We start from the raw sequence: 114,862 nt of genomic DNA on the forward strand, positions 1-114,862 counted from the left end.
ATATTTGGCGCCCGCTTGGCATTCTGGTCATCTTGTTCGCACTTATGACTTTTGGGGAGCCGGCCACTGCCGTGACCGCCGCCGGCGCAGCAGTCGCCGCGACATGGGGTGTTGCGTTGTACCAGATGGTCCGGCTGAACACGCGAATTGCACAAACGCTGCCGCCCGGCCCCCGCACCAATGAGCTCCCCCTATGGCTCGCAGTGTCCCTGCCGATGCTCATGGTTGAAGGGTTTTTACAGCTGATCACCAGTGCGGATGTGATCATGGTCAGCTTTTGGCACAGTCCTGAAGAAACGGCCGTCTATTTCGCCGCGTCCAAAACGCTGGCTCTCATCCACTTTGTCTACTTTGCCGTGCGCTCCGCATCGGCGCACCGGTTTGCAGGCTTTGTAGAGACAAACGATCAGGCCGGTTTGCGCTCTTATGTGCAAAAATCCAGCCTTTGGACCTTCGGGCCCTCGTTGCTTGGTGGCGTCATCCTGCTGGCACTCGCACCGTTCCTTCTCAGCCTCTTCGGGTCCGGCTTTTCTGCCGGTTATCCGGTCATTGCGATCTTGATGCTTGGTGTTTTGGCCCGAGCGTCTATCGGACCGGTGGATGCCCTGTTGATGATGACCGGGCACCAGCGCAGCTGTGCGGCTATTTACGCCGCAACATTTGCAGTGAATGTTGTTTTGAATGTTATCTTCATACCTGCCTTCGGTCTCGCCGGGGCGGCCGCCGCAACCAGCCTTGCCATCTGTTTTGAAGCTGTATGTCTGGCAACTTTGGCCCGGCACAGGCTGAGCGTGACAACCTTTGTTCCGTTGATCCTATTGCAGCGCAGGGGGGCGTGATGTTGTTTCCATCTCACCTTACAAGTGGCCTGACCCCGCTGATTATCGACCCGAAGGATCCAGGGGAGCATTACGCTCCGTGGCAGGAGTTATCCAAAGCTGCGATAGACCCAAACCCTTTCTTCGGGCCGGAGTTTTTGATCCCGTTTCTGGAAAATATGGAAACACCAAAGGTGCATCTGTGTGTTTTGAAAGAAGCGGAAACGGGCCGGTGGATGATGGCAGCACCGGTTGTCCGCAGACGGCCCGGTCTTGCCATTCCCGTAACTTCGCTTTACGCGACCGAATATGGCCCGCTCGGTGTGCCGCTCATGCAATCAGACGCCGGCCCGCAAACCACGGACGCCTTCTTGCAGCTTGCCGCGGAGCAAGGCGGCATGCCCGTTGTTGCCATGCCCTATATGCCCGTTGAAGGCACAAGCGCGCGTATTTTAAGCCAATCCGACCACTGGCATCTGGCGACATCAACACCAGCCGAACGCGCCGCCCATGACGCTGGTCTCCTTGGGGAAGCACAATTCGCCTCGGCCTTTAGCGGCAAACGGCGCAAGGAGCTGCCACGTTTGATGCGCCGCCTTGCCGAACAGGGCGAGGTCAAATTGGCGAGTGTTTCCGGCCCGCAAGCCGTTGAACAGTTTGAGGCCTTTCTTGAGCTCGAAGAAAAGGGCTGGAAAGGCAAGTCCGGCACAGCCTTGAAAAGCAGGCCACAGACCCTGACCTTTGCGCGCGCGATGATTGCAACCCGCGCCACACGAGATGGGGTGCGTATCGATACACTCCAGGTCGGGGGAGAAGCGATCGCTCTTTTGGTGATCTTACGGGAAGGCACCAAGGCATTTTCCTGGAAAATTGCCTACAACGAAGACTTCGGGAAATACTCACCCGGCGCCCAGCTTGCGCTGTATGCCCTAGAACGCAACCTGAATGATCCGGATCTGACCGATGGCGCGGATTCCCTTGCGGTTCCGGGGCACACGATGATCGAGCCTTTGTGGAATGGCAGGATCCGCACCGCGACCATGCTGTTCGCCAGAAGCCTGCCCGGCCGCTTGCTTCAAGCCGGCGCCAAGGCTGATATCGTGACAGAACAACGTCTTCGGCGCTACGCCCGAAAATACCTGAAGCGTGGCAAGAACACTTAAACGCTCTCGGTTGCCTCCCCAGAATGTTCGGACCGGGCTTTGTCGCGCAATTTGCGCCGGATCACCTTACCGGTCGTGGTCATAGGAAGTTCGGTTACAAAGTCGATCTCACGCGGATATTCATGTGCCGAAAGGCGTTTGCGCACATGATCCTGAATGTCAGCGGCGAGCTGTTTGTCCGCCTGGGATCCGTCTTTTAGCACCACATAGGCCTTCACGATTTCCGTACGCAATGGGTCAGGCTTCCCCACGACCGCCGACAGCGCCACGGCCGGGTGGGTCAATAGGCAATCCTCAATTTCGCCCGGACCAATCCGGTAACTCGCAGAGGTGATCACATCGTCATCCCGGCCGACAAAATGGAAATAACCATCTTCGTCACACAGACCTTGATCTCCCGTGATCATCCAGTCACCAACGAATTTTTGTTTGGTCGCATCGGGATTGTTCCAGTATTTGAGGAACATCACGGGATCAGGCCGGCGAATGGCAATCTGGCCAAGTGTTTCCGCAGGAAGCCGCTCGCCATTCTCATCGATAATCGCAACATCATGACCAGGCGTCGGCTTACCGATCGCGCCACCACGACTGATACCAGCCGCAACGCACGACCCGAGAACAGCATTACACTCTGTTTGACCGTAGAACTCATTGATGGCAAACCCGAACGTCTGTTCAAACCAATCGTAGGTTTCCCGCCCCAGAGCCTCGCCCGCTGAGCCTACGCTGCGCAACACCAACTCGAAGCGGCTCGCCGGTTTTTCGACGGACCGCAGCATTTTCAAGGCGGTTGGCGGAATGAACGCATTTCGCACCTTTTCGTCCTGCATCAGCAGATAGGCGCGCTCCGGATCAAACTTTCGAAAACTCCGTGATATGACTGGCACACCAAAATGAAGCGCTGGAAACAGAGCATTCAGCAGACCGCCCGCCCAAGCCCAGTCTGCCGGGGTCCAGAGCAGATCGCCATCATGGGGCATGAAGTTCTGAGACATCTGAATGCCGGGCAGATGGCCGAGAAGCACCCGGTGACCATGAAGCACCCCCTTCGGCGGGCCCGTCGTACCGGAGGTATAGATCATCAAAGCCGGGTCATCAGCCAAGGTCCGCAGCGTTTCGAATGTGTCCCTGGCTTTTTCAAGCTCCACATGGAAATCCGTCACGCCAGACTCCGCACCATCAACCGATAGCACATGTTCGAGCGCCTTGGGTCGAACATCAAGTTGCGCCAGCTTTTCGACCCCGGACGTGTCGCAGACCAACAGTTTGGCTGCCGAGTCTTCCAGACGGTACCTCAGCGCCTCAAGTCCGAACAGCGAAGCAAGCGGAACGGCCACTGCCCCCACCTTGTAAATGCCCAGATGCGCAATTGCGGTTTGCGGGCACTGGGGCAGCAATAGAGCAACCCGATCGCCTCGCCGGACTCCAAGACCCACAAGTAGATTCGCAAAGCGGTTGGCCGCTTGGTTGAGCGTTCTGTGACTCCAATCTTCCCGGCTGCCATCCTCCTCGACATGACGGATCGCGACTGCATCGGGAAGCACGCGTGCCCAATGATCGCTGACACTGTCGGCAATGTTGTAATTTTCAGGAATGAACCATGAGAACCGGGATCGGAGACTGTCCAGATCGCTGGCGGGCTCGAGCATGAAATGGTATCCGCTGCACAAAAACGAGGCAGCGGAGACTAGCGGCGCTCATAATGCAACGCAACAGGCAATGTGGCGTTGCAAAAAGCCGTATTATTGGGGCTTGGCCTCCGGCACGGCAATAGATCCGGTTGCCGATGGGGTTTCTTCGCCCCGAGCGCCGCCGAAAGGCAGCCAACGCTTGATGATACCGCCAACACCGTCGCTGCTTTGCGTTTCAGGTGCGAAGGCTGTTGCAACACCGGTTGTTGCACTTCCCGGCCGCTGTGAAGCTGCTTGAATAGCGCCCGGAGCTGCTGTCTCTTCCGGCACTGCGGCGGCCACCGCACTGCCTGCATCGGCGGTATCCGAACTAGGCTGGGCTAGCCCACCCTCGTCATTGCCCCCCAGGAAATTGGCAATCTGGCTCTGGCGCTCTTCCCAACGGCGCTGACGTTCTTCGCGCGCATCCAAGCGGGCAACGATCTGCTGAAACTTTTTATCGTCTTCAGACTGTTTTTGCTGAACAAGCTGCTGCAGGCGCGCCGGCACTTCATATTCGGGGCATTTTGCGGTCGCACGGAACGGCACACCTTCTACAAGTGTGGTCGCATCGAACACGTATTTCTTCTCGCAGACCGAAATTTTCGGCGGCACTTTGGTCAGTTCAAAATGGTCATACCCGACTTTGAGCATCCGCCAGAAATCCATATGCTCGCTGTCACGGTGTTCAGCCATGTTTTCCGGCGTCATGCGGAAGGGAAACGCCTGAACCTGGAAAGCCCTCTGACCGCCTTTAAAACTGTCGCGAGCCAGCGCATAAATGTCCTGAACCTGAGCATCGGTCATTGCGTAGCAGCCACGAGACGAGCAAGCACCGTGAACCATCAGATGCGAGCCGGTCCGCCCGTGCGCACGGTCAAACTTGTTCGGATAGCCCAGATTAAACGCAAGATGATAACTGGAATTCGGGTTCATCAAACCCGGCGTGATCTCATAGAACCCTTCAGGCGCCTGCCGGTCACCTTCCTTGAATTTTGGCCCCAGTTCACCAGACCATTTGCAGATCTCGAACGATTCCAGAAGTTCGAAACGCCCGTTTCGGGCTTCCTTCCAGACCTCCAGTTCGTTTTCTTGCTTGTAGATCCTGATCATGATTGGCGACGTCGCACTCATGTTCAGATCGGTCATTTTACGTTTGACTTCAGCGCTTACCGGACGTTGCGCCTTCGGACCGTACCCGAGTTCGTCCGCCTGGCAGCCTGCAAGAACGCCGGCGACCAGAATGGCTCCGGCAAGCTGGCGTATACGCTTGCCATTCATACGGCCTGCGATTGCTTGACCACGCATTTTCAAATCTGCCGCAAGACACTGCCAATCGGCCATATGATCGTCCCATACCAATTGCGCGCAGGTGAAACCCGCCGCCAATCGCCCCAACATCCTCGAAAGGAGGCTATGAAACTATAGTTGACAGTCTGTTACCTGTGCGAATGGACACCTGCCCCCCACCGCAAATGACGTCTGCCAGCATGCTCAATGACGGTAGAATCTGGCTAAACCACGGCAAAGCTACCACGCAATGAACAGCTATGCACCGCGGTATCGTCACATTCCCGTCAGAGCAGCTTCCAATGGCCGGTCTAAGACAAGGAGCGCCCGATCGTCAGGAACTTTTCACGGCGTTGCTGACGCAGAGCTTGTGCATCAAGGTCCGACAGTTCGCCGAGCGCGGCGTCGATGGCCGCTCCCGCGCGGTCAATGACGGTCTCTTTTGCCCGGTGCGCGCCGCCTACAGGTTCTTCGACAATGCCGTCGATAACACCGAGCTGCAAAAGATCTTGCGCAGTGATCTTCATATTGGTCGCAGCGTCTTGTGCCCTGGTGCTGTCACGCCAAAGGATAGATGCCGCGCCCTCAGGGGAAATCACCGAATAGATCGCATGTTCAAGCATCAAGACCTTGTTGGCCGTTGCAATGGCGATCGCACCGCCGGAGCCGCCTTCACCGATCACGATCGAAACGGTTGGAACGCCAAGCCCCAGGCCTTTGTCTGTAGACCGGGCAATGGCTTCCGCCTGGCCGCGCTCCTCGGCACCTATGCCCGGGTAAGCACCGGCCGTGTCAACGAGCGAAATCACCGGAAGGCCAAAACGCTCCGCCAAATCCATGATCCGGACAGCCTTGCGGTATCCTTCCGGCCGGGCCATGCCAAAGTTGTGCTTGAGCCGGGTTTGGGTATCAGAGCCCTTTTCTTGCGCCAACACAGCAACCGATTGGCCTCGAAACCGGCCGAGGCCGGCAATGATCGCATGATCTTCACCAAAACTGCGATCACCCGCCAGCGGCGAGAAGTCCTCGATCAGTCCTCCGACATACTCGGCCGCATGCGGCCGGTCCGGATGCCGGGCAACCAGTGTCTTTTGCCAAGGTGTCAGTTTTGTATAAAGGTCTTTAAGGGTCTGGGACGATTTACCCTTCAGCCGTTCAATCTCATCATCAACATTGACGGCTTCGCCGCCCGCAGCCAGCGCCCGAAGCTCCTGGATCTTACCCTCGATATCGGCAACCGGTTTTTCAAATTCCAAATAACTATGCATGTACTCGACAACCTGACTGCAAGCCGTTACGCCGCATGGTGCGGCTTTATTGAGCAGACGCCAAAGGCCAGCTCAACAAGACCCCGCGGACCGACCGCAGGACAACAAGATTTGCCTAGGGCTCTACCAAGACTGAAGAACACGCGCAAGAGTACCCGAAGGCATGGTCTTTACCGCTTTGCGCTGTCGGTTTGCTCGGATTCAATGTTCAGCTTTGAGGCCTGAACCACCAATTGCCCTGATTTGGTCTGGAGCGAAATACGATACGGTATTAGCACATCGTCCCGCCCGGCAGGCGCGAGCCAGGCTTCCATGCTCGCTTTTTCCATATATTTGACACTGGCCTTTGACGGACGGTGGCCTGCAACGGGCACCCAACGCGCATTGCACACGACAACCGGACCGTCATATCCACGGCCCTTGACTTGTTTAATCTCACGAAAGCTCAGCTTGATGTCGAAACGGGTCCAGCCATCGAAAATCGGCAGCTTGCGCTGACAAGCCTCCGGCCCCAGTCCTGATTTTGTCTTGACCGGCATCAGCGCAGCACTGAGCGGGTCCATGGCATTGCGCTGATGTTTTTTGGTGACCTTAATACGCTCTTTGTTCGGTTTGAACTGGGGCGTGACTTCCATCTTCCGGATATTACCGGATCCCTGCGCCAAGGCGACATAGAAGTCCCGATTGGCGGCATGAGATGCCATCCGGTATTTGGACGGGACGACCTTGGTCCCGACAAGCCAGCCTGCGGCTTCCGCACCACCCTTACCGGTCGAGAACAGCGTTCCGATCCCGGCAGGCTCCAGCCCGACTTTGGCCGAGTACGCATTGCCCTGAAGAGCAAGTGATAAGGTCCCTTTCCCGATCTTAAGCCCGGAGATCGAGATGGCGTAGAGGCCTCCGACACTCGCCTTCTTCGCGTCGGCCGGGGCCGGCAAACAGGACAGGGCAAAAAGAGGCAGAGCCAGAAACCGCCCCAAAATCTTGGATACCGACACGTTCATCCTCCGCGCCGCCAATGTGGCAACGAAACAGCGCTACAATTATCCGTCAGTTACCTTACCAGAGCCTGGACGGATTCGTTGTGAGATTGTTCGCAATCATGGTAACTCTATCGTTAACATACCATGACGGGGTCTGAGGAAAAGACAGATTCAGAAACAAGTCCCCTAAACATCTTGACGGTTCGCGCCCCTGCCTTTATAGCGGGGCAACTTTTTCCGAGAAATGCCGGGAATGCGATCGCTGGACTTATTGTCCGCGCCGTAACCGGTTTAAACTGCCGGATCCCCCGTAACGGACCGGCCACGAAGACAAAAGGTGATATCATGGCACGCCGTTGCGAACTCTCCGGCAAGGACGTGATGACGGGAAACAACGTCTCGCACGCCAACAACAAAAGCCGCCGCCGGTTCCTTCCGAACCTGTGTAACGTTTCTTTGATCTCCGACACACTCGGTGAATCGTTCAAACTTCGCATTTGCGCCCATGCCCTGCGTTCCGTAGAGCACCGCGGCGGTTTGGACGCTTACCTTATGAAGTCATCTGATGCCGATCTTTCCGACAAGGCACGGCAGATCAAGCAGAGCATCAAGCGCAAGCAGGGCGAAACAGCCGCTGCGGCCTAAGGCTATCTGGAACTGAATATGACAAGCACCCGGAATTTTTCCGTGGCCAGCCTCGCCATCGCGGTTTTCGCGATGGCGGTTGTCGTTGTGGCCTCCAATTTCTTAGTCCAGTACCCGGTACATGGCACGATTGGCGGCATCAACCTCGCTGATCTGCTCACCTGGGGTGCGTTCACCTATCCAGCCGCGTTTCTTGTCACCGATCTGACCAACCGTCGCTTCGGACCCAAGGCTGCGCGCATTGTGGTGCTTGTCGGCTTCGTGACAGCGGTGACACTTTCCTACTGGCTTGCCACGCCGCGCATTGCGATCGCATCCGGGTCGGCCTTTCTTGTCGCCCAGCTGCTTGATGTCACGATCTTTGATCGCTTGCGACGCATGACCTGGTGGAAAGCGCCGTTTTTCTCATCGATGCTCGGCTCAGTAATCGACACTCTGCTGTTTTTCTCAATCGCCTTCGCCGCCAGTTTCTCGGTTCTCTTCGGCTATCATGACGAGTTTGCCGTTGAAACAGCACCGCTCTTCGGCGTGATGGAATTCGAAGCCGCGCGTTGGATGTCCTGGGCACTTGGCGATTTCGCAGTAAAAATTTTCGTAGCGGCTTCCATGCTTGCGCCGTACCGGGTTGTGCTATCCCTGCTCCAGCCTGCCCCAAATGGATCTGCGGCCTAAGCCGCCGTCCTTTTCAGGCATATCGCAGAGAACGCTGGCCGCCGCTGTGTGCGGCCGCGCAGTCATAACTCTCCAATTTGCGGCAACTTTGAATGTCTGCACCACGCAGACAGGCAGCTTCCAGATCCTCAAGCCGCAGAATACTTTTGTCTCCAGAACCGGCTTTTTCTCCGCAAGCAGCGCAATCCATCGAAATGAAGCGTCCGCGGGACACGAAGATTCCGATTCCGTTCTCACCGACATAGACGGTGCTGACGTTTGCTTTGCACGAGTTGGGCTCACTTTGACCGGTCACATACCATCCACGCACTCCAGCTTGATTGGTTGTCATCCCGCTGGCTTAAAGTCGTTGGGCGGGCGAGTTCGCGTTACTCGACCCACCCGATGTAGGTTGGCATGCGGCAACCAAAACGGTTCACCCGCTCACAAAGACCCATCGCGACAAGTTGAAACGCATTAGACGTCACGCGCATCCTCGTATTTTTAAGGCGTGGTGACGTATTGGTTAGAGCCAGATTTTTGAAGCAAACCGCCGCGTTGTTCGCATGGCAAGACTTAAGGATCCAAGCGGAAGCGCAGAAACAGCGTTCTCTGCAACAAGGACCGGTTGTTATCTGACAAAAGGGTTAAGATCAGATCCCCCGTGGCGCTTTCATGCAAGGCCATGGCTTCCATATTGTCGATCTGATGGCCGAAATCAGCTTCGAGAAGCACCTCACCCGAAAGCCGGGCACCTGGAGCGATTTCCGCTCCGGAAAATCTCCGCAGGCGCATACCGATAAAATCCCGCAGATTAAACCGGCGCTCCAGCAACAGCAGATCTCCGTCTGGCAAAAACACGGCGTCTGTCGCTTCAAACCGGCCAGAGCGGACGATTGAAAACCGCGACACAGTTCCACCGCGAATAATGAACGCCGGCAGGTCGTGAGTATCGGTTTCCCCGCGCTCGGCGACGGCTATGAGGCTGCCTTCAAGAGCAGAGCCCGGCGCGCCTGCCGCCAGAGCTTCCAGTCCTTTGTTCCGGCGAAGCCGCTTGATGTACGGTCCAACCCGAAGCTCGCGCAGGATCGGCTCTGCGCCGGTCACGAGTGGCCACGGATACTCGTAGATCGCATTTGCCCGTTCGGCTGCAACATAAAGCCGGTTTTCAGATCTGGCCAAAGCCTCAGTATCATGCCCCCAGCTTGCACGCAGGCTGCCGCTCGAACCACTGGCGAGTTCATGTTTTTTGACGCTCGACAAGGTCAGTGGTTTGCCAGCGGGGTCTTGTTGCACCGTGGCAGCCACCCAAAACCCGCTGTCGGTTACCGCCAAGACCTGCTCGCCTTGCGCTACGCTGACAAGACCGGACAACCCTCCCAGATCCCGGTCAGCGGAGATCAGTTCAAGGCCACCCAGATAGGTTAATTGTCCGAACCGGACGGTTTCACGGCCAATATGAAACTGCTCGATCGTCCGCGTTTTTACTGTAACCGGTTCGCCCTCAGTGAGGAGCTCGACCGCATAGCTGGAACGCGTGGCCGCAAGAAACAGCAGACATCCAAGAATTTTTGGAAGCCGCATCCGACCCAGCGAGATCACCGGTGGCGCCGCGCCCGGCGGCGCCCACGCGGGGACTGCTCCCCCTGGACTTCATCGTCGAACAGATCCGCAAGCTGGTCTGTCATCGCACCTGCCAGTTCTTCCGCATCGACAATTGTCACAGCGCGGCGGTAGTACCGGGTGACATCATGGCCGATACCGATTGCGATCAGCTCAACCGGCGACCTGGTTTCAATGTCTTCGATGACATAGCGCAGATGCCGTTCGAGATAGTTTCCCGGGTTGACTGACAATGTGCAATCATCCACCGGAGCGCCGTCGGATATCATCATCAGGATCCGGCGTTGTTCGGGACGGCCAAGAAGCCGGTCATGTGCCCAAAGCAGCGCTTCGCCGTCGATGTTTTCCTTCAAAAGCCCTTCACGCATCATCAGCCCCAGATTCCGGCGCGCGCGCCTCCAAGGGGCGTCTGCGGACTTGTAGATGATGTGCCGCAGGTCGTTCAAACGCCCGGGCGACGGCGGCTTGCCCGCGCCGATCCAGCTTTCGCGGGATTGCCCCCCCTTCCAGGCCTTCGTGGTGAACCCGAGAATCTCGACCTTCACCCCGCACCGCTCCAGGGTACGGGCCAAAATATCCGCGCAAGTGGCGGCAACCGTGATCGGCCGGCCGCGCATCGAGCCGGAATTGTCGAGAAGAAGGGTCACAACCGTGTCGCGGAAATTCGTGTCACGTTCTTGCTTGAACGCCAGTGGTGCCATTGGATCGGTCACCGCACGCGTCAACCGCGCCGTATCGAGCAGCCCTTCCTCCAGATCGAAATCCCACGCCCGGCTCTGCTGGGCCATCAATTTACGCTGAAGCCGGTTGGCGAGACGGGCAACCGCCCCCTGAAGATGTGTCAGCTGCTTGTCCAGAAAACCGCGCAAGCGGTCGAGTTCAGCTGAATCACAGAGGTCTTCGGCGGAAATCGTTTCATCAAATTGCGTGGAGAAAACCCGGTAGTCCGAAACCGGAGGCGAATTGGAAAACGGCTGTTCCTGACGATCAGACTCGCCAGGTTCTTCGGATTCTCCGGCCATATCATCGTCGGAAAGCTGGTCGACCTCAGCTTCCGCAGCTTCGGTTTCACCGGTCTCCTGTTCCTGACCGGACATTTCCATGTCCTGCGGCGGAGCTTCTTCCTGCCCGGCATCTTCCTCATTTTCAGCGCCGGTTTCGGCATCGTCGTTGTTGCCGTCATCCTCATTTTGTTCAGGCTCGTCGTCCTGATCAGCGTCGCCAACCTCATCGGACATGTCGAGATCACGCAAGACATCCCTGAACCGTTCGGCAAACTGCCCCTGATCCTCAATCGTCTCGGCGAGACCGTCCAGATTTGACCCGGCTTTTTGTTCAACCCAGTCGCGCCACATATCGACAAGCTTAGACGCGCTTTCAGGCGGCGCCACACCGGTCAAACGCTCCCGCACGATCAACGACAATGCATCCTGGAGCGGGGCTTCTTCACGGCTATTGATATCCGGCGCATTGGTCTTCAAGTACCGGTCATTGAGCATGGCGGACAGATTATCCCGTACGCCCTCCATACGGCGAGCGCCTACCGCCTCACACCGCGCCTGCTCCACGGCTTCGAAAATTGCACGCGCGTCGGTGCCATTCGGCATGGCTTTGGCGTGGATTTTCGTATCGTGACAGGCAAGCCTGAGCGCCATGGCATCGCTGATGCCGCGGGTGATAGCAATGTCCTGAGCAGAAGTCTTGCGGGACGGGTCAGGCAGACGTGCGGTCGTGCCGGAGAGCCCGGGCCGGTCACCGGAGAAGATGACCTCTAGCTCCGGTTCGCCGGAAATTGCCCGCATGGTTCCTGCAACCGATTGTTTAAAAGGTTCGGTTGTCGGTTGGGGCTGATTGCCCGGGATTGCGTTACTGCCTGGCCGCGGCGCCATATTGACCTCAGCTCATTACAACATTGACGGCGGATTCGGGGAGTTCGACACCAAAACACCGCTGATAGAACTCGGCAACGAGCGATTGCTCCATGTCATCGCACTTGTTCAAGAAAGTGAGACGGAACGCAAACCCGACATCGCCGAATATTTCTGCATTCTCCGCCCAGGTTATGACGGTCCTCGGGCTCATAACGGTCGATAAATCGCCGTTGATGAATGCGTTGCGGGTCATATCCGCAAGCCGCACCATCTTGGATACTGTCGCGCGCCCTTCTTCGGTCTGGAAATGCTTGGCCTTCGACAGCACGATATCAACTTCATTGTCATGTGGCAGATAATTCAGCGTTGTGACAATCGACCACCGGTCCATCTGAGCCTGGTTGATCTGCTGCGTTCCGTGATAGAGCCCCGACGTATCCCCGAGACCGATTGTGTTTGCCGTGGCAAACAAACGGAAGGCGGCGTGCGGACGGATTACCCGGCTTTGATCGAGCAAGGTCAAGCGCCCGGACGACTCGAGAATGCGCTGGATGACAAACATCACATCAGGACGGCCTGCATCATACTCGTCAAACACAAGTGCGACATTGTGCTGGTAGGCCCAGGGAAGAATACCGTCTTTGAACTCGGTGACTTGCTGGCCGTCCTTGATGACGATGGCATCTTTGCCAACCAGATCGATGCGGGAAATGTGGCTGTCGAGATTGACCCGGATACATGGCCAATGCAGTCGGGCCGCCACCTGCTCGATATGGGTTGACTTACCGGTACCGTGGTAGCCGGTCACCATGACCCGACGATTGTGGGCAAAGCCAGCGAGAATGGCAAGGGTCGTTGCCCGGTCGAACAGGTAGTCTTCATCACGTTCTGGGACATGCTCGGACGGTGCGGAAAATGCCGGAACCTTCAAGCTTGATTCAAAACCGAAGACATCCTGTACGGAAACTTCGGTGTCAGGCATGCTCATCGCCGCAGTGGTCGTTTCAGTCATCAGTCCTCCGCAATCCCGGAAATGTTCGGGAAGGGTCTTATGGGAAAAGCCTGCAGGGGCCTGCGGGCCTAAAGGAAACCGGCTTTTTTCAGGACATTGTAGGCCTGAATAATTTCCCGCAAGCGGTCTTCCGAAGAACGGTCGCCGCCATTGGCATCCGGGTGGTTGAGTTTCACGAGTTCTTTATAGCGCGCCTTGATCTCATCTCCACGTGCCGTCTGTGGGAGATTGAGCACATCCAAGGAGCGCTTTTCAAGAGCAAGCAGTTTGCGCTGCCTCGGACGGCGTGTTTGCGTCGAGCGCTGCTGCGCGTTGTTGCGCATGGTTGCACGCGGATCATACCCGTCCGGACCGTCGGCGGCCTGACGATTCACGCCCATTTTCCATGTCGGGCGGTGGCCTGTCAGGCTGTCTTTTTGATAGTCGCGGACATCGTCGTCCTGCATTCCGGAAAAATAGTTGTAAGACTTGTTGTATTCGCGCACGTGATCAACGCAAAACCGGAAATATTCACCTTCGCGGTCGCGGCCTTTCGGAGCTTTGTGCGTTCCAGGACGCTTGCAGCCCGGGTGGTCACAGGACGGATGCAAATCTTCCTGAACCCGTTCCTTGTCGGGCTTCACGCGGATACTGTCGAAAATTTTGGAATCCAGTTTCATGCGGCAAATTATGGTTTGTGTGTCACCGCAAACAAGCGGTGCGGGGTGTTTAGGCGTTTTGGAACTCGCGATCCTGTTCAGCTGCGACTCAGCACTTAGAGGCGACCCGGGACAATACCAGCCTGAGATGCCAAGAAACAGACTTGACCTTTTGCGACGGCTTGATCATCAAGAACCTATGTCTGTGAAAAAAACCATCGAAACCAAATTGCAGGAGCAATTCGCTCCGGTCCACCTCAACGTTATAGATGAGTCTGAAAATCATCGGGGTCATGGTGGGTGGCGTGAGGGCGGCGAAACCCATTTCCGCGTTCAAATCGCTTCAACAGCTTTCGATGGTATGAGCCGAGTGAATAGACACCGCGCCATTAACGATGTTTTGGCGCAAGAGCTACAAGACGGAGTTCATGCGTTGGCAATCGAAGCCCGGTCACCCGACGAACCGGACACCCGCATTCGCTGATAACGCGCTTCTTGAGCCCGTGCAGGACGTATCTTCGGCGGCTTCACTCTCTAAAGTGTACTGCAATCAAAGATCGGGCCGCCTATGTTGAGACATACGTGGCCCTTTCAGTACTTAACGAGTATCAATGAACAAGCATCAGGCACCGGCAATTGTACTGATTATTTGACGAATCGACGTTAGGTTAAATTGTTTGTTCACGATCAATTCTGAAAAACTTTGCTCAAATTTTCTGAAAACCCTAGCTTAAGGCATAGGCACCAGCCTTGGCAGGGAGAGGTGGCAGAATCGTTCGGCAGGTGCGTTCGGTTCATCCCAAGGGCTCCCTTTAACAAGTCTTCATGTGCCAGATTTCGTCTGAGCTCCAAACCACTCGACTTCAAGCCCCGCAAAGTGCGGGGCTTTTCTTTAAGCGACGACGCTGCTCGTTTTTTGCTCGGCTGGTGCAGCGGACACGGGCTGTGACGGCTTGTGCCCAAGCGGAAGGATACGAAGACGCGTCACACGGTTTTTCTCCCGCCGCAAAACGGTAAATCGAAAGCCGTGAAAGGTGAAAATCTGCCGTTCTTCCGGGATCATGCGCGCTTCGTGAATAACGAGGCCGGCAATCGTCGTCGCCTCGTCATCCGGCAAAGTCCAATCGGTGGCTCGGTTGAGATCCCGTATCGGGACCGACCCATCGACAATAACTGACCCGTCAGCTTGTGGCCGAAGGCCTTCAAGCTCCACATCATGTTCATCGGCGATCTCGCCAACGATCTCTTCCAATATGTCCTCAAGCGTGACCAGACCCATCACTTCGCCATACTCGTCAACAACAAGCGCGAAATGGGACTTGTGTTTCAGGAAGGCGTTTAATTGATCCTGGAGGCTGGTAGTGTCCGGGACAAACCAGGGCGGTGTCGCGATCTGCAAGATGTCGATTTTGCTTGCATCTCCGCCTGCCGCGTGAAGTGCGCGCAGCAGATCTTTGGCATGCAGGACACCAACGAAATTATCGGTCTCGTCGCGCCACAGCGGCAACCGGGTATGTGGAGAAGCAAGCGCCAATTCGATGAGCGTTTCAACGCTTTCATCCGCATTTAACGCGACCATGTTGGTCCGGTGGACCATGACATCAGATATTTCCAGTTCGGCGAGATCTAAAAGACCACCGATACGGTCCCGTTCAGCCTTTACCAGCCCACCTTCCATATGCTGCAGGTCGACTGTACCACGCAATTCCTCGTGGGCCGACAGGATCGACGTGTCCCCGCTGACATCAACGCCAAACACTTTCAGCAAAGCCCGCACAATGTACTCAACGCCGACCACAATCGGCGCAAACACGCCGACAACAACACGCACAATCGGCGCAACCGTGACAGCAAAACGCTCCGGGTTCGAGATCGCCCAGGTTTTTGGGAGCACCTCGGCGAAGATGAGGACGAGCGCTGTCATGACAAGTGTTGCAATCGCAACACCAGCCTCACCGAAAAGATGCAAAAATACCGTGGTCGCCAGTGCCGACGCCAAAATGTTGACCAGATTGTTGCCCAGCAGAAGTGCGCCGATCAAGCGCTCCCGCGACGCGATCAACCGGCCAACAATCACCGCCCGCCAGTCACCGCTTTTCTCAAGTTGGTGGATGCGCGCTCTTGAGGTTGCTGTGAGTGCGGTCTCGGATCCGGAGAAGAACCCAGACATGAACAACAGCACAAAGATGGCCAAAATGGCCAGCCACAAGGTCCCCTCCATCATGCCTCCAGCTTTTCTAAGAGAAATGCTCTGACTGTGGCCGGATCAACCGCCTTTTCGACGAAAGCCTCGCCGACCCCGCGGGTCAGAATAAATGTCAACTCGCCCCGGCTGACCTTTTTGTCTTGCATAATCGCGTCCATAAGAGTGTCGACGGGCGGCAATTGGCCCGGTATCTGGGCCAATCCAATCGGCAGCCCTACCTCAGATAGGTGTTTTTCCACGCGCTCAACAGTGTCAGGTTCAATCAACCCTAAACGTTCCGAAAACTCGTGCGCCAGCATCATGCCGATCGAAACGCCTTCGCCGTGCACCAAACGGACGGTTTCATAGGCAACTGCAGCCTCCAGGGCATGACCAAATGTGTGCCCGAGATTCAAAAGTGCGCGCCGGCCGGCTTCCCGCTCATCCGCCGCCACAATGTCCGCTTTCGCCTTGCAAGATCGTGCGATGGCCTCATCGCGCTCCGGTCCACCGTTAAAGACACCTGTCCAGTTGGCCTCCAGCCAGGAGAAAAAAGCGCCATCGCCAAGGAGCCCGTACTTTGCGACTTCTGCATATCCAGCTCTGAAATCCCGAATCGGGAGGCTGTCCAGAACCGCAGTATCAGCCAGGACCAGACGCGGCTGATGAAACGCGCCGATCAAGTTTTTACCGTAACGTGAGTTAATCCCGGTTTTCCCGCCAACGGAGCTGTCCACCTGCGCCAGTAACGTTGTCGGCACCTGAATGAAGTCCATACCCCGGCGCACTGCAGACGCCACGAAGCCGGCAAGATCACCCACGACTCCGCCGCCCAATGCGACGATTGCATCGCCACGCTCAAGTTTTGCTTCCAAAATGCCGTCGCATAGCCGCTCGAATTCGGGAAAGCACTTGCTCTTTTCGCCGGCAGGAACACGCAACACCGTGTGCACAATTCCGGCCCGATCAAGCGAATCTGACAATGCAGACAGATGGAGGGCTGCGACCGTTTCGTCTGTGATGACCGCGACGCGGCCTCTGCCTACGGTTTCCGCGATCTCTTCGCCTGCGGTCTCAATCAAACCGCGCCCGATCAATATGTCATAGCTGCGATCATCCAGCATGACCTGGACTGCATTCGCTGCTGCGGTTTCTTCGAGCATGGTGTTGCCCATCTGGGTTCCGTTTCCTGTTATGCGGGGCCGCTGCCCAAAAGCTTGGCATCAAGTGCGTCGAGTATTTCGTCAACAACTGTTTCGTGAGGCACTTCGCGCGAGTGAACCGTAAGATCGGCTAGGGCATATACCGGATCACGCTTCTCCATCAGGGCACGCATGGTTCCCTCTGGATCAGCATTTTGCAGCAAGGGCCGGGTCGGCCTTTTGCGCACCCGCGCCATCACGGTTTCAAGATCTGCGCGCAGCCATACCGACACACCATGGTCCGCAATTGCCCCACGGGTCGCCTCACTCATGTACGCGCCGCCTCCAGTTGCCAGAACCTGCGGCCCTTCAGCAAGAAGGCGGGCGATGACGCGCTCTTCGCCGCCGCGGAAATAAGGCTCACCGTGCTCTGCAAAGATTTCCGAAACCGTCATATTTGCCGCCCGTTCGATCTCAGTATCCGCGTCGACAAATGGCAAATTCATTCGGTTTGCCAGCCTTCGCCCGACGGTGGACTTGCCACAGCCCATGATCCCGACCAAAACGATTGAACGCTGACCTAAACGCTCGAGCAGCGCCGAGATGATCGGGCTACGATCGTTTCCGGCAAAGGGCGCGGCAGTCATCGGCGTGTTGTCTTCCGTGTTGTTCATGTGCGCGTTTTAGCATATTTGACAAAAAAGACAGGCCCGGAACGCGCCGAAATCCTGTCCTCCCCGTCTTTGCGAAACTTGCGTCCGTTTTCATTTCCCTGACAATACCACCATGCGATTCGCGCCAACCGGAGTAGCGCCGCTTTGCCCACGCTGACCCGCCTTGTCCTTGTCCTGATCGTGCTCGGCGCGTTGGGCTATGGTGCAGTCTATGCGTTGGCCAATTTTATCGAACCCCGCGAGCGTGAAATCACGGTTCGTGTCAAAAAAGACGGTTTCGGCCGTTAGGTTGCCAGTATAATGGACTACACACTCGAAGGTTTTCTGGAAATGCTCTCCGCAGAGCGCGGTGCGTCAGAGAACACGATCGCCGGGTATCGCCGCGATCTGGAAGACTTCGACGCGTTTTTGGGAACCACACGAATCTCAAAGGCCGAAAGCAAAGACATCAGCCTATATATGAGCGACCTGGCCGGTAGAGGCTTTGCCGCGACCAGCCAGGCACGCAAATTGTCTGCGCTGAAACAATACTTCAAGTTTCTCTATTCCGACGGGATTCGGCAAGACGATCCGACCCGCACTCTCTCGGCTCCAAAGAAGCGGCAAAGCCTGCCCAAGGTGCTGACGATCGAAGACGTCGACCTTCTTATTTCATCAGCAAGGGCAGAGACCCTGAAGCCGCATAAGTCACCAGCCGCCAGACTGCGCGCCTATCGCCTCCACACATTGCTGGAGGTGCTCTACGCAACAGGATTGCGGGTCAGTGAACTTGTTGCCCTGCCAGCAAGTGCCGCAAAGCAAGATGCCCGGTTGATGCAAGTGCGCGGCAAAGGCAACAGGGAACGGCTGGTTCCACTTTCAAATGCAGCCCAGGAGGCCATGCGCGACTACCTCGGCCTGCGCACGGCCGAAGGCGCATTCGCGGCCAGCCCCTGGCTGTTTCCATCACATGGAGCAAGCGGTCATTTTTCCCGGCAGGCTTTTGGCCGAGATCTAAAGGACCTCGCTGTAAACGCTGGCATAGACGCGTCCAAAATATCGCCCCATGTTCTGCGCCATGCCTTTGCGTCACATCTTTTGCAAAATGGAGCCGATCTCAGAGTGGTGCAGCAATTGCTCGGACACGCAGACATCTCAACGACGCAGATCTACACCCATATCCTGGACGCGCGGCTCAGCGAGCTTGTGGAAAAAGCCCATCCCTTGTCATCCAGCTAACCCATAGGCACCACGCCCGGAAGATCAGGTTTTTTCCGGCAAGCCAACCACGACTCCGGCCCGCAATACATCCGGGTCGTAGGCCTTGCGGGCAAAGACGTCCCGTACCATCGGTTCGAAAAACGACAAGAGCTCGTTGGCATAAGCCGGATCGAAAGACGCCTGGTCCCACCGCTCGCAAAAATCCGAGCAAGATTTGAAGTAAATATTGCCCTTGAACCGGTCGCGCGCATTGGCATCCCAGCCATAATGATGCGCGTAATACACCATTTGGAAAATTCCATGATGCTCGACGACCCACGCGACTTCTTCGCGAACAAACGGACGGATCACTTCAGCAGAAAACCGATCGTGGTTTTGCGGTGCAAGACCGTCACCAACATCATGCAACAACGCCCCGACCACCCAGTCGATGTCTGCGCCTTCCCGGTGGGCCCGCGTCGCTGACTGGAGCCCGTGTTCAAGCCGGGTGATCTGATATCCTGAAAGAGTGTCTTCTCCCTGACGTCTCAACTCCTCCAGTATCCGATCCGCAGTGCCCGCCTGATACGGCTTTTCGGCCTCGGCAAGTAGATCATAGTCGTCTTTGGTGCCGTTCTTCATTTGCGTGAATGAAACGGTTTTCATCGCGCGCTCCCTAGCAGTTCAGGTGGCGAGTTTCGCGCGCCGTCCAAGGGTCTGTCTATCATTAAGATATTTGCTAGCGTCGAGGCGCCGGTAGAGCCGGTATTGCCGCCTCAACAGCAAGACCAATGCTCAGCAGATGGCGGTCGGAAAAGGCAGGACCGTCAAGTTCCAATCCGACCGGCAAGCCACCTGACGTCAGTCCGATCGGCAAACTCAGCCCGGGAATACCGGCATTCGATCCCGGATCGGTATGACGAATATAGGTCGCAAATGTCTCCACCTTTTCTCCGTTCAAATCGACAGTCAGATCAGAGGTTTCAATAGGCTGAGCTTCCAGAGGCGTTGTCGGAAATGCCAATGCGTCAAGCCTGTTTTTCGCAAAAAGTTCGCCATAGGCTGCCTGCAGTTTTGGCCGCAGGTCACGAATAACCGTTTGATACACGGCATCGGGAATTGCCTTTTCGCCCAGGACCAGCTCTTCGAATACGAACTTTACGTCGGGGCTTTCAATGCCTTTTGTGACCGCCTCAATCGTCAGGCCTGTTTCATACGCATTTAAAAACCGCGCAAGATCGCGGCGCACTTCCCAAAGCACAATCGGAAAACTCACCTGATCGTTGATCTCGTGAATTGCCGACAAATCTACGGAAACAAGTTTTGCTCCCCGCGAGGTCAGTTTGTCCAAAGCGCTTTCGAAGAGCCGCGCTGTTTCGGGCCCGACACTGTCAGCAAGCCCCTCAGGCACACCTATGCGGAGCAACTTGAGGTCCGCAGGGTCGCTGGTCACTTGCGCCCCAGCTAAAACACCGTCAAGCAGAACAAGATCAGTAAGGCTGCGGGCGATCGGGCCTGCCGTATCACGCGTGGTGGAAATCGGCACGATGCCGGACAATGGATAGCGTCCGACAGACGGCCGGAAACCCGCAACTCCGTTCAGCGCCGCAGGTATGCGGACCGAGCCGCCTGTGTCAGTGCCAAGCCCGGCGGGAGCATAACGAGCGCCAACCGCCAAACCTGTGCCTCCGCTGGATCCGCCGGCTGTCATCGCAGGATCATATGCATTGCCAACAGCTCCGAATGTTGCATTGTTTGATGTGATGCCAAAGGCAAGCTCATGCATGTTTGTCTTACCGAGCACGATTGCACCGGCGTTTCTGAGGCGAGACACAACGGAAGCGTCGATTTGCGGAACCCAAGAAGACAGCGCGGATGTCCCAGCGGTGGTTGGCAGACCGCGCGCAGCAATATTGTCTTTTATGACAATCGGCACACCATGAAGCGGTCCGATCGCACCGCCGGAATTCAGGGCTTGATCTGCAGCCAGAGCAGCCATAAGCGCGCCTTCACTGTCAAGAGTGATGAAGGCGTTGCGCTCGTCATTGCCAATTGCGTCCAGAAATGCTTTGACCACCTCGACAGAGGTCGTTTTGTGCGTTCGAATTTCCAGTGCGAGTTCTGAAGCAGTCTTTTGGACGAGTCCGGTGTCGGCGTGGGCTGCGGACGCAAGGCCCAACAGCGCGCCGGCAAAAACAGTTCGGATAACGCATCTCATCAAGTCTACCTCCAATGTCTCCTTTGGACATCAGACCCCGTTCTTGTGGCCGTCGCCTCCTTAAAATTGAGGAGGCGAATGGCTTTGATCCCCCGCGCCTAGCTGTGCTGATACAGCAATCGGGACACAAGCTCTGTGCGTCCGCCCATGCCTGACTTCAAAAAGATGCTTTTTAAATGGCTGCGGACGGTGGTGACGGAAATGTTCAGTGTTTCGCTGATGTCCGAATCCCGGCTATGTTTCAGAAGTGCCAGCACCACATCCCGCTCCCGCTGGGTCAATCCCCACGTCTCAATGGTCTTATGCGCCTGCACCATTGGATCTAAGTTGGCCAAACGGTCATCAAATGCGCGGATCGAATTCAAGGCATTCCGATAGGCCTGACCAACCGCCTCCAGGATCAGGACATCCCTCCGGTCAAACGTCTCGCGCCTGCGGTGCCGCCACACCCTAAGGTCACCGAGGTGAGACTTGCCGGCATAGGCATGATAATTCATGCCAAAGCAAAGTCCGTCACGAGCGAGAAAGTCATTAAAAAACTCGGTTCTTTCGAGATCAGCTTGCGGCAGAACTTCCGCCACATGCGTGGCAACCCGCCTGTCCCGGAGTTTATGGGTGATGGGGTCATTGAACTGGAAGTACTCTTCGTAATGGCCCAGGTTTTGTCGATCCATGTTGATGGAGACACCATCATCGAACATGTCGCCATTCCGCTTCCATACGAAGGATGCGAAGTAGTCTGCTTTCAACAGAACAAGCAAGCGCTCGCCTACCCTGCGCCTGAGACCTTCCATGTCTTCATAAGCGGCAAGATCTTTCATGATCTCAAACAGCTCGGACGTTTCCGCAGAAGTCAGCGTTGTCAACATGCGCACCCCTGAAATCAACCCAAGGCTGCACAACGATGACGGATATCTGAGCTTTTGCCAAGCTTATTTTGAAAAATGCAACCCTAAAGACTAAATCGGCATCAAGGCCCAATAGTCAAAATCAAGAACCACACTGTCATGATAGCTGCCATCGGGCATTTGGTGCGGATAGGCCGAACAAGGCATGTTCTTCGTTGCGACCAGCCGCAGGCGAACCGCGCCGACATCCCGCCGCCCCTCGATCTCGGCAATATCCAGCACTTCCGACCACGCATAGACCGTGTCTCCGGCGAACAGCGGACTGACATGCCGGCCGCCATTGATCGCCGCGATGTGGAACGCATTCCCCAACCCGTTGAAGGACAATGCCCGTGCAAGAGAAATGACGTGTCCGCCATAGATCAGCCGCCGTCCGAACCGGCTCTCACTCTCTGTATGCTGGTTGAAATGGACCTTTGCCGTGTTCTGATAGAGCCGGGTGGCAATCTGATGCTCCGCCTCTTCGACCGTCATTCCGTCAATATGGTCGATTTTTTCTCCGACAGCATAGTCCGCGAAGCGGTCCTTCGACCCAGACAGATCATTGTCCCAATGGTCGGTATCCAGAAGAGGAACGGCTGTCCCGAGCGCTACGGGTTGCAGGGCTGCCGGCAATTCCGGAACAACCGGCTCGGGCGCTGGGCTGTTCGCGTCCCGTTTTTTGACCATCACCCACCGGACATAATCGAGAACTTCAGTCCCTTCGGAGGTGTAGCCTGTAGAGCGGACATACACGACACCGGTGCGGCCGTTCGAGTTTTCCTTTTTGCCGATCACCTCGGAAACGGCCGACAGGGTGTCTCCGGGATAGACCGGCGCAAGAAACCGTCCCCCGGCATAACCCAAATTGGCCACCGCATTGAGCGAAATATCCGGAACGGTCTTCCCAAAAACAATATGGAAAGTAAGGAGATCATCAATCGGCGCATGCGCGTAACCCAGCCCCTTTGCAAAAGCATCAGAAGACTGGACGGCAAAACGTGACCCATAAAGCGACGTATAGAGCGCCATATCACCTGAAGTCACAGTGCGCGGGGTTGCATGCCGAATAACTTGGCCGACGTAAAAATCCTCAAAGAAGTTCCCAGCATTGGTCTTGCTCACCGCACTCACCCCGGTCGTTTGCCAAATCCTACCGGGATTAAGCAGACCAGCGCTCCAACGTGCAAGCTCGACCTTTTACGGAGACCTTGGGGAATGATTATTCCGGCTTCTCGATATCTTTGATATCAACCGCTTCAACGCGCGGCCCGTGCGCCTGAGCATCAAATCCGGATCGCAAATGCAGATCGCGCTGCGGGAACGGGATTTCAATGTCTTTCTCACGCAAACGCTGGAAAACATCGAAATGCAGATCGGAAGAAACAACCAGGAAATCGTTGATGTCCGGCAGGTAGCACCGCAGCTCGAAATTCAGACCGCTTTCCCCGAACGCCATGAAAAACACATCCGGCGGCGGATAGCTCGTCACTTTTGGATGGTTCTTCGCTGCCGCATGCAGGATGTCGCGAACAACCTCCGGATCCGTGTCGAATGATACACGGACCGGTACGATGACGCGTCCCAGTGAACTGCCATGCATCCAGTTTTTGACCACTCCCGAGATCAAGTTGGAATTCGGCACGATAACGGTTGATCGCTCGAAGGTCTCTATTTCGGTCGCGCGCACATTGATCCGGCGCACATATCCCTGATCCGTGCCAACGACCACCCAATCGCCGACCTTGATCGGCCGCTCGGCGAGCATGATCAGACCGGAGACAAAGTTGTTGACGATACCCTGAAGGCCGAGACCGATACCAACGGACAGGGCACCGGCGACAATAGCAATATTCTGCAGGTTCACGCCAGCATAGGCGAGGGCCAAGAGCGTAGCAAAAATGACGCCGATATAGCCGAATCCGGTGCTGATCGAACTTTTAAGCCCCACATCCATGCGGGTTTTGGGCAAAAACCGGTCTTCAAGCCATCGCTTTGAAGCCCGCGTCAAACTGAAGACCACTCCAAAGACAATAATTGCACCAAAAATGCCGGTCAGCGAAAACCGTAGCGAGCCCAGGCGCAACTCGCTCAAGATGGGCCGGAACATGCCCTGAATATCGCCGGTGGTGAAACCCCACGGCACGATCAAGCTGAATAACGCGAATATCGTAATGAGAAGCCGGAGGACGCCTGACAACACCACACCGACCTGTTCGGTTGTCTGAGATTTGAACCCCATGGAATTGCGCAAAGCGCGCGCGACCGGCGTGCCGTATTTGAAGCTGCTGGACAGGGCATCATCGACAAATTGCAGCAACAAATGCGTGAGCCCGAACAACAGCAGGACCCAGACCAACTGGGCGGCAACAAACCAGCCAAACCATATGTAGCCGGATAAAACAGCACCGATTGAAAACAGCGCCCCACCCCAGAACAACGGGGCGATCCACCCCAAAATCGAGAGGATCCCGGTTTGCACGTCGTCGGGCGATTCTTCTTCCTCATCGCGGTCGCTCGCGACAATACGCAGCCCTCTCATAACGAACAGTGATGTCGTGATCGCCATTAGGCCGCCGACCATGAGTTTCGAACTGTCTTCGGCAAACAGCACATTCAGCAGCGACGACATCAAGATGCCCAGCGTATAGAAGGGCACAGCAATCAAAATGTGCCTGTAAAGCCGCTGCGCGGTTCGGTCGGAGACCGGAAGCAACCGCCAATCCGGAAGCGACGGGGCAAGAACGGCTGTCGCCAAACCGAGAGAGAAAGCTGCAAAGGTGCCGGAGGTGAAGATCCCGCTGACGGCGTTCTCCACCCGGGGCGGCGCGACGTCGAGAAAATTGATCAGATAATGAAAGGCCACCCAGAAAACCACCGGGACTGCAGTTGCGAGCAATACCATGGCCAAGGCGGCCGACGAACGCCTGATGGCCGATGGATTGGGCATATCCGGCTGCCGGTCAGCATGTTTTAGCAGGCGCCTGCGCAGGGGCCAGATCGAAATCAGTGCCCCCACAAAACCAACCAGAATGAAGATAGCGGGAACGGTACCAACCTTCTGGCGGATCAGGCTGTACCAGTCGATCAATAACAGTTTCAGCGAGTTTTGGAGCTTGGGCACCTCGGCAGCGGCGCTCCGCCAAAGCTCGGGCGCGACGAAGCTGTCCGTCCTGACCAACAGACGGTCGACAAAAGCACGACGTCGCTGAACACTGATCCGCCCAGAAAGGTCAAAGGCCTGGATCTTGACGACTTCAACCTGCTTTATGAAAGATCCGAGTACATTTTGGACAGCCTCAAGGCTGTTGCGTTGCCTCGTCAGACTTTCTGATTCAGAAGTCGGCTCGGCCTGGTTCGAATCAGTCGTAACCTTGAGCCCGTCAAGCCGCTGGTTGATCGAACTCAGAAGCGGCCGGGCTGCCTTGAGAAAACTGTCTGCTTCCTTGTCGATCTCTGAGACGCGCGTTTCCAGGGCAAGCAGTTGATCCGATGTCAAATTCCCTCTTTGGATCGACACCTCAATCGCGTTCAGCCGTGAGATCCAGCCAGTAACACGTCTTTGAATTTCGTCCGTGACGCCCGGGTCAAGAAGATCAGAGGCAATCGCGCGCTGGATTTGAAATGCACGTTCTCGAGATGAGCTGCCCGCGGACGGAGCCGGCGAAGATGCTGCTTTCCCCGAAGCTGGCGCTGCAGTTTGTGGCGTTGATGAATCGGTGGATTGGTCCTCGGCGCCACTGTCAGAAGGCGCGTCCGTGTTTCTCAGAATAGAACCGTCTTCCGACAGAAGGCCGAAAGGCGACGGCGCCTGGGCGTATGCCGGATAAGCGAAACTCAGTACGGCCGCGATGAGAACACCGGCCAGGACCGCAAATTCGCTTTTGCAACGCGTCTGCACTAACCGCATCAGCGCGCCCTTTCCTATGTTTTCAGTTTTTGGCCGGTTTACCCTGCACGGGTGCATTTTTCGGACCGGCCATCACAAGAGACCAGAAAACCTTGTGTTTTGCACCAGCTGAATAAGCGGTCGCAATGCCGATCCGCGTCGCGGGCTCGTCGAGCATCACTGCATTGTGTTTGGGCGACTCACGCCAGCCGGAAAACGCCTCGGCCAAAGTCCTGTAGCCGGCGCTAACATTTTCCACTGCTTCAGTGGAAGGCTCGCCGATCGCCGCCAAACGTGCACTGAGCTGCTGTTCAGGAGCGAGCGACGCCCTGACCGTGCCCGCTTTGGCCAATGCTTCTGCATGGCTTCTCGCAATCGCGGACAGGGCCGGATCCACAGTCACCGCCCCCAAACCGTTATTGGCGCGGTAGTGGGAAATCATGCTGGCGGCAGCCGCCTCGCTGACTTGTGCGCCCGGCGTTGCAAGATCCCTGTAAAACAACGGTGTTTTGTCGGCATCTCCCACACACCCTGCCAAAACCAGCATGCCTGCCAGGCCAGCGGCGAGCTTTAATGCCTGTGGTCTCAACATCTCAATACAGGCGGCTGGAAAGGTTCTGGAAGAAAACGGCATGAATGAACCAATCGCAAATGGTCGAAGGTGGAGATGGAGGTGCCCGGTGAACGAAGCGGAAATGAGGCACGGATCTAAAGTGTGCACTCAAACCCATTCCTATTCCTAAAATCTTAACCAAATCGCCGCAAGCCGCCTGCGATCCTCCTAATGTTTACCAAAACAAAAGCCAGGCAATGGTTCTTCTGTCACAGCAGCCGACGAACCGGATTGGCTAATTTGTATGGACGCTATGCGAGAGCAGACCCCGATCAAGGCAATTGTTGCCGACGATGCCACAACAATCTGCCGTTTTGTAGAACGGGCTTTGATGATGACGGGCCGTGAGTTCGACATTACAACGGTTCATGACGGTCATGAAGCGGTCGAGCAGTTGAGCAAACACGCCTTCGATCTTGCGTTTCTGGACATCAACATGCCGCAGCTGAGCGGCATTGAAGTCATGGCCGCTATCCAGGTAACCGGATCAAAGACTTTCGCGGTTTCAATGTCGGATTCGCTGGAACCTGAAGCCGAAGCAAAACTCAAGCAGTTCGGCGCTTACGATTTCCTCGTCAAACCTTTCAACAACGCTCAGGTCCGGCAGATCGTAGAAACCTATGAGGCCATACATACTGACTATGACGTGCTGGTCGTTGACGATTCAGCGACCGTACGGCGCATTGTCGAAAAAGTCCTGAAAAAGAGCATATTTTCCTTGCGGATTGCGCAGGCCGGCGACGGTGCATCCGCCATCGAGATGGTCAAGGCAAAAAACTATCGAATCGTTTTTACCGACTTCAATATGCCCAATATGACTGGCATCCAGTTGGCAGAAAAACTTGCGGCCCATACGCGTGCCTCGGACGTCATACTGATGTCGACCGAAATCAACGATGCGCTGGACAAGGCGGCGCAAAGCGTTGGCGCGAAGGCGTTTTTGAGGAAGCCCTTCTATCCCCAGGACGTAGACTCGATCCTGCATCACCTGTTCGGGCTGAGGCATTCCCGATTTTCAAAACAGGTCCGAACCTTTGCAATGACCTGAAAAAGAACCGGTCCGCAAGTAGCGGGCCGGTAGGGTTGGACTGCTCGAGCAGGCTCGAGCATCCGGGAATTGAAAGATGACCCGGCAGATCAGCGAGCTGCTTCTAGCGTGTCCTCGAATGTCCGTAGCCCGGTTGTCGGGGCGCACACGAGTACCGCCATGTTTCCGGGTGCATGCTCGTTTTTCCACATTTTAGTATGCGCCTTGGGAATCTGGTCCCATGGAAACACTTCGGACATATACGGGTCGATGCGCCGTTCAATCATGAGTTTGTTTGCAGACGACGCCTGTTTGAGGTGCGCAAAGTGCGAGCCCTGTAGCCTCTTCTGGTGCATCCACATGTAGCGCACGTCGAACGTACAGTTGAAACCGGTCGTTCCCGCACAGATGACAACCATGCCACCTTTTTTGCACACGAAGGTCGAGACAGGGAATGTGGATTCTCCGGGGTGCTCAAACACGATATCGACGTTGTTGCCTTTGCCGGTGATATCCCAGATCGCCTTTCCGAATTTACGGACTTCCTTGAACCATTCGCCATATTCGGGGGAGCCGACTTTCGGCAATTGGCCCCAACAGTTGAAGTCTTTGCGATTGATGACACCTTTTGCCCCTAGATCGAGTACAAACTGGCGTTTGTCTTCATCGGAAATCACCCCGATCGCGTTGGCGCCGGCCGTGTTGATCAGCTGGATCGCATAGGACCCGAGGCCGCCTGAAGCACCCCAAACCAAAACGTTCTGGCCAGGTTTCAATTCATGAGGGTGATGACCGAACAGCATCCGGTAGGCGGTGGCCAGTGTGAGTGTGTAACAAGCGCTTTCTTCCCATGTCAGATGCTGAGGACGGGGCATAAGCTGCTGTGCTTGGACACGGGTAAACTGTGAAAAAGAACCATCCGGCGTCTCATATCCCCAAATCCGCTGAGAAGTTGAGAACATCGGGTCCCCGCCATTGCAATCCTCGTCGTCACCGTCGTCTTGGTTACAGTGGATGACCACCTCATCGCCGACTTTCCAGCGTTTGACCTTGTCGCCAACGGCCCAAACAATCCCGGACGCATCTGAGCCCGCTATGTGGTAAGCCGCTCCATGTCCGTCAAAAGGGCTAATCGGCTCACCAAGTCCAGCCCAAATACCATTGTAATTGACGCCAGCGGCCATCACGAGAACAAGAACCTCGTGGCTGTCCAACTCCCAGGTTGGCACGATCTCTAGCTGCATTGCGTCTTCCGGGGCTCCGTGCCGCTCACGACGGATAGCCCAAGCGTACATGTTTTTCGGAACATGGCCGAGCGGTGGGATTTCGCCAATCTCATAAAGGTCTTTCATCGGCGCAGTCTCCGCCGTGGTGTTGTCATTAGCCTGCGCCGAAGACGCCATGAACTTGTCCTCCCAATTGGATTTCGCCCGCGCGCATCTTTTCGCACACGCAAAAGGCAAATCAGGCCCAAGGCCCGCGTTTGCGCAACTATTGTTCGAATTTTAATACGTATCTATACGACTATTGCTTAACTTGCGTTTTGAGCCAAGTCACTTTTTGCATTGCATATAAAAACCCTTTCCAGTCGGGCACAAAACCGGCAGGATTGACGTTAAAGGAAGCTCAGGGCCATTCTTGCATCCTGTACAAGATTGCCCGGACTGCATTGTCAGGGCCTTGCGTGGGCACCTGAGGAGGAAAAACACATGTCGGACGCACAGCCACAGGGGCGCGACCGCCCATGGATCTTCCGGACCTATGCCGGACACTCGACTGCAGCGGAGTCGAATAAGTTGTACCGGGGGAATCTGGCCAAGGGGCAGACCGGCCTGTCCGTCGCCTTCGACCTCCCTACACAAACCGGCTACGACCCGGATGATCTTCTGGCGCGCGGTGAGGTCGGCAAGGTTGGCGTACCGGTCGCTCATCTTGGCGACATGCGGACGCTGTTCGACGAGATTCCCCTGGAGCGGATGAACACCTCCATGACAATCAACGCGACGGCGCCTTGGCTTTTGTCGCTTTATGTCGCTGCTGCCGACGAACAAGGCGCGGATCGAAAGCTCCTCGCCGGCACCACGCAGAATGACATTATCAAAGAATACCTGTCGCGCGGCACCTACGTGTTTCCGCCAGCGCCGTCTTTGCGCCTGACCACGGATGTCATCGCCTGGACCTATTCGGAAATGCCGAAATGGAACCCGATGAATGTCTGCTCCTATCACTTGCAGGAGGCAGGTGCGACACCGGTGCAGGAACTCTCGTTTGCGCTCGCAACCGCCATCGCGATACTGGACGGGCTGAAGGCAAATGGTGCCATTCCGGCAGAGGATTTCCCGAAAGCGGTCGGCCGCATCTCCTTCTTCGTGAATGCCGGCATGCGTTTCGTCACTGAAATGTGCAAGATGCGCGCCTTCACCGAACTTTGGGACGAAATCTGCCGCGAACGCTACGGCGTTGAGGACGAACGCTACCGCCGGTTCCGCTATGGCGTTCAGGTCAATTCGCTGGGACTGACCGAGCAGCAGCCGGAAAACAATGTCTACCGCATCCTGATCGAAATGCTGGCTGTGGTCCTGTCCAAGAATGCAAGGGCCCGGGCCGTCCAGTTGCCTGCGTGGAACGAAGCGCTCGGCCTGCCGCGCCCGTTCGATCAGCAATGGTCCCTGCGGATGCAGCAGATCGTCGCCTACGAGACCGACCTTCTGGAATATGCGGATATCTTCGACGGCTCGGCGGAAATCACCCGCAAGGTCGAGGCGCTCAAGGACGAGGCGCGGGACGAACTTGCGCGCATCGATGCCATGGGCGGCGCCGTCGCAGCGGTTGAATCCAGCTACATGAAACGCAAGCTGGTGGAAGCCAATTCCAGTCGGTTGGCCGGGATCGAGACCGGCGATCAGGTGGTCGTCGGCGTCAACAAATACATCGAGTCCGAACCTTCACCGCTGGCGGCCGGCGAGGATGGCGGCATCCTAACCGTACCCGAGCATGTCGAAGGCGAAGCCATCGAGAAGGTGAAGGCCTGGCGCGAGGCCCGCGATCAGTCCGCTGTTGACGCGGCTCTTGCGGATCTCAAGTCGGCGGCAAGCGAAGGCCGCAATATCATGGAGCCTTCGATCGCCGCAGCAAAAGCGGGTGTTACCACCGGCGAATGGGGCCGCACCTTGCGCGAAGTCTTCGGCGAATACCGGGCCCCGACCGGCGTCGGCCAGTCGGTCAGCGACGATGCGGGTGATCTCGCAGCCGTCCGGACCGATGTCGACACGCTGTCGAAAGCCCTTGGCCGGCGTCTGAAATTCCTTGTCGGCAAGCCCGGGCTTGACGGCCATTCCAACGGGGCCGAACAAATCGCCGTCCGGGCCCGCGATTGCGGCATGGAAGTGGTTTACGAGGGCATCCGCCTGACCCCGGCCCAGATCGTCAACGCGGCGATTGAAGAGGATGTCCATGTGATTGGCTTGTCGATCCTGTCCGGATCGCATCTGGCCCTTGTGCGCGACGTCATGGATCGCCTGCGCGCGTCGGGTGCCGATGACATCCCGGTCGTGGTCGGCGGAATCATTCCGGACGAGGATTCGGCCCAACTCAAGGCCATGGGCGTGGCAGCTGTCTATACGCCCAAGGACTTCCAGCTGACCGACATTATGGGCGACGTCGTGAAAATCGTCTCGGCCCGGGCCGACAAGGCGGCCTGAGCAGATTCATGCAGAAATCTCAATAATCACTGGAGATCAAGCAAGGGACGGGTAGAGTAAAACCAACATCAAGACGCGGGACCTGCCCATGCTTCAAGGGGCCATGACTGTCTGGTTTCTTCTTACCGCCGCCAGCCTGATATTCGTCATCTGGGATTCGATCTTCAACGGCGTTACCAGCTGGGTGCAGAAATTCGCCTGGATTCTGGTTGTCGCCTATACCGGCCCTGTCGGCTGTTTTGTCTATCTGCTGGCCTGCCGGAGACCGTTTCCCGGAGGACATGATGCCTTCACCAACGTTCCCTGGAAACAGGGCATCAACAGCGAAATGCACTGTCTTGCGGGGGATGCAACGGGAATTTTGATCGCCGCGTCGATTGTTCCACTTCTCGGACTGACCAACGGCTGGGACAGCATCTTCGAGTATATTGCGGGCTTTGTCTGCGGACTGTTCATCTTTCAGGCCTTGATGATGCGCGGCATGTATAATGGCGATTATTGGCTCGCCGTCAGGAAAACCATCTTTGCCGAAACGGTTTCGATGAACTGCGTCATGTTCGGCATGTTGCCGGCCATGATTGTGTTTGCAGCGATCTGGCCCGGCTCGACAGATCCGCTTTCGGCCGAATTCTGGTTTCGCATGAGTCTGGCCTCCGTTGTCGGTCTGATCACCGCCTTCCCGGTGAACTACTGGCTGGTTGCAGCCAATCTGAAACACGGCTGCATGACCCTTCCCGGCGCCGACACGATCTCGATCGGCCACCGGTCTCCGGAACACTCCATCGTGTCTGAAACGGGTATGACCCATGACCATGGCGGTCACGGCAGCGGCATGAGCCATCATCATCACGGTAAAATGGACCATTCGAGCCATGGCGGCCACGATATGTCAGGCCACACGATGTCAGACAAGGATGCGCCTGAATCCGGGCACGGCCTGCACGCCATGCACGGGAATATGGATCATGACCATGCCAGCCACCAGCTCGGCGGCAGCCATGAAGGGCATGGCGGGATGGCCATGAAATCCCTGCCGATGGCAATCCAAATCCTCCTGATCCTGGCAAGTTTCGTGCTTTTGATCGGGGCAGGGCTGGTCACGAACATATTTGTTCCGATCCGTTTCTAGCCTGGTCCCCTTCCCTTTTCCGCCGAGCCTGTTAAAAGGCGCCACATCTGTTCAATGGACAGTTCACCGGTCGCAGCCTACCCGGTGCCAGCGAAAACAAGGGACCAAAATTGAAAACACTTGTCATCTGTTCCGGCGGAATGGATTCTGTCACCCTTGCGCACAAGGTTGCGCGAGAGCACGAGCTAATCGGGCTCGTGTCATTCGACTATGGCCAACGGCACAAGAAAGAACTCGACTTCGCCAGGGCCTGTGCCGACGACCTGGAAACCGAACATGTCCTGATCGACATTGCCCATATCGGTGCACAGCTGACCGGCTCGGCGCTGACCGATGATGTGGAGGTGCCGGACGGACATTATGCTGAAGAAAGCATGCGCATTACGGTGGTTCCGAACCGGAATGCGATCATGCTGACCATTGCCTATGGAATTGCCTCTGCACGCGGGGCTGAAGCCGTTGCAACGGCAGTTCATGGCGGCGATCACTTCATCTATCCCGACTGCCGCCCGGCCTTCACCGAAAGCTTCGAGACCATGCAACGTCATGCCCTCGACGGCCTAGGCGAGGTCAAGCTGTACACGCCCTATGTCCACAAACCCAAGGATGCGATTGCGGCCGAAGGTTTGAAACTCGGCGTCGACTACCGGAAGACCTGGTCCTGCTACAAGGGCGGCGCCATCCATTGCGGCCGTTGCGGAACCTGCGTGGAACGGCGCGAAGCGTTTCATCTCGCTGGCGGGATCGACCCCACGGACTATGCGGATTCGGACTTCTGGAAGGCAGCTTGCGATGTTTAGAATTACCAAGGAATTTCATTTCTCCGCCAGCCACCAGCTTTTCGGACTGGAAGAGGACCACCCTTGCGCGCGTCTCCATGGACACAATTATGTGGTCGAGGTTGAGCTGGAATCTTCGGAGCTGAACCGGATCGGTTTTGTCCGCGACTACCGGGAGCTCGGCGCATTCAAAACCTATCTTGATGACTGTCTTGACCACCGGCACCTGAACGACGTGCTCGGGGATGATTGTGTGACAGCGGAAACCATGGCCCGGCATTTCTACAACTGGTGCAGGCAGCATTGGCCGGAGACCTCCGCGGTCCGGGTCAAGGAAACGCCGAAGACCTGTGCCGAATACCGCCCGATAGGGATTGCAGCGTGAGCGAGAGCCTGATCCGGGTCAGCGAGATTTTCGGCCCAACCATCCAGGGCGAGGGCGCGTTGATCGGCCAGCCGACCGTGTTCGTACGCACGGGAGGCTGTGACTACCGATGCTCTTGGTGCGACACGCTGCATGCGGTCGACAGCAGCTACCGCCATGACTGGCATCCAATGGATGCGGCCGGGATTTTTGCGGAAGTCGAGCGGCTCTCGGGCGGGACACCGCTGACCGTTTCACTCTCCGGCGGCAATCCGGCGATCCAGCCCCTCGGGGGCCTGATCCTGTTGGGCCGTGAAAAGGGCTACCGATTCGGACTGGAAACCCAAGGGAGTCTGGCAAAGGACTGGTTTGCGGATCTCGATGTCCTGACGCTCAGCCCGAAGCCGCCGTCGAGCGGCATGGAGCCCGATTGGGACGCATTTCAGGATTGCATTGCTGCCGCCGGCGCGAACACCCGGCTTGCGCTGAAAATCGTGATCTTTAACGAGGCTGATTATGCGTTTGCCAAAGACGCGGTGGCCCGCCATCCGGATTTGCCGGTTTACCTCCAGCCTGGCAACCACACGCCCGCAGCGCCCGCGGAAGATGACACCACCATTGATATGGACGGCATCATGGAACGCATGCGCTGGCTGATCGGGAAAGTCTCCGCAGACCGCTGGTTTGACGCAACCGTGCTGCCACAGCTTCACACCCTCATCTGGGGCAATCTCAAAGGCGTTTAATAGAATGTCCGACAAGTCGATTTACGAAAACCTCACTCAGCTCGGCTCCGCAACCGATCTGCCGCTTTCACCGGAAGACGCTGTTCTGGAAAAGGTGCCCAACCCTCAGGCTGGCACTGGTTACATGGTGCGGTTTGTAGCGCCCGAATTTACTTCGCTGTGTCCGCTGACCGGCGCCCCGGACTTTGCCCACTTGGTCATAGACTATGTGCCGAAGGATTTCCTGGTTGAAAGCAAGTCCTTAAAGCTGTTTCTCGGATCGTTCCGCAATCACGGCGCGTTTCACGAGGATTGCACAGTGTCTATTGCAAAGCGGCTCATCGATCTTCTCGAACCGCAATGGCTTCGCATCGGTGGGTACTGGTACCCGCGCGGCGGCATCCCGATTGATGTGTTTTATCAAACCGGCGCGGCACCGGAAGGGGTATGGATCCCGGAGCAGGGTGTCCAACCCTATCGGGGCCGCGGCTGATCCCGATCAGCTCAGCACGACAACCTTGGCGCCGAGCTCGACCCGTTTGTAAAGGTCGATAATGTCCTGCTGCCACATGCGGATACAGCCGCTGGAAGCATTTGTACCAATACTGGACGGCTGGTTGGTACCGTGGATACGGTAGAGCGTGTCCTTGTTATTCTGCCAAAGATAAAGCCCGCGCGCACCAATCGGATTGCTGGGACCGCCATCTTGTCCGTCACGGTACTTTTCGAGATGCGGTTCTCGTTCGATCATTTCATCGGGCGGGAACCATTTTGGCCATTCCCGCTTGAAGCGGATTTCAGCTTCCCCGTTCCAGGCAAAGCCGGCCCGGCCAACGCCAATACCGTAACGGATCGCCCGTCCTCCTGGCTGGATCAGGTAGAGAAACTTTTTGCGCGGATCCACCACAACCGTGCCGACGGGATAGCGGGACGGGTAGAAAACGGTCTGGCGAAGGTATTGGGGATCGAAATTTTGATAATCGATGCCCGGCAGGTTGAACCCGCCGTCGCGCACGGGAGCGTATGCACTCGCGTAATTAGGTGTTCCGTCAGATCGCGGCGTCAAGCCTGCCTGAACCACACTGCTTTGTTTGCTTTGGCAGGCAGCCAGCGCAAGTGGTAGCCCGATCACCACCGCCCGGCGGCTAAATGTCTTTAGCATAATGGACCCATTCCCCTTCAAACAGCGGCGATTCGTGCCCGGCGCCTGGACGCACCGGGAACCGGCATTGCAAATAAAGCAACAAGATTATGGTTAACCTTACGTGAATTTTAAAAATGCGTGCCGTCACAGTGGCGTGAGGGGTGGTGTCCTCGTTTTCATGGATAGTCTTGCGCCAGCGCCGAACTACACCCACTGGTAGAATTTTACGCTTTGTTAAGGACCGCCCCGCATTGATAGAAGATCAAAAAAGCACACGCAAGGCGCTGGCCAATGTCTGTCTTTTCGATCATTCAACGTGCGGAACAGCAGCAGTTTGCTCTTCAAATGAAGGGCAAGAGTCTTCCGTCAGCCCGCACGCTGCCAGCAGACAAAACCGAAGAGCGCGACGAAAAAGCAGCGGACAAGACGAAACAACTGGCCGAGACGCTGGTAGCGACAACATCATCCAGCAACACCGGCGGCGGCAACGCTTCTCAGAACAGCAAAGACGCCGACATCCTCAAGGATTTCAAGGATGCGGTGGATCTCAACAGCACCTTGTCCAGGGCAGTTAAAGATGGTGCGGACGCTGAGCGCCAGTTGCGGATCGAGCGCCTCACCCAGCAGATCGAGCGCATGAAGGAGATGCTGAAATTCGTGACGCCGGAAAAAGCGGAAAAAATGCTGAAGGAACTGCAGCAACTGGCCAAAACCTTCCGCACCGCATCGATTGAGTTGAGAAAGGCAGCTGAGAAGATCGGCCCTGACCTCCCCAACGCTGCTGTCGATGTCGCGGCAGACGCCACTGCACTTGCGCTCACCAATCCACAACAGGCACAGGCTGATCTTCTAGACACCGTTTCGAAGATCACCGACACGCTGCTTGCCAGATTGCAGGGTCCCGCCACAACGCCCGCTTCTCTTGACCTATCCCCGGCAGGAGAACAGCGTGTTAAGACGATTAAAACGCCAGCCAGCCGGGCAGAGAGCGGACATGAGGCATTTGTCTCAACCCAACCCTCAGCGAAAACCAGTCCGGTCTATTCCGGGCAGGACAAAGCTGGAAACGAAAAAGCTGTCAGTCAGCCGCTTGCGGCCAGTCGTGAGGATAGCCTGCCGGTGATTACCGGCTTTGCAGGGGTTATGACAGAATTACAGGGCGCGGTGCAGCGCGCCAATGATGCGGCTTTCAACACAGCTGCGGTCTACGCCTACGCTGATCTTCAGCACCAATCCGACACCCTGTACCGGCAAGGCCGCAAGGAAACCATGCGCGCCGAACACGAGCAACTGACCAAGATTTTCGAAGAATTGAAAATGCTCGCAAAATCCCTTGAGGCATTGGTCGACATGGAAGACGAGGAAAACCGCGAACGCATGCTCGATGTACTCGTCAAGCTGCTTGAGGGGTTCACTGTCCTGGATGACGACGACCTGAAACAATTCCTCGGCGTTGGCGAGCACACCCCACTAGCAGCCGACGGTGCGGAAAACGGCACCCGGACAATAAGCTCCAGCATGGTTGTGAGCAGCGTGTCGGTGGAAACGTCGGTCTCCATCACCATTTCCACTTCTGGCGCAGCCGAAGCCCCTACCCCCGCCTTAGGCGCCGGCATTGTGGCCTAACCGCATTTCCAATTATCTCAGCGGCTTTACGCATGCCGGTGGAACGATCGCTGAACCGGCTATATTAACTGCCTAACGAAGCTCTCTGGGAGATGCCATGAGCCTCCCGCGCCTTGGTTACATAGGCCAGGTTCTTTTCCGCCCAGCGCTTGATTGCATGAATGAGAGGCAACAAGCTCGTTCCTTTTTCGGCGAGCTGATACTCAACCCTCAGCGGCATTTCATCAAAAGCCTTGCGAAGGACCAAGCCATCGGCTTCCAGATTGCGGAGGGCCTGCGACAACATTTTTTGCGAAACACCCTCGATCTTCCTTTGCAGCGCACCGAACCGCATCGGGCCGTCTTGAAGCGCGAATACTTTCTGACATTCGACGTTCAAAGCGCAGCGCCGCGGCTCACCCTACCGTTCCTGATGATCCATGGGCCGAACGCGCTGAACCCCGCCCGGGCAGACAAGTTCTACAGCGCCGTAATAGGACAGAAACAACGCGCGGCCATCCAATCCAAAGGTCAGACAGACATCTACGATGACCCTGCGATTGTCCGGACCGCTGCTTCTCAGGCGGCGGCTTTCCTTAAAGAAGCGCTTGGCAGTTGAAGCAAGCTCTTTCCCCACTCCCCATAGACGCATAGGAGAAACTGATGCTCATGTTATCCCCTTTTAAAAGCCTGCTGGCTGCGGCCGGGCTAATCGCCTTTACAGCACTTGCGCAGGCTGGAGGCAGCCACGGCGACGGCCACATCTTCAAGTTCGAAGATGTCGCTTGGGAACATGCCCGTGTCGAAGGCGTCGAGATGGCCATTCTTTGGGGCAATGAAGCCGATGAGACTGCCGTTTCTGCGTTCCGCATTCAGCCTGGCGCCTCCATCCCGCCGCACACCCATACCAATGATTATTGGGGTCTGGCGGTGCAGGGCACCTGGGTTCATATCGATGCAGACGGCCAGGAAATGAGAACCGGTCAGGACGCCTATGGCCGTATCAAGGGCGGCGATCTTCACGCGGACCGTTGCGCCGGTCCTGAAGTGTGCATCAATATTCTCGACTTTGACGGCGCCCGCGACATCGCTTTCCCGGAGTGAGCGCAAGCTTATCGGCGGTAAATCCCGGCGCCTGATATCGCGCCCTGGCCAGGAATCCGTCACCGGCCGCATCGACCGGCACGAATAATCAAGCCTGTCCAGTCTGTCAGATCCGGTCTTGGATCTGGCGGACCGGCAATCCAACCAGTACCATCGCCGCCAAAGCCCCAAGATGAAAAGGCTCCGACCGGCGATGAAACTGGAATTTCACCACATCAATTTCGTGTCCGAAAATGTCGACCGCATGCACGATTTCTACACGAACGTACTTGGCCTTGACGACATCCCCCAGTCGAAATTTCCACGCACCGAGGCCACAACAAATGCGGGCTATGACGGCAAGATCCGCTTTGCCACCGATGGCGGGATGCAAATGCATCTGGCGGAACGGGCGCTGGACGTTGCGTTCAAGAACGGTCAGGTGATCAACCCAGTCGACCGCGGCCATATCGCCTTCCGCACGGATGATATCGCCGCCTTTCTCAAACTCCTGAACGAGCGCGGCATCCCCTATTCCGACTATGGCACCGCCTTTGCCAAGGAATGGCACCAGGTTTTTTTCCACGATCCGGAAGGCAATGTCATCGAGGTGCACCAGCAGGTAAGCTGATGCAGGCTTTTGGAACCGCGACCTCGCGCTCTAAGCGTCCATACCGCACGGTATTAACACCAAATGAGCCTTAATCCCCGCACATCTCCGCTTCGCGGGGCAGGGATGACATCTTGCAGAAACCAACGCATAGGGATCGACCGGAAAGGGTACAAACCCCGCCGCACCCCGGATTGTCATCCCGGGCAAACACTGCGCAGATCCGAAGTCCAAACCGTTCCAGTTCAACACGGCCAGCGGGAATGGGGGTGCGAACAAGTCAATTCTCACTCCAAATCTGTAGATGTGCGGGCACTGTTCGACCCACCCTGACAAATTGATTGCAAATCAAAAACACACCTGGAGACTGTCGCCATCAACTCATTCCGGCGAAGAAATATCAGATAACGAAATCTACACAGAGCACAAACAACCCACAATAAATTGCAACTCACTAGGAAATATCCAAATTTTGGATACAAATATATAGCAATAATGATTGAATCTTCTTTCTCAATTATCAGTTACTCTAATAGTACTAATGGATAATTGGTAATTCATATATTCTGCAATGCAATTTTTTCAAAGATTCACCGGCACTGCGTTTTCTAAGCAATCCCCGGTAATCTGACAATTCAACGATACGGATTGCGCGGAGCCCACCAGCAAATAGCGGCGCTGTCCGCGGCCGTTGGCGTGGCTTCTCCCAGAGATGATATACGGTGTTTTGCAAAGCCCGGACGGCTGTAGCCCCAAACGTCAAGAGTGTAGCGGCCAAACTGGATGTTGAACCTCTCTCCGCTGCGATAGCTGACACGCAACACCCCAGGTGAAAAAACCGGGCTTGCATCTTTGAAAAAGAGACGCAAACCTCCGTCCCACCGACTGGGGCAGACCTGCAGCGTTCAAAATGTCAAAGAGGACCGAAATCAGTGGCCAAGCATGTCATCCTGATCCATGGGGCCTTTGCCGGGCCCTGGAGCTTTGAAAACTATCGGCGGTTTTTCGCAGACCGCGGCTGGACGTGCCACACACCCGCCCTTCGCTTCCATGACGGCGATCCGGCAGCCGAAACCGATCCCGCTTTTGCCCAGACAAGCGTTGCCGATTACACCGATGACATAGCAAAGCTTGCCGCATCCCTCGACGAGCCACCCATTCTCCTCGGGCATGCCATTGCCGCAACGATCGCGCAACAGGTTGCCGCCCGCGGCCTTGCTTCCGGGCTGGTGCTGATCAACCCCAACGCTCCCTGGGGCCTTTTGCCCGAGACAGATGATGAACGCGCCGTTGCCAAGGCATTCATGCAGATGGGGCCGTTTTGGGAAAAACCGATGCGGGTCGACTTCGATCTGATGGCGCCCTTCGCTCTGAACAAACTGAGCGAAGCCGAACAGCATGCAGTTTTTGACCAGCTGGGCCCTGAGTCCGGCCGGGTCATGTTCGAGCTGTTTTTCTGGATGTTTGACGACACTCAGGCCACAAAAGTTGCCTTCGACCAGGTCACATGTCCGGTTCTGGTTGTATCGGGCGAAGAGGATCGGGCGGTCCGTCATCAGGTTGGCGCGTGGATCGCTGCACAATATGGCGACAAGGGCACGTTCCATGTGGCTCCGGATCACGCCCACTTCCTGTTCATGGAACCAGGATGGGAGAAGATCGCTGCTTTGTGCGCCGACTGGATGGATACGCGCGCCGCGTCCGCCGGGTCCTGAGACGGCCCGCCGAGACTGTGCAACAAACAGGATTTCCCCGGGCTTTGCTCGAGGATCCACGCCGTCCCATCAACATGACAAATTGTGCTTGGGGCGCGACCACGGAATGGATCCCATGGTCAAGCCATGGGATGACGGAGTGCGAGGCGAGCATCGATCCCGACCGGAAGCAAGGTATTCATCAAATCCGGCTCAGCAAACGCCAAAGCGGCCCTGAGGCCGCTCTGGGGTATTCCTCTCTGCTTCACCCCGTCACGAGGTTGCGCAGCACGTAGTGCAGGATGCCGCCGGCCTTGATGTATTCCAGCTCGTCCAGCGTATCGACACGGCACAGGCACTCAATGGTCTTGGTTGAGCCGTCCGCATAGGTGACCTCCACATCCATCATCTGGCGCGGCTGGATGTCGGCAATGCCCTTGATCGTCACGCTTTCCGTACCGGTAATGTTGTGCGACTGCCAGCTTTCACCGTCCTTGAAGGTCAGCGGGACGACGCCCATGCCAACAAGGTTCGAGCGGTGGATACGCTCAAAGGACTCGGCGATGACGGCGCGCACGCCCAAAAGCTTGGTGCCTTTCGCGGCCCAGTCGCGGGACGAGCCGGTGCCGTACTCTTTGCCCGCGAAGACGACCAGCGGGCGACCCGCTTCCTGGTACTCCATGCAGGCGTCATAGATCCACTTCTTCTCGCCGTCCTTCATGGTGACGCCGCCTTCAACGCCCGGCACCATCTGGTTCTTGATGCGGATGTTGGCGAAGGTGCCGCGCATCATGACCTCGTGATTGCCCCGGCGCGAGCCGTAGGAGTTGAAGTCCTTGCGCGCGACCTGATGCTCGGCCAGATATTGCCCGGCCGGGCTGTTTTCCTTGATCGCGCCGGCCGGCGAGATGTGGTCGGTGGTGATTGAATCCAGGAACAGGCCCATGACTGCCGCATTCTCGATGTCTTCAAGCGGCTTCGGCTCCATGGTCATGTCTTCGAAATAAGGCGGGTTCTGCACATAGGTGGACCCGGCCGGCCAGCCATAGGTCATGCCGCCCTCGACCTTGATTGCCTGCCAGTGCTCATCCCCCTTGAAGACGTCAGAGTACCGCTCGCGGAACATCTCTTCGGTGATGGAGGAACGGATCAGCGCGGTGATCTCTTCCGTCGTCGGCCAGAGGTCCTTCAGATAGACGGGGTTGCCGTTCCGGTCTTCGCCGAGCGAATCTTCGGCGACGTTGATGTGCATGGACCCTGCCAGCGCATAGGCGACGACCAGCGGCGGCGAGGCCAGATAGTTGGCGCGTACATCCGGGTTTACCCGGCCCTCGAAGTTGCGGTTGCCGGACAGGACCGAACAGGCCACCAAATCATTGTCGTTGATGGTCTTGGAAATCGCCGGGTCGAGCGGGCCGGAATTGCCAATGCAGGTGGTGCAGCCGTAGCCGGTCAGGTTGAAGCCCAGCGCATCCAGATCCTTCTGGACATCGGCCTTTTCGAGATAATCCGTGACCACTTGCGAGCCGGGCGCGAGCGAGGTCTTCACCCACGGCTTGACCTTCAACCCCTTTTCCAGCGCCTTGCGGGCCACCAGACCGGCACCAATCAGAACGGACGGGTTGGAGGTGTTGGTGCAAGAGGTGATCGCCGCGATCACCACATCGCCATCGGCAAGGCCATGGTCCTTGCCTTCCACCGCATAGCGCTGGTGCGCCTTGTCGAGAACGCCGGTCGCGCCCTCATCGACAAAGCGGGATTCCTGCGCTGTTTCGGGAACACTGGCCGGGCCGCCCGTGCCCTTGATCTCTTTGAGCGCCTTTGCAAATTCCGGCGCCGCATCGGACAGGGTGACCCGGTCCTGCGGGCGTTTCGGTCCGGCCAGCGACGGCACGACGGTGGAGATGTCGAGTTCGAGCGTATCGGTGAAGGCCGGCTCTTCGCCGCCATCACGGAACATACCCTGCGCCTTCGAATAAGCTTCCACCAGCGCGACCCGGTCCTTGTCGCGGCCGGTCGCTTCCAGATATTTCAGCGTGTCCGTGTCGACCGGGAAGAAGCCGCAGGTCGCGCCATATTCCGGGGCCATGTTGGCGATCGTGGCCGCATCTTCGAGAGACAGGTTATCGAGGCCCGGGCCGTAGAATTCCACGAACTTGCCGACCACGCCCTTGGCGCGCAGCATCTGTACGACTGTCAGAACCAGGTCGGTGGCGGTGATGCCCTCGTTGAGCTTGCCGGTCAGCTTGAAGCCGATGACTTCCGGGATCAGCATGGAAATCGGCTGGCCGAGCATGGCCGCTTCCGCCTCGATACCGCCGACGCCCCAACCAAGGACCGCAAGGCCGTTGACCATAGTGGTGTGGCTGTCCGTGCCGACCAGTGTGTCCGGATAGGCGATTTCCTCGCCGTTTTCCTGTTTCGTCCAGACGGTCTGGGCCAGATACTCCAGGTTCACCTGGTGGCAGATGCCGGTGCCGGGCGGCACAGCGCGGAAATTGTCAAAGGCGGACTGGCCCCAGCGCAGAAACTCGTAGCGTTCGCCGTTGCGCTCATATTCCAGTTCGACGTTTTTCTTGAAGGCATCGCCGGTGCCGAAATAGTCGACCATAACCGAGTGGTCGATGACGAGGTCGACCGGCACCTGTGGGTTCACCTTTTTGGGATCGCCCCCGAGTTTCACTGCCGCATCGCGCATGGCGGCAAGGTCAACAACAGCCGGGACGCCGGTAAAATCCTGCATTAGAACCCGGGCGGGCCGGTAGGAAATCTCGTGGGTGGATTTGCGCGTCTTCAGCCATTCGGCACAGGCGACGATATCCTCTTTGGTCACCGTCCGTCCGTCTTCAAAGCGCAACAGGTTTTCAAGCACCACTTTCAGCGAGAACGGCAATTTGGAGACACCCTCAAGACCGTTCTTCTCCGCTTCTGGGATGGAAAAATAGGTGTAGGTCTTGCCACCAGCGTTGAGCGTTGTCTTGCACTTGAAGCTGTCGAGGGACTGGGTCACGGCGCGTGGTCTCCTTCATTGGCCGGACGGTTTGGCCGCATCCTGCCAACCTCCGGTCTACACTCTGAACTGGCTTTACACTGAGCAAAGCCGTTTATACCGCCATCGGCTCCGCATTGGACATAAACAGAGCCTCTCCCCCATTCATACCCCTGCGAATTCGCGGGATGTTGTACGAAATTCTGGCTATAATCGCCAGACATCTCAATGTGATGTAAGTGCGCGAGGTTTACTTTTCACCCGGCAGGCCGGATTTGAACCGGGCTCGACCGAGGTAAGAGATGAACTGAAACGGTCCGGTGCGGGCCGTCGTTCAGGATGCTGAAAAAAGATTGCATACCGTTGTATACTGAATTATGTAGTGCCCAGCGAGCTTCCCCGGCGAGCCAGTAATTGTGCGGTCCGGCGCGAGAAGCTCTTCCCATCACGACATGACGCCGGGGGTCCCATGAGCCTTTACACAGATTACCTTTCCGAGATCGAAACCCGCAAAGGCCAGGGCCTGCATCCGAAGCCGATTGAAGACGGCGCATTGGTTGCCGAGCTGATCGCGCAGATCAAGGACACCGGCAACGAACATCGCGCCGACTCGCTTAAGTTTTTCATCTACAACACCTTGCCGGGCACCACGAGTGCTGCGGGTGAAAAGGCGAAGTTTCTCAAAGAGATCATTCTGGGCGAAGCCGATGTTCCGGAGATCACTCCGGCCTTCGCTTTCGAGCTGCTGTCGCACATGAAAGGCGGGCCTTCGGTCGAAGTGCTGCTGGATCTGGCGCTCGGCGAGGGCAAGGCGATTGAAAAGCAAGCCGCAGACGTTTTGAAGACGCAGGTGTTCCTCTATGAAGCCGACACGGACCGGCTGAAGGCCGCCTATGAGGCCGGCAACGAGATCGCCAAGGACATTCTGGAAAGCTACGTTCAGGCCGAGTTCTTCACCAAGCTTCCGAACATTGAAGAAGAGATCAAGGTCGTCAGCTATGTTGCCGCCGAAGGTGACATCTCGACTGACCTTCTGTCGCCGGGCAACCAGGCGCACTCGCGCTCCGACCGTGAGCTGCACGGCAAGTGCATGATTTCCGAAGCCGCTCAGAAAGAAATCGAGGCGCTGAAGCTTCAGCACCCGGACAAGCGCGTGATGCTTGTCGCCGAAAAAGGCACCATGGGTGTTGGCTCGTCCCGCATGTCCGGCGTCAACAACGTCGCGCTGTGGACCGGCAAACCGGCCAGCCCCTATGTGCCTTTTGTCAATTTCGCGCCAGTGGTTGCGGGAACCAATGGCATTTCGCCGATTTTCCTGACCACGGTTGGCGTGACCGGCGGCATCGGCATTGATCTCAAAAACTGGGTCAAGAAGCTCGGCCCGGACGGCAAACCGATCCTCAACAACGATGACAGCCCGGTTCTGGAGCAGAAATACTCCGTTGAGACCGGCACGGTTTTCAAGATCAACACCAATACCAAGAAACTCTTGAGCGAAGACGGCAGCGAAGAGCATGCCGACGTCTCATCCGCCTTCACGCCGCAAAAAGTCGAGTTCATGAAGGCCGGCAGCTCCTATGCCATCGTGTTCGGGAAAAAATTGCAGACATTTGCCGCCGAAACCCTTGGCGTCGAAGCCCCGCAGGTGTTTGCCCCGTCCAAGGAAGTCTCCCACGAAGGCCAGGGCCTGACAGCCGTTGAAAAGATCTTCAACCGCAATGCTGTCGGCTCGACGCCGGGCAAAACGCTCCATGCCGGGTCGGATGTGCGTGTCAAGGTCAACATCGTCGGGTCGCAGGACACGACCGGTCTGATGACTGCGCAGGAACTGGAAGCGATGGCGGCAACCGTCATCTCGCCGACGGTGGACGGCGCCTACCAGTCCGGCTGCCACACGGCGTCCGTGTGGGACCTTAAGGCCCAGGCGAACATCCCGAAACTCATGAAATTCATGAACAATTTCGGCCTGATCACCGCGCGCGATCCGAAGGGCGAGTACCACGCCATGACGGACGTGATCCACAAGGTGCTGAACGACATCACCGTGGATGACTGGGACATCATCATCGGCGGCGACAGCCACACCCGCATGTCCAAGGGCGTTGCCTTCGGCGCAGATTCCGGCACCGTGGCACTGGCGCTTGCGACCGGCGAAGCCACCATGCCGATCCCGGAAAGCGTCAAGGTCACCTTCAAGGGCACCATGGCCGACCACATGGACTTCCGCGATGTGGTGCACGCGACCCAGGCGCAAATGCTGAAGCAGCATGGCGACAACGTGTTCCAGGGCCGCATCATCGAGGTGCATATCGGCACGCTTTTGGCCGACCAGGCCTTCACGTTCACCGACTGGACCGCGGAAATGAAGGCCAAAGCCTCCATCTGCATCTCCAACGATGACACGCTGATCGGCTCGCTGGAGCTGGCGAAATCCCGCATCCAGACCATGATCGACAAGGGCATGGACAACGGGAATAAAGTCCTCCAGGGCCTGATCGACAAGGCCGACAAGCGCATTGCCGAAATCAAGTCCGGCGAGAAGCCGGCCCTGACGCCGGATGCGGACGCGAAATACTTCGCGGAAGTTGTCGTCGACCTCGATGAAATCAACGAGCCGATGATCGCGGACCCGGACGTCAACAACGAAGACGTCTCCCGCCGCTACACCCACGACACGATCCGCCCGGTGTCCTACTATGGCGGTGAAAAGAAGGTCGACCTTGGCTTCGTCGGCTCCTGCATGGTGCACAAGGGCGACATGAAGATTGTGGCCGGCATGCTCAAGAACCTGGAAAAGGCGCAGGGCAAGGTCGAGTTCAAGGCCCCGCTTGTGGTTGCCGCGCCGACCTACAACATCATCGACGAGTTGAAGGAAGAGGGCGACTGGGACGTTCTGCAGAAATACTCCGGCTTCGAGTTTGACGACGCGGCACCGAAGGCAACCGCGCGGACCGAGTATGAGAACATTCTCTATCTGGAGCGTCCGGGCTGTAACCTGTGCATGGGCAACCAGGAAAAGGCTGCGAAAGGCGACACGGTTCTGGCGACCTCCACACGCCTCTTCAAGGGCCGCGTCGTGGAAGATGCCGAAGACAAGAAGGGCGAGAGCCTGCTGGCCTCCACGCCGGTCGTGGTCCTGTCCGCCATCCTCGGCCGCACGCCGAGCATCGACGAGTACAAGGAAGCGGTCGAAGGCATTGACCTCACCAAGTTCGCCCCGCCGCGCCAGAAGCCGCTCGATCCAAAGTCGGTTCATTTTTAAGAGCTGACAAAGCGAGTTGAGTGGCGGCCGCTCGGCCAGCGCCTGAGATCGGGAAAGACCGGCCAGGCTCTGGTGGTGCGGCCGTCATTATTCTGTCATGCTCGGATGCGCCAAGATGCTGAAAGTTCTGAAATTTTCAGGCTGAAAACAGAAAACTGGCCTCAAAAGTAAACCAATCCGCAAGACTGTTGCCGTAACGCTCTGCCCATCAGTTATGGGAGGTTCCACGTCGCCGCCGCTTATCCGGCCGCGCAAGGAGTTTGAAGGCAGTGTTGAAGAATATATCGATCGTCAAGAAGATGCTTGGCGTTATCACCCTTTTGAGCGTTGCGTCCGCCGGCACGGCCTGGTTCGCCTATAATCAGCTCGATGCCGTCACAACGGCCTTTAACAAGGTTGGTCAATCCGAAGAAGCGGCCCGCGAGGCCATGGATCTTCGGATCGATATCGTTGCCATCAGCCGGATGACCTACCAGTTGGCAGTGGATACCGAGAACGCCTCCGAGTACCACGCCCAGAACAAACGCCGCAGCGAGGAAATGCTCGGTCGCCTGCCGAAGCTTGAAGCTGTCGCTGACCGCGAGCAAAAATCGCAACTCACTGCGATCAAAAGCGCATTGACCGCCTACTTCTCTGACATTGAAAAAATGATTCAGATGGCGGAACAGGCGCCGGAAGACGCAGCGGCGATTTCCCAAGCCCTTGATGTTGCGCTGGCCGGTCAGAAAAACGTCACTGATACGGTCAAGGCCTACAGCCAGTATTCGGCGCAGGCCATGGCCGACGAGCGGGCCCGCGCAAGTGCCGAAGCCCAATCGGCCGCCCTTAATCTGGTTGTTGCTGCAGCGCTGGCCGTTTTGTTCTGTATCGTGCTCGGCGTTTGGATTTCGCGCTACGGGATTTCCAAACCAATCGCGGATATCGTCCTCACCTTCAAGGAGATGGCGAAAGGCAATCTTGATGTCGCCATTGCGGGCACCGACCGCGCCGACGAAATCGGCGACCTTGCAAAGACCGCGCATTTTTTCAAGGAACAGGCTGAAAACAGTGCGCGCATGACCGCAGAGGCAGAAAAGCAGCAGGCGACAGCCGAAGCTGAACGCAAGCGTCAGCTGACCGAGATGGCGGGCCAATTCGAAAATGCCGTCGGCGGCATCGTCCAGTCCGTCTCAGCGGCGGCGAGTCAGTTGGAAGGCTTCTCCCGCGAAATGGCAGAGACGGCCAACCTGACCTCAGACAGGTCTTCCACCGTAGCCACGACATCTGAAGAAGCGTCGCACAATGTGGAGACGGTCGCGTCTGCTACGGAAGAATTGACCGCCTCCGTCCAGGAAATTTCAGGTCAGGTCGAGCGGTCCAATCAAATCTCCGAGGAAGCAGCCCGCGATGCGGATTCCGCGGCCGGCAAGGTTCACGGACTGTCAAGTGCCGCCCAGAAGATCGGCGATATTGTCGAGCTGATCTCTGGGATTGCTGAGCAGACCAATCTTCTCGCGCTGAACGCCACTATTGAGGCTGCACGCGCTGGCGAAGCGGGCAAAGGCTTTGCGGTCGTTGCCGCCGAGGTAAAAGAGCTGGCAACACAGACAGCCAAGGCAACCGAGGAAATTTCGGCGCAAATTGCCGGCATCCAGTCTTCGACCAACGAATCTGCCACGGCCATCAATGGCGTTGCTGAAACAATCAGCCGTGTGAAAGATATTAGCACGGCCGTTGCTGCCTCCGTTGAACAGCAGGCCGCAGCCACTCAGGAAATTGCGTCAAACATCCAGCAGGCTGCCGCCGGTACGGCCGAAGTATCAAGGTCAATCGCGACCGTTACGGAGGCCGCGGAAAAGTCGAGTTCGACCGCCAACCAGGTTTTGCAGGCTTCAGGAGATCTGGCAAAACAGGCAGAGTTCCTGCGCTCAGAACTGGATAAATTCCTGTCGACAGTTCGCGCAGCCTAAAAATAGCGTTGCATTTCGCCGCAAACACCCCGGCCCAAGCCGGGGTGTTTTTAATACAGCCGGTTTTCGCGCTTGCATTTGCGGGCCTCAGGCACCTAACAAGGGTCAGCAAGACCAACCTGGAGCCTTTCCCTGAAACTGACAGCCGACAATTTGACGATCGATCGCGGTGACCGTCGGGTGTTCACGGGACTGTCGTTTTCTGTTGGAAGCGGTGCATCGCTGCAGGTGACCGGCGCAAATGGCATCGGCAAATCTTCCTTGTTGCGCACCATTGCCGGATTGGTTTCCTTGACCGAAGGAGAGCTCACAGTCGAAGACGGGGATCCTGAGCTTACTGTCGGCGAGCACTGCCACTATTTCGGCCACCAAAACTCCAACAAGCCAGCCCTGACTGCCCTGGAAAACCTCAGTTTTTGGCGCGATTTCACTGCGCCTATGTCAAAAACGGTTTTCGACGGTTCGGCGCAGGCACCGCTGGCCGCGCTGGAAATGCTCGGGATAGGCCATACCGCCAGCATACCAGCGGCTTACTTGTCGGCCGGTCAGGGGCGCCGCCTCGCACTGGCCCGCCTTATAGTGACACCACGCCCGATCTGGCTCATGGACGAACCCACATCCGCGCTCGATACGACATCGGAAGCTCATCTCCTCTACCTCATGAACCTGCACTTGAAACGCGGCGGCATGATCATCACCGCTACGCACACCGAACTTGCCTTAAGCAAAAAACAAAAGCTTCACCTTCAAGCGGCGGAGTTGGCATGACCGGGTGGATGGGGTCGCTTTTTCGGCGCGAGTTGCGCCTTGCCGTGCGCGTTGGCGGCAGCGGACTTGTTGGCGTCCTGTTCTTCCTGGCTGTGGTAACAGTCATCCCATTCGGCGTTGGCCCGGACCTTAATCTCCTTGCCCGCATCGGCCCTGCGGTTTTGTGGATCGGCGCTCTGCTCGCGACACTGCTTGGTCTCGATCGGTTGTTTCAGGCAGACCGAGACGACGGCGCATTGGATCTGATCTTGATGTCCGGGCGGCCGACGGAATTGGTCGTTCTGGTGAAATGTGCGGCGCATTGGGTGGCAACCGGCCTTCCGCTTGTGATCGCAGCTCCAGTGCTTGCGATCTTTTTGAATCTCGAACCCGTTGCCATTGGGGCGGTTACGATCACCCTTCTCGTCGGAACGCCTGCCCTGACATTAATCGGCGCCATTGGTGCATCCCTGACCGTGACTTTGCGCCGTGGCGGCCTGCTGCTTGCTGTGCTTGTAATCCCGTTGGCGATCCCGGTGCTGATCTTCGGGGTCAGTGCGGCTGATGCCGCGGTAAATGATCCGGTACCATTCCTCACACCGTTTTCGATTCTTTGCGCGCTAACGCTGATTTCAGCCGTCGTCGGTCCCTTTGCATCTGCCGCTGCATTGCGGTTCTCGTCAGACTGACACAATGGTTTGATTGCATTTAGTGCAGGCTGCGGCTCTGTTGTCCATTGAAGACCGTGAATTGGTGATTTAGAACAATCTCATGGCAATTTGGGATTTCGCAAATCCGACGCGGTTCGTGCGTCTTGTTGATCGGACGCTTCCATGGCTGGTAACGGCCTGCGTGATCGCTTTCGGTATCGGTCTTTACAAAAGTTTCTTTATGGCGCCCGAGGATTACCAGCAAGGCGACACCGTGCGGATCATGTTCATCCATGTCCCGGCCGCGTGGCTGGCCATGATGTGTTATTCGGTCATGGCATTGTCGTCGCTGGGGACGCTGGTGTGGAAGCACCCGCTCGCGGACGTATCCGCCAAGGCGGCCGCTCCACTTGGTGCTGCGTTCACTTTTATTTCGCTCATCACCGGCTCACTCTGGGGAAAACCGATGTGGGGCACTTACTGGGTGTGGGATGCGCGGCTGACATCCGTTTTGGTGCTGTTCATCATGTATCTCGGCCTCATGGCCCTTTGGCGTACCATGGAAGACCCGATCAAGGCCGGAAAAGCCGCTGCCGTTTTGACTCTCGTTGGAGCGCTTAACCTGCCGATCATCAAATTTTCCGTAGACTGGTGGAACACGCTCCACCAGCCGGCAAGCGTCATCCGCATGGACGGGCCGACCATTCATCCAGACATCCTGGTGCCGCTGCTGGTCATGGCTCTTGCCTTCACCCTACTCTTTTTCACGTTGCATCTGATGGCGATGCGCAATGAGGTGATGCGTCGTCGTGTCCGGGCCATGCGATTGAAAGCAGCGGCTGGCCCACGGGCAGCGAGCGCCACGGCAGCACCGCAACCGGCCGAATGACGATGAATCCATTTGACCTTGGCCCGCACGCGGGCTTTATCATCGCCTCCTATGTGACGACGTTTGGGATCGTAGCAGGGCTCATCCTTTGGGTACTGATCGACCGGGCGAAACAAAAATCCGACCTTGCGGACCTTGAAGCGCAGGGCATCAAACGAAGCGCCGCCACGTCCCAAGACCCTGCGAGCGAGGAGACTTCCGGCTAACCATGAGCGAGAACACCTCCACCGCACCACAGCCGGAATCTGGAAAGCCCCGGCGCCGAATTCCAGTCCTTATTCTGTTGCCATTGGTTATTTTTGGCGCGCTCGCAGGTTTGTTTTTGTTTCAACTGACCTTGGGGAATGATCCAAGCCAGATCCCTTCGGTGTTGATTGGAAAAGAAGCGCCGGACCAGAGCCTGCCGCCGGTGGAAGGCCTAACACTTGAGGGCAAAGTTATGCCCGGTTTCTCAAAGCAGGATCTGCTGGGCAAGGTATCGGTTGTCAATGTATTTGCCTCGTGGTGCGCGCCCTGTCGGCAGGAACACCCGCTACTGGAGGAGCTGGCGAAGATCGACGGCATCCAGATGATCGGCATAAACTACAAGGACAATCCGGAAAACGCCCGGCGCTTTCTCGGCAGCCTCGGCAATCCTTATGATCGTGTGGGTGCAGACAACACTGGGCGTGCGGCGATTGATTGGGGGGTCTATGGCGTACCCGAAACCTTTATCGTTGGCCCTGAAGGAACGATCCGCTACAAATTCATTGGCCCTCTGAGCCCGGACAGTTACCAAACAGTCTTCTTGCCTGAACTTTCCAAAGTCCGCGATAGTGCTCCAGACTAACAAATGTCCTGAGACATCGTTAAACACCGCCATCGTTCGCTGAAACGTGAAAAGCAATCATCCACACGTGTGTCACCAGCTCGTGACTCGCGCTTCATCCAGCTTTTCGCTAGTTTACCGCCATGATTACCTACCAAGAAATACGTATATCGTGGAAAAAGCGCGCGGCTCGGATCCACTTGCCGCTCCTTGTCTTCGCATCAGCTGCGATCACGGTGCTAGCTGGCCCTGCACTCGCACAAGAGCGGCCAAAAGTCGTGGCTGAATTATTTACCAGCCAAGGATGTTCCTCCTGCCCGCCGGCGGACAAACTGCTGAAGGAGCTGGCGACCGACAGCGATATTCTGGCATTAACGCTCAACGTAGACTACTGGGACTATCTCGGCTGGAAAGACACGCTCGGCGAGCCGGCGCATTCAGAGCGACAACGGCTCTATGCTGCGCGCCGCGGAGACCGCTCAGTCTACACGCCGCAAATCGTGGTCAACGGCAATGAACATGTGGTTGGCAGCCGAAAAGGCGATGTGATGAGCGCGCTCAAGCGGGCGGATCCGTTCTCGGCAACTGTTGAAGTCTCCATGACTGATATGGGTCTTAAAACGACTGTCGATGGCACCTTGCCGGAAGGCACAAAGATGGCAACAGTCTTTTTTCTGCGAATCCGCGAATCCGAACAAGTTGACATAGGCCGCGGGGAAAATACCGGTCGGCAGATAACCTACGTCAATATCGCTCAGCCGGTACAGCCAATCGGAATGTGGTCCGGAGGAAAGGCGACCTTCCGTATGCCAAAGTCCGAAATGGTGAAAAACGGTGCAACGCGATGTGCTGTCCTGATCCAACTGGAAGACGAGACGGGACCGGGACGGATCATTGGTGCCGGGGTGATGCAATGGGATGCCAAGTCCTAATCCGCCCCACAAAACAGGTGATGGCATTCCGCTTTCGCTTGCCTGAGCTGTGAAAACTGCTAGGGGTTTGGCCGGGCGCCAGACCGAAGGCGCGGACACGGCCACGGAGACGTTTTCATGAGCCTTCGGCTGCAGGTCGGCTTTGCGAGCATCGCGATAGGCCTGCTGGTGCTCGGTCTGAAAATGGCATCCTATTGGCTGACCGGCTCTGTTGCGCTTCTGTCGGACGCCCTCGAGACGATCGTCAATGTTGCATCGTCATGCGCTGCCGTCTTTGCCATCTGGTTCGCATCCAAGCCTGCTGATTCCAACCATCCCTATGGACACGACAAGGCAGAGTATTTCGCGGCTGTTCTTGTTGGCGTAATGATTGTTCTCGCTGCAATCTCAATCTTTTATGCTGCTTGGCAGGGCTTTGTCGCTCCGAAGCCAATCTCTTTTTCCGCAACCGGTATCGGTGTGAACCTGCTGGCCGCTGTGATTAATGGCCTTTGGGCCTGGTTCCTTGTCGGATTCGGACGCAAGAACAGATCACCTGCACTGTCTGCTGACGGACGGCATCTTTATACTGATGTCGCAAGCTCCCTAGGAGTTGTTGCCGGTGTCCTGCTGGTGTTTGCCACCGGGTGGCGCTGGTTAGACTCGCTACTTGCGTTGCTGGTTGGTTTGACAGTTCTCTGGTCGGGCTGGAACGTCATGAAGGAATCTGTCAGTGGCTTGATGGATGAAGCAGCATCCGAAGACGTGCTTGAAAAGATCCGCGGCCTAATCAGTGAACATGGTGACGGCGCGCTTGAAGCCCACGACCTGCGTACCCGCCTGGCCGGCCGGATCACCTTCGTCGACTTTCATCTAGTCGTACCCGGAGCGATGACAGTGGAGACCGCACACGACATCTGCGATCGGATCGAAGAGGCTATCGCCTCCGACATTCCCGGCGCACGCATCACGATCCATGTCGAACCGGAGCACAAGGCAAAGCACTCAGGCATTGTGGTGCTTTGATTTTAGAGAGTTGAGAGGCTGCCCATGGCGTTTGACGCAATCCTGTTCGACTGCGACGGCGTTCTCGTCGATTCGGAAATTATCTACGGCGCGGTGGAACAACTGTTTCTAAGCCGGTTGGGCCTTACTTACGACCACGCCACTTACAGGACGCGTTTCACTGGCCTTGATCCGCGGGCCTATGTCCGCGAGGTCCAAGCCATTTACGCTCGGGAAATCGGCACCCCTTTCCCCGATGGTTTTTTTGATGACATGAATACCGAAATCGAAGCGCGTCTTGACACGGATTTGCAGGCGATACCCGGCATAGACCGACTGCTCGCCGGACTGAACGGAAAGACAAAGGCTGTTGCCTCATCTAGCCAGCTGGATCGCTTGCATCGAAAGCTCGCCAAAACGAAGCTCGCGCGCCACTTCGGCAGCCATGTGTATTCGGGGGAGCAGGTAGCGATGGGCAAGCCGGCGCCCGATCTCTTTTTATTCGCCGCTCGGCAGTTGGGCGTTGGACCGTCAAACTGCCTCGTGATTGAAGACAGCGCGAATGGCGTGAAGGCCGGTGTTTCTGCGGGCATGACTGTCTGGGGTTTTACCGGCGGAGGGCACAGCCATGCGCGGCATGAAACCGATCTCCTTGAAGCAGGAGCAGCGCAGGTATTTCCTTCTCACGAAACCATCGCCGCAGCGCTGCGGCAGCATTGAAATGGTGCGTGATTGTTTGCACGCTCCGCCCTCTTTCGCAGAACTGAAAGGGGCGGCCGCCGGTCCAGTGTCGTGGGCAGGGAGCGGACCGGCGGCAGAACTGGAAGGGGTTTCCAGTATCAAGGTGGTCGGCTGCTCTCCTTGATGTAATTAACATAGGGATTGATGACGAGCTTCGTTGTGATGCATATCACACGGTGACCGTTTCCCAGCTAGATGGCGATCCGGTCCATCAATAAGAAAACCCGGGGCGTACCCCGGGTTAAGGTTGCGGTCCGAGCCAACGAGACCGCGTTGGGAGTTGATAGCGAACGCATCACATGCGCTGCGAACCTGTTCCAAATTCCGGATAGGCTTCGACACCAACCTCGACCTTGTCGAGACCCAGTGCTTCCTCCTCGTCCGACACACGGATGCCGATTGCCGCCTTCAGAATGAACCACACAACCGCGGAAGCAACCACGGTGAAGACACCGTAAGCGACGATACCGGTAATCTGCGTACCCCAAGAAGCCCCATCGTTTGACAGCGGGACAATCAAAGTGCCCCAGATGCCGGCGAACAGGTGGACCGGGATCGCACCAACGACATCGTCGATTTTCAGCTTATCGAGCAGCGGTACGGTAAAGACGACAATTGCTCCACCGACGGCACCGATGAACACGGTTTGCCACACGCTGGGCGCCAACGGCTCGGCAGTGATCGCGACGAGGCCGGCCAAAGCACCGTTCAGCGCCATGGTTACGTCGACCTTCTTGTACATCACCTGGGTTAGGATAACCGCCGCAACAACACCAGACGCAGCCGCCAGATTGGTGTTGGCGAAGATGCGGGAAATGTCGGTTACGTCACCGATCGAACCCATTGCCAGCTGCGACGCACCGTTGAAGCCGAACCAGCCGAGCCACAAGATGAAAGTGCCGAGCGTTGCAAGCGGCATGGAAGAACCCGGGAGCGGGTGAACGCTGCCGTCGGCCGCATATTTGCCTTTCCGGGCGCCAAGGATGATGGCACCGGTCAGAGCCGCCCAGCCACCCACAGAGTGCACAAGCGTTGAGCCCGCAAAGTCGGAGAAGCCCATTTCAGCCAGCCAGCCGCCGCCCCACTGCCAGGAACCTGCAATCGGGTAGATGAAACCAGTCAGCACGACAACGAACAACAGGAATGGCCAGAGTTTAATCCGTTCGGCGACGGTACCGGATACAATAGAGGCCGCAGTTGCAACGAACACCATCTGGAAGAACCAGTCGGACGCAGTGGAGTAACCGGTATCGAGGGCGTCGCCACCGACAGCATCGAAAGCGTACGGGCCAAAGGAACCTATAAATCCGCCGTCAACGCCGGAATACATCAGGTTATAGCCGGTGATCCAGTACATCAAACCAGCAATAGAATAGAGCGAGATGTTCTTCAGACACTGCATGGATACGTTCTTGGAACGCACCAAGCCAGCCTCAAGCATGGCAAAACCTGCTGCCATCCACATGACGAGAAAACCGCCAATCAGGAAGAGCAGAGTATTGAAAATGTAGGCGACTTCCGGGGAGACCGGGACCGCCTCGGCGTCCTGTGCGAGCGCAGGCATAACCATCAGGCCAAACGCTCCGAGTGATGCCGCGCCTCTTGCGACGAACTTGTTCATGGTGGATTTCCTCACAATCATCAAAGAGCTTCGACGTTGGTTTCGCCGGTGCGGATGCGCACAACCTGATCAATCGAGTAGACAAAAATCTTGCCGTCACCGATCTGCCCGGTTTTCGCGGAAGACGAGATGGCATCGACAACCTTGTCGACGGCGCCCTCGTCCACTGCGACCTCGATTTTCAGTTTCGGTAGGAAGCTGACGGCGTATTCTGTGCCGCGGTAGATTTCGGTATGCCCTTTTTGGCGGCCATAACCCTTTACTTCCGTAACCGTCAGGCCCTGGATGCCGATACCGGTTAAGGCATCTCGCACCTCGTCGAGCTTGAACGGCTTAATAATGGCCATCACTATTTTCATCGCTCGTTCCCGTTCCTTCTCATTTCGCCCCTCCCCGTCGAAGAGGCTCGGCCGGCCCGCCTGGTTCCCCCCTTCAAGGTTCCGCCCTGCCGATCCTTCAAGAAGGTTCCCAGAGCCCGCAGACGCACGAAGACGTGCCGACATCGCTGCATGACTAATCAAGGAGCGTGCCAACTTGAGCTAACCTATATTTTCTTGCGTAGTTTCAGATGCTTGAGACCGAGAGTACGACTTTGGAAGAGGGTTTTTGCCTGCCTTATAGAAGCCGCAATGACGCTTAAATATTGGGCATAATCAAAATACTGCACTTATAATAGGCAAATAATTGAATTTTCAATAATGAGGCTAAAAAACAGGCAGGAACTGGTTAGGCTGAGAAGCCATGGTCTGCCAGATAGGCGCGCTCCTGCTCTGTGCTCTCCCGGCCCAAGACTTCATTCCGATGAGGAAACCGGCCAAATCTTCGGATCACATCCATGTGGATCAGCGCATAGTGATAAAATTGTTCAATTCCGAGCCGCCGGCACAAATCAACGCTTTTTTCTTGAGCTGCCATGTCTTCAGCATGCTCAAACGGCAAATAGAAAAATACCCGGACATCTCTGGGAAAGGCCTGATCGAAGCCCCGTTCGACCGCATGCGTTGCGACATCAAATGCACGTGCATCAGCTTCGAAGGCTCTTGCGCTTCCGCGGAACACGTTGCGCGTTAACTGGTCGAGAACGAGAATGAGTGCCAGGGCACCGTGCGGCATTTCCTGCCACGCATTAAGGTCTCCGCGCTGTGCGCTTTCGATGGTCGGCAAGAATCCATCCCGGCACTCCTGGTCGAATTTCGCACCTCCGGCGAACCACTTTTCAGCTCCCGCCTGCCACCAGAAATCCAGAACCTCAAGCGGTGTTGCGACGGATGCAGACATGGACTCAATTCCTTTCGAAGCGATTTGCAGATCAAAACAGCAACCTATATCACTGCTCAACCGCAACGTTTCAAGAACAAGGCAAGCTGAATTGAGCGCCGACCATACACTCGACGTGAAGGGACTTAAGTGCCCGCTCCCAGTCCTCAAAACTCGCAAAGCCATGAAATCCCTGGTGCCAGGAGATACCATCACGATCCTGACGACCGATCCCATGGCAGCTATCGATATACCGCACTACTGCCAGGAAGACGGACACGTTTTGATATCGGCCGACATGGATGATACCAACGGAACGTTCGTGATTAGGAAATGCTGAGCTCGATCCACAGACGGCGCCCTAACCGGCCAGACGATCCATTTCTGTGGCCAATTTCATATCAAGTTCAGTCAAACCGCCGGCATCATGCGTCGTAAGCGTAACTTCAACCGTTCGATAGACATTTGACCACTCCGGGTGGTGATCTATTTTCTCGGAAACAATAGCCACACGGGCCATAAATCCGAAAGCATCGATAAAATCCTTGAACCGATAGGTCTTAGCGATCGCTTCCCGATTTTCGACCATGTGCCAGCCCGTTAAAGCCTGCATCGCGGCTGCCCGGTCCTCCGGTTTTAAACGCTCGGCCATTCTTCCTCCCCTTTGGTTCAAATAATATGCGATAGATCTGCACATAGGCCGTGATTGGGCCTATTCCAGTCTGCCACGAACGGGAAAGCCCCTCATGACATGTCAGCGGATTTTGTTTGTCTGTCTCGGGAATATCTGCCGATCCCCTCTGGCTCAGGGTATTTTTGAAAAACGCGCCCAGGATATCGGACAAGCTGATGCGTTCAGTTTCGATTCAGCCGGAACGGGGGCGTGGCATGTTGGAAATCCGCCAGATCCGCGCTCGATCGATATTGCCCGTGTGCACGGCATCGATATTTCGTCTCAGCGGGCCCGCCAGATTGTTCGGTCTGACTTAGAAGACTTCGATGTGATCCTAGCAATGGACTCGAACAATCTGGCGAACCTTAACCGGATGGCACCTGTTGGCCCGGTGGCCAGAATCGAGCTGCTTTTCCAAAGCCCCGCACGGGACGTACCAGATCCTTATTATGGCGGTGACGGTGGATTTAACACCGTCTTTCGGATGATCCGTGAACGGTCAGAAGAAATACTACGTTAACGCTCTGAGGTGGCAACTGCCGGTGCATGGAAAATGGTCATAATTTCGACGTCGATTCTGCGCTATTGATCAGCCAAATCTTGCAAAGGTTCCGGAAATGAAGCTCGTTTGGTGGGCTTTGGCCGCCATCCTGATTTTTCTTGGGCTTGCCACAGTGTGGCTACCCATCCCAACGGGTGTGCCGCTAATGGCACTCGGAGCAATTGTCATAATCGCGACCAGCCGAGGCGCTGCGCGGTCTATTCGGAACCGACGCCGAAGTGGAACACGGCTTAACCAGGTCTTTACCTGGCTGGAAGACCGAGCCCCAATCTACTTCTCTCGTATCCTGCGCCGCACACGCCCCCGGAAAAAGCACTGATCGAGCAGGCCGGCCAATACGGATTATTTTCGGCATGCAACTCTCCGCCATTAGAAGCGTTTTTTAACTGCATCAAATTTGCTGCGAACCCTCGAAAGGAGAAGCAGATGAGCGGTTTGAAAATCGACCGAAAGGCATGGGTGCTGGTCGGAGACGGCGAAAAAGCCTTGATTTTTCGAAATACCGGGACGCGCGCGCACCCCGAATTGGAAGTCATCACGCTGTTGGATCAGGATAATCCGAAAACGTCACATCAAGGCACTGACGCCCCGGGACGGAAAAGCGATGGCCCTGGCAATCAGGTGAGCGCCATGGAGGAGACGGACTGGCATCAACTGGAGAAGCATAGGTTTGCAGTCGAAATGGCCGAGCACCTTTACAAGGCCGCTCACAAAAACAATTTTTCGCAACTGATTGTCGTCGCCCCGCCAACAATCCTGGGCAACCTCAGAAAAGAATTCCATCCCGAGGTTGCCGACCGGGTTGTTGCTGAGGTCGACAAGACTTTGACCAACCATCCGCTGGATAAAATTGTATACATACTGACCGAAAAAACGGCAGCGTAACTTTAAGCCGTTTTCGTGAAGATGTGTTTCAGGTGCGCCCCCCATAGGCGCGCCTTTTTCATGCAGAGAGCTGCTCCGGTCGCCAGCTGACGCCCACAGCGGGTAAACCAAACATCCAAATGCCGATCATGCACAAAACGCGGCCCGGCCACATACAGGAAACGGTAGGTCAGAAGCAGCACCAACAGGGTTAAACCCCAAGATATAAGCGTATCGGATAGAAAATGGCCGCCGAATGCAATCCGGTTAAGCGAGAGCAAAAACCCGAGTGGCAAGACGAAACACAAAATTGCCGAACGCCAAGCACGCGGCGCAACAAAAGCCAGTGCAACCAGCCACATCGCAGCAGACGCTTCTCCGGACACGAAGGAACAATTGCTGTCGCAGGCGTTTGATGGAACCCAGACATATTGAAACGGCAAATCTCCACCAAACTCCTCAACGCTGCGCGGACGGGGGCGGCCCCAATTGTCCTTGAGAATCGCATTCACCAATATGCCCGGTCCAATGATCAGTGTCGAAACGAGGAATACCGGGATCCTCAGCGGCAACAAGGGAGCACGGCCCGGCACCAGCAGCTTGAGCAACAAAACCAGGACACAAACAATCGCCGTAACCTGGATCAAGTAGGGACCGAGATGCCGGAATTCGCGCAGGATCGGAATGTTTCCCGCAGAAAACCCTGCATCATCAGAGTAGAACAGCCCGCTCGCCCATATATCGACACGAGGAAAAACCAAAAAAAAGACAGATATAACAATAACATATAGTGATGTTGCGATGATTGGATGTGAACAAGTCCAATCGCGTACCTTGCGCAAATACATCCGCGTTCTATTCTGTTTTTTGTCGGCTCTGGTCATGGCGGCTGTTTAGCCCATCCGCGCCAAAGGGCCAATGGTTTCGCTTCAACTGGCGCAAATCGCGCTGCAGCTCGGGAGCTGAGTGGACATATGCACCATCGCCCGAAACTTGCCATTCCTCACTTGCCGACCACATCCGCTTTTCGGGCCACCCTCCCTGCAAAACCAAAATTGCAATTCTGGTTCGATTTCGCCTCCACATACAGTTACCTGTCTGCAATGTGTATTGACCGGATCGCCAAAGACCGACAGGTGACAATCGTCTGGCGGCCGTTTTTGCTGGGTCCCATCTTCAAACGCCAAGGTTGGACCACATCACCGTTCAACATTTACCCGGCAAAAGGCCGCTACATGTGGCAGGACATGGCACGCCAATGCGAAAAACTGAACCTTCCGCTATGCGTTCCAGACCCCTTCCCGCAGAACAGTCTGCTTGTGACCCGTATTGCGCATGACAACCGCGAGGAGCCATGGCTGCCGGCATTCGTTCAAAGCGTGTTTTCCGCAGAATTTGCACAAGGCAAGGATATCTCAGACCCTATGGTTCTCTCTTCCCTTCTCGCCGGTGCCGGCGCTGAAGACCCCGCACTTCACCTGAGACGCGCTGAAACCGACGGATTAAAGATGAGTCTCCGAAGAACAGTGGAAGAGGCAGAATATCGCGGCATCTTCGGAGCGCCAAGTTTCGTCACCGAAGGTGGTGCGCTTTTCTGGGGGCACGACAGGCTGGAAGATGCGATCAATGAAGCCCTGATGCTGCCCGGCTAGCGGCGGTACGCAAGGCGTCTGTGATAGGGGCCCTGCCACGCGTCAAGCTTGTTCCAGACTGTATCAGTCCGCCGGTTTCTATCGAGGCGTGTTCAGTTCAGCCTTGAGAACAGCGTAGAGATTTGCCGGGTCAAGAGGCTTGCTCACCGTTTGAACGATCCCTGCTAATTTGAGCTCGTCCGCACTGACCGTTTCAATCGCTGCGGTCACAGCAATCAAAGGCGGCAGGTTTTGATCAGCAAGCACCTCTCGCGCTTTCCGTGCCACTTCCATCCCGCTAATGTTCGGCATGTACAAATCGAGCAGCACGGCATCGAAACGGTTCTCGCGCAAGCTCTCAAGGGCAGCCTCGCCGCCGGATGCCTCCGCAAAAGTCAGGCCAAAAGTTTCAAGCAGGGCGCCGAGAAGCCGTCTGTTCGTGCCGTTGTCGTCAACAATAAGGACATGCCCCTGAAGGCCGGCCCCCGACGACTGCCCGTCGTCATGCAAGTACGGGGTGTCTGCGCCACAAACATGGACCTGCGAAACCCGAAGCGCGAAGCGGCAGCCTGCTCCCTCGGTGCTCTCAAGCGTCAATTGGCCGCCCATCTTGCCAGCGACATCCAAGGCGCTCGCAAGACCGAGCCCGGCCCCCTCAATCGCGCCTTGTGCTGCGCTACCGCGGACATAAGGCCGGAACAGGCGCGCCTGGTCGATCTCTGCAATGCCGGGGCCGGTATCGGAAACTTCGATGAGCACATCGGCGGGCGCGCCATCCTGTTCCACAAGACGCGCCGATAGTGTCACAGTACCAGCCACGGTATATTTGATGGCATTGTCGAGCAATGTGGTAACGACGCGCCAAACCGCAGGCGCGCTGACCACAGACGCATCGTGAGGCAAGCTGCCCAGGTCTACGCGAAATACAAGACCTTTTTCTTCCGCCAGCGGCGCAAACAGGCCCGCGGCCGAACGGAGAACCAAAGCGGTTTTTGCAGCATGAGGGCGAGACTCGATTCCCGGCTGGCCATCTTCAATCAAGCTTGTCGTCATGGCTGCAAGCGAAGTAATCGCGTCAGATAGCAGAGAAAGCCTTTCCCTCTGACGGTCACTCAGAGGTTCCGCCCCGATTAAATCAGCAGTCAGCTTCATAGCTGACAAAGGTGTTCGCAAATCATGGGCCAAGAGTGTAACCGGATCTGCGTCTTCGTGATCTGTCATGTGCCGCTGTCCCCGGCAAGTCAGAGAGGAGCATCTGCTGAACTTGCAAAACCCTGAAAACACCTACATTGTCCCGCAGGATCGCCGCCGGCGAGATGCTGAAAACCGGTTACCGGCTTCCTCCTTGATCCTGAGGTTCTTTTGCATTTTCACCACGACCATCCCCAGGTTGGCAAACCCGCGATTGGCGAAATCTGACTAGGCCCATGGCATCAGGCGTTTTTTCTATCGTTGTCCCCGTCTTTGTTCTGATCGGCATCGGGTACACGCTTGCCCGATTTAATGTCCTTGGAAAAACCGTAGGCGAGGCCTTGGGGCAATATGTCTATGTCATTGCAATCCCGGTTCTCATCTTCAAAACGCTTGCAGTTGTCGATCTGGCCGGCGAAAGCCCCTACGCTTTGTGGGCGAGCTACTTTCTGGGGGTCGGCGGTGCTTGGTTGCTTGGGACTCTTGTCATCCGCAAAGGGTTTGGCAGGGAAGCAAGAGCCGGTGTTATCGGCGGCATTTCCGCGGCCTTTGCCAATACAATCATGGTAGGCTTGCCGTTGATTTCCGAACTGTACGGAGACGAAGGCCTTGTTCCTATTCTAATCATTATTTCGGTTCACCTGCCGGTCATGACGATTGTCACCGCCATCTTGATGGAGCGCGCCGTTGCGCTCGATGGTCAGGGCGGGCCGCCAAATCTTGCCGCACTTCTCAAGCAGATGGCAAAAAGCCTGATTACGAACCCGATTGTCATCGGCATTTTGTGTGCCGTGCCATGGCGGCTGGCCGGACTTCCGGTTGAAGGCGTTCTGGCAGAGGTATTGAACAGAATTGCTGCGACGGCGCTGCCGGTGGCGCTGTTGTCGCTCGGGATGAGTATGGTGCTTTATGGTATCCGCGGAAACACCCTCCCAGGTCTGATTTTAAGTGCCATCAAGCTTGCGATCATGCCCGCGCTTGTGTTTGTGGCAGGAGCTTTTGTGTTCCAGCTACCACCGCTATGGACAGCGGTTGCAACCCTCACAGCTGCCTGCCCGACCGGGATAAACGCCTATATCTTCGCGAACCGATATGGCACCGGCCATGCCATGTCGGCAAATGCGATCACTGTCACTACGGCCGCCGCGGTTGTCACCACCAGCTTGTGGGCAATCCTGATCGGAATCTGGCAAAGCTCGGGATAGGCCTTCACAAACCAACCAGTTGGCGGATATCCGCGGGTGTCGATCCTGCTTCGCGCAGTGATCTCAAGCTGGTTGACCGAGTCGACTTCGAGAGCTTCTTGCCATCCTCTCCCAGGACCAGATCATGGTGGCGGTAGACGGGTGATGGAAGTCCTAAAAACTGCTGCAAAAGCCGGTGTAGCGAGGTTGCATGATAAAGGTCCTTACCACGCAGAATGTCTGTCACGCCCTGATATGCGTCATCCAGAACGACCGACAAATGATAGCTAGTTGGAGTTTCCTTGCGCGCCAGAACAACGTCCCCCCACTGAGAGGGATCACAAGAAACCGGATGCGGAGCTTCGGCCAAGGCGTCCAATGACGATCCTGCCTCTTGCCAGGTCAAAGAGGATTTCAGATACCGCATGGCCCGAACCATATCGACGCGGACAGCATAACTGGCACCGCTTGAAAGCCGCTCGATGCGTTCGTCATCCGACAAGACCATGCCATCATTTGGGGAGACCGGGACGCCATCAGGATCCTTTGGCCAATCATTGCCTTCTTCAACACAGTCCGCGACGAACTGCTTGATTTCGGACCGTGTCAGAACGCTCCGGTAGAGGATACCGAATGCCGAGAGTTTTTGGAGCCCGGCTCGATAGGCATCGAACCGATCGGATTGACGCAGCACCGGCGTTTCCCACTCGAGGCCAAGCCATTCCAAATCCTCTAACATGTCCGCTTCAAGTTCAGGCGTGCAGCGGGTCTGGTCGATGTCTTCGATGCGTAGCAAGAAGCGTCCGCCCATTTGGCGCGCGGCTTCGTAGTTCAACAGCGCCGACAAGGCGTGGCCGATGTGCAAGTGTCCGTTTGGGGACGGTGCGAATCGAAACACCGGGATGGACATGGGCGAGAAGGCCTTTCAAAAGAAGGAAAAGGCGTAAGCACTTTATTTCTCCTACCACGTCGCCAGTTCAAGGCAACCGGCCGACCATCGAAAGACCACAGAGTTCCGTGAAACCGATCGAGACGCATGCCGACATCGCAGCAGGTCTTAACGCGTTGTTGGAAAGCGACCCCAGGCTTCAAAGCGTTGCTGAACAAGCTGGGGACATTCCGCTGAGGCGGCGCCCAGCCGATTTCGCTGGGCTCGCTCATATCGTCACAGGCCAGCAAGTCTCGGTGGCCAGTGCGTCGGCGATCTTTGCGCGGCTGCAAGACCGTTTCGATCCGCTGACATCGGACCGCATCACCATGGCCAGCGATCAGGACTTGGCCGATGTTGGCTTGTCTCGTCCAAAAATCCGGACGCTACGGGCAGTATGCAAAGCTTGTCACAACGGACTCTCCTTTAACCGGCTGGTTGAGCTTCCAGCTGACCAGGCTCATGCGCGGCTCTGCGAAATCAAGGGGATCGGCCGCTGGTCCGCCGACATCTTCCTTCTGTTTTGCGCGGGACACCCTGACATTTTTCCAAGCGGCGATCTTGCCCTGCAGATCGCGGTTCAAAAAGCCCTTGGCCTTGAGGCACGTCCGAAACCGCAGGAGCTCGATGAAATCGCAAATGCCTGGGCACCCTGGCGCGCAGTTGCCGCACGGCTTTTCTGGTCCTGGTACAAGGCTTACAAAAATAGCAAGCTCTCCCTGCCATTATAGCTCCTTTACCGCTCGGTGGAGTTGCTTGATGCAAGGGTCTCCACCGAGCGCAAAAGCAAGTCGATGTCCTGAGGCCTTGAAAGCCGGTGATCTCCGTCCGGCACGAGGGAAAAGACAACATCATCGTCCGGTAGGGCGCGCACCAGCCGCTCGGCGTGTTGCCAGGGAACATCCACATCACGCGCACCTTGGAGAATCGTAATCGGCAATCCGAACCGTAACAATTGATCGAGAATCAAGTGTTTCCGCCCATCCTCGATCAGCCTTTGCGTGATGACATAAGGATCTTCGGAATATTCGGAAGGCGCTTCCCAGCGCCCATCCCGTTGAATTGTCTCGCGTATTTTGTCGTTGAATCTGTGCTTCCACATAAGTTCTTCGGTGAAATCTGTGGCAGGAGCGATCAGAACCATTCCGGCGACTTTAGCGGTTTCCCTGCGCTTCAACGCCAGAAGAAGTGCTATCCAGCCTCCCATCGAGGAGCCGACCAGAACGGTCGGACCATCACAAAATCTGTCAAACACTGCGGAGGCTTCTTCAAGCCAGTCGCTCACGCAAGCATTTTCGAAAACACCGCCCGATGACCCGTGGCCGGAATAGTCAAAGCGCGTGCAGCGATGGCCATTTTTCTGAGCCCATTCGCCCAAGGCTTCGGCCTTGGTGCCTGTCATATCCGACTTAAAACCCGAAAGCCAAAGCAAACCCGGCGCCGTGCCCGGTACATCAAGCACAGCGATCTTCCGAAGGTTTTCCCCGATGCCGACATCGATGAATTGCGGTTCGTGCGCGGTCATATTATGGCTCACATCCGTTTCTAACGATTGCGCTCCGTGTTGCACAAGGCACGCCGTTTGAGAAGTGCCGACCTTAAGGACCTGTTCGTGTCGACCTCAAATTCTCTGATTGTCCTGCAAGTCTTGCCAGAACTCGTGACTGGCGGTGTAGAGCGCACCACCATCGACGTTGCCCGCGCCATTGTAGATGCAGGTGGGATAGCTTTGGTCGCCAGTGCCGGTGGCCGGCTGGTGAGTGACCTGGAAGCCATCGGCGCCGAGCACTATAATCTGCCGCTGAAATCAAAGAACCCGATCACCATTTGGAAAAATGCTGCTGCGCTGCAGGAAATCATGGACGAACGGGCCGTGGACATTGTGCATGCGCGTAGCCGGGCACCGGCCTGGTCGGCTTATTTGGCTTCAAAACGCTCAGGAACGCCCTTCGTTACCACCTATCACGGCACGTATAATCAAAAGTCCAGGCTTAAGGCGCTGTACAATTCAGTCATGGCGCGCGGCGATAGCGTGATCGCCAACTCCCACTTCATCGGGCGTTTGATCGCAGAACGGCATCCATTCGCCAAGAGCCGGATCACCGTCATTCAACGTGGATCGGATCTTGACGGCCTTGCTCCGCAGTCAGTGACACGGTTGCGCAAGCAGATCCTGTCGGATAGTTGGGAAATCAAATCCGGGCGACCTATTGTTCTTCAACTTGCCCGACTGACAGCCTGGAAAGGCCAAAGCGTGCTTATCGGCGCAATGGGTGAATTGAAGAAGCGCGGCCTCACCGAGGCGGTTGCTGTTCTTGCAGGTGATGCCCAGGGCCGAGAGGCCTATACTGCAGAATTGCAACAGCAGATCGCGAGCCTGGGTGTCCAGGATCAGGTAAAGCTGGTCGGCCACTGCACGGATGTGGCTGCAGCGTTGGCCTTATCCGATGTTTCGGTAGTCGCTTCTGTGGAGCCGGAGGCTTTCGGGAGGGCCGCCGTTGAAGCTCAGGCAGCTGAAGTCCCGGTGATCGTTTCTGACCTTGGTGCTGTACCCGAAACCGTTCTGGCACCGCCGGAAGTCTCCGAAAACGAGAGAACAGGCTGGCGGATACCACCGGGTGACAGTTCGGCTCTCGCAAACGCGATCGAACACGCGTTGCTGATGAAACCTGCCGAGCGCGCTGCACTTCTTGCCCGCGCGAGAGAACACGTCTCAGCCAAATTCAGTGTCGAAGCGATGACCGAGGCAACGCTACAGGTGTATAAAAAGTTGCTCGACAGAGCTTAGGCCGCGCGGATCTGTTCCAGGAACCGGCTGACTTGTTCGCGCATAGACGCTGATTGCGCGTTCAGCTGTTCTGCCGCTGCCATTACCTGGCCCGATGCCGTGCGCGCATCGGCCGACGCTTCGCGAACCACAGAAATGCTCTCCGAAACCTCCCGGGTGCCATTGGCAGCATCAGACACGTTGTGGGCAACGCTCTGTGTCGTCGCACCTTGTTCCTCCATGGCTGAAGCAATCGCACCGGACGTATCCTCGAGATCGCGGATCACTTCACCGATCTTGCTGATCGATCCAACCGCCGTTTTGGTTTCCGTCTGAATGTTGGTAATCAATTCAGAAATGCTCTCTGTCGCCTTTGCCGTTTCATCGGCAAGCGCTTTGACTTCTGCAGCGACAACCGCAAAACCTTTGCCTGCTTCACCAACCCGCGCGGACTCGATCGTGGCATTCAGAGCCAAGAGATTGGTTTGCGCGGCAATTTCGGAGATCATAGAGACCACTTCGCCAATCTTGTCGGCCATCTTCGCCAAAGCATCCATTTGCGCCGCTGTCGTTTGAACATCAGAGGCCGCGACCTTAGAGGCTTCAGAAGCCCGGATCACTTGTTGATTTATCTCACTGATTGAAGCCGTCATCTCTTCCGCAGCAGAGGCAACCATCTGCACATTGTCCGTGGTGCTCTGCGAGGCGACAGATGCCTGCTCGGCGCGTGCGCTCGTGTTTTCAGATACGTCCGACATCGAGCGTGCGGTATGGTCGAGTTCCTCTGCAGCCTTCGACACGCTTTCAACGATCGCACCGATGCTTTCGTCAAACTGGTTTGCCAGCCGTTCCATCATTGCGCGTTTTTCTTGCGCAGCCTGTTCTTCACTCAGCCGCTGTTGGGCTTCCAGCTCGTGTGTCCGAACGGCATTTTGCTGGAAGACCTCGACGGCGCGCGCCATATCGCCAACCTCACTCCCGGTCTCCGCATACGGCACCGTAACGTTCAGCTCGCCACCGGCGAGTGTTTTCATGACCCCTGTTAGTCCCCGGACCGGACGGGTGATGCTGCGGCCAATCAGCCAGCCAAGTGCAATCACGACCAGAAGCGCAACACCCGCTGTTCCAAAGATGATTTTCTGAGCAAGGCCTTGTGCGACCGCCAGGTTTTCCTGTGCCGCAACCTTGCCCTCATAGGCCGCTTCGGAGAGGGCTGCAAACTCAGCCTCCCGCTGCTCAAAAATCGCCTCCAGCGCCTCGGTGCGCGAACCAATTTCCTGGGCCATTGCAGCAAAAGCCTTAAAGCCACTTTGATAGCTGTCCATCAGCCGGGCGATTTCAGCCTTGTCTGCGTCGGAAAGTGAAGATGACGCCAGCAAGGGATCAAACTCCGATCTTCGTTCATCAACGCGGTCAATGTATTTCTGTCCGCCGCGCAACATGAAATCCTTCTCATGGCGCCGCATCATCAACATTTTTACGGTTAACGCGTCCAGACCAGCCGCATTCAGTTTTTCTTCCACTTCATGCACGACAGAGCGCAAAGCGCCACGCAGACCATCATTTTCGGTCAATCCCATTGTCGTGATATCTGCGCTAAGCTTGTCAAACTCAGCCTGGTGGCCGGCAAATGCGGCCCCTAAGCTGTCTAGCAAACCAGAAACTGATTCCGCATAGGCAGCATCCTTCATGACAGCGAACTGCTCGTCTGCCGCGGCAACTTGTGCAACGTAGGAGGCAAGAAGGTCTGGGTTGTTTGATAGCACGAACTCGTTGCTCAGCTGCCGCATTTGAAGAGCGTGCGCCTGAACCTGGGATTGACGCCAATCCATGTTCGAGTAGAGAGCAAGGTTCTCATTTTGCTGTTCGACGACTTCACCGGCGATATAGAAAGTCGCTGCTAGCACGGAGATCGCCAACACCGCGAGAACCGATAAAGCACCGATACGCATAGCAATTGGGGTACCGTAAAGCGCTTTCATTCTGCAAATCCAACTTTCAAAGTGTTGCGGAGAACCTTAAAGGTTCGAGTTTGCAGAAAATTTAAACAAATCTTGCTTCCAAAACGTTTACGCATCCAAAAGTTCAAGACTTTTTGGGTAGAAGGCAAACAGAATTTTACAAACTATTTAACGAGCAAACCTTTTTATTGCAATTTTTGGTTGGTTTCGAGGCGCTCTGCAGCCAAATGCTGCGCCATTAAAGAATTATCCAATACTAGTAAATGGTTAGTGATCATCACAGATCAGTGTCAGGTGCTGATGTTTGCTAGGCTGCAAGAGGATAAGCTTCTTCAACCAAATATGGCCCGCCACCAACGCTTGCTTTCGCAGAGAACAAAACAAACCTGCCAGCCACAAAGGGTGGGGCCTGAAAATTGCCCCGTTCTGCAAGCCATTTGGCAACCTCAGCATTGGTCGATGTGCGGCACCGGGCAATCGTAACATGCGGTGTGTATTTTCTGCGTTCAGCGGGCAAATTGAGACGTTGGATAATCCGCTCCTGCTCCGCTTGCAATTCTGCAAGTTCTGGAGTGGGCTCGACCCTGGCCCACACGGCGTGCGGCTGTTTTCCGTTTCCAAAGGACCCAAGACCGTTAATGCGGATCGGAACGGGCTTGCGGCGAACCCGGTCAAGGGCATCTGCAATCTCGTCGGCCGTCCGGTCGTCGATATCGCCAATGAAGCGTAAAGTGAGATGATAGTTTTCTGGATCTATCCAGCGCGCGCCTTTAAGGCCACCCCGGAGCATAGATAGCATCAGACCCGTTTGGGACGGAATCTCGAGACCAGTGAACAAACGCGGCATGAGGGAGCCCTCCGCTGTCGCTAACAGCACCATCAGGAATCAACTCAAAAAAAAGCGCAAGCAAAAAACATAATGCTTTGAAAGGCATACTTTTTTTGCCGAATTTGGTTGTCGAGCAACGTTCAGAATTAGACAGCCATGTACGTTACCTGCACAGATTGATTCTGTACCGGCATATTGAAAAAAGCGCCTTACTGGGCGTGCCTTCGCGTGGATTAATGATGTCCATGCGAGGATTCTCGATCGCCCTTCAACTGCGTCTAGTTGGCAAGCTATCTCAGCGAATAACCAAGGCGAGTCAAAATCTGTCGTCCGCGCAATTCAGTATGATCAATCGATCAAGGACATGGGTTGCCAGTCAACTGGTGAATGGCATCGATCCGCTCCTGGAGCTCGGGAGTGATGTCCACATTGACGGCTTGTAAATTCAATTCAAGTTGTTCCATGCTCGTCGCGCCGATAATCACCGACGTCATGAAGCTCCGGTTTAGCGCAAATGCCAACGCCATTTGAGACGGGTCCAGGCCAAATTCATCAGCCAAATCGAGATATGCATTTATTGCGGCTTCGGCTCCTGGTTTTTCATAGCGCTGCAGCCGGTTGAACAGGGTTTTCCGGGCTCCCTTGGGCAACATTCCATTGCGGTATTTTCCCGACAAATAGCCTTGACCAAGCGCAGAATAAGCCAACAATCCGACGTTTTCGCGCAGCGCAACTTCAGCGAGGTTGGTCTCGAATGTGCGATTGACCAGCGAATACCCGTTTTGGATGGAAACGACCCGAGCTGCGTTTCGTTTTTCAGCCTCGTGCAAATAGGTCATCGTCCCCCAGCTGCTTTCATTGGAAAGACCGATTTCACGGATCTTTCCAGCTTTCACCAGGTCAGTGAGCACCTTCAGAGTTTCACCAATTGGAGTTTCGTCTGTTGCCGGTTCAACATCCTGCCACCGTGCTGGATTGGCCCCGAACGCAGAGACGTGGCGATCCGGCCAATGGATCTGATACAAATCGATATAGTCCGTCTGCAAGTTCCGCAGGCTGCGGTCGACGGCCTGCTCAATCTGCCACCGTACAAGTTTGCCGGTAGAGCCGTCATGGCGAAACCAGTTCATGTCCGTGCGTCCGACGACCTTGGTCGCCATGATAATCTTGTCGCGGTTTCCACGCGCCTTGAACCAGGTTCCGATAATCCGTTCGGTACGCCCCTGCGTTTGTCGGCTCGGCGGGATCGGATAAAGCTCAGCTGCATCGAAAAAATTGACGCCCCTTTCGACCGCACGGTCCATTTGGGCGTGCCCCTCCGCCTCTGTATTCTGTTCGCCAAAGGTCATTGTCCCCAAGCATATGGAGCTGACCATTATGTCGGTGCGGCCAAGGCGGCGCTGTTCCATCGGATATTCCTTTGAAATACGAAGTCTCTAGGTAGTCAGTGTGTTGACCCGCTCAGGAGGATTGGGCGCGGGCAATAAGCTCTTCGACGTCGGGTAGCACATTCTCGACAATGACCGAAACACCCTCGCCGGTTGGGTGTATGCCGTCTGCAAGATTAAGCTCTGGCACCATGGCAACCCCTTCCAGAAAGAATGGATACAGGAGCGCACCGTGAGCCTCGGCGACCTCTTTGAAGATCGGATCAAATTCTGCAGCATAGTCATCGCCGAGATTTCTAGGAGCGAGCATCCCAGCGACGAGAACTTCAACCCCACGCTCCGACAACCGGCGAACCATTTCGTCAACGTTTTCACGTGTTTTGACCGGTGAAATGCCTCTGAGTGCGTCATTCGCTCCGAGCTCAAGAATGACAGCATCGACGTCAGGGCCAACAGACCAGTCAAGGCGCGATAGGCCGCCAGAAGTTGTATCCCCGGACACACCCGCGTTTACAACCTCAACGTTGTAGCCGTTGTCGTCCAGAGCCTTTTGCAGCTGGACCGGAAAGGCCTGATCGGGGGGCAGTTGATAGCCGGCGGACAGGCTGTCGCCCAGCACCACGATCTTCAGTCTATCGTCCTGTGCAATCGACAATCCGCTAAAACCAAGCAAAACCGCCAGAATAATGGCAGCTTGATACATTTTTCCGAAAGTCATTGGGGTGGAAGGCCTTCTCGCTGTGTCCCATATGGGCTCGGTGTAGGAACACGAAATTATAGCAAAATGGTCATGCGACAATCTTATGCAACGCCTGACGCGTATGATCGCCACTTTCCCAATTTACGCGGACCAAAAGATGACGACCGAACCTGCCATTGATTTAAAGAACGTTCACTTGACCTTGGGCGACGGCGCAGGACGGGTGCACATCCTCAAAGGTGTCGATCTTCAGATCGACAAAGGAACTTCTGTTGGTCTTGTCGGGCCATCAGGTTCTGGAAAGTCTACGCTGCTGATGGTCATGGCGGGTCTCGAACGTGCAGATACCGGCGATGTCCTGGTTGCCGGATCTTTATTGGGCCCACTTTCGGAGGACGAACTAGCCCAGTTCCGGGGGCAAAACATCGGTATCATATTCCAGTCCTTTCATCTCGTTCCAAATATGACAGCTCTTGAGAATGTCGCCGTTCCACTCGAACTGGCGGGCAACAAGGACGCCTTTTCGAAGGCTAGGGCGGAGCTGGAAGCCGTGGGTCTCGGGCACCGCCTGGCACACTACCCGGCGCAAATGTCCGGCGGCGAACAACAGCGCGTTGCAGTTGCCCGCGCCTTGGTAGTTGAGCCGGAAATCCTGATCGCCGACGAACCGACCGGCAATCTTGATGAGGCCACCGGCAATCAAATTATCGAATTGATGTTCAGCGCCCAAAAAGCACGCGGAACAACTCTGGTCTTGGTGACACATGATCCGGGGCTTGCCGCGCGATGCGACAGGACCGTACACGTGCGTTCTGGTGAGATTGACGAACTGCGAGCAGCGCCTCAGATGGCCGCAGGCTCGGCCCCATGAGCGGCTTCGTCGCACCACCCTCCCGGCCCGGGCTGATGCTGGCCGCCAAATTCGCCTATCGCGAGCTTCGTGGCGGATTAAAAGGCTTTTATATCTTTATTGCCTGTATTTCGCTTGGCGTTGCCGCTATTTCCGGTGTCAACTCACTGTCGCGTGCACTGACCGAAGGAATCTCGGAGGAAGGTCAGGCCATTCTCGGCGGTGATGTTGCTTTTTCGCTGATCCACCGCGAAGCAACGCCGGACGAGAACGCGTATCTTCAGACACTCGGAACCGTGTCACAGGTAGCCACTTTGCGCGCGATGGCTCGCCCCCAAGCTACCGAAGAACAAGCACTGGTCGAACTGAAAGCCGTTGATGGGGCGTATCCGCTTTATGGCGAAGTCACAACAGAAAGCGGTCAACCGCTCCAGAACGCGCTGGCAGAGCACGATGGCATCTGGGGGGCAGCAGCGGATTTGTCACTTCTCGCCCGCCTTGGGCTGGACGTCGGTGACAGCGTAGACATCGGCAATTCGACGGTCCGGATCACTGATATCCTCACAAAGGAACCAGACAAACTTGCAGGTGGCGTGGAGTTTGGTCCAAGGCTAATGATCTCCGATCAAGCAATCCCGGAAACCGGCCTTGTCCAGCCGGGCAGTCTTGTTCGCTGGCACTATCGCATACGTCTCGACAATCCGACCGACGCACAACTCAATGCGGCCATCGAAGATTCGAAAAATGCACAGCCCAGCGCAGGATGGCGCATCCAGTCGCGCGCAAACGCGGCGCCTGGTCTTCAACGCAGCATCAATCGGTTTGCCCAATTCTTGACACTTGTCGGGTTGACGGCGCTGGTCGTTGGAGGCGTCGGAGTCGCTAACGCTATTCGCGCTTTTCTAGAGACCAAAAGAGAAGTCATCGCAAGTTTCAAATGCCTTGGCGCCACCGGTGGGTTTGTGTTCCAGATCTACCTGCTGCAGATGCTTGCTTTGGCAGGGATAGGAATCGGAATTGGTCTTGTTTTGGGTGCACTGGTTCCGTTTGCAGCAGGAGCAGCACTCTCCACCGTACTGCCGGTCAAGCTTGTCACGTCCATTTATCCGACCGAGCTTGGTCTTGGGCTGATTTATGGCGTATTGACCGCCCTTGCTTTCGCCTTGTGGCCACTTGGTCGGGCCCATGACGTTCCACCAACCGCCTTGTTTCGGGATTTGGTCGCAGCGGGAACGAAACTGCCGCGCAGGCGCTATATTTCAGCAACGGTTCTTACGGTCATTTTGCTGGGCGGCATTGCCATTTTCATGGCTGCCGACAAGAGCCTCGCCACGGTCTATATCAGCGCGTCAGCCGCAGCCTTTCTGCTTTTGGGCTTTGTTGCGCGTGGCATCATGGGTGCTGCTCGACGCATGCCACAGGTCAAATCAACCGAACTGAGGCTCGCGATCGCCAATATTCACCGTCCGGGCGCCCTGACGCCCTCGGTCGTTCTTTCTTTGGGTCTCGGGTTGTCTCTTCTGGTGGCATTGGCGTTGATCGATGGCAACCTGCGCCGTGAATTGACAACCACAATGGCAGATGACGCTCCGAGCTTTTTCTTTGTCGACATCCAAAGCCACGAACGGGATGCATTCCGATCGCTTCTGGACGAAGAAACAACAAACGCTCAAATCAGAAGCGTACCGATGCTGCGGGGCCGGATCACCAGCCTAAGAGGCATTCCCGCCGACGAATACGATACCTCACGCGGGTCCGGCTGGATCTTGCGCGGAGACCGCGGAATTACCTACGAAGCCACCATTCCAGACAACGCAAGTCTAGTTCAAGGCGAATGGTGGCCTGAAGACTACACCGGAAAGCCACTCGTGTCGTTCGAAGAAGAGGCTGTCCGGGAACTCGGACTGTCGATCGGTGACGAACTCACAATAAATGTTCTGGGCCGTGAGTTGACCGCAGAAATCGCCAACACTCGAAACATCGAGTGGGAGTCGCTTGGCATCAACTTCGTCATGATCTTTTCGCCGAACACCTTCACCGGGGCGCCACACGCCCATCTTATGACCTTGGGCTGGGAGAACGAGGTGCCGGTTAGTGAAGAACTCGGCTTGCTGCGCACGGTATCCAATGCCTTCCCGACAGTCACGACTGTTCGCGTCAAAGATGCCATTTCGCAAGTCAATGAACTTGTTGCCCAACTCGCATGGGCCATCAGAGGGGCGTCTTCGGTAACGCTTATTGCAAGCGTTCTTGTCCTGGCTGGTGCCCTAGCTGCCGGCCATCGCAGCCGTATCTACGATGCGGTAATTTTGAAAACACTTGGAGCGACCCGTGGCCGGCTAATCGCGGCCTATGCGCTCGAATACGCGATCCTTGGGCTCGCTACCGCAGTCTTTGCGCTGTTTGCCGGTGGCTTGGCTGCCTGGTATGTCAGCACGCAGATCATGGGGGGCGATTTTGTATTCATGCCAGCAACCGCGCTGTCGGCTGCACTGATAGCCCTCTTACTAACGGTCGGCTTTGGTCTTTTCGGGACGTGGAAAGTATTGGGAGAAAAACCAGCCCCGGTACTCAGGAACCTTTGAAGCAGACCGTTCTCAAGCCCGGCGCAACTTGCGTGACATAGCCAAGTTGGTTATCGAAAGCGGATCTGGGTACGGGAAAAGGGCTTACCTCATGTTGAAAAGAAGAAACGCGTTTGCTTTCAAAAGGTTTTTGGCAGGCGCAGTGATGGCAACCTTTGCGGCAACCGGTTTTTCAGTCACTGCGTTGGCCGAAAGCCCGTTTCACACTGGTGTGTGGCAGCTGAACACGCCAGAAGGCCCACGTGGGTTAGTGGTAAGCGATTGGCTCGTGTTTGAAGATGGCCTGCCAAAACGTTGGCTCTATCGCCGGGCCGGCACCAATGACGCCAATCAGTTCGACTTTTTCACCCGTACAATCGGAGATCCTGACTACACACCGGTTGGGATTCGTGTGTACCGCACCGGCGAGCATGAAATGAAGTACACAATTGCCGAAAAAGGCAAGGATCCAATTGAAGTTTCAGCTGTACGCCTTTCGATCCCGAACTACAAGAATTCCTGCTTGTCGGTCGAGAACAAGGGAGAGCGTCTGTTTGGAACCTGGGCAGGCACGACCGCTTCCACGGTCAAAAAGCTCAACGTCAATAAGACTTCCATGACAATTGACGGCGAAACCACCAAGGTGTCAGTCGAACCGGTCCGCGTTGGACGCCTTGGAATTTCGAAAGATGGTAAACCGATCGCTTTTTTGACAGACGCAGGCGGTGATTATGCCGTGCTGCAATGGTTCAAGGACGGCGTAACCCCGGAATTGATGCGCGATCCTAAACGCGAAGTGCTGGATTTTAAGGCTGAAGAGATCCTCCGCATGCCGTCTGGCACCTGCGACAGACAGATTGCTTCACGTCTTAAAGCTATGAAATAGGACGCTCTCCATTTCGAATTTGGACCCTCGGACATAATCCGTTCGAATTTTTCGGCCAATATACCTTGTGTGCGGGTTAGGGTTTTCCCATATTCTGTGGGAGTATTGTTGCGAGACCTGCAACCCGCAACTTTTATAAGTGAGAGGGACTAACGGAAAACATGTCGACCTTTGATCGGAACACACAGGCACCCTATTCGGTCGCCGGCACACGTGCCGAGGCCGGCATTGATGAGGGCCTACGCGCCTACATGCTGGGCGTTTACAACTACATGACCTTCGGCCTGGCGCTGACAGGTTTGTTCGCGCTCGGCACCTTCATGCTTGCGACAACACAAGACCCATCCGCCGCCGCCGCACAGTTCGGCAACGGAATGATGCTCACAAGCCTTGGCGCAGCGCTATACGGCAGCCCATTGAAGTGGGTCGTCATGCTGGCGCCGCTTGGTATGGTGATGTGGCTCTCCTTCCGGATTCAGTCCATGAGCGCGTCTACCGCTCGCACGATGTTCCTCATCTACGCCGCAGTGATGGGTGTTTCGCTGTCTTCGATCTTTTTGGTGTACACAGGCGGATCGATCGCGCGGGTGTTCTTCATAACCGCAGCTGCATTCGGCGCGCTTAGCCTGTTTGGTTACACAACCAAAAAAGACCTCTCCGGATGGGGCTCGTTCCTGTTCATGGGTCTTATCGGCATCGTGCTTGCGTCGATCGTAAATATTTTCCTTGGCTCGTCCGCCCTGCAGTTTGCCATCTCTGTAATTGGTGTACTCGTGTTCGCCGGCTTGACCGCCTACGACACGCAGCAGATCAAGGAAATGTATTACGAAGGCGACGGTCATGAAATCGCGACCAAAAAATCTGTAATGGGTGCCCTGCGCCTATACCTTGACTTCATCAACATGTTCTTGATGCTTCTGCAACTGTTCGGCAATCGCGAATAATCAGCATCACGCATGACACAAGAAAAAGAGAAGCCCGGCAATTAGCCGGGCTTCTTTCGTTTTGTGGCAAAAGCGACCATTAGGCGTCCACAAGCCGGAGATGCCTCTTTTTTTCCAGAACTTTCAAAACCTGCGCAAGATCATGCCCACGTTTTAAAATCATACCGCCAGCCGCAACCACCGAATAGGCGCCCTGCCTCTTCGCAAGTTTTGGGTCTTTTTCTATCCGGAATAGAGGCATTTCCGATGTGCGCCGGAAAACTGAAAAAACTGCACGATCTTTTAAAAGATCCATAGCGTAGTCCCGCCATTCGCCCTCGGCAACCATACGTCCATAGAGCCTGAGGATGATGTCGAGTTCCCGCCGATTAAACACCACGACCGGCTTGTGAACTTGCCCGCTTTGTTGTGGCGCAGAGATCATCGTGGTGGCCGACCCCGCGCCAAACTGAGATGCTTTTTCTTCGGTCTCGCTCATGCCCTCTCCTATACGGGTTGGTGGGTGACGTCAGTCTTCATCCAAGTCTGGTCACAATGATGCGCAGTGCGGAAAGTGTTTGGCAAGACCTGGCAAGGGCTGAGAAATCAGTTTGACAGCAAAACAACCTGGCCGGGTTGCTAGTTCCCGGGAAAAACAGGAATTCGAAGCAAAAAATCTTGATTTTGCCGCAATGCAGCCCTTGGCCAGCCATTTTGCATATCCATATTCTTGACATACCCTGATGGGTCAAAGGTGATCGGGTTTCGGAACGCATTAGCCCCCCAGCCCCCCGAAGTTCGATCAACCGGCACACCAGATTTATAGAGTAAAACATCAGGGCAACTGAAGGGCCGGCCATACGCCGGCCCTTTTCCGTTTGTGCACTGTCCCATAAAAATTGATAAAAGTTCGCCCGACTGCGGAAAATTGCGGCTTTCCGAAATCGCAAAGCCGTGCCAGCATGCCTAGTATGAGCACGGCCCTGATTGACTTGAGACCAGCAAACATGTCCGATTGCGACGCACTTGCCGCGATCCACAATGAAGCTTGGCTGAATGCGTATCGTGGCTTGCTAAACGGCGTTGAACTGCAGCGGCTTGTCTCCCGTCGAAGCCCAGGCTGGTGGAAGGGAGCACTTGATCGTGGCGTTACGATCAAGGTTATTGAAGTGGCTGATGAACCCGCAGGGTACGCCACCTACGGTCCTTGCAGGTTGCAAAATCTCGCCGCTGAGGGCGAGATTTATGAGCTTTATCTCAAGCCCGAGTACCAAGGTCTTGGCTTCGGTCGCACATTGTTCGGATCTGTCCGCAAGGAACTGAAGGGCAGAAACCTGGAAGGGCTTGCCGTACAGGTCCTCAGCGAAAACCAGCCGGCAAGGAACTTTTATCGTGCGCTTGGAGGAAAGCTCGGCGCAAAAACGTGGTACCGAAGCGCGGGAAAACGTTTCGAACTGTCCATTTACGTTTGGCCTGAAACGACGTCAGGATAACCGGCTAGTATCTGAAAATGCCCGGATTTCCGATAACCTGAGGCTGATTGGCGCAATCGAAGGTCCCTGCCAGTAGGTCCGCGGCCTGCCGGGCAAGCACATTTGCGTCCGAGTTCGCTTGCGCATCGACCCGCGCAATCTGGCAGGTCGCCCCGGGCTCGAGCTGTGTGACGATCAAAACACTTCCGGTTCGGCCGGTATCGTCCAAAGACGGGAACCAGCGCAAGATTGTTGCAAACGGGATACCGAACCGCATACGCCATTCAAGCCTGTCATTGATACTATTGAAATTCGGAAGGGTCTGGCCGGCCGAGGGTTCATTCGCGGCGTTATTCCCAAATGAGACGAACATGCGCAGGTCGCCTTCAACAATATATACAGGAATACCATCATGTCCGCGGCATAGCCAAGAACCGCCAAACGTTGTCTCCCCATCGGGCACACCGGCTTGGACACATGTCGGGAGTTCAATAGTCGTGTATACGCTTTCCGCCTCTTGGCCCGATACGGCCGCCGCCCCAGACCAAAGGAGAAGAACGGTAGCAAGCCCCGGCGAAACCCTTGAAAGCATGGCCATGTTTCCCCTCTCGAAACCAACCGGCATTGCATTGCAGCAACAATGGGCTTGCGCTCAAACGCTGAGGCTGTAATAGACCCCCCAACAGTTAAAGGGAGTCAAGCTCTATGCGTATCGATGCTGTGCCGATCGGAAAAAATCCGCCAGAAGACATCAATGTCATTATTGAGGTTTCAGTCGGCGGCGAGCCCATCAAGTACGAGATGGATAAAGAAGCAGGCGCGATGTATGTCGACCGCTTCCTCTACACACCGATGCGGTATCCGGGCAACTACGGTTTCGTACCGCACACACTCTGCGGCGACGGGGATCCAATCGACGTCATTGTGATAAATCAGCGGCCGATCGTCCCTGGTGCGATCATGAACTGCCGCCCGATCGGCGTTTTGATCATGGAAGACGAGTCGGGCCTGGACGAAAAAATTCTCGCCGTACCAACCCACAAGCTCACCAAACGCTACGACAACATCCACGATGTGTCAGACTTGCCGGATATCACCGTTCAGCAAGTCAAACACTTTTTCGAACACTACAAGGACCTGGAGCCCGGCAAATGGGTGAAGGTGACTGGTGTGGAAGGCGTTGACGTTGCAAAACGGATGATCGCCGAATCCATCGAGCGTGCCTCGAAACAGGCTGCTGAATAGGCCGACATCGGAACAGTGTGCGCTGAGGCTGCCTTGCTGCGCAACTATTCAGCGGCTGCCTCAATGCGCTCCATATCGTCGTCTGACAGGCCGAAATGGTGGCCGATCTCATGGATCAGAACATGTGCGACGACATCGCCAAGGGTTTCGTCGCCCGAGGCCCAGTAGTCCAGTATAGGGCGGCGGAACAGCCATATACGGTTCGGCATCTGGCCGGTGATCATAGAGGCAGCCGCCTCGGTCAGCGCATTTCCCTCAAAAAGACCAAGAAGATCGTGCGGATCTTCGATGCCAAGCGCATTTAGCACTTCGTCTTCGGCATAGTCCATCAGCCGGATTTCGACATGTCCGCACATGGCCAGGAATTCGTCAGGCATGGTGGCCAGCACGTCGCTTGCCAGCGCCTCGAACACTTCGAGTGTTGGCGCACGCCGGTTCGTCCAGTCAGACCGGCGCAGCGGATAAACAGAAGCCATATCGGCTTGCTCCAAGAGTTTCGTTTCGTCTTTGAACCGAGCCCCTATCACACCTGGTTCAAATACGGAAATTCGAGACCAGTCTGACCTAGAGATAAGTGGTCACGAGATAAATCACCAATCCGATTGCAAAGATGAGACCAGCGACACGCCCGATCCGCGTTCCCCAGACTTCGATTTGATCGTCGGGATCCTTGTCGGCCGCACCAAGATGATCCTGCGCACGGTGCGCCATGCGCGCGAACGTGGAATCTGCAATCGTTTCGCTTTCCGCCTGAACCCGGTCAATCGCCTTTAGGGCTTCTTGGCGTTTTTTATCGTGTTTGGGATCATTCATGCCGCAACCATTTTCCCGGATCGTCTGAGTAACAATGCAGCAACCAGGCCCAGCACCGCAAGTCCGCCCGAGACGACGGCATTCCATCCGGCGAAAGACAGTCCGAGAAACCTCCAGCTCGCCTCAGTACAGCTTACCAACCGCGTCGATTGGAGCGCGGACAGCATGTCTGCCGCCGAATCCGGACCACCTGAGCTGCCGCCGCATCCGTTTGGACCGAGCCAGAAGCCCCATTCGGCTCCTGCCTGATAGAGCCCCAGTCCACTGCCATACGCAAATATGACAGTAACCGCGCAGAACAGTAGCGCGGCCGCACCAAGCTTGTTCTCCAAGGACAAAAACAACCCGGCGAGCGTCAGCGGCAAGCCGACGTAATACGGCACCCTTTGCTCAAGGCAGAGCTCACACGGCACGAATCCACCAATAATCTGGTAGCCCCATGCGATTGCGATCGCCGCCAATCCGACTGTAAAAAGAAGAATCGCCGCATTATTTGCGAGGGATTTAGGAGTTGCCTGGATCAACGCATATCTCCCAAAATTATATGAATTTCAGTGCTACAAAGCCGCCGACCAACAGCACGACGAACAGCGTGAACATCAACCCGAGCCGTTTTTCGATAAAGTCCTTAATCGGTGGCCCGAACAGGTAAAGCAAACCTGCCACGATAAAAAACCGGATGCCCCGGGAAACCAAGCTTGCGAAGATAAAGACAGGAAGACTAAGAGCGGCAACGCCAGACGCGATCGTAATCACTTTATACGGAAAGGGTGTAAGCCCGGCGATAAACACGAACCACCAGCCCCATTCGTTAAACACGCTGCTGAATTCCTCCAGCCAGTGCAGCTTGCCGTAAAACGCGAGCACCGGCTGGGCGACCTGATCGAATAAGAACATGCCGATAAAATAACCCAGTACACCTCCGGCCACTGAGGTCAGCGTGCAGAGCGTGGCAAACCACCAAGCTTTTTCCCGTTTTGCGATCACCATCGGGATCAATAGGATATCTGGCGGGATCGGAAAGACCGAGCTTTCTACAAATGAAACGGTTCCGAGCGCTGCGGGAGCGCGCGGTCCGGCGGCAAGGGACAGGGTCCAGTCGTACAGGCGTCTTATCATGGGCTGTCCATTAGCCTCAGATGTCGGAAAAGTCACCTGACGATTTTCGAAACGGCCCAGCTATGGCTGCGGCCAATTGGCCATACCATTGGCATTTCAGTCAGGAACTAAACGCTTTCCGCCCGTTGAGAATACATCAGTGCCGTGCGGAGGAAACGAGGCTAAAGAGCCTCAAAACGCAATGAAGTGGTGCCCCCCGCCGGGCCACGCGCATTGAATAAAATCAGAAGCTTAGCCCGAAGTGGGACAGCAAATTGTCCCACTATTTCTGCTATTATCTGGGATCAGTGTCCCACCGATTTTACCCAGCCTTGGAGGCGTTGATCGACTGCAACATGCCTACCATTCATGTGAGTGCGTGTCACCGGTTTCTGTAAGTTTTTCAGCCAGATCGCGGAACGACTTTGGCAATCCGGACAATACTGGGTCGTCGAAACTCAGGCGAAGATACTTGGTTGCGATCTCAGCGACTATGCGAGCCTGTTGCTCATCACGGTATCGTTTCGCCGGATCGCGGGTAACATCATTTTCTACGATCCATTGCTTTTGAAGAGCATAGACCCTCGGATCAATGGTTACGATCCTTAGAGGCAACCCACGTTCGTCAAAAGCCGTCGCCGTGAACTTGGGAGCATTCAGGAGCCATCTGCTGCTGTCTGTTGTTGTGGCAATCAGGTCCTCCGGATGGTCGGACAACCGCGTGTGCCCCTCCCTCATGATCCTGTCATGGTCCTGAGGTTCCAAGAGATCGACCATGTAGCCTTCTTTATTGGCGGCTGTGTATGTCTTGCTCTTCGCACGTTCGAACGACCGGTCAACCGTTTGGAGAGCGCCAATCAGCCCCTTCTCATTGACCTCACCTGTCATGACCAACCGGCGTCTGGCATCAAACAGGATATCTACATCCCCTGTAGCGACCATGCTCGCATCGATCCGAACTGCAGCCTGTGCCTCATAGGCATAAAGAGCATTCGTGCCCAAAACGATCAGAGACGTTCCCAGCCAGCCCAAATCATCCAGCTTTCGAATGACCCTCGCTGTCAGCAATGGCACCCGGCCCAAGCCCCTTGCCCGCAGGACAGGAGCACGGTCCTCTAGCTGTTTCCTCAGCCCGGCAACGCGTTCCTCAACACGTGCCTTGCCGTCAACAAAATGCTCAAGAGTTTGCTCAGTCTCAGGACTGCGCCGACCATAGGACTTCCGGGTCGAACTACCATGCGGCCTTCGGATGAGGTATTCTACCTCACCTCTGGCTTCGAATTTCATTGACCCGCCATAACTATGCCGAGCTTCAGCCTGTGCTGACCTCAGCAAATCATAGCGATCCCGAGCATCGATAGCATCACGGATGCTATCTCCATCCAACTGACTGATTTCAAACATTTTTGCCAACCCAATATCAATTTTTGCATCTTATTGGCAAAAGTGTTTTAAGTCAAAATCTTAGCCTGAAAGATTGTATCAATTTACACGTAGGAATCAGGCATTATCCAACGAACATCAACAACTTCGCGGCACACATACAAAAGTTAATAATTTGCACCAAAGGTTGTAAATTCTAATATTGACACAGCACATGATTCGACTCATATAGGGGAAATTATGGCCGTCCCCTCTGACCTGCAAAGGTCATGGGCGGCCTTCTTACTTTAATGAGATATTCCAAGCCATACCTCACAATTCCTGAACAGCGGGAGCTGCTTGAAAGAAGAGGCATGACTGTCGCTGACCCCGCAAAATGCGAGGAATATCTGCGGCGTATTGGCTATTATCGACTGAGTGCGTACTGGTTCCCCTTCCGGCAATTAAGTCAGAACCCTGAAGGCACGCATACCCTTGCGAATAATTTTAAACCCGGCACTACTTTCAAAAATGCGACTGATCTATACGCCTTCGACAAAGGGCTTCGCCTAATTGTTCTGGATGCGATCGAAAGAATTGAAGTCTCAGTGCGAACCGAGTTTGCGTTGGCTATGGGCAGCATTTCGCCTTTGGCTCATCGAGACCGGAACAATTTTAATAGACGCTTCTCCCAATTCGCCCCGCCCAGAACACAGTCGATGTATCAAGGCTGGCTTCAAAAGCTAGATGAAAAAGCTGCCAATTCGAACGAGGAATTCGCCGAACATTTCAGGACGAAATATGCTCGTGAAATCATGCCAATCTGGATTGCTGTCGAACTGCTCGACTTTAGCCCGCTGTCTATCGGACTATCTCAGCTTAAACATCAACAACAACAAGCAATTGCAGCCAGCTATGGCGGCATTAGTTTCCGCCTAATCCAATCTTGGATCAGGTCACTTTGCAATGTCAGGAACATCTGCGCGCATCATTCAAGGCTCTGGAATAAGCCCGTGATAAATCAGCCCGCCATCCCGAGGCGTGGTGAAGCTCCTGACTTGGATCATATTGCAACAGCTCCGGACACCAACAAGAGGGTCTATGCCACCTTGGCAGTCATGCGCCTGCTGTTAAAGGAGATAAACCCCCGCACACGGTGGGCTACAAGACTCAAAGGGCACGTCGCGACATTCCCCAATGACGCACCCAACATAAGCCTCAAAGACGCTGGTTTCCCTGACAACTGGCACCAACTCCCTTTATGGAGTTAAAAAAAGTTCGTTCGGCCCACGGAAATGCCAACGGGCACAAATAAGTAGTAAGCTCGCCATTTGCTCGGCAACCGTGTCTGAGCTAATCATCGATTAGTGCGTTGCGGAAAATCCCGACGCGAATCGAGGTGTGTAGCGGAGACGCGTTATTGGGAGGACCTCTTCGATGGCAATCAGTGTCTACGCGTCGCAGGCTCTTTCACAGGAAGGTGGCGAACATTCCTTCGCTAAGCATCTTCAAGATAACCGGGCCACAGGAAGTAAGACATGACAAGCAGCTTCTTCTTTCTTCAGACGGAGAAAAATGAGGAAAATCAACAGCTATTAGACGTTTTGGAAGAATGGGCTTCCTCTGAGAAAAAGCAGATATACGTTGTTGATCGTCCACTCGGTGATGAAAAGTACGAATATGGCCACGAAGGCCACGTAATCATCCTCGCCCCTGGACGCAAAATTTGCCTCGTTAACTTTGGAGAAGCAGATGATGATTTTGAGGAGTTTGTCGAAGACTTCATCGAAGACCTCGGGTCCATTTCAGATAAATACAATTACAAAGACTCCATCGGCCGCCCACGCAAATGGCGTGACCAACTAATTTGGGAAGTTCCAGACGGCCATAGCCTCGACATTGATGCGTACGTTGAAGAAAGCTTCATTTCTGATCCCAGCAAAAGGAGAGTCTCTGAACTATTAATTTCTCTGATAACCGGCAGTATAAATGACATCGAAAGGACTAGGTCCGATGTTCCAGATAATTTGCTTGATAAAGTCAAGAAAAAGATAATATTGTTTGACGGAGACCAAACAAGATTTATCTATCAACAAATAGATAAGAAGTCTGTACACATTCAAGGATTGTCTGGAACCGGAAAAACAGAGCTACTGCTACATAAGCTCAGGGATATATATGTAAAAAATCCATCAGCTAAAATTGTTCTTACTTGCCATAATAGAATTCTTGCTTATAGCCTGCAAAAAAGAATTCCAGAGTTCTTTAACTTTATGAGAGTCGAGCAACAAATTGAATGGAACAAGCGACTTTGGTGTATGCACGCTTGGGGGTCACAATCGAACCCGAATTCAGGCACCTACCGATATATTTGTAGCCACTTTGACATACCCTTTTTCACCTTTGGGGACGGATCATTTGATCTAGCTTGTAAAAGAGCCATAAAAGCCATTGAGGAAAAAAAGAAAGATACCTTCGCATTTGATTATATCTTGATTGATGAAAGCCAAGATTTCCCTCAGTCATTCATCGATCTATGCGAAGTCTCTGCGAGGGAATACGTAGTTGTTGCTGGAGATGTATTTCAGAGTATTTTTGACGCCAAGATTCGGCCTAGCATTTCACCTGACTTTTTGTTGAGCAAATGCTATCGAACAGACCCGAGAGCACTCATGTTTGCGCATTCATTAGGAATGGGGCTCTTTGAAAAAAGAAAACTAAGATGGTTAGAAGACGACGAATGGAGCACATGTGGATACCTCGTCGAAACCAACCCTGACAAAAGCTTCTACAGATTGAGGCGAGAACCACTACGAAGGTTTGAAGATATTTCGAATTCCGATTTTGATTCTGTTGCGATAATTGAAGAGGATACAGAAAGCGATCAAGAAGTCGCTGATCTAGTAATTAAGGCGATAAACGAGATATGCGAAGAACACCCAACGACAACTCCAGATGATATTGGAATTATTCTGGTGGACAGCGGGAGAACAATTTATCGCCTCGCAGACAAGCTTGAACAACTCATTCCTCGCAAAACTGGCTGGCCAGTCAACAAGGCATTTGAAACCAAAATGCGGACTGCAGGCAGCATCTTTATAAGCAATAGGAATAATGTTAAGGGATTAGAGTTTCCTTTTGTTATCTGTGTCTCAAGAAGAATTAACAGATCATACCCCTATAGAAACTCACTATACATGACATTAACTAGATCATTTCTTAAATCTTACTTGATACTTTCTTCGAGTCAGGATGAAGACATGATGTCTCAAATCCGATACGGCTTGTCCATAATAAATGAAAAAGGATTTATCGAAGCTCAACCTCCAACAGAGGAGGAGCGCAGTGAAATAATGACCACGATAACCCAGGCTAATGTGAAAGCATCCTTCTTCGATTTGTGTGAAAATATTTTTGATGAATTGGAAGTTCTCCCGATCTTCAGAAAAGAATTAAGAAAAGTCGTCACTGCTACAAGTGGTGAAGACTTCGATAGAGACGAAGTTCTTGAAATTGCGAGATTCAACTATACAAAAATGCTCAAGAAGGAGGGGTGATGAAAGAATTCCTCTTTGAACTAGATACTTTTCAGCTAAAAAATCTCTTCCGCTCCTTCCGTTCGAAGACCAGCATCATCTCATTTTGGATGCATGCCATAAAAACTGTTCTATCTTATGCTCGCCCAGATAGAAAAGACGTGCTTGGTCTTATGGCTATTCGGGCAGACAAAATGAGGCGGGTGTTCGTTGAGAGCCAAGGAAAAACATTTTCGGCATCATTCCCTTTTTCTGTTACTGAAACAGAGGGAGACTATACATTCCATTCCGACTCTGGGATCGAAGTTGATAGCAAACTTTCTTCCGAAGTCATTTCGGCGATAGACACCTCACTTATTTTTGAAAGAAGCCAAGTACTAGATTTTGCGGACGGACTATCGGACACGAGTGATGACCCGGATGCTCTTTGGCAACTAATTAGTGACCTTATTTGTGCCGACGACGGATACCTTCGAATGGATCATGACCCAGACAACGAGAATGGCGACCTTCATCCATTGGATCACATCGATATTTTTTATTCTCAGTCGGCAACCTTTAAGGTTGGTCTACCAAGTAGCATTAAACTCAATCAGCTAACTGATATTTTGGACCTAAAATCCAATTGTCATTTCCTTGGTCCGAGATAAATCGTGCCGCATTTGCTAATGCGTAATTCGGACTATTCAAGTGAAGGTGTAGCCAGCAGCCCATTCTCGATGGGCATTTAGGTGTAAAAATCGCTCCACCTCGACAAAACCTACAAATCCGGGCCTTGAAGCTACAACAAGCGATAAACACTCGCCCGCCCAATCCCGAGCCGCTTTGCGATCTCAGATGCCCCAAGGCCAGCCTCTTTTAGCGCCCTGACCTCTGAAGGGTCTATTACGGCGGGACGACCTTTATATTTCTCAGGGTGCTTGGCCTTCGCCTTAGCAATCCCTTCAGCCTGCCGACGCTTTGCAATAGCACGCTCCCATTCGGCGAATGAGGCGAGCATATGAAGCTGCAGTCGGGCCAAGGGATCATCGTCATGGCGACTGAAGCGAAGGCGTTCTGATATGAACTCGACGACAACCCCTTTGTCATTCAGTTCGTTGACGATGTTCAGCAGGTCTCGGATATCTCGCCCCAAACGATCCAGTGAATGCACCACGACGACATCACCTTCACGGACGAAGCCAATCATCTCCTCTAAGGCTGCTCGGTTTCTTGAAGCTCCGCTGAGCTTCTCCTCAAAGACCCGATCAATGTCAGGCTGGTCGGCCAGCTGACGATCCAGATTTTGGTCTTCTGTACTGACACGTCTGTAGGCAACCCGCATTCATCCTCCATCGTCTTAATTAGGTTTAGGCCTTTAAGAGGATTCATCTTTTAAATCAAATTATAATCCTAATGAGACAATGCGGTTCAGCATTCTGGTTGTCTTGTATGGCTACACCCTTACAAGGCATCTGCGATTACCAGCTGGGAAGTTTGTTCAAGCCTATCAATCGACGGGACCAGCCGGTGACATTTTGCACCAGCGATATTGCCAAGAACGGAAAACCCCGATTGACATATGGCCCATGAAATCGGTGGGTCAGATAGTTGATGAATTGCTCGCCAACTTCAAATGCCACGTACCCCAAATGATAGTTCGCATCTTGGTCCTCCCAAAAGTCTACGAACAAGGAGCCTTTAATCCGAGGCCCGAGAACCATTACAGCACTGGGAAGAATATGAAGGGGGCGGTCAGCCGGATATTCTGACGATATTAATCTTGCGCTTAAGAATACGTTCTCGTCTTCATTTAAATCGAAACGGTCGAGCAGCATTGGCTCTAATAAATTCTCCGTAGGGAATGCCATGATTTATCCTTTAAATTGATTTGAAAAGTATTACCCAGAAGTGTCGTCAACAATTTCGTGCCCATCTTCAATATATGCTTCCCAAAGAGCTTCGACAGCGTCGTCTATTATGCTTCCAAATGTCAGCCTAGTATAACGACGAAGAATAGCTAACTTAATATGGGTTTCACGCCTTACCGAGCGGACTGTTAATCGAGATGTCTGTTGTTTCATATTTGTGAACCTCCCGTGTATTTAGTGTTTGATCATTGACCCTCTAAAAGAAAAGATCAGTTAAATAATAGTGACGCACAAATGTTAAACATAATCGAATATATACTTGAGTACTTTTATGAAGAAGTTTGATACGGACCAGTCATTACAAAGAACGGATGGAAGCAACTCATTTTCGCCGAGAAATAGAAGCTTGGCAGAAACCCGCGCAAAGGCTAAAGATGGGAACGTTCAACGAATAATTGGAAAGAGCAATACTTTTCCTGATTGGTTCAAACAACATATCCAGAATGATATGTCTTGGATTTTGGAACGTCCGTTTTTGAAAACGGAGTTGAAAGCATTCAAAAGAATGCTGAACGCTCTTTCAAAGACCAACAGTACCGAATGCAAAGACCTGCATCGACGACTCTATGAAAATACGAAAAGTATTTCAGATCGAAGTCCCCTGTGCCCGATTTGGCGACATGAAAACGAGTGCGAACTGTTAGTAACAGCAAGAAGTCGTTACCTTTTTCCTCGCGTAAGGAATGAGCTGTATCTTGTTACAGTCATCTTTGACTTCGCTCATAACCTTAGCCAGCTTGAAGATGCACTGTCCAAGGCACATCAGAATCTCAAGGCTGTCGTTTCAGCCATGACGAAAAAGCGAAGAGGTGTTGTGATGTTTGGCACCTTTGAACCTGACTTGGTATCGCCCCAACAACTTCATCAGGAGCCTTCCAAAGCCAAGATGGTAAGAGATTTCGGTGTTCAGATCACGGACTCAGGAGGATGGATACTCACAGGTCACTTTGTTGTCCGCGCCCCTCATGTGGAAACATTCCAGATGATACTGAATGCGTATTTTCCATCCTTTGGCTGGGAGCGTGTTCAAATCAAAAGGATCAGAGACAGAGGAGCGCTAGAGGCCAATATTATGGACATGCTGGGTTATGCAGGAAAATACCCAGAACCGTTGTTCAATGCCCCCTCTAAAGGTCCCAGACGTGATGATGCCGATAGACAGATTTCAGCGCTGAGAGCTGCGTTTACAGGCCCTGAGTTTGCTGCTGATCGGGTCGATGCGTCATCCTTCAATATTAATGCTGCAATTTGCCAGTGGGCGCTCTTCATAGATCGCATGGGAGCCAAAGGAATTCATTTTTCGGTTGAGAGTGCTTATGCTCAAAAATGGTATTCAGAAAGCGAAATGGACTATATTCGCGCACTGGATTTAGACATTTGCAATAAACGTGGTCACCGTATTGAAATGCATCGGGACACAGGCCCATTTTCTAGTCGACGACCTAAATTGAAACATGGCCGGTATCGGTTGTTAAAGAGCCGACCAATGATTTTTGATAACGAGTGGGTTATGGAGACAAGCTGCACAGGTATCAATCTTGATACGGAATATCATGATATCGATAGCTGGATGATTGTATCTACTTCACAATGATGTTTCTCAATAGGTTTTACATAGCTATTTTAAACACACACTTTAATAAATACTACATACTTAGATATACACTTAGATATACACTTAAATATATAATTTGCATACCTACTACAATGACAGTACTCGCGTATGTCAATTTTCGGCACATCACAGTCTTGTAGGGCGGAATAGGGTTCAGAAGAAAATCGGCCCTGAACCCATCATTTATCAGTTTTTGATTATATTTACTTGTGCGCCCGTCACTCGCTTTTTGGCGCATATTGCCTCGTTGCAATAAACTGCTCAGCAGTCCAGCGATCATAACCTCGCCTCTCCATCTCAGCCTGATATGCGGCTTTTGATTGTTTATTTGCCTCGATGAATGCCTCAGCTGTTGGCTGATCATAGCCACGCTGATCGTCAACAGGCTCTTTCTGTGTGGTAACTGGTTCTGCCAGCGCAGAGGATGCGATAAGCAATACAGACAGGGTGATGTAGATGGCTTTCATAAATTTGGACTCCCAATCAATTTAATTTTCATCTCACCCAACGGTCATGCAGGCCATCGGAGCGCCACTGTTGGAGTTGGCTTCCAGACATGGAAGACCGACCAGATCGTTTGGTGTCACTAGCCCTTCCGACTCCTCATAAATCCGCAGCAATAGCCCTTTGCGAGGCACCACGAGCCCCTCCGAAATACGGCTGACGGTAGCGGTCGTGGTTCCTATCTTTTTGGCAAATGCGCTTTTTGAAATGCCGAATCTGTAGAGGTAATCGTTGAGCGTCATAACGCTTACTTTCTTACTTTGAGAGTAATAAGATTGCGAGTCCAATTTTGATCGCTAGGCAAATCAAAGCGTTACATTTAATGTAAAGGCACACGAATTGATGATAACGAGACCATCCAATTGGCCATCGGAACGACAATCAAAAAAGCACGGAAGAAGGCTGGCTTAACTATCAGACAGGCCGCCGAGACCATCGGCATTTCTGAGCCGAGCTTTTCCCGTATGGAAAATGGCTACAACGAGTTCTCTGTCCAGCGTCTTTTGAGATTGGCTGAGTTATATGACGTGTCACCCTCAGCACTCTTAGAGAACAGCATTGTAGCGGCTCCCTCCAAAGTCGATCTGAATAGGATGCGGCAGGTGGTGGAAACCGTGCAGGCGGTAGTCAACCGCATGAAGGCACGCACATCACCTGAGAAGATGGGGCTGGCTGTCTCGGAGGTCTACCGAATTGAGATCGAGCACATCATTCAGGACCCGAAGGCGGAATTCGACCCGAAACGCCACCAATCGCTCATAGAAGCGATGTTCCGCAAATAATCTGGGACAGCCACCAACCTGTGGGAACACGGTTGCATAAGCGCACTCACCTTACAGCCTTCCCTTGCACAAGATGCAAAGGCCGGGCTACGTCTAAATCAGTGATTTCCCGCCTCAATTCTGAGGCCAAATACAAAGATAGATTGATGCCCGTACTCGACTGGATCGGCAAAAAAGCTGTCGTCAACCATCACCAAGATGTTCCTTACCGTCTTATCCATTGCGACAGCGAATTATCAGCAGGTGACCCAGACAGCGGAAATCTTCTCGTTCAGGGGGACAATCTAGAGGCGCTTAAGGCCCTGCTTCCTTACTACGCCGGTAAGGTGAAATGTATCTATATTGACCCACCTTACAACACCGGCAACGAGGGCTGGGTCTACAACGACAATGTCAATTCTCCCGAAATCAAGGCATGGCTCGGAAAAATCGTTGGCAAGGAGGCAGAAGACCTTTCCCGTCACGATAAATGGCTATGCATGATGTATCCGCGACTGAGGTTGTTGCGCGATTTTTTGCGCGAAGATGGTGTAATATTTGTCAGTATTGATGATGAAGAGATACACCACATCAGAATATTGATGGATGCAATATTCAAGGAAAAAAACTTTATCTCACAACTAATATGGAAATCCAGACAAAATAAAGACAATAGAAATATAACGGGTGTTTCAACCGACCATGAATACATTTTGGCGTATGGAAATAGATTGCGCGGAGATGAAAGAAATACTAACCAATACTCAAATCCTGACAACGACCCACGTGGACCATGGGTCAGCGGCAACATGGTCGGGATTGCCACAAAAGACGCCCGACCAAACCTCCATTTTGATCTGGTCAATCCTTTCACCGGAATAAACTACGGCTGCCCAAATATGGGTTGGAGATACGATCGAAAGCGGATAGCGCATATGATCGACGAGGGCCGAATTCTCTGGCCTTCGAGTCCAGAAGGGCGCCCGAGAGCAAAAAACTTTTATGCAGACCTAAAAGAAAAATTTACCGGATTTTCTTCGATCGTTGGCTCTGAAATATACACTCGGAATGGCACGAAAGTAATAGATGAAATCTTTGGGGAGAGAAAATTCGATTTTCCAAAGCCTTACGAGTTGATTCAAAAACTGGTCGAACAAGTAGCGGAGCCGGGCGATATTGTTATGGACTCGTTTTCCGGTTCAGGAACCACCGGCCATGCGGTGCTGAGTTTAAATGCACAGGACAACGGCGACCGAAAGTTCATACTCGTTGAAATGGACGAAAAAATTGCTTCAGAAATAACATCTGAACGTTTGCGGCAAATCATCAAAGGTTACAATAGGGGCGGAGACCCCAATAAGCCCGTTGAAGGACTCGGCGGCGGATTTCGTTACTGCCAACTGGGCACACCACTGTTCAACGAGTTTGGTGATATCGACGCTGCAGTTTCCTTCCCAGATTTGGCAGCACATATCTTCTTTTCCGAAACAGGAACCCCCCTGCCAAAGAAGGCAGACGGGTCAACACCTCTCATTGGCGAACATAAGAAAAAGCTCGTCTACCTTCTGTTTTCTGCCGCCGAACAGGGCTTTGCGCGCGAAGATGCTGGAAACGTTTTGACGCCCGATGTACTGGCCGGACTGCCACCATTGCCAGAGGACTTTGAGGGAAGCCGGGTCATCTATGCCGAGGGCTGCACAGTCACCGCTGATCGGCTGAAGGCTGAGAATATCGTCTTTAAGCAAATCCCCTATCAGATTGAGGGGAGCTGACCATGGCGGCTGTGAATTTCGAATTGAAGGAATATCAGCAAGCTGCTCTGGAAAAATTTCGGAAGTATCTTCGCGATTGCACATCTGATGGTGCAAACGTTGCCTTCTACAAAGCCACTAACCTCCCATTTCTCCCGGCCCCTGCGGTTGCCGACGAAACACCCTATGTCTGCCTTCGCATACCTACCGGCGGCGGAAAGACAATCATGGCGGCGCATTCCGTCGGTATCGCTGCGAAGGAATACCTGCAAGCGTCCAATCCAATGGTTTTGTGGCTTGTGCCATCGACTCCGATTCTGGAGCAGACGGTTGATGCCCTAAAAAACCTCGATCACCCGTACCGTGTGGCTCTGGCGAAGGATTTTGGCCGCAATGTAAATATCATGACCAAGCCCGAAGCCTTGGCCATGTCGCGAGCTGATGCCGAGGGTGGTGCCTGTATCATTGTTTCGACCATACAGTCATTCCGGCGGGAGAAACCAAATGGCGAAGAAAACACTGAAGGGCTGAAGGTCTATCAGGATGCCGGATCGCTCATGGATCATTTTTCTGGCCTGAGCGAAGAACAGGAAGCCCGTCTGGACAAAGTCGAAGGGACCAACCGGCCCATCGCATCCCTCGCCAATCTATTGAAGTTGCACCGGCCCATGGTGATAGTGGATGAGGCTCACAACGCCCGTTCCCCGCTGTCCTTTGATACCCTTTCCCGGTTCGACCCGTCTCTGATCTTGGAGCTGACAGCAACCCCGCAAGTGAAGAATGATCCGGCAAAGGACCTTCATGCTTCCAACGTCCTTTACTCAGTTTCGGCTGCCGAACTGAAAGCCGAGGAAATGATAAAGATGCCGATCCGGCTGACCACGGATCGGGATTGGCGGCGGACGATTGGAGCTGCGCTCGACTGTCAGGCTTCCTTGGAAGAAGCGGCAAAGGCCGAACAGACCGACACGGGAGAGTACATTCGGCCCATCGTTCTGTTTCAGGCACAGTCTTCCAAGAAGGGCGACGACACTCGCATCACATATGACAAGGTCGAAGAGTTCTTAAAGAACGACAAGCGTATTCCTGAAGACCAAATTGTGGTGCATTCCGGCACACGCAAAGACTTGGACGCAGTGACTGACATTGCAGCTACTGACTGCCGGGTAAGATATGTCATCACCGTTCAGAAGCTGAAGGAGGGCTGGGACTGTCCGTTCGCATATGCTCTTTGCTCTGTTGCGGAACAGTCGTCTTCAACAGCCATTGAGCAGATACTGGGCCGCATTCTCCGAATGCCAAGGGCGAAGCTGAAGACGCGACCGGCACTCAACCAAGCCTATGCCTTTGTCGCTTCCGCGAGCTTCAATGATACCGCCCAACAGCTCAAAGACGGTCTCGTTGACGGAGCAGGCTTCAACAAAATCGACACTGAAACTCTTGTCACGGCGCAACCGGATATCGGCTTTGAAGCTATGGCGGATGAGACCGTGCATGAGTCAGAGACGTTCGAAGACCCGGCAATGCCGCCTGCAGATGTCTCCTACGCAATCACTCGGCTTCCGGCGTCGGTTCGAAACCGCCTCGAATTCGATGAGGACAAACAGTCATTCAGCTACAAAGGCGCAATGACCAAGGAGGCCAGAAACCATATTCATCTGGCCCTTTCAAAGTCAGCCAAAGCTGCTCCGGTGGTTGACCGCCTGTTTGCCAAATCAAACAACTTCCAGACATCAGCTGCGACTGAGATCAACAAACCTGCCTTCATTGTGCCAATGCTGGCATTTACCAAACAGGGGAAGCTGGAACTGTTCTCACAAGAGCATTTCCTCGACCTGCCATGGCGGCTTGATGAATGCGATGCGTCGGACATCGTCAATCGGTTCCGGATCATCGATCAAACTGAAACCGGCCAGATAGATGTTACCGCGAAGGGCAAAGTTGAGATCAATTTCGCTCAACGTGTCCAAGGAGATTTGGCTGCTGTGGTTCAAGAGCCAGCATGGACAGAGGCTCGGCTGGCCAACTGGCTCGATACAGGCATACCGCACCATGATATTACCAAATCAAGTGCGATTATCTTCATCTCCAAGGCCCTAAAAGCACTGTTACAGAGCGGATTGAACCTCGATGTGATCGCTCGGCACAAATACAACCTCCGCCAAGCTCTGCGGCTGTTTATTTCCGACCTTAGAGGCGAACGTCAGAGCGGGAATTACAGTGCACTGTTCAAGGCACAAGCGGATCAATTTTCGACGAGTGCTGAAGTATCGATGATATTCGATGAGCAACGCTATTCCTATAACCAGCCATATGCCGGTTTGACGAAATTCAATAAGCACTACACGAGCATCGTCGGCGATCTGAAGCCCAGCGGCGAGGAATTTGATTGCGCTGCCTATCTGGATAACATGGATGAAGTCGCCTATTGGATCAGGAACGTTGAAAGCAAAAAGACATCGTTCTGGCTTCAACTTCCCCATGGCAAGTTCTATCCGGACTTTGTCGCCCTGTTGACCGATGGCCGGATATTGGTCGTCGAATACAAAGGCGGCCATCTCTACGAAAGCGAAGAAGCCAAACGGCAGATTGGAGCCGTCTGGGCCGAGGCTAGCGACGGCAAGTGCCTTTTTTGTATGCCGACCGAGAAGGATTTCGAATTGATTTCCAGAACAGTCAGAGGTGGCTCAAGCACGCCTGATATTATGCCAAAGGTCCTATTGTGATGGCACCATTTACAATCCGCATTTTCGTACCAGATGGCGACCCGGAGAGCATCCGGGTCATCGATAAAATGAATTGGACTGGACGTGCCGTCGTATTTCCAAGAGGGGAGCTTCCGGCAGCCTGTACGCGCGAAGAATTAAATACGAATGGCGTTTACATTCTCGTTGGTCGAGATACTGCAGACGGCGATGATTTTGGCGACCTGCCGCGACTGTATATCGGCCAGACTGATGATTTGAAGCAGAGGCTGTTTCAGCACGACAAGGAAAGAGATTTCTGGGACTGGGGATTGGTGTTTGTGTCAACAAACAACGGTCTCAATCGCGGTCATATCACATGGCTTGAACATGCACTGATAGGGCGGGCAGAAAGTCTGAAGCAGTGCACTCTCGATAATTCTACAATGCCGAATGAACCTCCGCTCACGGAATTTGATCGTGCCGATATGCAGGTATTCCTCGGTGAGATGCTGCAAATCCTTCCACTCGTTGGCCTGAATGCACTGGAACAGCCTAAGAAGGTGGAACCGCCGAGGATCACGAATAATACAGAACCCGATACTGTTATTGTCCCTGCCAAGGACGATGGCTTCAGACGTGTCTTTCTTGGCGAAAACCAGTGGCACGCCATACGCATTTCTGGGGGGATGCTGAAAAAGATAAAATACATCGCCGCCTATCAGACCCGCCCGGTCAGCGCGATCACCCATTGGGCGGAAGTGGACCACATCGTCCCGCACGGTGACACAGGAAAATACAGGCTCATGTTCAAAGGTCCGGCGAAGTCTTTCGATCAACCGATCCCATTTGCCGATGCCCCCAGCGGGGCAATGCAGGGTCCGAGATACACAAAATTCGAAAAGCTGAAGGCCGCAAAATCGGTCGGTGACGTTGTCTAATACGCTATCCCGTAATGCAAATCTCAATTCTCGGCACAGACACATTCCATTGAGTACAACCATATCAGTGTTTGGGTTTTACAAAAAATTTGACTGTAAAGGTTGTATTCCGAGATTGTCCCACCTAATTCAAAAAGTGAATTCTGATTGCCCAACATCTGGGCTTTTCCCTGAAGACGGGTGGTAACCACGGTCAGGGCCTTTAAGGAGGCTTTGATTGAACCCGTCTGTATCTATTACTTCCCAACTCAAATCCGATGCGGTGCTCACGCAGGCTGTTTCCAGTCTTGCAGAGGCCGCCGAAGCCATTGGCCGGATCAGCCAAGCTTCGGCCCAATCCCTTAAACCTGCAGCACCCCGCCGGGGCCTTTCCAGAACCGAAGCCGCCCAATACATCGGCGTCAGTGCGTCCATGTTCGACAGCCTGATTAAAGACGGCACCATGCCCGCCCCGATCCGCATCGGGTCCCGGACGGTCTGGGATATCAATGCACTCGATGAGGCATTCGACCGTCTTGCAGCCCCCGCTGCTGGCAATCCTTGGGACAACTGAGGGGGCAGCCATGAAGGTTGATCTTAAGTATGTGACCCGTGACCGTGACCGGCATGGAAACGTTCGCCTTTACTACCGCCGCAATGGCCGTAAACAGCGTCTTCGTGGCCCTGAGGGGTCACCGGAGTTTTTGGAAGACTATCGATTGGCTTGTGTAGGCCAACTTGAAAAACCAAAACCGAAGGAGGTGCCGAGCAACTCAAAGCCCAAAACATTCCGCGATTTGGTGGAGCTATATTATCAGTCGTCTGATTTTATGTCTCTTTCCCCCAGAACACGTCGCGTCAGACGCCAAATTCTTGATCGTTTTTGCGCCAACAAAAATGAAGGTGATCATCCATTTTCGATAATTGAGCCAAGGCATCTAATGATGCGGAGAGATGCGATGAGTGACCGACCCGAAGCCGCCAACGGAATGCTCAAGGCTGTTCGTCAGGTATTCAATTTTGCTGTCGAATATCAGTATCATGACCGAAATCCAGCACGACTGGTGAAGAACCTAAAGTCCGACAGCCAAGGGCACGTCGCTTGGACTAGTGATGATATTGATGCCTTCGTCAATGCGCACCCGCCCGGCACTACAGCTTATTTGGCTGTAATGCTCGCGCTCTATACCGGGCAGAGAAAGAGCGATCTCATCGTCCTTGGGCCACAGCACATTGTCGAAAAGGATGGGATGCCGGGTCTAGAGTTTACTCAGCGCAAAAATATTAGACGCAGACCAGTTAAACTCTGGATTCCTATCGCCGATGAGTTGGCGGATGCGCTGACACTATCGCATATCGGAGAAAGCAGTTTCATTGTGAACGCCCATGGCCGACCTTTCACCGAGGGTGCCTTTGGAAACAGGTTCCGTAAGTGGTGTGATAAAGCCGGGCTGACCGGTCTTTCCGTTCATGGCCTCAGGAAAACCGCGGCCGCCGCATTGGCTGAGGTCGGGTGTACTGAACAGGAGATCATGTCGATCACCGGTCACAGCACATCTGAGGAGGTCATCCGTTACACCAGAAGCGCAAGCCAGACGTACCGGGCCAGGAACGCAATGGAAAAGCTGTCTGGGCGACGTTCTCAGTAGGGTTTAAACGAAGAAGCATAGCATGTTGGGCCTTACATGTCTGATTCACAGTGACAAGAACCTCTCATAATTTGCCGCTGCGCCGATTGCCATCGCTTCTCTGTTGATCAAAAAAGGAGAAAACCGAACGCCCCTTGTCCTGAGTTACGCGGCTATAGATTCTGGTTGTATTCAACGTTAGTTTGACGAATTGGTTGAGTGCTGTTCGATTCAAATTCGAAACAAGTCTCAAATGGATTTGCCAGAGATTCTCGGGGTTAGATTGTCAGAGTTCATAAAAAAAAGAGTAATCCGCGATCTCATGGGTGAAATCGCAGACCTCGATGCATCTTCGCTAGAACTTGTTGGACATAAGATAGTCGAATTGATCGAGTCCAAAGACTTAGTGCATCATGGTCTAAACAAAGATCATAAACCTGTTGGTCACACTGTAGACACTTTTTCGCATGATTTCGCGATTGTTGGCGAGTACAGCACTGAAAAAAATTACTTTGAAGAAACGTCCAGCGCGAAAGACAAATATAAATTCAACAAGATAGAAAACGACATCAACCACGCAATAGACAAAGCAGCACTTATTCCACTTTCAAAGATTTATCTAGTTTCTAGTGCTGAAGAACCCCCATCGTTTAGAGGCAAGTTCAACAAAACCGACATAGCCGTCAACAACTCTGGAAAGATTGTATTTCTCGACTCCCGGCAATTGGCGGAGAAAATATTCCAGTTTTCACGTGATAGACCGCAGACAGCGGATTTTTTCCGCTTCTACCTACCTGACTTTTCGCAGAACTTGGACAGCTACGCCTATTACGGACTTGTGCCGTCGCTATGCGCTAATCATCAATCAGAACCCTTATTCGGCAGGGCACTCCGAGACCACTATGCAACAGGCGTAGCCGTTTGTGTTCTGCATGGCCTTAGTGGTTCGGGGAAGACCCAAGCGGCAATAGATTTCGTGCATTCCGACGGGGAACGCTACGGAAATTATTTATGGATATCAGGGGACGACTGGGGTGAAAATGTTCCATTGACGGCGATCAAGCGTTCACGCGGCGGCGTAGAGATTAACGTCGCAGGCGTGTTCAACAACACTAAGACTTTACTTGTAATAGATGATCTTTCCCGCCCAGTATCAATCGAGATGTTCGCTGAACTTAAAAAAGGAATTTCCTTAGGCGGGCACATACTTGTCACCTCACAGATCGGCGACCCCGACAGCCAGATTCATATGCAGGTTCCGCAGTTATCTGCTGAGGTTGCCTATGCGATCCTAGGAGAAGATCGAGACACAACAGATATTGACACCCAAGCTTTCGTAGAAGCCTGTCGGTTCTGCCCACTAATTTTGGCTGTTACGCGTGAAGTCACCAAAATGGATGGCGTCGAAAAGCAAGAACTATATCGCGAAGTACTAAAGATACCTCAAATTGCGCAACTGAATGACGGTCGTTCCGTCATGGAAAAACTTCTTCGACGCCTCACCGATCAAAATCTCCAAGCATTGATTAAGATAGCGAATAGCGGGTGCAGTACGTTCGATTCAAACTTCCTTACAAAATTTATTGGGGCATATCCACGCTCATCATTGCAGAAACTAGCGATTATTAACCGCTCTGCAACAGCGTCAGCACTTGTAGTTCACGATCTCATTTGTAGTGCTGTGCGTAACAAAGAAATAGATGGAACTGAACTCGCAACCGAAGTAGCTCAGTATGTCGAAAAATATCGCGGAGAAATGGTACCGAGCGTTCTGAGGCAGATTCATTTCTCAGCGAAAGAACTGCTTTGTGCACATAAAGCCAGAGGAAAGCCAACGCTAGATTGGCTTACATATGCACTGCTGCAGCTTGAGAGTGGTGATCGACTGGGTCTTTCACCGGGTTCACATTCAACTCCCATTCGGCCGAACATGTCGATTGCTGAATTGTTATGTGTATTCGACCTCAGAGAAGCACATTCATACACTTTACCCGGAAGAGAGAGACCGGCGTTTTATTCGCAATGCGCTAAGGAATACGGTGAAGTCGCTGAGCAGATCGACAACGTCGAAATGCTGGTGGAACTATTGCACCATCAAGGAAAGGCGCTTCGACGCAGCGATCAACTTGAAGGTGCTCTCGATTGTTTCAGAGCAGTTCTCAAGGAACGGCCAGGTTGGCATGCAGCATACGGCCAGATCGCACATGCAGGAACTCAAAAAAGCGCCTCAGACTTAGTGAAGAAGGAAGGTGAGGCCGCGATTAGGACGCTCATAGACCTCATCCTGCATGATGGTGCTTCTGTACCTTTGCGAGTGTCTTTAGCGTCATTAAGTAGATTGCGATCCTATCCTTCACTACGCACTGAACTGCAGAACCAGCCTGAAGCTGTTAAGGAGTTGGCGGAGGTTGTCGCAATGGCGGCCCTAGACGGATTTGAGCAGTTCTACGAGGGTTTTTTGGCGTTTACGAGTCTGTTTGCCTATGAGAACGGAGAACATCCAGTTGCAATCGCCGAAATCTATCCGGACATGCTGGCTATCTACCCAGACGCTGTCCAAAAACGTCAATGGCCCAACGCATGCGAAGCCCTTGCCAACGTTGCCACTGCCGCCGCAGCAGCAGAGAAAATGGACTTGGCTGACCGACTCAATGAGACCGCCTGCGCCTTCGCCGACGCTCTGGCCAATTTAGATAGAATTTCGCCTTACAATCTGAGAGTCGTTGCCAAGACCTATGTCGGCGCCGGGAGGGCCGAGTCTGCCATCTCCGCACTCGCTAAAATGTCCGACGCAGAAAAAGATCACTGGGTACTTTATCAGCAGGCGAAAGCCGAGTTGGCAATTGATCAGCCGGGGAAGGCATTGCAGAGCGCACAAACTTCACTCGATTTGGCCTCGCAGGACCCCAGAGCAGAGAACAGGCTGGGTTCATATTCAGACCTTGTCGGCCAGTGTCATGAAGCCCTTGGAAACATAAGCTTGTCATTGGAAGCAACTAAGGAGGCGTTGCGACTGACATCCGGCGAAAAGTATCGTCAACAGTTAAAGAAGCGTCTATCACAGCTGGAAATGCAAAAAGCAAAGAATGACGGTTCGATTTCGTCTTCTTGACCTATCAGTCGGCTTGGCGAAAAAGCTCGTCGCATTCTTCGAGATTCAAATCGCAAAATACATGAGCTGAACACGTAATTGTCCCACTTTTCGAAAACGCCCAATTAAGTGGGACAAATCCGAAACACAAGACACTGACTTTATTGAGAAAAAACTTTTAGATGGTGCCCCCCGCCGGAATCGAACCGGCACTCCCGAAGGAACGGGATTTTGAATCCCGCGCGTCTACCAGTTCCGCCAGAGGGGCAACTGACACCGAGTTGGCCTCTTATCACGCTGTTTCCCGAATTTGCAAGATCTGCTTAATCACAAACCGCAAAAATCACAGAACCTGCCTATCGCCCGGTCTCAACTCCTCACCGTGTTTTCAGGGTGCACCTGTTTTCGCTGCAAATCGGGGGAAGTAAATCCGCTTTTGTTACGAGAGCGACCGCGGAGTTAGTCCGAAGTCAACGGTTCCCATGCTAGAAAGCTGGCGTATCCCGGAGTTGAGACATGAACACAAACACAGACCGCACGTCTGAAAAACACTCGGAGGACGACAGAACCAACGTTTCGGCTGGTTTGCACAAGCTGCACGCTTCTGCTGCTCATGCCGAGATGGGGGCGGTTTTTCCGATCGGCGCTCTTGACCGTGGCGCTCTGCTACCCGCTCCGATCAATCCAAACTGGATTTTGGAAGGCAGTCCGGACGCCTATTGCGCAAATATGACAGGCGCAAACCGCGGCTGGACGTCAACGGATCATTGGTCGTGTACGGCAGGCAAATTCCGCTGGCATTATGGTTGCGATGAGGCTGTGATGTTTCTTGAAGGCGAGGCTTTTATTACTGACGCAGCTGGCGTGCGCTATCATGCCCGGCCAGGGATCTGCCTGTTTTTTCCAGTCGGCACATCTGCCGTCTGGGAGGTGCCGGAATACGTTCGCAAGATCGCCTTCAATCAACGTGCCTTGCCGAAACATCTGGTTTTCCTCGCCAGAGTACAAAACCGTTTGAAACGCATGATCGGCCTGGACAAAACAGTCGGCACTGGGTTTGGAACCTGAGGCGCAGTATCGCGCGTCCAAATCAAAAAAAGCGCATCTCGTGCGCTTTTTCTGGACATACGATTTACCCTTGGCTAGAAAAAGCACATGAGCAAAACGAACAAGGAAATCGAGCTGAAGCTCGACATCTCACCCGACGTCCTGGAGCGCGTGAAAAAGAGCGCGTCTTACGAGGGGTTCACGGCCGGCCGGGCCTCGACCAAGACGCTACAATCGATCTATTTCGACACGCCGGACCAAGCCCTTCGCGATGCCAAAATCTCACTGCGGGTCCGTAAGATTGGACGAAGCTGGGTGCAGACGGCAAAGGTTGGAACCGGAATGAACGGTCCGCTGTCCAGCCCGATAGAAGCTGAACACCCTGTGAAAGGCGCGCAGCTCGATTTTTCGGTGATTGAAGACCCGGAAGTGGTTGAGGTTCTAACAAGAGCGATCGCCGACAAGCCGCTCGCGCCATGTTTTGAGACAGTGCTTAAGCGGACGACACGCATCTTAACCGCCAAATCTGACGGAACCCAAATAGAGGTCGCCTTCGACAGCGGGGAAGTGAAGGCAGGTCAGAGATCAACACCATTGGCCGAGATCGAGCTCGAGCTAAAAAGCGGGACAACAGCTCCCCTTTTCGTTGCAGCCCGAGAAATTATCGGTCAGGAACCGTTCCGCTTTTCCAACTACAGTAAGGCAGAACGGGGTTTCCGCTTTGCCGGCGGCGAAGTCGACGACGTCAAACTTCCAAAACTTGCGCAAGAGGTCGGGTTGTTTGCAGATGAAACGGTAGAACTGGCCTACCGTGAGATCTTGCGCTCTTGCCTTTCTCAAATTGCGCATAACAGGATTGTCATGCTGGAAAGCGGCGACCCGGAAGGACCGCATCAGCTGCGCGTTGGTCTGCGTAGATTGCGCAGTGCGTTCCGGATGTTCAAACCCGTGCTCAATCCGGTTTCGCTGGAAAAGCTGGACAAGACCGCTCAATCGCTTGCAGGCGAGGCCGGAGAGCTGCGCGATCTCGACGTTCTGACTGAAGAAATCGTTGCCCCCTTGTCGCAACACGCGCCTCCGGGATTAAAGCTGGATGCGCTGCTGGATCACATGAATGTGGTTCGCGAAGATTGCCGTGCTGCCCTGCAAACTCATATGGCCGCGCCTGACATCAATGGGTTCCTGTTCGATTTGGCAGCTTACACGGAAACCCGTGGCTGGCTGGATCCGGAAAACTTCGACCAGACGGCATTGCTCGCGCAGTCGGTTCGCAATTTTTCCAAAGTCGCGCTTCATAGGCGCTGGAAGAAAGCTGCAAAATATGGTGCGCGGATTGACGACCTCACCATTCCAGAACGCCACGACATGCGTAAGGCGCTGAAAAAACTCCGCTATGGCGTAGAGTTTTTTGGCAGCTTGTATCCCGCTTCAGAGATTAAACCCTTCCTGAAACGCATGAAGAAGCTGCAAGATGTTTTCGGATATCTGAACGATGTCGCAATGGCCGAAAAGCTGCTGGTTCTACCGGCGCCTAAGAAGACTTCGGGCACCGGCATCCATCAGGCCGTGGGCTTTGTGATCGGTTGGCACGAGGCGCAGGCCCATGCCATGTGGTCACACGCGAAGGAATACTGGAAAGATACCAAAAAAACCAAGCGTTTCTGGGAATAGACCGCGCTTTAGTCCAGGACTTCAATGACGTCGCTTCAGCTGTCGACAACAAGCTGGATGCGGCCCGGCACCATGCGTGCCCGGGTGTGTTGAACCGGACGCCCGTCAGGATCAACATTGACGCTTTCCACGACCAGCACGGGGTCTCCGGGTTCAATTTCAAGGTACTGAGCATCGCCGCTTTGAGCCCGCTCCGCACTGATGCGGCTTTCTTTGCGCCGATAATCCGGGACACCCGCCTTTTCAAGCGTTTTGGTGATTGAGCCCGTTTTCTCGTAATCGGCTACGAACGTCGGAAACCGATCTTTTACAAGCCAGCTTGTCGCGATGATCATGGGCAGATTGTCGGCGACCCTAAGCGCTTCAATACGAATCAGATTCGTGCCTTCTGGAACATTCAGAAGTCGCGCCAGCTTGCTGGTCGCAGCTTCTTCCGCCGAGGCGATCAAACGACCGTCCGGCGACAGATTTTGCCCAGATACAATATCGGAAAAGCGAGTTCTCGCACCAATTGGATAGTCCATGGGCGCTGCGGCAACAAATGTGCCCCGCCCTTGGTCAGCACGCAAAATCCCTTCGCCGCTTAACTCCGAAATGGCCCGGCGGACAGTATGCCGGTTAACACCGAAACGCTCGGCAATCTCAGCTTCAGTCGGCAACCGGCTGCCGGTTTCAAAAGTGCCGGAAGCGATCTCAGATTTCAGCCATTCGCTGATTTGTCGCCAGATGGCGATCCCTGCGCCACGATCAAGATTTACACGGCCTGTCATACAAATCTCATCGAACCTGTACATGTTGGAGTCAATATCAAAATTTGTCTATACAAATAGACATATTTGGACTAAAATGCCCTACCCATATCGGTTCACCGCACCCACGAGGCCGAGACTATGAACCATCCATCACCCGCAGAGAACGCGGGCGGTTCCGCGCCGAACCGCCAACAGGTCATGGCAATTTTGGCCGCGGCTTCTCCGGAAGATCTCTCAAAGTTCAAAACCGCGCTGTCTTTCCCAACGGATTTCGACATCATCCGTCAGCCGGAAACCGGCCTGGTTATGATCCGGGGCAGGGCCGGCGGCACCGGAGCCGAGTTCAACCTCGGTGAAGTTACGGTAACGCGCTGCGTCGTACGGATCAGCTCTGGCGAGACCGGCTCATCCTATTGCCTCGGGCGTCACAAGCAGAAAGCGCTGGATGCGGCTTTATTCGATGCCCTTTGGCAAAACCCCACGCATCGTAGTGCCGTCGAAGAGAAGGTGATTGCCGCGCTCAAACATAAGCAGGACCAGGCGAAAGCGGACGTAGCGGCCGAGACCGAAGCGACGAAGGTCGACTTTTTTACCATGGTACGGGGAGACAATTGATGAGCTTGGAGACACGGCAGGCTCCGGCCGGTTCCAATGCGGTGCTGGCAGCGGGTTTCAGCGACCCCGTACATGACGCCCAACGTTGTTTTCGTGCGCTCATGAACGCCATGGCTCAGCCGGGAAAGAGGCAAACCTACGACGCCTCGCAGTTGAAACCGCCTGTGCCATTAACGCCTATGGGCGCTGCGCTGGCGCTGACCTTATTCGACTACGATACGGCGATCTGGCTTGATCCCGGGCTTGCACGTTCACTGGACGTACTGGCCTTTTTAAGGTTTCACACCTCGGCCCCGATTGTGTCGACACCTGTCGAGGCTTCATTCGCTATAGTTAGCGATCCAGCTCAAATGTCAGCACTTAGCAATTTCAACCAGGGGTCTGCTGACTACCCAGACAGATCTACGACCGTCATTCTACTGAACCAGACATTTAGCACGGATGAGCATGTGGAGCTGTCAGGTCCAGGATTAAAAGAACCGGAAAGCTTCTCTTCCACACCCGTGCCAAATGGCTTCTGGCGGCAAGTACAAGCAAACAACGCCCAGTATCCAAGGGGAGTAGACCTCGTCTTTGCAGGCACTGACAAAATCGCCGCCCTGCCTCGTTCAACGCGTATCAGCCCGAAAGGAGCCTGAAGATGTATGTGGCCGTCAAAGGTGGCGAGGAAGCCATTTCGAATGCACACCAACTTCTGGCAAAAAGACGCCGGGGCGATACGAGCGTGCCCGCACTCACCGTCGACCAGATCGCAGAACAGCTGTCGCTGGCTGTTGCCCGCGTTATGGGCGAGGGATCCCTTTATGATGAAGGCTTGGCCGCGCTTGCCATAAAACAAGCCCGTGGAGATCTCATTGAGGCTGCATTTCTGATGCGCGCCTACCGGACGACCCTGCCGCGCCTCGGCTACAGCCAACCCCTGGACACGGGGCGCATGTATATCGAGCGCCGGATTTCGGCCACCTATAAAGACCTGCCGGGTGGCCAGGTACTGGGCCCGACCTTCGACTACAGCCACCGGCTCCTGGATTTTGCACTGGCGGCTGACGCCGAAGGCTTGCCAGAAGCAGTAGCACGGCGGGTCAGTACCCCGGCAAGCATGCCACGCGTAACCGATCTTCTTGGAGATGAGGGCTTGATTGAGCCTGACCCGGCCCGCTCTGCAGATGCCGCGGTCAGCGACTTGACCCGCGAGCCGCTGTCCTTCCCGGCTGACCGCGACTTGCGGCTGCAAAACCTTGCCAGAGGCGACGAGGGTTTTCTTCTCGCACTCGCCTATTCTTCACAGCGCGGCTATGCGCGCACGCATCCGTTCACCGGCGAAATTCGCTATGGCGCTGTTGAAGTCGAGTTTTTCGCAGAAGAACTAGGTTTTGCGATCACGCTCGGCACCATCAAGGTCACCGAATGCCAAATGGTCAATCAATTCTCCGGATCGGCCAAGGCAGCCCCGACGTTTACGCGCGGTTACGGACTGGTCTTCGGCCAGGTCGAACGCAAGGCAATGGCAATGTCCATGGTTGATCGGGCCATGCGTTGGGAAGAACTGGGTGAAGAGCTGACAGCCCCGGTTCAAGATCATGAATTCGTGCTGTCCCATTCCGACAATATCCAGGCGACCGGATTTGTAGAACACCTGAAGCTGCCGCATTACGTCGACTTTCAGGCGGAACTCGATCTTATACGCAAGCTGCGGGCCGAATGGCTCGAGGCCCAAGGAGCCGTAGATCCGGCAAATGGCAAAAAGGAGGCTGCAGAATGACGTACGCACCTCAAACACCATCGGAAAGTGCCTATAATTTCGCCTATCTCGATGAACAGACAAAACGCATGATCCGCAGGGCGTTGCTGAAAGGCATCGCGATCCCAGGCTATCAGGTGCCATTTGCTTCCCGCGAAATGCCCATGCCGTATGGCTGGGGTACGGGAGGCGTCCAAGTGACCGCATCGATCATCGGCAAAGATGACTGCCTGAAAATGATCGACCAAGGATCCGACGACACCACAAACGCAGTCTCTCTGCGCGGCTTTTTTAAAAAGACTGCAGGGGTGGCTACCACATTCGAGACGGCTGATGCCTCCATCATTCAGACCCGGCACCGAATTCCGGAAAAACCTCTACGCGAAGATCAGGTCATCGTGTTCCAGGTTCCAATTCCCGAACCCCTTAGGTTTCTGGAGCCGCGCGAAACGGAAACCCGGAAAATGCACGGATTGGAAGACTATGGCCTTATGCACGTGAAGCTTTACGAAGACATCGCGAAAAACGGTCATATAGCAACAACTTACGCCTATCCGGTGAAGGTCAATGGACGATACGTTATGGATCCGTCGCCAACGCCCAAATTCGATAATCCCAAGATTGACCGAATGCCGGCGCTGCAGCTCTACGGCGCCGGCCGCGAGCAACGCGTCTATGCCGTACCGCCGTATACAGATGTCAAAAGCCTCGACTTTGAAGACTATCCATTCGAGGTGCAAAGCTTCGACAAACCTTGCGGTCTGTGTAGTGCGGAGGGCGTGTATCTGGACGAGGTCATTCTCGATGACCATGGAGGGCGCATGTTCGTCTGCTCGGACACGAACCACTGCGAGGAACGGCGGGCGCAAGGCCTCACGGGCCCTATGGCTGCAGCCCCCACCGCCGCCCAGCTGTCCGACGGCAACGAACCAAAACCGGAGACCCGGACATGAGCCTGTTTTCAAGTGATAATGCGCTCCTTCAAGTCCACGGGGTCACAAAGTATTATGGAAGCCGCATAGGCTGCAAAAATGTCTCCTTTGATCTCTGGCCCGGCGAAGTTCTTGCAATTGTTGGCGAAAGCGGGTCGGGAAAAACAACCCTGCTGAACTGTATGTCAACACACCTTGCGCCGACCGCAGGCGCAATCGAATACCGCATGCGCGACGGATCGATGCGCAATCTCTATCAATTGTCCGAAGCTGAGAGACGGCTTCTGATGCGGACCGACTGGGGGTTTGTCCACCAAAATGCAGCCGACGGACTGCGTATGACGGTTTCCGCCGGCGCTAATGTCGGCGAACGCCTGATGGCTGTCGGTGATCGCCACTATGGCCGGATACGCGAGACGGCTAACGACTGGCTCGGACGGGTAGAAATCACCTCAGACCGCATCGATGACGATCCGCGCAGTTTTTCGGGCGGCATGCGCCAACGGCTGCAAATCGCGCGCAACCTGGTAACGCAGCCACGGCTGGTCTTCATGGACGAGCCGACCGGCGGACTCGATGTCTCAGTTCAAGCACGTCTTCTCGATTTGTTGCGACGTCTCGTTTCGGAGTTGGGACTTTCCGTGGTCATCGTCACACATGACCTGGCTGTGGCGCGGCTGTTGTCACACCGGATTATGGTAATGCGCCAGGGCCATGTCATCGAAACCGGTCTGACCGATCAGGTCCTGGATGACCCACGCGAGCCCTATACCCAGCTGCTTGTCTCTTCGATTCTGCAAGTGTAAGGACACAAAATGCCTGTCCGTCTTTATCTCAATGCCGTTGGCAAGACTTTCACCATGCACTTGCAGGGTGGCACTCAAATCCCGGTAGTGTCGAATGTCGAGTTTTCGGTCAGCGCCGGTGAATGTGTTGTTCTCGGTGGCCCATCCGGCGCGGGCAAGAGCTCAATATTGAAAATGATATATGGCAACTATCGGTGCGACACCGGCCAGATCCTGGTGACGATCGCAGATGACATCGTCAACATCGCCGGTGCAGAGCCTCGGAGAGTTCTGGTGCTGCGTCAAAACACCATCGGTTATGTGAGTCAGTTCTTGCGCGTTATTCCAAGGGTTTCGGCGCTAGAGGTTGTCGCCGAGCCGCTTGTCGTACAAGGGTCGAGCGAGGCAGTCGCGCTTGATGAAGCCCGCACCCTGCTCGCCAGGCTCAACGTGCCAGAGCGGCTTTGGGGTCTGCCCCCGGCAACATTTTCCGGCGGAGAACAACAGCGAGTGAATATCGCAAGAGGTTTTATCGGGCGTTATCCGCTTTTGCTGCTGGACGAACCAACTGCATCTTTGGATGCGGCCAACCGGCGTGTTGTCGTGCAATTGGTCGAGGAAAAGAAAACGGCAGGTGTCGCCATACTCGGCATCCTGCACGACCAAGATGTGCGCGACGAGATCGCCGACCGGATCTTGGACGTCACAAATTATCGGGCGGACGCTGCCTAAATCGCTTAAATGGGGAAAGCGTCACAGGATCGACACGCCTGAGGCTTACCCGGCTAGGCAGTCTTCCACCCCCCTCGAAACAGCACTGGCCGGACCATGCGCTACGCAATTTATTTTGCAACTGAACGTTCAGCCCCTTTGATGGAGTTGGGCAATGCATGGCTAGGCCGCGACCCTTTTAACGGGAAATCGATCCGGCAACCCCACATTGAAGGGTTTTCACACGCTGAAATCGAAAAAATGACCAGCAATCCAAGCCGTTACGGATTTCACGGGACCTTAAAAGCCCCGTTTGAACTTGAAGTCGGTCAGACCGAGGCGGCCTTGGCCCAGGCATGCCGGGACTTTGCATCTCGGATCACGCCGTTTGAGCTCAAGGCGCTGACCGTGTCAGAAATCGGTGGTTTTTTGGCACTCGTTCCGGCCGGGGATGAAGCGGAACTTTCCGCCTTTGCGTCAAGTTGCGTCCGCTATTTCGAACCCTTTCGTGCTCCGCTTTCGGAAGAAGACCTAATCCGACGCAGGCAGAGCACCTTGACCAAGGCCCAGGACAAAAATCTTGTCCAGTGGGGCTACCCTTACATTTTCGATGAGTTCCGGTTCCACATGACGCTAAGCAATAAGATCGAGCACGACAATGATCGGGCGGATTTGAAGATGGCCGCTCTCCGTCATTTTGACAGCGTTCTGGCTGGGCCAGTGCCGGTCACGAGCTTCGGCCTCTACTTTGAAGAAAACCGGGGCGCTCCTTTTCGAGTTCACACCATTTTTCAATTGACCGGCGCGGACATGCCATCCGTCGCCGCACAGCAGCTGTTCGAGGAGCAGGCATGAGCGCTAATCCGACACATTTTATGAATGCGCGTCTGGTTTTGCCGGATGAGATCGTGAACGGGTCGGTTGTTTGCGACCGAGACGGGCTAATCAGCGACCTGGACAGCGGCAGCCCAAGTACCGGCGGCCATGACTGCGACGGCGACTACCTAATCCCGGGGCTGGTCGAGCTGCACACGGACCATCTCGAAGTCCACTATGCGCCTCGCCCGAAAGTGCATTGGAATCCCGTTTCTGCGGTTCAAGCCCATGACGCGCAGATCGCATGCGCGGGGATCACCACGGTATTCGATGCCTTGCGTGTTGGCATGGATGAAGATGCCGATCTGCGTTACCAGGATATGCGCCTGCTGGCGGACGCCATTGAAACCGGCCAGACTGAAAACCGTCTGCGGGCGGACCATTTCATCCATTTGCGCTGCGAAGTGTCCGCGCCAGATGTTCTTCAGGCCTTTACGGTCTTTGAAGACGATGACCGGGTCCGTCTGATCTCGCTCATGGATCACACACCCGGCCAACGCCAATTCGTATCCTTGCACTCTTTCAGGGCTTATTACCAAGGCAAAAAAGGCTTCTCCGACGCTGAAATGGACGCTTTCATCATTGAGCGCCAGCAACGTGCAGACAAAAACGCGCCGGAAAATCGCAAAAAGATCGCAGCTCACGCCAAGGACCGTGGCATCTCGATCGCCAGTCATGATGACGCGACCATCATTCATGTCGATGAAGCGATCGCGCTGGATACGAAAATTGCTGAGTTTCCAACCACTCTGGAAGCGGCAAAGGCATCGCGTGGTGCCGGTATGGCGGTCTTGATGGGCGCTCCCAATGTCGTGCGCGGTGGCTCGCATTCCGGCAATGTGTCAGCCCGTGAACTCGCAGAAAACGGGTGTCTTGACGTTCTATCCTCCGACTATGTGCCCGTCTCACTGGTGCAGGCTGCATTCCAGCTCGCCGAAGAAGTCGACAGCATTTCCTTGCCGCAAGCTATTTCCAAAGTGACTTCCATTCCGGCCGAAGCCATTGGTCTGAATGACCGCGGCAAACTGGAAATCGGCCGCCGCGCCGATCTCGTGCAGGTGAAGATGGTTGACGCCATTCCGATCGTGCGGGGAGTTTGGCGCGAAGGACGGCGTGTTGCCTGAGCAGTCGCAAAATGCAGCCAACCCGGCGGGAAAATTGGGACCAGGACGGCTGGTGCTCGTTGTCGGCCCGAGCGGCGCCGGCAAAGACACACTGCTGGACGGTTTGAGAACAAGACTTTCAGAATGCGAACATGTGTATTTTGCCCGCCGGATGATCACACGGGCAGCCAATGCTGCCACTGAGAATCACGGCACACTTTCAGAAGCAGAATATGACCGCCTGTCTGGAGATGGAAACATTGCCCTGTGCTGGCGGGCCCACGGTCTTGGATATGTTCTACCGGCTGAGTGCGATACTAAGATCCGCAACGGATATACCGTGATAGCCAACGGGTCCCGGCGCGCGCTCCCCAAGGCATTTGAAAAGTACTTGAACCCGAAAGTGATCCTGATCACCGCGCCGATCCCGGTGCTTGCGGCCAGGCTCGCCCAGCGCGGACGCGAAACCCGGACAGAAATCGAAGCGCGGCTTTCCCAAGCATCGCTCGAGCTAGAAGGGATTCCCGGGCTGATCCGGATCGAGAACACCGGCACGGTCGATCAGGGTGTGAACGCCATACTTCAAGCTTTGGGCTACGCCAACGGATAGGCGAAAGCTGGCATGCCGAATTCACTGTTGCTGTTCGGTCTCGCTATTCCTACGCCCGCCAAACACGTTGCCAAGCAGCCCGGACGGAAGGCCAAACCCTTCCTCGACCGCCTTCAAAACCTCCTGATCATTGACTTCGCCATCGATGACTTTCTGGACATCGATCTGCGAGTTTCCACCCGTCGCCCGGTTTATGATTTCATTGGCCGCGTCGACGAGCTGGTCTTCGGGCTGGTTTTTGATGATCTCAATAAGCTCGCCGCCCATGCCCTCAAGCTGCTTATAGGCTTCTGCAGGGTTTTCGAGGATACCTGCAATGTCAGGGTAGATACTGGGCCGGTCCCAGGATCCCTTGATCAGGATTGGCACGCCAAGTCCGGCGAGCTTTTTGTCCTCGCCTTTTTTGCGCGGGACCGGCGCCTGCCCCTGCAGGGTCGGTACAATCCTCGGCTCCACTCTCCAATCCAAAACCTCTGCAGGAATGTCAGTCATGCCCGCGCCTGTCATCCGCACCAGCGGGCCAACCATGGCCAAGTCTTCGGAAATCGCGATGCCGTTGGTGATATTGAATGAGGCACTTAGTGAGCTGAAATCCGTTTTTTGATCCCGGTTTTCCTGCCAGCCCAAAAGGGTTTCCACAGACAGACCGCGAACCATTTTCGGAAGATTGATCCCGCGTATTGCACCATCGGCAAACGAGAATTGGGCTGCACCGTTCAAGCCGGAAACCAATTGTTGTTGCGAGGCGCCGGAAGACGTCACATCAAGGTCAATCGATGCAATCCCCTCAAGCCATTCGAAATCCGCAGCATCTCGGAGAACGGGAAAAGCTTGCACTCCATTGAGCGCAAAATTCGCGGCAACGCTCGGAAGCGCCGCCGCTCCGTTCAAAACCACCTGACCGCTGCCACTGCCATCGTAGAGCGACAGCTCCTGCAGATTCGCTGTCAGAACACCGCTCCTAATTGTGGCGGACAACACACTCCGGCCTATCGAGATTTCGTCCCAGCGGATCTCTTCCGCACTGACTTTAAAGTCGACATCCACTGCGCTTAGCCCAGAAAAATCGATTGGCTGGGCACTCCAGCCGGTTGAGCCGATTTGAGATGAAGTGGCGGAGTTGTGTTGATCTTCGTTGGTGTTTTTTCTAGAGCCTAGGCTGCTTTTTCCCAGATATGGATCAAGGACCAGGCGAGTCAGCCGCAGGTCACCCTCAACTGTCGGCTTTGCACCAAAGGTCACCCGGCCTTGGGCCTGCCCGGAGGTTTCGTCTAGCGTAAAGCTGGTTTCCTCAAAACTGAGCGCGCTCGGCTCAACCGTGAAAAGACCCGCCGCCTTAAAACGCTGCAGTCCACTGCCGTCGGCCACTGGCTGCCCCATCCAGGCAAGCAGATTCCTAAGGCTCTGCGTCTCGACCGTAACCGCACCGTCCAAACCGCCGGACGCCGAAGCTGTTCCAACAAATCCAAAACTGACGCGTTTGCCTTTCACGCTCGCAGAAACCGGCGCAGCCATACCAGCAAGGATTGGTGCTGGCGTAGCGCCACCGGTTATCGTGAAGGCTTCGTCTCGCCAGGAGAACGTTCCGGACAGATCCACCGGATTTGAGAAACCTGCGAGCACCAAATTCAAGTTGATATTCTCAAGACGGTCCGCCAAAGGATCGCCAACGGCCTCCGACAGTCCAAGTCCCTCTACAGTCCCACCTTGAACATCGACGCGACCTCGCACATCCATCGTTCCAAGGATCATGGCCGCATCACCCCCCCTGGCCCTGACCGCAAGGTCAGCCTCCAGAGTTCCGGATGCCGGGTAGCTTTGACCTGCAAGTGCCAGAAGGTCCGCCAGCGACCCGTCCTTCATAACAAAACGCCCGGAATAGGAAGGGATTTCCGAAGACAGATCGGCGTCCAATGCACCCGTAAGAGCAAGACTACCAAGGGATGCGGAAAAATCACTGAGCTGCGCAGCCGCCTGCGTTCCCGTGATTTTCGACGCCAGCGAGAATGCCCCTGGATCGACGGGAAGCGCCGTACCCACAACGGCAGCGAGGTTTTGGACTGAGGGACCCTGCCCGCCAATCTCGAGATCGAGCTGAAGTGGTGTTAGGCCCACCTTGCCCTTTGCAAACACCTCCGCCTCTGCAGCGGCCAGTGTGACGGCCAATTCAGTGACTTTCCCTTGAGAAAACGCAATCGGATCAATCAATGCCCCTGAAATCCGGACTTCCTCGCCGTTCCAATCAAAAGAAGCATCAACGGTCACCTCGCCGGTGAGGTCGGGCGCAGATAACTCTGCGTTCAGGCCGCCCAGTTTCACTTGATGACCGTCCCGAAGGTCCAGATATGTTAGGTGACCGTTTGATATGGTGAAACGGTCGACACCGACACGCTCCAAAAATTGGTTGGCGTTTGCGACTGCCTCTTCTGCGTTTTCAGGCTCGTTGGATACGATCGGCTCAATGTCGTCACCAGCAGCCTCGGCCGCAGCACGTGCCAAGGCGTCCTCCAACCGTTTGCGAGGTGCCCAGCTGGTCTTTCCTTGCTGGCTGACTTCCAAAAGGATTTCGGGATTTGAAAGCGTGATTCCCGTGACGTTGATATCGCCCCCCAAGAGGGC

Annotated in this window: 110 protein-coding genes and 1 tRNA gene (2 of these 111 only partly in view); 64 read left to right on the forward strand and 47 right to left on the reverse strand. The window is 54.8% G+C overall.

Translation table 11 applies throughout. From position 1 onward, the window contains the following. Together JM93_RS18345 and JM93_RS18350 are read left to right on the forward strand one after the other, a co-directional pair. Nucleotides 1–839, forward strand: partial view of a lipopolysaccharide biosynthesis protein gene (locus JM93_RS18345; protein ID WP_208995305.1) — the 3' portion only. The gene continues 478 nt to the left of window position 1, outside the view; the window shows 839 of its 1,317 coding nt (coding positions 479–1,317); the start codon falls outside the window, past its left edge; it ends in the stop codon at nt 837–839. Next, on the forward strand, nt 839–1,981 hold the full coding sequence (locus tag JM93_RS18350; RefSeq protein ID WP_170230738.1) for a GNAT family N-acetyltransferase: 1,143 nt from the start codon (nt 839–841) through the stop codon (nt 1,979–1,981). The genes JM93_RS18345 and JM93_RS18350 overlap by 1 nt, the downstream gene beginning before the upstream one ends. Here the strand turns inward: JM93_RS18350 and JM93_RS18355 are convergent. The 4 genes from JM93_RS18355 to JM93_RS18370 form a co-directional block, all read right to left on the reverse strand. Then, nucleotides 1,978–3,630 carry an acyl-CoA synthetase gene (locus tag JM93_RS18355; protein WP_145346396.1) on the reverse strand — a complete coding sequence of 551 codons (1,653 nt, stop codon included), beginning with the start codon at nt 3,628–3,630 and terminating at the stop codon, nt 1,978–1,980. The genes JM93_RS18350 and JM93_RS18355 overlap by 4 nt on opposite strands. A 93-nt stretch (nt 3,631–3,723) precedes the next feature. After that, nucleotides 3,724–4,995 (reverse strand): L,D-transpeptidase family protein, encoded by a 1,272-nt coding sequence (locus JM93_RS18360; protein ID WP_208995306.1) that lies wholly within the window; start codon nt 4,993–4,995, stop codon nt 3,724–3,726. 257 nt (nt 4,996–5,252) lie between these two features. After that, complete coding sequence (locus JM93_RS18365) at nt 5,253–6,209, reverse strand: acetyl-CoA carboxylase carboxyltransferase subunit alpha (protein WP_145346398.1); 957 nt, start codon at nt 6,207–6,209, stop codon at nt 5,253–5,255. A gap of 170 nt (nt 6,210–6,379) precedes the next feature. Continuing rightward, entirely contained in the window at nt 6,380–7,213 is an 834-nt protein-coding gene (locus JM93_RS18370) for a DUF3108 domain-containing protein (RefSeq protein ID WP_145346400.1), read from the reverse strand. Between the two features lie 324 nt (nt 7,214–7,537). Here JM93_RS18370 and rpmB point away from each other — a divergent pair, with 324 nt between their 5' ends. Both rpmB and JM93_RS18380 read left to right on the forward strand, forming a co-directional pair. After that, nucleotides 7,538–7,837: a 50S ribosomal protein L28 gene (gene rpmB, locus JM93_RS18375; protein WP_145346402.1), complete on the forward strand. Its 300-nt coding sequence runs from the start codon at nt 7,538–7,540 to the stop codon at nt 7,835–7,837. Between the two features lie 18 nt (nt 7,838–7,855). Continuing rightward, nucleotides 7,856–8,509, forward strand: a complete 654-nt coding sequence (locus tag JM93_RS18380) for a VUT family protein (protein WP_145346404.1) — start codon at nt 7,856–7,858, stop codon at nt 8,507–8,509. A gap of 555 nt (nt 8,510–9,064) precedes the next feature. Here the strand turns inward: JM93_RS18380 and JM93_RS18385 are convergent. From JM93_RS18385 to JM93_RS18400, 4 genes are all read right to left on the reverse strand, one after another. After that, nucleotides 9,065–10,072 (reverse strand): esterase-like activity of phytase family protein, encoded by a 1,008-nt coding sequence (locus JM93_RS18385; RefSeq protein WP_145346406.1) that lies wholly within the window; start codon nt 10,070–10,072, stop codon nt 9,065–9,067. Between the two features lie 14 nt (nt 10,073–10,086). After that, nucleotides 10,087–12,000, reverse strand: coding sequence for a cobaltochelatase subunit CobT (gene cobT, locus JM93_RS18390; RefSeq protein WP_145346408.1), 1,914 nt, complete (start codon nt 11,998–12,000; stop codon nt 10,087–10,089). Nucleotides 12,001–12,007: 7 nt separating this feature from the next. Further along, on the reverse strand, nt 12,008–12,994 hold the full coding sequence (cobS, locus tag JM93_RS18395) for a cobaltochelatase subunit CobS (RefSeq protein ID WP_145346411.1): 987 nt from the start codon (nt 12,992–12,994) through the stop codon (nt 12,008–12,010). A gap of 68 nt (nt 12,995–13,062) precedes the next feature. After that, nucleotides 13,063–13,653: a DnaJ domain-containing protein gene (locus tag JM93_RS18400; protein ID WP_145346413.1), complete on the reverse strand. Its 591-nt coding sequence runs from the start codon at nt 13,651–13,653 to the stop codon at nt 13,063–13,065. 58 nt (nt 13,654–13,711) lie between these two features. Between JM93_RS18400 and JM93_RS18405 the strand changes: the two genes are divergently transcribed. Further along, on the forward strand, nt 13,712–14,116 hold the full coding sequence (locus JM93_RS18405; RefSeq protein WP_341873641.1) for a BolA family protein: 405 nt from the start codon (nt 13,712–13,714) through the stop codon (nt 14,114–14,116). Between the two features lie 408 nt (nt 14,117–14,524). Here the strand turns inward: JM93_RS18405 and JM93_RS18410 are convergent, their stop codons facing one another. From JM93_RS18410 to JM93_RS18420, 3 genes are read right to left on the reverse strand one after another with little or no spacing between them, the layout of a single operon-like run. Beyond that, nucleotides 14,525–15,856: an HlyC/CorC family transporter gene (locus JM93_RS18410; protein WP_145346415.1), complete on the reverse strand. Its 1,332-nt coding sequence runs from the start codon at nt 15,854–15,856 to the stop codon at nt 14,525–14,527. Further along, complete coding sequence (gene aroB / locus JM93_RS18415) at nt 15,853–16,992, reverse strand: 3-dehydroquinate synthase (protein WP_425280833.1); 1,140 nt, start codon at nt 16,990–16,992, stop codon at nt 15,853–15,855. The genes JM93_RS18410 and aroB overlap by 4 nt, the downstream gene beginning before the upstream one ends. 17 nt (nt 16,993–17,009) lie before the next feature. Continuing rightward, nucleotides 17,010–17,633: a shikimate kinase gene (locus JM93_RS18420; protein WP_425280834.1), complete on the reverse strand. Its 624-nt coding sequence runs from the start codon at nt 17,631–17,633 to the stop codon at nt 17,010–17,012. A 144-nt stretch (nt 17,634–17,777) separates the two neighbouring features. On the opposite strand from JM93_RS18420, the gene JM93_RS21815 reads away from it, so the two are divergent. Further along, a complete protein-coding gene (locus JM93_RS21815; protein WP_170230741.1) occupies nt 17,778–17,921 on the forward strand; it encodes a hypothetical protein in 144 nt (47 codons plus the stop codon). Between the two features lie 12 nt (nt 17,922–17,933). Continuing rightward, nucleotides 17,934–18,851 (forward strand): site-specific tyrosine recombinase XerD, encoded by a 918-nt coding sequence (gene xerD / locus JM93_RS18425; protein WP_145346417.1) that lies wholly within the window; start codon nt 17,934–17,936, stop codon nt 18,849–18,851. A gap of 24 nt (nt 18,852–18,875) precedes the next feature. On the opposite strand, the gene JM93_RS18430 is transcribed toward xerD, so the two are convergent. The 6 genes from JM93_RS18430 to JM93_RS18455 all read right to left on the reverse strand — a co-directional run bounded on the left by JM93_RS18430 (nt 18,876) and on the right by JM93_RS18455 (nt 26,440). Then, a complete protein-coding gene (locus JM93_RS18430) occupies nt 18,876–19,478 on the reverse strand; it encodes an HD domain-containing protein (RefSeq protein WP_208995309.1) in 603 nt (200 codons plus the stop codon). Nucleotides 19,479–19,551: 73 nt separating this feature from the next. Then, nucleotides 19,552–21,030 carry an indoleacetamide hydrolase gene (iaaH, locus tag JM93_RS18435; RefSeq protein ID WP_145346418.1) on the reverse strand — a complete coding sequence of 493 codons (1,479 nt, stop codon included), beginning with the start codon at nt 21,028–21,030 and terminating at the stop codon, nt 19,552–19,554. Between the two features lie 98 nt (nt 21,031–21,128). Beyond that, entirely contained in the window at nt 21,129–21,899 is a 771-nt protein-coding gene (locus JM93_RS18440; RefSeq protein WP_145346420.1) for a helix-turn-helix transcriptional regulator, read from the reverse strand. Nucleotides 21,900–21,989: 90 nt separating this feature from the next. Then, nucleotides 21,990–23,042 carry a MaoC family dehydratase gene (locus JM93_RS18445; RefSeq protein ID WP_145346422.1) on the reverse strand — a complete coding sequence of 351 codons (1,053 nt, stop codon included), beginning with the start codon at nt 23,040–23,042 and terminating at the stop codon, nt 21,990–21,992. A gap of 97 nt (nt 23,043–23,139) precedes the next feature. Continuing rightward, on the reverse strand, nt 23,140–25,827 hold the full coding sequence (locus JM93_RS18450; RefSeq protein ID WP_170230743.1) for a DUF3772 domain-containing protein: 2,688 nt from the start codon (nt 25,825–25,827) through the stop codon (nt 23,140–23,142). 22 nt (nt 25,828–25,849) lie between these two features. Further along, entirely contained in the window at nt 25,850–26,440 is a 591-nt protein-coding gene (locus JM93_RS18455; protein ID WP_244300922.1) for a CAP domain-containing protein, read from the reverse strand. A 223-nt stretch (nt 26,441–26,663) separates the two neighbouring features. Here JM93_RS18455 and JM93_RS18460 point away from each other — a divergent pair, with 223 nt between their 5' ends. Then, a complete protein-coding gene (locus JM93_RS18460; RefSeq protein ID WP_145346427.1) occupies nt 26,664–27,467 on the forward strand; it encodes a response regulator in 804 nt (267 codons plus the stop codon). A gap of 89 nt (nt 27,468–27,556) precedes the next feature. On the opposite strand, the gene ccrA is transcribed toward JM93_RS18460, so the two are convergent. After that, entirely contained in the window at nt 27,557–28,849 is a 1,293-nt protein-coding gene (ccrA, locus tag JM93_RS18465; protein ID WP_145346429.1) for a crotonyl-CoA carboxylase/reductase, read from the reverse strand. A gap of 306 nt (nt 28,850–29,155) precedes the next feature. Here ccrA and JM93_RS18470 point away from each other — a divergent pair, with 306 nt between their 5' ends. The 6 genes from JM93_RS18470 to queF all read left to right on the forward strand — a co-directional run bounded on the left by JM93_RS18470 (nt 29,156) and on the right by queF (nt 34,637). Next, nucleotides 29,156–31,147, forward strand: coding sequence for a protein meaA (locus JM93_RS18470; protein ID WP_145346431.1), 1,992 nt, complete (start codon nt 29,156–29,158; stop codon nt 31,145–31,147). Between the two features lie 88 nt (nt 31,148–31,235). Further along, nucleotides 31,236–32,276, forward strand: coding sequence for a DUF4396 domain-containing protein (locus tag JM93_RS18475; RefSeq protein WP_145346433.1), 1,041 nt, complete (start codon nt 31,236–31,238; stop codon nt 32,274–32,276). A 110-nt stretch (nt 32,277–32,386) separates the two neighbouring features. Beyond that, a complete protein-coding gene (gene queC / locus JM93_RS18480) occupies nt 32,387–33,076 on the forward strand; it encodes a 7-cyano-7-deazaguanine synthase QueC (protein WP_145346436.1) in 690 nt (229 codons plus the stop codon). Continuing rightward, a complete protein-coding gene (locus tag JM93_RS18485; protein ID WP_145346438.1) occupies nt 33,069–33,440 on the forward strand; it encodes a 6-pyruvoyl trahydropterin synthase family protein in 372 nt (123 codons plus the stop codon). Before queC ends, JM93_RS18485 begins: the two co-directional genes overlap by 8 nt. Continuing rightward, nucleotides 33,437–34,165: a 7-carboxy-7-deazaguanine synthase QueE gene (gene queE / locus JM93_RS18490; protein WP_145346440.1), complete on the forward strand. Its 729-nt coding sequence runs from the start codon at nt 33,437–33,439 to the stop codon at nt 34,163–34,165. Before JM93_RS18485 ends, queE begins: the two co-directional genes overlap by 4 nt. A gap of 4 nt (nt 34,166–34,169) precedes the next feature. After that, entirely contained in the window at nt 34,170–34,637 is a 468-nt protein-coding gene (queF, locus tag JM93_RS18495) for a preQ(1) synthase (protein ID WP_145346442.1), read from the forward strand. A gap of 6 nt (nt 34,638–34,643) precedes the next feature. On the opposite strand, the gene JM93_RS18500 is transcribed toward queF, so the two are convergent. After that, nucleotides 34,644–35,306 (reverse strand): L,D-transpeptidase, encoded by a 663-nt coding sequence (locus JM93_RS18500; protein ID WP_145346444.1) that lies wholly within the window; start codon nt 35,304–35,306, stop codon nt 34,644–34,646. 273 nt (nt 35,307–35,579) lie between these two features. Here JM93_RS18500 and JM93_RS18505 point away from each other — a divergent pair, with 273 nt between their 5' ends. Further along, on the forward strand, nt 35,580–36,914 hold the full coding sequence (locus JM93_RS18505; RefSeq protein WP_145346446.1) for a hypothetical protein: 1,335 nt from the start codon (nt 35,580–35,582) through the stop codon (nt 36,912–36,914). A gap of 64 nt (nt 36,915–36,978) precedes the next feature. On the opposite strand, the gene JM93_RS18510 is transcribed toward JM93_RS18505, so the two are convergent. Continuing rightward, nucleotides 36,979–37,248 carry a winged helix-turn-helix transcriptional regulator gene (locus JM93_RS18510; RefSeq protein ID WP_145346448.1) on the reverse strand — a complete coding sequence of 90 codons (270 nt, stop codon included), beginning with the start codon at nt 37,246–37,248 and terminating at the stop codon, nt 36,979–36,981. A gap of 9 nt (nt 37,249–37,257) precedes the next feature. Here JM93_RS18510 and JM93_RS18515 point away from each other — a divergent pair, with 9 nt between their 5' ends. The 4 genes from JM93_RS18515 (at nt 37,258) to JM93_RS18530 (ending at nt 40,301) form a co-directional block, all read left to right on the forward strand. Continuing rightward, complete coding sequence (locus tag JM93_RS18515; protein ID WP_145346450.1) at nt 37,258–37,512, forward strand: hypothetical protein; 255 nt, start codon at nt 37,258–37,260, stop codon at nt 37,510–37,512. Between the two features lie 44 nt (nt 37,513–37,556). Beyond that, nucleotides 37,557–37,997, forward strand: a complete 441-nt coding sequence (locus JM93_RS18520; protein WP_145346452.1) for a cupin domain-containing protein — start codon at nt 37,557–37,559, stop codon at nt 37,995–37,997. Between the two features lie 193 nt (nt 37,998–38,190). Further along, the gene (locus tag JM93_RS18525) at nt 38,191–38,607 is read left to right on the forward strand and encodes a VOC family protein (protein ID WP_145346454.1); all 417 of its coding nucleotides are present in this window, start codon (nt 38,191–38,193) and stop codon (nt 38,605–38,607) included. A 911-nt stretch (nt 38,608–39,518) separates the two neighbouring features. After that, nucleotides 39,519–40,301 carry an alpha/beta hydrolase gene (locus JM93_RS18530; RefSeq protein WP_145346456.1) on the forward strand — a complete coding sequence of 261 codons (783 nt, stop codon included), beginning with the start codon at nt 39,519–39,521 and terminating at the stop codon, nt 40,299–40,301. A gap of 244 nt (nt 40,302–40,545) precedes the next feature. Here the strand turns inward: JM93_RS18530 and acnA are convergent, their stop codons facing one another. Further along, nucleotides 40,546–43,290: an aconitate hydratase AcnA gene (gene acnA, locus JM93_RS18535; protein ID WP_145346458.1), complete on the reverse strand. Its 2,745-nt coding sequence runs from the start codon at nt 43,288–43,290 to the stop codon at nt 40,546–40,548. Nucleotides 43,291–43,738: 448 nt separating this feature from the next. On the opposite strand from acnA, the gene JM93_RS18540 reads away from it, so the two are divergent. From JM93_RS18540 to JM93_RS18585, 10 genes are all read left to right on the forward strand, one after another. Continuing rightward, the gene (locus JM93_RS18540; RefSeq protein WP_145346460.1) at nt 43,739–46,531 is read left to right on the forward strand and encodes a bifunctional aconitate hydratase 2/2-methylisocitrate dehydratase; all 2,793 of its coding nucleotides are present in this window, start codon (nt 43,739–43,741) and stop codon (nt 46,529–46,531) included. A 269-nt stretch (nt 46,532–46,800) separates the two neighbouring features. Then, nucleotides 46,801–48,480, forward strand: a complete 1,680-nt coding sequence (locus JM93_RS18545) for a methyl-accepting chemotaxis protein (protein ID WP_208995312.1) — start codon at nt 46,801–46,803, stop codon at nt 48,478–48,480. 138 nt (nt 48,481–48,618) lie between these two features. Continuing rightward, nucleotides 48,619–49,248 (forward strand): heme ABC exporter ATP-binding protein CcmA, encoded by a 630-nt coding sequence (ccmA, locus tag JM93_RS18550; protein ID WP_341873644.1) that lies wholly within the window; start codon nt 48,619–48,621, stop codon nt 49,246–49,248. 8 nt (nt 49,249–49,256) lie between these two features. Beyond that, nucleotides 49,257–49,916: a heme exporter protein CcmB gene (gene ccmB, locus JM93_RS18555; protein WP_170230750.1), complete on the forward strand. Its 660-nt coding sequence runs from the start codon at nt 49,257–49,259 to the stop codon at nt 49,914–49,916. A gap of 82 nt (nt 49,917–49,998) precedes the next feature. Further along, nucleotides 49,999–50,766 (forward strand): heme ABC transporter permease, encoded by a 768-nt coding sequence (locus JM93_RS18560; RefSeq protein WP_145346465.1) that lies wholly within the window; start codon nt 49,999–50,001, stop codon nt 50,764–50,766. Then, a complete protein-coding gene (gene ccmD / locus JM93_RS18565) occupies nt 50,763–50,972 on the forward strand; it encodes a heme exporter protein CcmD (RefSeq protein WP_341873642.1) in 210 nt (69 codons plus the stop codon). Before JM93_RS18560 ends, ccmD begins: the two co-directional genes overlap by 4 nt. Nucleotides 50,973–50,974: 2 nt before the next feature. Next, on the forward strand, nt 50,975–51,595 hold the full coding sequence (locus JM93_RS18570) for a DsbE family thiol:disulfide interchange protein (protein ID WP_145346467.1): 621 nt from the start codon (nt 50,975–50,977) through the stop codon (nt 51,593–51,595). 257 nt (nt 51,596–51,852) lie between these two features. After that, complete coding sequence (locus JM93_RS18575) at nt 51,853–52,506, forward strand: DUF1223 domain-containing protein (protein WP_208995314.1); 654 nt, start codon at nt 51,853–51,855, stop codon at nt 52,504–52,506. Nucleotides 52,507–52,623: 117 nt separating this feature from the next. Continuing rightward, nucleotides 52,624–53,511: a cation diffusion facilitator family transporter gene (locus JM93_RS18580; RefSeq protein WP_145346471.1), complete on the forward strand. Its 888-nt coding sequence runs from the start codon at nt 52,624–52,626 to the stop codon at nt 53,509–53,511. A gap of 24 nt (nt 53,512–53,535) precedes the next feature. Continuing rightward, on the forward strand, nt 53,536–54,210 hold the full coding sequence (locus JM93_RS18585; RefSeq protein ID WP_145346473.1) for an HAD family hydrolase: 675 nt from the start codon (nt 53,536–53,538) through the stop codon (nt 54,208–54,210). 316 nt (nt 54,211–54,526) lie between these two features. Here JM93_RS18585 and JM93_RS18590 read toward each other — a convergent pair whose 3' ends face one another. The 3 genes from JM93_RS18590 to JM93_RS18600 all read right to left on the reverse strand — a co-directional run bounded on the left by JM93_RS18590 (nt 54,527) and on the right by JM93_RS18600 (nt 57,130). Next, nucleotides 54,527–55,852, reverse strand: coding sequence for an ammonium transporter (locus tag JM93_RS18590; protein WP_145346475.1), 1,326 nt, complete (start codon nt 55,850–55,852; stop codon nt 54,527–54,529). Between the two features lie 20 nt (nt 55,853–55,872). After that, a complete protein-coding gene (locus JM93_RS18595; protein WP_145346477.1) occupies nt 55,873–56,211 on the reverse strand; it encodes a P-II family nitrogen regulator in 339 nt (112 codons plus the stop codon). Between the two features lie 367 nt (nt 56,212–56,578). Beyond that, entirely contained in the window at nt 56,579–57,130 is a 552-nt protein-coding gene (locus tag JM93_RS18600; protein ID WP_145346479.1) for a DUF924 family protein, read from the reverse strand. Nucleotides 57,131–57,221: 91 nt separating this feature from the next. Here JM93_RS18600 and JM93_RS18605 point away from each other — a divergent pair, with 91 nt between their 5' ends. Then, nucleotides 57,222–57,449 carry a sulfurtransferase TusA family protein gene (locus tag JM93_RS18605; RefSeq protein ID WP_145346481.1) on the forward strand — a complete coding sequence of 76 codons (228 nt, stop codon included), beginning with the start codon at nt 57,222–57,224 and terminating at the stop codon, nt 57,447–57,449. A 21-nt stretch (nt 57,450–57,470) separates the two neighbouring features. On the opposite strand, the gene JM93_RS18610 is transcribed toward JM93_RS18605, so the two are convergent. Continuing rightward, nucleotides 57,471–57,761, reverse strand: coding sequence for a 4a-hydroxytetrahydrobiopterin dehydratase (locus JM93_RS18610; protein ID WP_145346483.1), 291 nt, complete (start codon nt 57,759–57,761; stop codon nt 57,471–57,473). Nucleotides 57,762–57,855: 94 nt separating this feature from the next. On the opposite strand from JM93_RS18610, the gene JM93_RS18615 reads away from it, so the two are divergent. Next, the gene (locus JM93_RS18615) at nt 57,856–58,302 is read left to right on the forward strand and encodes a low molecular weight protein-tyrosine-phosphatase (protein ID WP_145346485.1); all 447 of its coding nucleotides are present in this window, start codon (nt 57,856–57,858) and stop codon (nt 58,300–58,302) included. A gap of 468 nt (nt 58,303–58,770) precedes the next feature. Beyond that, nucleotides 58,771–59,229: a baeRF12 domain-containing protein gene (locus JM93_RS18625; protein ID WP_145346488.1), complete on the forward strand. Its 459-nt coding sequence runs from the start codon at nt 58,771–58,773 to the stop codon at nt 59,227–59,229. A gap of 2 nt (nt 59,230–59,231) precedes the next feature. Here the strand turns inward: JM93_RS18625 and JM93_RS18630 are convergent, their stop codons facing one another. Continuing rightward, a complete protein-coding gene (locus JM93_RS18630) occupies nt 59,232–59,969 on the reverse strand; it encodes a phosphatase PAP2 family protein (RefSeq protein WP_208995316.1) in 738 nt (245 codons plus the stop codon). Between the two features lie 213 nt (nt 59,970–60,182). Here JM93_RS18630 and JM93_RS18635 point away from each other — a divergent pair, with 213 nt between their 5' ends. Next, nucleotides 60,183–60,860, forward strand: a complete 678-nt coding sequence (locus JM93_RS18635) for a 2-hydroxychromene-2-carboxylate isomerase (RefSeq protein WP_145346490.1) — start codon at nt 60,183–60,185, stop codon at nt 60,858–60,860. Nucleotides 60,861–60,938: 78 nt separating this feature from the next. On the opposite strand, the gene JM93_RS18640 is transcribed toward JM93_RS18635, so the two are convergent. Then, nucleotides 60,939–62,060, reverse strand: a complete 1,122-nt coding sequence (locus tag JM93_RS18640) for an ATP-binding response regulator (RefSeq protein WP_145346492.1) — start codon at nt 62,058–62,060, stop codon at nt 60,939–60,941. Nucleotides 62,061–62,266: 206 nt separating this feature from the next. Between JM93_RS18640 and JM93_RS18645 the strand changes: the two genes are divergently transcribed. Next, nucleotides 62,267–63,235: an AEC family transporter gene (locus tag JM93_RS18645; RefSeq protein WP_145346494.1), complete on the forward strand. Its 969-nt coding sequence runs from the start codon at nt 62,267–62,269 to the stop codon at nt 63,233–63,235. A 4-nt stretch (nt 63,236–63,239) separates the two neighbouring features. Here JM93_RS18645 and gluQRS read toward each other — a convergent pair whose 3' ends face one another. After that, a complete protein-coding gene (gene gluQRS / locus JM93_RS18650; RefSeq protein WP_145346496.1) occupies nt 63,240–64,124 on the reverse strand; it encodes a tRNA glutamyl-Q(34) synthetase GluQRS in 885 nt (294 codons plus the stop codon). A 107-nt stretch (nt 64,125–64,231) separates the two neighbouring features. Here gluQRS and JM93_RS18655 point away from each other — a divergent pair, with 107 nt between their 5' ends. Continuing rightward, a complete protein-coding gene (locus JM93_RS18655; RefSeq protein WP_145346498.1) occupies nt 64,232–64,873 on the forward strand; it encodes a DNA-3-methyladenine glycosylase family protein in 642 nt (213 codons plus the stop codon). Nucleotides 64,874–64,878: 5 nt separating this feature from the next. Here JM93_RS18655 and JM93_RS18660 read toward each other — a convergent pair whose 3' ends face one another. Next, nucleotides 64,879–65,667, reverse strand: coding sequence for an alpha/beta hydrolase (locus JM93_RS18660; protein ID WP_145346500.1), 789 nt, complete (start codon nt 65,665–65,667; stop codon nt 64,879–64,881). Between the two features lie 87 nt (nt 65,668–65,754). Here JM93_RS18660 and JM93_RS18665 point away from each other — a divergent pair, with 87 nt between their 5' ends. Further along, the gene (locus tag JM93_RS18665; RefSeq protein ID WP_145346502.1) at nt 65,755–66,930 is read left to right on the forward strand and encodes a glycosyltransferase family 4 protein; all 1,176 of its coding nucleotides are present in this window, start codon (nt 65,755–65,757) and stop codon (nt 66,928–66,930) included. On the opposite strand, the gene JM93_RS18670 is transcribed toward JM93_RS18665, so the two are convergent. The 4 genes from JM93_RS18670 to JM93_RS18685 all read right to left on the reverse strand — a co-directional run bounded on the left by JM93_RS18670 (nt 66,927) and on the right by JM93_RS18685 (nt 71,805). After that, nucleotides 66,927–68,891 (reverse strand): methyl-accepting chemotaxis protein, encoded by a 1,965-nt coding sequence (locus JM93_RS18670; protein WP_145346504.1) that lies wholly within the window; start codon nt 68,889–68,891, stop codon nt 66,927–66,929. The genes JM93_RS18665 and JM93_RS18670 overlap by 4 nt on opposite strands. Before the next feature lie 286 nt (nt 68,892–69,177). Beyond that, nucleotides 69,178–69,717 carry an RNA 2',3'-cyclic phosphodiesterase gene (gene thpR / locus JM93_RS18675; RefSeq protein ID WP_145346506.1) on the reverse strand — a complete coding sequence of 180 codons (540 nt, stop codon included), beginning with the start codon at nt 69,715–69,717 and terminating at the stop codon, nt 69,178–69,180. A gap of 338 nt (nt 69,718–70,055) precedes the next feature. Further along, nucleotides 70,056–71,108 (reverse strand): aldo/keto reductase, encoded by a 1,053-nt coding sequence (locus JM93_RS18680; protein ID WP_145346508.1) that lies wholly within the window; start codon nt 71,106–71,108, stop codon nt 70,056–70,058. Between the two features lie 52 nt (nt 71,109–71,160). Then, the gene (locus JM93_RS18685) at nt 71,161–71,805 is read right to left on the reverse strand and encodes an arylesterase (protein WP_425280835.1); all 645 of its coding nucleotides are present in this window, start codon (nt 71,803–71,805) and stop codon (nt 71,161–71,163) included. Nucleotides 71,806–71,944: 139 nt separating this feature from the next. Here JM93_RS18685 and JM93_RS18690 point away from each other — a divergent pair, with 139 nt between their 5' ends. From JM93_RS18690 to JM93_RS18705, 4 genes are all read left to right on the forward strand, one after another. Further along, nucleotides 71,945–72,658 carry an ABC transporter ATP-binding protein gene (locus JM93_RS18690; protein WP_145346510.1) on the forward strand — a complete coding sequence of 238 codons (714 nt, stop codon included), beginning with the start codon at nt 71,945–71,947 and terminating at the stop codon, nt 72,656–72,658. After that, nucleotides 72,655–75,222: an ABC transporter permease gene (locus JM93_RS18695; RefSeq protein ID WP_145346512.1), complete on the forward strand. Its 2,568-nt coding sequence runs from the start codon at nt 72,655–72,657 to the stop codon at nt 75,220–75,222. Before JM93_RS18690 ends, JM93_RS18695 begins: the two co-directional genes overlap by 4 nt. A 145-nt stretch (nt 75,223–75,367) precedes the next feature. Beyond that, nucleotides 75,368–76,087, forward strand: a complete 720-nt coding sequence (locus tag JM93_RS18700) for a hypothetical protein (RefSeq protein WP_208995318.1) — start codon at nt 75,368–75,370, stop codon at nt 76,085–76,087. A 161-nt stretch (nt 76,088–76,248) separates the two neighbouring features. Beyond that, nucleotides 76,249–77,031: a Bax inhibitor-1/YccA family protein gene (locus JM93_RS18705; RefSeq protein ID WP_145346514.1), complete on the forward strand. Its 783-nt coding sequence runs from the start codon at nt 76,249–76,251 to the stop codon at nt 77,029–77,031. Nucleotides 77,032–77,110: 79 nt separating this feature from the next. Here JM93_RS18705 and JM93_RS18710 read toward each other — a convergent pair whose 3' ends face one another. Then, a complete protein-coding gene (locus JM93_RS18710) occupies nt 77,111–77,509 on the reverse strand; it encodes a DUF2794 domain-containing protein (protein WP_145346516.1) in 399 nt (132 codons plus the stop codon). Nucleotides 77,510–77,981: 472 nt separating this feature from the next. On the opposite strand from JM93_RS18710, the gene JM93_RS18715 reads away from it, so the two are divergent. Next, nucleotides 77,982–78,503: a GNAT family N-acetyltransferase gene (locus tag JM93_RS18715; RefSeq protein WP_145346518.1), complete on the forward strand. Its 522-nt coding sequence runs from the start codon at nt 77,982–77,984 to the stop codon at nt 78,501–78,503. A gap of 4 nt (nt 78,504–78,507) precedes the next feature. On the opposite strand, the gene JM93_RS18720 is transcribed toward JM93_RS18715, so the two are convergent. Then, on the reverse strand, nt 78,508–79,080 hold the full coding sequence (locus tag JM93_RS18720) for a hypothetical protein (protein WP_196220718.1): 573 nt from the start codon (nt 79,078–79,080) through the stop codon (nt 78,508–78,510). Nucleotides 79,081–79,187: 107 nt separating this feature from the next. On the opposite strand from JM93_RS18720, the gene ppa reads away from it, so the two are divergent. Then, the gene (gene ppa, locus JM93_RS18725; protein ID WP_145346520.1) at nt 79,188–79,727 is read left to right on the forward strand and encodes an inorganic diphosphatase; all 540 of its coding nucleotides are present in this window, start codon (nt 79,188–79,190) and stop codon (nt 79,725–79,727) included. 44 nt (nt 79,728–79,771) lie between these two features. Here the strand turns inward: ppa and JM93_RS18730 are convergent, their stop codons facing one another. From JM93_RS18730 to JM93_RS18750, 5 genes are all read right to left on the reverse strand, one after another. Further along, on the reverse strand, nt 79,772–80,203 hold the full coding sequence (locus JM93_RS18730) for a metallopeptidase family protein (protein ID WP_145346521.1): 432 nt from the start codon (nt 80,201–80,203) through the stop codon (nt 79,772–79,774). Between the two features lie 88 nt (nt 80,204–80,291). Next, entirely contained in the window at nt 80,292–80,540 is a 249-nt protein-coding gene (locus tag JM93_RS18735) for a hypothetical protein (protein WP_145346524.1), read from the reverse strand. Next, nucleotides 80,537–81,064 carry a disulfide bond formation protein B gene (locus JM93_RS18740; protein WP_155197533.1) on the reverse strand — a complete coding sequence of 176 codons (528 nt, stop codon included), beginning with the start codon at nt 81,062–81,064 and terminating at the stop codon, nt 80,537–80,539. Before JM93_RS18740 ends, JM93_RS18735 begins: the two co-directional genes overlap by 4 nt. Before the next feature lie 16 nt (nt 81,065–81,080). Continuing rightward, nucleotides 81,081–81,659 carry a YqaA family protein gene (locus JM93_RS18745; RefSeq protein WP_145346525.1) on the reverse strand — a complete coding sequence of 193 codons (579 nt, stop codon included), beginning with the start codon at nt 81,657–81,659 and terminating at the stop codon, nt 81,081–81,083. Nucleotides 81,660–81,998: 339 nt separating this feature from the next. Continuing rightward, nucleotides 81,999–83,042: a nucleotidyltransferase family protein gene (locus JM93_RS18750; RefSeq protein ID WP_145346527.1), complete on the reverse strand. Its 1,044-nt coding sequence runs from the start codon at nt 83,040–83,042 to the stop codon at nt 81,999–82,001. A gap of 248 nt (nt 83,043–83,290) precedes the next feature. Between JM93_RS18750 and JM93_RS18755 the strand changes: the two genes are divergently transcribed. From JM93_RS18755 to JM93_RS18765, 3 genes are all read left to right on the forward strand, one after another. Next, a complete protein-coding gene (locus JM93_RS18755; protein WP_244300926.1) occupies nt 83,291–84,271 on the forward strand; it encodes an Abi family protein in 981 nt (326 codons plus the stop codon). A gap of 267 nt (nt 84,272–84,538) precedes the next feature. After that, on the forward strand, nt 84,539–86,557 hold the full coding sequence (locus tag JM93_RS18760) for an STM2767 family DEAD/DEAH box helicase (protein ID WP_145346529.1): 2,019 nt from the start codon (nt 84,539–84,541) through the stop codon (nt 86,555–86,557). Then, entirely contained in the window at nt 86,557–87,186 is a 630-nt protein-coding gene (locus JM93_RS18765; protein WP_145346531.1) for an STM2766 family helicase-associated protein, read from the forward strand. The genes JM93_RS18760 and JM93_RS18765 overlap by 1 nt, the downstream gene beginning before the upstream one ends. Nucleotides 87,187–87,317: 131 nt before the next feature. On the opposite strand, the gene JM93_RS18770 is transcribed toward JM93_RS18765, so the two are convergent. Both JM93_RS18770 and JM93_RS18775 read right to left on the reverse strand, forming a co-directional pair. Next, a complete protein-coding gene (locus tag JM93_RS18770; RefSeq protein WP_145346534.1) occupies nt 87,318–87,860 on the reverse strand; it encodes a recombinase family protein in 543 nt (180 codons plus the stop codon). Nucleotides 87,861–87,996: 136 nt separating this feature from the next. Next, nucleotides 87,997–88,386, reverse strand: coding sequence for a hypothetical protein (locus tag JM93_RS18775; RefSeq protein ID WP_145346535.1), 390 nt, complete (start codon nt 88,384–88,386; stop codon nt 87,997–87,999). A 331-nt stretch (nt 88,387–88,717) separates the two neighbouring features. Here JM93_RS18775 and JM93_RS18780 point away from each other — a divergent pair, with 331 nt between their 5' ends. Then, a complete protein-coding gene (locus JM93_RS18780) occupies nt 88,718–90,040 on the forward strand; it encodes a hypothetical protein (protein WP_145346537.1) in 1,323 nt (440 codons plus the stop codon). A gap of 239 nt (nt 90,041–90,279) precedes the next feature. Here the strand turns inward: JM93_RS18780 and JM93_RS18785 are convergent, their stop codons facing one another. Together JM93_RS18785 and JM93_RS18790 are read right to left on the reverse strand one after the other, a co-directional pair. Continuing rightward, nucleotides 90,280–90,528, reverse strand: a complete 249-nt coding sequence (locus JM93_RS18785) for a hypothetical protein (RefSeq protein WP_145346539.1) — start codon at nt 90,526–90,528, stop codon at nt 90,280–90,282. A gap of 33 nt (nt 90,529–90,561) precedes the next feature. Beyond that, a complete protein-coding gene (locus JM93_RS18790) occupies nt 90,562–90,807 on the reverse strand; it encodes an XRE family transcriptional regulator (RefSeq protein WP_145346541.1) in 246 nt (81 codons plus the stop codon). Nucleotides 90,808–90,927: 120 nt separating this feature from the next. Between JM93_RS18790 and JM93_RS18795 the strand changes: the two genes are divergently transcribed. From JM93_RS18795 to JM93_RS18825, 7 genes are all read left to right on the forward strand, one after another. Next, nucleotides 90,928–91,347: a helix-turn-helix domain-containing protein gene (locus JM93_RS18795; RefSeq protein ID WP_155197534.1), complete on the forward strand. Its 420-nt coding sequence runs from the start codon at nt 90,928–90,930 to the stop codon at nt 91,345–91,347. Nucleotides 91,348–91,493: 146 nt separating this feature from the next. Next, nucleotides 91,494–93,098 (forward strand): site-specific DNA-methyltransferase, encoded by a 1,605-nt coding sequence (locus JM93_RS18800; protein ID WP_145346545.1) that lies wholly within the window; start codon nt 91,494–91,496, stop codon nt 93,096–93,098. Nucleotides 93,099–93,100: 2 nt separating this feature from the next. After that, a complete protein-coding gene (locus JM93_RS18805) occupies nt 93,101–95,803 on the forward strand; it encodes a DEAD/DEAH box helicase (protein WP_145346547.1) in 2,703 nt (900 codons plus the stop codon). After that, nucleotides 95,803–96,702 (forward strand): GIY-YIG nuclease family protein, encoded by a 900-nt coding sequence (locus tag JM93_RS18810; protein ID WP_145346549.1) that lies wholly within the window; start codon nt 95,803–95,805, stop codon nt 96,700–96,702. Before JM93_RS18805 ends, JM93_RS18810 begins: the two co-directional genes overlap by 1 nt. Nucleotides 96,703–96,919: 217 nt before the next feature. Continuing rightward, nucleotides 96,920–97,255, forward strand: coding sequence for a helix-turn-helix transcriptional regulator (locus tag JM93_RS18815; RefSeq protein WP_341873643.1), 336 nt, complete (start codon nt 96,920–96,922; stop codon nt 97,253–97,255). A 10-nt stretch (nt 97,256–97,265) separates the two neighbouring features. Then, on the forward strand, nt 97,266–98,330 hold the full coding sequence (locus JM93_RS18820; RefSeq protein ID WP_244300928.1) for a tyrosine-type recombinase/integrase: 1,065 nt from the start codon (nt 97,266–97,268) through the stop codon (nt 98,328–98,330). A gap of 301 nt (nt 98,331–98,631) precedes the next feature. Further along, nucleotides 98,632–101,421 (forward strand): tetratricopeptide repeat protein, encoded by a 2,790-nt coding sequence (locus JM93_RS18825; protein WP_244300929.1) that lies wholly within the window; start codon nt 98,632–98,634, stop codon nt 101,419–101,421. A gap of 162 nt (nt 101,422–101,583) precedes the next feature. Here JM93_RS18825 and JM93_RS18830 read toward each other — a convergent pair. Continuing rightward, nucleotides 101,584–101,668: transfer RNA gene (locus JM93_RS18830), tRNA-Leu, on the reverse strand. Nucleotides 101,669–101,916: 248 nt separating this feature from the next. Between JM93_RS18830 and JM93_RS18835 the strand changes: the two genes are divergently transcribed. Both JM93_RS18835 and JM93_RS18840 read left to right on the forward strand, forming a co-directional pair. Further along, the gene (locus JM93_RS18835) at nt 101,917–102,468 is read left to right on the forward strand and encodes a cupin domain-containing protein (RefSeq protein ID WP_145346553.1); all 552 of its coding nucleotides are present in this window, start codon (nt 101,917–101,919) and stop codon (nt 102,466–102,468) included. Nucleotides 102,469–102,555: 87 nt separating this feature from the next. After that, nucleotides 102,556–104,118 (forward strand): CYTH and CHAD domain-containing protein, encoded by a 1,563-nt coding sequence (locus JM93_RS18840; RefSeq protein ID WP_145346555.1) that lies wholly within the window; start codon nt 102,556–102,558, stop codon nt 104,116–104,118. A gap of 35 nt (nt 104,119–104,153) precedes the next feature. On the opposite strand, the gene phnF is transcribed toward JM93_RS18840, so the two are convergent. Continuing rightward, the gene (gene phnF, locus JM93_RS18845; RefSeq protein ID WP_145346557.1) at nt 104,154–104,888 is read right to left on the reverse strand and encodes a phosphonate metabolism transcriptional regulator PhnF; all 735 of its coding nucleotides are present in this window, start codon (nt 104,886–104,888) and stop codon (nt 104,154–104,156) included. A gap of 120 nt (nt 104,889–105,008) precedes the next feature. On the opposite strand from phnF, the gene phnG reads away from it, so the two are divergent. From phnG to phnN, 9 genes are all read left to right on the forward strand, one after another. Continuing rightward, the gene (phnG, locus tag JM93_RS18850) at nt 105,009–105,485 is read left to right on the forward strand and encodes a phosphonate C-P lyase system protein PhnG (RefSeq protein WP_244300933.1); all 477 of its coding nucleotides are present in this window, start codon (nt 105,009–105,011) and stop codon (nt 105,483–105,485) included. Continuing rightward, a complete protein-coding gene (gene phnH / locus JM93_RS18855; protein WP_145346559.1) occupies nt 105,485–106,123 on the forward strand; it encodes a phosphonate C-P lyase system protein PhnH in 639 nt (212 codons plus the stop codon). Before phnG ends, phnH begins: the two co-directional genes overlap by 1 nt. A gap of 2 nt (nt 106,124–106,125) precedes the next feature. Next, nucleotides 106,126–107,247: a carbon-phosphorus lyase complex subunit gene (locus tag JM93_RS18860; RefSeq protein WP_145346561.1), complete on the forward strand. Its 1,122-nt coding sequence runs from the start codon at nt 106,126–106,128 to the stop codon at nt 107,245–107,247. Continuing rightward, a complete protein-coding gene (locus tag JM93_RS18865) occupies nt 107,244–108,179 on the forward strand; it encodes an alpha-D-ribose 1-methylphosphonate 5-phosphate C-P-lyase PhnJ (protein WP_145346563.1) in 936 nt (311 codons plus the stop codon). The genes JM93_RS18860 and JM93_RS18865 overlap by 4 nt, the downstream gene beginning before the upstream one ends. After that, nucleotides 108,176–108,964 (forward strand): phosphonate C-P lyase system protein PhnK, encoded by a 789-nt coding sequence (gene phnK / locus JM93_RS18870; RefSeq protein WP_145346564.1) that lies wholly within the window; start codon nt 108,176–108,178, stop codon nt 108,962–108,964. The genes JM93_RS18865 and phnK overlap by 4 nt, the downstream gene beginning before the upstream one ends. Nucleotides 108,965–108,973: 9 nt before the next feature. After that, nucleotides 108,974–109,675: a phosphonate C-P lyase system protein PhnL gene (phnL, locus tag JM93_RS18875; RefSeq protein ID WP_145346566.1), complete on the forward strand. Its 702-nt coding sequence runs from the start codon at nt 108,974–108,976 to the stop codon at nt 109,673–109,675. Nucleotides 109,676–109,771: 96 nt separating this feature from the next. Next, nucleotides 109,772–110,509 (forward strand): DUF1045 domain-containing protein, encoded by a 738-nt coding sequence (locus JM93_RS18880; protein ID WP_145346568.1) that lies wholly within the window; start codon nt 109,772–109,774, stop codon nt 110,507–110,509. Next, nucleotides 110,506–111,654 carry an alpha-D-ribose 1-methylphosphonate 5-triphosphate diphosphatase gene (locus JM93_RS18885; protein ID WP_145346570.1) on the forward strand — a complete coding sequence of 383 codons (1,149 nt, stop codon included), beginning with the start codon at nt 110,506–110,508 and terminating at the stop codon, nt 111,652–111,654. The genes JM93_RS18880 and JM93_RS18885 overlap by 4 nt, the downstream gene beginning before the upstream one ends. Next, nucleotides 111,647–112,243, forward strand: coding sequence for a phosphonate metabolism protein/1,5-bisphosphokinase (PRPP-forming) PhnN (phnN, locus tag JM93_RS18890; RefSeq protein ID WP_145346572.1), 597 nt, complete (start codon nt 111,647–111,649; stop codon nt 112,241–112,243). The genes JM93_RS18885 and phnN overlap by 8 nt, the downstream gene beginning before the upstream one ends. A gap of 21 nt (nt 112,244–112,264) precedes the next feature. Here the strand turns inward: phnN and JM93_RS18895 are convergent, their stop codons facing one another. Then, on the reverse strand, nt 112,265–114,862 hold the 3' portion of the coding sequence (locus JM93_RS18895; protein WP_145346574.1) for an AsmA family protein. Its footprint extends 282 nt past the window's final position; the window shows 2,598 of its 2,880 coding nt (coding positions 283–2,880); the start codon falls outside the window, past its right edge — the gene reads right to left on this strand; the stop codon is at nt 112,265–112,267.

The sequence above is a fragment of the Roseibium hamelinense genome, from assembly GCF_007830545.1.
Lineage (GTDB): Bacteria > Pseudomonadota > Alphaproteobacteria > Rhizobiales > Stappiaceae > Roseibium > Roseibium hamelinense.

What these genes read in the sequence shown, in the direction of transcription:
- JM93_RS18350 (WP_170230738.1), top strand. Translation starts at nt 839, where the DNA reads ATGTTGTTTCCATCTCACCTTACAAGTGGCCTGACCCCGCTGATTATC.
- JM93_RS18355 (WP_145346396.1), bottom strand. Translation starts at nt 3,630, where the DNA reads ATGCTCGAGCCCGCCAGCGATCTGGACAGTCTCCGATCCCGGTTCTCA.
- JM93_RS18360 (WP_208995306.1), bottom strand. Translation starts at nt 4,995, where the DNA reads ATGGCCGATTGGCAGTGTCTTGCGGCAGATTTGAAAATGCGTGGTCAA.
- JM93_RS18365 (WP_145346398.1), bottom strand. Translation starts at nt 6,209, where the DNA reads ATGCATAGTTATTTGGAATTTGAAAAACCGGTTGCCGATATCGAGGGT.
- JM93_RS18370 (WP_145346400.1), bottom strand. Translation starts at nt 7,213, where the DNA reads ATGAACGTGTCGGTATCCAAGATTTTGGGGCGGTTTCTGGCTCTGCCT.
- rpmB (WP_145346402.1), top strand. Translation starts at nt 7,538, where the DNA reads ATGGCACGCCGTTGCGAACTCTCCGGCAAGGACGTGATGACGGGAAAC.
- JM93_RS18380 (WP_145346404.1), top strand. Translation starts at nt 7,856, where the DNA reads ATGACAAGCACCCGGAATTTTTCCGTGGCCAGCCTCGCCATCGCGGTT.
- JM93_RS18385 (WP_145346406.1), bottom strand. Translation starts at nt 10,072, where the DNA reads ATGCGGCTTCCAAAAATTCTTGGATGTCTGCTGTTTCTTGCGGCCACG.
- cobT (WP_145346408.1), bottom strand. Translation starts at nt 12,000, where the DNA reads ATGGCGCCGCGGCCAGGCAGTAACGCAATCCCGGGCAATCAGCCCCAA.
- cobS (WP_145346411.1), bottom strand. Translation starts at nt 12,994, where the DNA reads ATGACTGAAACGACCACTGCGGCGATGAGCATGCCTGACACCGAAGTT.
- JM93_RS18400 (WP_145346413.1), bottom strand. Translation starts at nt 13,653, where the DNA reads ATGAAACTGGATTCCAAAATTTTCGACAGTATCCGCGTGAAGCCCGAC.
- JM93_RS18410 (WP_145346415.1), bottom strand. Translation starts at nt 15,856, where the DNA reads ATGATGGAGGGGACCTTGTGGCTGGCCATTTTGGCCATCTTTGTGCTG.
- aroB (WP_425280833.1), bottom strand. Translation starts at nt 16,992, where the DNA reads ATGGGCAACACCATGCTCGAAGAAACCGCAGCAGCGAATGCAGTCCAG.
- JM93_RS18420 (WP_425280834.1), bottom strand. Translation starts at nt 17,633, where the DNA reads ATGAACAACACGGAAGACAACACGCCGATGACTGCCGCGCCCTTTGCC.
- xerD (WP_145346417.1), top strand. Translation starts at nt 17,934, where the DNA reads ATGGACTACACACTCGAAGGTTTTCTGGAAATGCTCTCCGCAGAGCGC.
- JM93_RS18430 (WP_208995309.1), bottom strand. Translation starts at nt 19,478, where the DNA reads ATGAAAACCGTTTCATTCACGCAAATGAAGAACGGCACCAAAGACGAC.
- iaaH (WP_145346418.1), bottom strand. Translation starts at nt 21,030, where the DNA reads ATGAGATGCGTTATCCGAACTGTTTTTGCCGGCGCGCTGTTGGGCCTT.
- JM93_RS18440 (WP_145346420.1), bottom strand. Translation starts at nt 21,899, where the DNA reads ATGTTGACAACGCTGACTTCTGCGGAAACGTCCGAGCTGTTTGAGATC.
- JM93_RS18450 (WP_170230743.1), bottom strand. Translation starts at nt 25,827, where the DNA reads ATGCGGTTAGTGCAGACGCGTTGCAAAAGCGAATTTGCGGTCCTGGCC.
- JM93_RS18455 (WP_244300922.1), bottom strand. Translation starts at nt 26,440, where the DNA reads ATGCCGTTTTCTTCCAGAACCTTTCCAGCCGCCTGTATTGAGATGTTG.
- JM93_RS18460 (WP_145346427.1), top strand. Translation starts at nt 26,664, where the DNA reads ATGGACGCTATGCGAGAGCAGACCCCGATCAAGGCAATTGTTGCCGAC.
- ccrA (WP_145346429.1), bottom strand. Translation starts at nt 28,849, where the DNA reads ATGGCGTCTTCGGCGCAGGCTAATGACAACACCACGGCGGAGACTGCG.
- JM93_RS18470 (WP_145346431.1), top strand. Translation starts at nt 29,156, where the DNA reads ATGTCGGACGCACAGCCACAGGGGCGCGACCGCCCATGGATCTTCCGG.
- JM93_RS18475 (WP_145346433.1), top strand. Translation starts at nt 31,236, where the DNA reads ATGCTTCAAGGGGCCATGACTGTCTGGTTTCTTCTTACCGCCGCCAGC.
- JM93_RS18485 (WP_145346438.1), top strand. Translation starts at nt 33,069, where the DNA reads ATGTTTAGAATTACCAAGGAATTTCATTTCTCCGCCAGCCACCAGCTT.
- queF (WP_145346442.1), top strand. Translation starts at nt 34,170, where the DNA reads ATGTCCGACAAGTCGATTTACGAAAACCTCACTCAGCTCGGCTCCGCA.
- JM93_RS18500 (WP_145346444.1), bottom strand. Translation starts at nt 35,306, where the DNA reads ATGCTAAAGACATTTAGCCGCCGGGCGGTGGTGATCGGGCTACCACTT.
- JM93_RS18505 (WP_145346446.1), top strand. Translation starts at nt 35,580, where the DNA reads ATGTCTGTCTTTTCGATCATTCAACGTGCGGAACAGCAGCAGTTTGCT.
- JM93_RS18510 (WP_145346448.1), bottom strand. Translation starts at nt 37,248, where the DNA reads ATGCGGTTCGGTGCGCTGCAAAGGAAGATCGAGGGTGTTTCGCAAAAA.
- JM93_RS18520 (WP_145346452.1), top strand. Translation starts at nt 37,557, where the DNA reads ATGCTCATGTTATCCCCTTTTAAAAGCCTGCTGGCTGCGGCCGGGCTA.
- JM93_RS18525 (WP_145346454.1), top strand. Translation starts at nt 38,191, where the DNA reads ATGAAACTGGAATTTCACCACATCAATTTCGTGTCCGAAAATGTCGAC.
- JM93_RS18540 (WP_145346460.1), top strand. Translation starts at nt 43,739, where the DNA reads ATGAGCCTTTACACAGATTACCTTTCCGAGATCGAAACCCGCAAAGGC.
- ccmB (WP_170230750.1), top strand. Translation starts at nt 49,257, where the DNA reads ATGGGGTCGCTTTTTCGGCGCGAGTTGCGCCTTGCCGTGCGCGTTGGC.
- JM93_RS18560 (WP_145346465.1), top strand. Translation starts at nt 49,999, where the DNA reads ATGGCAATTTGGGATTTCGCAAATCCGACGCGGTTCGTGCGTCTTGTT.
- ccmD (WP_341873642.1), top strand. Translation starts at nt 50,763, where the DNA reads ATGACGATGAATCCATTTGACCTTGGCCCGCACGCGGGCTTTATCATC.
- JM93_RS18570 (WP_145346467.1), top strand. Translation starts at nt 50,975, where the DNA reads ATGAGCGAGAACACCTCCACCGCACCACAGCCGGAATCTGGAAAGCCC.
- JM93_RS18580 (WP_145346471.1), top strand. Translation starts at nt 52,624, where the DNA reads ATGAGCCTTCGGCTGCAGGTCGGCTTTGCGAGCATCGCGATAGGCCTG.
- JM93_RS18585 (WP_145346473.1), top strand. Translation starts at nt 53,536, where the DNA reads ATGGCGTTTGACGCAATCCTGTTCGACTGCGACGGCGTTCTCGTCGAT.
- JM93_RS18590 (WP_145346475.1), bottom strand. Translation starts at nt 55,852, where the DNA reads ATGAACAAGTTCGTCGCAAGAGGCGCGGCATCACTCGGAGCGTTTGGC.
- JM93_RS18595 (WP_145346477.1), bottom strand. Translation starts at nt 56,211, where the DNA reads ATGAAAATAGTGATGGCCATTATTAAGCCGTTCAAGCTCGACGAGGTG.
- JM93_RS18600 (WP_145346479.1), bottom strand. Translation starts at nt 57,130, where the DNA reads ATGTCTGCATCCGTCGCAACACCGCTTGAGGTTCTGGATTTCTGGTGG.
- JM93_RS18610 (WP_145346483.1), bottom strand. Translation starts at nt 57,761, where the DNA reads ATGGCCGAGCGTTTAAAACCGGAGGACCGGGCAGCCGCGATGCAGGCT.
- JM93_RS18615 (WP_145346485.1), top strand. Translation starts at nt 57,856, where the DNA reads ATGACATGTCAGCGGATTTTGTTTGTCTGTCTCGGGAATATCTGCCGA.
- JM93_RS18625 (WP_145346488.1), top strand. Translation starts at nt 58,771, where the DNA reads ATGAGCGGTTTGAAAATCGACCGAAAGGCATGGGTGCTGGTCGGAGAC.
- JM93_RS18635 (WP_145346490.1), top strand. Translation starts at nt 60,183, where the DNA reads ATGCACCATCGCCCGAAACTTGCCATTCCTCACTTGCCGACCACATCC.
- JM93_RS18640 (WP_145346492.1), bottom strand. Translation starts at nt 62,060, where the DNA reads ATGACAGATCACGAAGACGCAGATCCGGTTACACTCTTGGCCCATGAT.
- JM93_RS18645 (WP_145346494.1), top strand. Translation starts at nt 62,267, where the DNA reads ATGGCATCAGGCGTTTTTTCTATCGTTGTCCCCGTCTTTGTTCTGATC.
- gluQRS (WP_145346496.1), bottom strand. Translation starts at nt 64,124, where the DNA reads ATGTCCATCCCGGTGTTTCGATTCGCACCGTCCCCAAACGGACACTTG.
- JM93_RS18660 (WP_145346500.1), bottom strand. Translation starts at nt 65,667, where the DNA reads ATGACCGCGCACGAACCGCAATTCATCGATGTCGGCATCGGGGAAAAC.
- JM93_RS18670 (WP_145346504.1), bottom strand. Translation starts at nt 68,891, where the DNA reads ATGAAAGCGCTTTACGGTACCCCAATTGCTATGCGTATCGGTGCTTTA.
- thpR (WP_145346506.1), bottom strand. Translation starts at nt 69,717, where the DNA reads ATGCCGCGTTTGTTCACTGGTCTCGAGATTCCGTCCCAAACGGGTCTG.
- JM93_RS18680 (WP_145346508.1), bottom strand. Translation starts at nt 71,108, where the DNA reads ATGGAACAGCGCCGCCTTGGCCGCACCGACATAATGGTCAGCTCCATA.
- JM93_RS18685 (WP_425280835.1), bottom strand. Translation starts at nt 71,805, where the DNA reads ATGACTTTCGGAAAAATGTATCAAGCTGCCATTATTCTGGCGGTTTTG.
- JM93_RS18690 (WP_145346510.1), top strand. Translation starts at nt 71,945, where the DNA reads ATGACGACCGAACCTGCCATTGATTTAAAGAACGTTCACTTGACCTTG.
- JM93_RS18695 (WP_145346512.1), top strand. Translation starts at nt 72,655, where the DNA reads ATGAGCGGCTTCGTCGCACCACCCTCCCGGCCCGGGCTGATGCTGGCC.
- JM93_RS18700 (WP_208995318.1), top strand. Translation starts at nt 75,368, where the DNA reads ATGGCAACCTTTGCGGCAACCGGTTTTTCAGTCACTGCGTTGGCCGAA.
- JM93_RS18705 (WP_145346514.1), top strand. Translation starts at nt 76,249, where the DNA reads ATGTCGACCTTTGATCGGAACACACAGGCACCCTATTCGGTCGCCGGC.
- JM93_RS18710 (WP_145346516.1), bottom strand. Translation starts at nt 77,509, where the DNA reads ATGAGCGAGACCGAAGAAAAAGCATCTCAGTTTGGCGCGGGGTCGGCC.
- JM93_RS18715 (WP_145346518.1), top strand. Translation starts at nt 77,982, where the DNA reads ATGAGCACGGCCCTGATTGACTTGAGACCAGCAAACATGTCCGATTGC.
- JM93_RS18720 (WP_196220718.1), bottom strand. Translation starts at nt 79,080, where the DNA reads ATGGCCATGCTTTCAAGGGTTTCGCCGGGGCTTGCTACCGTTCTTCTC.
- ppa (WP_145346520.1), top strand. Translation starts at nt 79,188, where the DNA reads ATGCGTATCGATGCTGTGCCGATCGGAAAAAATCCGCCAGAAGACATC.
- JM93_RS18730 (WP_145346521.1), bottom strand. Translation starts at nt 80,203, where the DNA reads ATGGCTTCTGTTTATCCGCTGCGCCGGTCTGACTGGACGAACCGGCGT.
- JM93_RS18735 (WP_145346524.1), bottom strand. Translation starts at nt 80,540, where the DNA reads ATGAATGATCCCAAACACGATAAAAAACGCCAAGAAGCCCTAAAGGCG.
- JM93_RS18745 (WP_145346525.1), bottom strand. Translation starts at nt 81,659, where the DNA reads ATGATAAGACGCCTGTACGACTGGACCCTGTCCCTTGCCGCCGGACCG.
- JM93_RS18750 (WP_145346527.1), bottom strand. Translation starts at nt 83,042, where the DNA reads ATGTTTGAAATCAGTCAGTTGGATGGAGATAGCATCCGTGATGCTATC.
- JM93_RS18755 (WP_244300926.1), top strand. Translation starts at nt 83,291, where the DNA reads ATGGGCGGCCTTCTTACTTTAATGAGATATTCCAAGCCATACCTCACA.
- JM93_RS18760 (WP_145346529.1), top strand. Translation starts at nt 84,539, where the DNA reads ATGACAAGCAGCTTCTTCTTTCTTCAGACGGAGAAAAATGAGGAAAAT.
- JM93_RS18765 (WP_145346531.1), top strand. Translation starts at nt 86,557, where the DNA reads ATGAAAGAATTCCTCTTTGAACTAGATACTTTTCAGCTAAAAAATCTC.
- JM93_RS18770 (WP_145346534.1), bottom strand. Translation starts at nt 87,860, where the DNA reads ATGCGGGTTGCCTACAGACGTGTCAGTACAGAAGACCAAAATCTGGAT.
- JM93_RS18775 (WP_145346535.1), bottom strand. Translation starts at nt 88,386, where the DNA reads ATGGCATTCCCTACGGAGAATTTATTAGAGCCAATGCTGCTCGACCGT.
- JM93_RS18780 (WP_145346537.1), top strand. Translation starts at nt 88,718, where the DNA reads ATGAAGAAGTTTGATACGGACCAGTCATTACAAAGAACGGATGGAAGC.
- JM93_RS18785 (WP_145346539.1), bottom strand. Translation starts at nt 90,528, where the DNA reads ATGAAAGCCATCTACATCACCCTGTCTGTATTGCTTATCGCATCCTCT.
- JM93_RS18790 (WP_145346541.1), bottom strand. Translation starts at nt 90,807, where the DNA reads ATGACGCTCAACGATTACCTCTACAGATTCGGCATTTCAAAAAGCGCA.
- JM93_RS18800 (WP_145346545.1), top strand. Translation starts at nt 91,494, where the DNA reads ATGCCCGTACTCGACTGGATCGGCAAAAAAGCTGTCGTCAACCATCAC.
- JM93_RS18805 (WP_145346547.1), top strand. Translation starts at nt 93,101, where the DNA reads ATGGCGGCTGTGAATTTCGAATTGAAGGAATATCAGCAAGCTGCTCTG.
- JM93_RS18810 (WP_145346549.1), top strand. Translation starts at nt 95,803, where the DNA reads ATGGCACCATTTACAATCCGCATTTTCGTACCAGATGGCGACCCGGAG.
- JM93_RS18820 (WP_244300928.1), top strand. Translation starts at nt 97,266, where the DNA reads ATGAAGGTTGATCTTAAGTATGTGACCCGTGACCGTGACCGGCATGGA.
- JM93_RS18825 (WP_244300929.1), top strand. Translation starts at nt 98,632, where the DNA reads ATGGGTGAAATCGCAGACCTCGATGCATCTTCGCTAGAACTTGTTGGA.
- JM93_RS18835 (WP_145346553.1), top strand. Translation starts at nt 101,917, where the DNA reads ATGAACACAAACACAGACCGCACGTCTGAAAAACACTCGGAGGACGAC.
- JM93_RS18840 (WP_145346555.1), top strand. Translation starts at nt 102,556, where the DNA reads ATGAGCAAAACGAACAAGGAAATCGAGCTGAAGCTCGACATCTCACCC.
- phnF (WP_145346557.1), bottom strand. Translation starts at nt 104,888, where the DNA reads ATGACAGGCCGTGTAAATCTTGATCGTGGCGCAGGGATCGCCATCTGG.
- phnG (WP_244300933.1), top strand. Translation starts at nt 105,009, where the DNA reads ATGAACCATCCATCACCCGCAGAGAACGCGGGCGGTTCCGCGCCGAAC.
- phnH (WP_145346559.1), top strand. Translation starts at nt 105,485, where the DNA reads ATGAGCTTGGAGACACGGCAGGCTCCGGCCGGTTCCAATGCGGTGCTG.
- JM93_RS18860 (WP_145346561.1), top strand. Translation starts at nt 106,126, where the DNA reads ATGTATGTGGCCGTCAAAGGTGGCGAGGAAGCCATTTCGAATGCACAC.
- JM93_RS18865 (WP_145346563.1), top strand. Translation starts at nt 107,244, where the DNA reads ATGACGTACGCACCTCAAACACCATCGGAAAGTGCCTATAATTTCGCC.
- phnK (WP_145346564.1), top strand. Translation starts at nt 108,176, where the DNA reads ATGAGCCTGTTTTCAAGTGATAATGCGCTCCTTCAAGTCCACGGGGTC.
- phnL (WP_145346566.1), top strand. Translation starts at nt 108,974, where the DNA reads ATGCCTGTCCGTCTTTATCTCAATGCCGTTGGCAAGACTTTCACCATG.
- JM93_RS18880 (WP_145346568.1), top strand. Translation starts at nt 109,772, where the DNA reads ATGCGCTACGCAATTTATTTTGCAACTGAACGTTCAGCCCCTTTGATG.
- JM93_RS18885 (WP_145346570.1), top strand. Translation starts at nt 110,506, where the DNA reads ATGAGCGCTAATCCGACACATTTTATGAATGCGCGTCTGGTTTTGCCG.